We start from the raw sequence: 113242 nt of genomic DNA on the forward strand, positions 1-113242 counted from the left end.
GGATCCGGCTGCCCGCGCGGAGTTGCTGAACGGCGTCGACGTCGCGATCCTCTGCCTGCCCGACGAAGGGGCCAAGGAAGCGGTCGAGATGATCACCAACCCGGCAGTCAAGATCGTCGACCCCTCGACCGCGCACCGGGTCTCGCCCGAATGGGTCTTCGGCTTCCCCGAGTGGAAGCCTGGGCATCGCGACGCCATCCGCGCGTCGAAGCGCGTCACGAACCCCGGCTGCTGGTCGACGGGATTCATCGCGCTGGTGGCGCCGCTGGTCCGAGACGGGCTGCTGCCGGCCGACGCACTGCTCAGCGTGCACGGCGTTTCCGGCTACTCCGGGGGCGGCCGCGGCCTGATCGAGGAATTCGAGCAGCATGAGCAACCGACCGGCACGCGCGATGCGTTCCGAGACTACGGCCTGACGCTGAACCACAAGCATCTGCCGGAGATGGCGGTCTATACGGGGCTGGAGAATGCGCCGTTGTTCTCGCCGGCGGTCGGCCGCTACGCGCAGGGCATGCTGGTGGAGGTCCCGCTGCATCTGAAGGGCCGGTCCGTGAAGGACCTGCGCGACAGCTTGGCGGGCGCCTATGAGGGCGAGGCCTTCGTCCTGGTCGGTTCCGAGGCCGAGTGCGCGGAGCTTCAGGCGGCGCGGGCCGGCGCGGCCGGCTACAACGCGGCGCTCGATCCGGAGGCGCTGAACGGCACCAACAAGATGAAGCTGTACGTCTTTGGCAACGAGAGCCGCGGCCAGGCGCGGCTGATCGCAGTGCTGGACAACCTCGGCAAGGGCGCGTCGGGAGCGGCGGTTCAGAACCTGAACATCATGCTCGGTCTGCCCGAAGGCGAGGGACTGTGAGCCTGCGCCGGGCCGTTCTCGCCGACTCAGCGGAAGTAGCCCGGCTGCATCGGCAGGTCATGCGCGTGTCGCTGCCGTATCTTCCGGAGCTTCATACGCCCGAGGAAGACCTGTGGTTCTTCAGCGAACACCTGTTCCGGGAGAACGAGGTTTGGGTAGGCGAGGCGGACGGTGAGATTGTCGGCTATATCGCCTTCAAACCGGGCTGGATCAGCCATCTCTACATCCACCCCGATCACCAGGGGCGGGGCCTTGGCCCTGAACTGCTCGCCAAGGCGCTGGAGGACGGGACGGCTCGGGAACTCTGGACCTTCCAGCAGAACGCGCGGGCGCGCCGCTTCTATGAGAAGCGCGGATTCAGCCTAGTGCGGCTCACCGACGGCGCGGACAACGAGGAACAGACCCCCGACGCGCTCTACAGGTGGCCCGGCCGCTAGGCTTGCATCCGCAGTCGGGAGAGCGCCGTATCTCCCGGCATGAGCAAGATCGACAGACGCGCCTTTCTGATGGGATCGGCCCTGGCTTTTGCGCCAGGGCTCGCAGGCGCGGCCACGGATCCCTATGCCGCCTCGCCGTGGCGTAAGCTTTCGGACGCCGAGTGGCGCAAGCGCCTGGATACGCCGACCTACAACGTCCTTCGCAAGGAGGCGACGGAGATGGCCGGCACCAGTCCCCTGAACAAGGAAAAGCGCAAGGGGACCTATGTCTGCGCCGGTTGCGCGCTGCCGCTGTTCGTTTCGGATTGGAAGTTCGAGAGCGGGACCGGTTGGCCCAGCTTCTACACCGCCATCAAGGGCGCTATGGGCAAGAAGACCGACTTTGCGATCGGCGTGCCGCGGACGGAATATCACTGCGCCCGCTGCCTGGGGCATCAGGGGCATGTGTTCCCGGACGGACCCCGTCCGACGGGCCTGCGATACTGCAACAACGGCGACGCATTGCGGTTCATTCCCGCCAAGGCGTGACGGGCCGCAGCAACCTTCCCAATAGCGCGCCAATCGGCAGGTATTAGGTCGAGGCGTCTAGGAACCTGCCGATGGTTGTAGCGCGGCGAGCACATGATCTACGCCGCGCAGCACTGCATCGGAGTGGGTGAGGCCCAGCAGCGTCGCGTGCCCGGCGTTGGGCTCGTTCTCGTAGTAGCCGGCGCGGGAGTTACGCTCCGGCGCGCGCCGCGCCTTGTTCCACCCCGCCATGAGCTCAGAATCGCCTGCCGTGATCACCGCCACCGGCCAGTCGGGGTTCAGCGGCACGGCCGCGGCCTGGGCGGCGCCTTGTGGCCAGACCATTACCTCGTCGGCGGCCGTGCGCGCATGGCGGCCCGAGACGAAGGCGTGGCGCTTTTCCGCCTGGCCCTGCGGCGGCAGGCCGATGCGGTCGCCCTTGTAGTAGGCGATCTTGGTCAATCCCAGGCTGCCGGCGATCGCGCTGGCCCGCGCCACCATCTGCACGCGGTCGAGGAACCGTTGCGCGTCCGGGCTCGCGGCCATTTCAGGCGTCGTCGCTTCCAGGAGAACGAGGCCGGCCACCTGCTCGGGGTGCTGGCCGGCGTAGAGGCGGATGTGCTGGCCGGCCATCGAATGGGCCATGAACACGAACGGCCCGATTTCTCCCGAGGCGGCGATGAGTTTGCCGAGATCCGCGGCGATTGCCGCGCTGTCGCGTGGCTTGGGCCCCGGATCGGAAAAGCCCATGCCTGCGCGGTCATAGGCGCAGGAGCGAAGGCCCTTGGCCGCCAGACGTTGCTGGATGGCGGCGAAGTCGGCGGCCAGGCCCCAGGCGCCGGCCTCCATCCAGATCACCGGCTGGTCGGTCTTGGGACCGGCGCAGACGAGCCGAAGCTTCCGGCCGCCGACATCGACGGATCGGCCGCTGGGCTCGAAGTGTCCCGATAGCGCCACCAGCGCGAAGCCCGCGCCAACCCACAGGGCCAGCAGCGCCGCCAGCCCCAGCCCGATCGCCTTGATCATCTCGCCCCCGAAAGCTCAGCCGCCTACGACTTCACCTTCACATAGGAGCCTGGCGCGTCCTCGATAGGGGTGAACTTGCCTTTGGCGGGATCGCGGGCGGGGACCAGACCGCCGGACTTGGCGCGCAGCCACTGCGCCCAGTGCGGCCACCAGGACCCGGGCGTTTCGACCGCGCCGCCCATCCATTGCTCGACCGACTCGGGCAGATCGCTGTTGGTCCAGTGCTGGTACTTGTTGGCCACCGGAGCGTTGATCACGCCGGCGATGTGGCCCGATCCGGCCAGGGTGAAGGTGACCGGCCCCCCGAACAGCCGCGCGCCGCGATACACCGAACGCGCAGGAGCGATGTGATCCTCCTTGGAGGACTGCACATAGACGGGCGTCTTCACGTTTTTCAGGTCGAGCTGGACGTTATCGAGCACCAGCTCGCCCTTCGAGAGGGCGTTCTCGCCGTAGAACTTGCGCAGATAGAACAGGTGCAGCGCCTTGGGCATCCGGGTCTGGTCGGAGTTCCAGAACAGCAGGTCGAAGGGCTTGGGCTCCTTGCCCATCAGGTAGTTGTTCACGAAGAACGACCAGATCAGGTCATTGGCGCGCAACGAGTTGAAGGTCTCGGCCATGGCCTGGCCTGAGAGAACGCCGCCGGCGGCGTCCATCTGCTTCTCCAGGTCGCCCAGCCAGTCCTCGTTGGTGAACAGCAGCAGATCGCCGGCTTCGGCGAAGTCCTGCTGGGCGGCGAAGAAGGTCGCCGAAGATATGCGCTGGTCGTTCTTGGCGGCCATGTGCGCCAGGGACGAGGAGAGCAGGGTGCCGCCGATGCAGTAGCCGACGGTGTTCACGCGATCGACGCCAGCCTGGGACATCGCCGCCTCGGTGGCGGCGTAGATGCCCTGGTGCATGTAGTCCTCGAAGGTCTTGCCGGCGAGGGCGGGGTCCGGGTTGACCCAAGAGGCCACGAAGACCGTGAAGCCCTGGTCGGTCAGCCAGCGGATCATCGAGTTCTCTGGCCTCAGATCGAGGATGTAGAACTTGTTGATCCACGGCGGGAAGATCAGCAGCGGGATCTCGTGGACCTGCTCGGTCGTCGGATTGAACTGCAGGAGCTGCAGGATCTCGTTCTGGAAGACGACCTTGCCGGGCGCCGTGGCGACGTTCTCGCCGATCTTGAACATTTCGTAGTCGGTCTGGCTGATCGCCAGCTGACCGCCGCCGCGGGTCAGGTCGAGCGCGAAGTTCTCCATGCCCTTGACCAGCGACTCGCCGCGGCTGGCCATCGCCTCGCGCAGGGCCGCGGGGTTGGAGGCCAGGAAGTTGGACGGCGAGAAGGCGTCGGTGAGCATCTTCATGAAGAACTCGACGCGACGCTTGCTCATCGGGTCGGCGCCCTCGACCTCGGCGACGAGGCCGTTCAGCCAGTTCGAGGTCAGAAGGTACGATTGCTTGATGACGTCGAAGACGGGGTTCTCGGCCCAGTCCGGATCGTTGAAGCGCTTGTCGCCCTTTTCCGGGCGTACGATCGGCTCGACGCTTTCGCCTCCGGCGCGGCGGGCTGCGCTCTGCCAGAGTTCCAGGTAGCGCTGGAAGAGGTCGGCCTGGGCGCGCACCAGCCGGTCAGGCTGGGCGATCAGGCGGCCCATGACGTCGGTGAGGGCCGGCGCCACGTGGAATGGGTCGGGTTGCAGGCCGGCAGGCCGTTCGGCCTGGCGCAGGGCCGCCTCGGCGATCGCGCCCTGGGCGGTGAGGGCGGCGCGGGCCAGATTGGCTGACAATTTCTCGACGACGTCGCGCTGGTCGGCGCTCAGCTGCTCAAAGCTTGGCGCGGCGCCGGTCGGTGGCGGCGCGGCGGGGCCCGGCGCCGGTTCGGGCGCAGGCGGCGGGGACGACGCATGCTTGGGCTTGGCGGAGGCCTTCTCAGCCGCCTTCGCCTTTTTCTTGCTCTTGGCTTTCGGCGGCGCTGCGGCGTGATCGCTCATTGCCCGGGTTCCTCCCACCTTTGCATTCCTTTGGGACGAAGGTGCTCACGCTCTTCCGCCCGAGGCGATAGTGGCATAAGACCGGGAAGGAAATGAACGCGCTGCTACGACTTTTTGCATGTTCGTCGCTCGGAGCCTCCGCTCGGGGGCTTTTGGGCTGCGCCGCGACGGCCGCGCTGCTGGCGGGTTGCGCCGGTAATCCCTTCGCCGAAGCGAAGGTCGACGCCAATTCTGCGGTCGCCGAGGACGTTGCGCGCATGGCGCATGAGTCGCGGGCCTTTCCGACCTTCGCCGACATTCCGCCGCCGCCCAGCGCGCAGCGGCCGTTGGCGTCATGGGGCCAGGCCGCCGACCAGTTGGAAGTCGCGCGCGCCAATGTCGAAACGGCGACGGCGCCGAGCACCTGGACGCTGACGGGCACGGAGCGCTTCGTCGCGCGCGCCCGCTCGCAGGTCGGGCCGGACATCGGACCGACCGAGTCCACCACGCCGTCGAGCGAGGCGTTCGCCAAGGAACTGCGGGAACGAGCTACCCCGCCTCCGTCGCCGAGGTAAAAGCGGCTGACGGGGGCATAAATAACCTTGAACCTGCTTGGCTGGCCTCGCCTCGGGGGCTATCCATGCGCGACTTCAGCTCCCCCACCGCCGCGGGCGTCGCGGCCAGAGCTCAAAATGACTCCCGAATTCCACCGTATCCGCCGCCTTCCGCCGTACGTCTTTGAAGAGGTGAACCGCATCAAGGCGCGGCTTCGCGGCGAAGGTGTCGACATCATCGACTTCGGCATGGGCAATCCCGACATGCCGACGCCCAAGCACATCGTCGACAAAATGATCGAGACGGCGCGCGACCCGAAAGCGGGCCGCTACTCCGCCTCGAAGGGCATACCTGGCCTGCGCAAGGCGATGGCCGGCTACTACAAGAAGCGGTTCGACGTCGACCTGAACCCGGACACCGAAGTCATCGCGACGCTCGGTTCCAAGGAGGGCTTCGCCAACCTGGCCCAGGCCCTGACCGCGCCCGGCGACGTCGTGATCTGCCCGAACCCGGCGTATCCGATCCACGCCTACGGCTTCATCATGGCCGGCGGCGTGATCCGCCACGTGCCCGCGCCGTCGCCGGAAGAGTATCTGGCCGGCATCAGCCGCGCCGTGAAACACTCCGCCCCGCCGCCCAGCGTCCTGATCCTGTCCTATCCGTCCAACCCGACCGCCCAATGGGTGGACCTCGACTTCTACAAGGAGGCGGTCGCCCTGGCGAAGAAGCACGAGATGCTCGTGCTGTCGGACATCGCCTATTCGGAGATCTACTTCGAAGACAATCCGCCGCCGTCGATCCTGCAGGTCGAGGGGGCCAAGGACATCGCGGTCGAGGTCAACTCGCTGTCGAAGACCTACGCCATGGCCGGCTGGCGCGTGGGCATGGTCGTCGGGAACGCGCGGATGTGCGCGGCGCTGGCGCGGGTTAAGTCCTATCTCGACTACGGCGCCTATACGCCGATCCAGGTTGCGGCGGCCGCCGCGATGAACGGGCCGCAGGACTGCGTCGATGAGATCCGCGCGATCTACAAGGCGCGCCGCGACACCCTGGTGTCATCAATGAAGCGCGCGGGCTGGGACATCCCGCCGCCGCCCGCCTCGATGTTCGCCTGGGCTCCCTTGCCGGAGAAGTTCAAGGAGGCGGGCTCGATGCTGTTCGCCAAGCTTCTTATCGAGGAGGCCGGCGTGGCCGTGGCGCCCGGCGTGGCGTTCGGCGAATACGGCGAGGGCTATGTGCGTATCGGGCTCGTGGAGAACGAGCACCGGATCCGCCAAGCCGCGCGCAACGTGAAGAAATTCCTGGCCAACGCCGACGAGATCCTCGGCAGGGCCCACAACACCATGGCGGCGCAATGAGTAAAACTGAGTGGCGGGTTGGCGTCGCGGGCCTGGGCACCGTCGGCGGCGGGCTGTTGAACTTCCTGTCTGACCGGCCGGGCTTCGCACCGGCCGGCGGCAAGGCCGTGGTGACCGGCGTGTCGGCGCGCTCGCGTTCGCGGCCGCGTCCGTTCGACATTTCGAACCTGCCCTGGTTCGACGATCCGGTCGAGTTGGCGAAGTCGCCGGACATCGACGTTTTCGTCGAACTGATCGGCGGCTCGGACGGTCCGGCGAAGGCCGCGGTGGAGGCGGCGCTGCACGCAGGCAAGCCGGTCGTCACCGCCAACAAGGCGCTGATCGCCGAGCACGGCGCCGAACTGGCGGCCCTGGCCGAGGCCAAAGGCGTGCCGCTGCTGTTCGAGGCCGCGGTGATGGGCGGCACCCCGGCCGTGAAGATGCTGCGCGAGGCGATGGTCGGCGACGACGTCAAGTCCGTGGCCGGCATCCTCAACGGCACCTGCAACTACATCCTCTCGGAAATGGACAGCGGCGGGCGTTCGTTCGCCGACGTCTTGGCCGAGGCCCAACGCCTGGGCTACGCCGAGTCCGACCCGACGATGGACGTCGGCGGTTTCGACGCCGCGCACAAGATCTCGATCCTGGCCGCCCTGGCCTTCGGCTGCGCGCCGAACTACGCCGCGGCCGAGATCGAGGGGATCGACCAGGTCGCGCTGCTCGATATCCAGCTCGCCAAGGACCTTGGCTACAAGATCAAGCTGATCGCCTCGGCGAACAGTTCGGACGACGGCGTGCTGGTCCGGGTCCATCCGACCCTGGTCGCCCAGAACCATCCGCTGGCCCAGGCGGGCGGCGCGCTCAACGCGCTGTTCATCGAGGGTACGCGGATCGGCCGCATCTTCATCCAGGGCCCGGGCGCCGGCTCGGGGCCGACCGCCGCCGCCGTGGCGGCCGACATCGCCGACGTGATGACGGGCGCCACCCGTCCGGTGTTCCAGGCGCCGGCCCAGTCGCTCAAGCCCTTCACGCCGGTCGATCCGGCCAAGAGCATGAGCCGGGCGTATCTGCGCTTCCTGGTGAAGGATGAGCCGGGCGTCATCGCTGCGGTGTCCGAAACCCTTGCCGAGGCGGGGGTCTCGATCGAGAGCTTCCTGCAAAAGCCGGTGGACAACGCCGAGGGCGTGCCGATCGTGCTGACGACGCACGCGGTGGCCGAGTCGGTGCTTACGGCGGCGATCGACCGCATCGCCAATCTATCGGCGGTGCTGGAAAGACCGCGCCTGCTGCGGATCGCCCGCATATAAGAATCCTACGACAGTCAGCGCCTCTCGAGCGCCGGGAGAGACAGATGAGTTCGGAAAATCTGGATCGCGGTCTGGTCATGGATGCGGTCCGGGTGACGGAGATCGCTGCGATCGCCGCCTGGAAGCTGGTGGGGCGCGGTGACGAGAAGGCGGCCGACCAGGCCGCCGTCGACGCCATGCGCACCGCCCTGAACGATCTCGACATCGACGGCGAGATCGTCATCGGCGAAGGCGAGCGCGACGAGGCCCCGATGCTCTACATCGGCGAGAAGGTCGGTCGGGGCAGCGGCCCGGCGATCGACATCGCGCTCGACCCGCTGGAAGGCACGACCCTGACCGCCAAGGCCCAGGCCAACGCGCTCGCGGTGATGGCATGGGCGCCGAAGGGCAGTCTGCTCAACGCCCCCGACACCTACATGGACAAGATCGCCTGTGGTCCGGGCTACCCGCCCGGCGTGATCGACCTGGACAAGACCCCGGCCGAGAACGTCAAGACGCTGGCAGAGGCCAAGGGCGTCGAGCTGTCCGAGATCACGGTCTGCGTTCTGGACCGCCCGCGTCACGCGGAGATCATCGCCTCGGTCCGTTCGGTCGGCGCGCGGGTCTACCTGATCACCGACGGCGACGTCGCCGGCGTGATCAACACCGCCGACCCGACCACCGGCGTCGACCTCTATGTCGGCCAGGGCGGGGCGCCGGAGGGCGTGTTGGCCTGCGCGGCGCTGAAGTGCGTGGGCGGCCAGTTCCAGGGGCGCCTGGTGTTCCGCAATCATGACGAAAAGGCGCGTGCGGCGCGGGTTGGGATCACCGACCTCGACAAGAAGTACGACCTGCACGAGATGGTCCGCGCCGACGCGATCTTCGCGGCGACCGGCGTCACCAACGGCGCGCTGCTGGACGGCGTGACGTACGAGGACGGCTTCGTCCACACCCACACCCTGGTCATGAACTCGTCCACCCGCACGGTGCGTGAAGTGCGGATGAAGCGGGCGGTCTAGGACCTTGCCCGACGGGGGCCCTGAAGCGGGATATCTCGGCGTCGAGCGGTCGCTGACCGGCCGTGCGTGGCGCGAGCGGCCGGCGGACGCCGCCGTCGTTCGCCGCCATCAGCTGTCGCTGGGCCTGTCCGAGCCCCTGGCGCGGGCGCTGGCCTCACGCGGGGTCGGGGCCGATGCGGGCGAGAACTACCTCAATCCGACACTCAAGGCGCTGTTCCCCGATCCCTCGAGCTTCCTAGACATGGACCGGGCCGCGGCGATCCTGATCGACGCGTTGCTGGCCGACCGGCCGATGACCGTCTTTGCGGACTACGATGTGGACGGCGCCTCCAGCGCCGCCCAGCTCGTGCGCTGGTTCCGGGTGATGGGCAAGGAGTTGTCGATCTACGTCCCGGACCGGATGACCGAGGGATACGGCCCGTCCCCGGCCGCGTTCCGCAAGATCCGCGAGTCGGGCGTCGATCTGGTGGTCACGGTCGACTGCGGCGCGGCCGCCTATGAGGCGCTAGCTTGCGCCAAGGAGATCGGCCTGGAGGTGGTGGTGATCGACCACCACCTGATGCGCGACCAGATCCCCGATGTCGCCGCGCTTGTGAATCCCAACCGGCCTGGCTGCGAGTCAGGCCAGGGCGTGCTCGCGGCCGCCGGGGTCGCCTTCGTGCTGCTGGCTGCGCTGAACCGCGAGGCGCGGGGCAGGGGACTGTTCGAGGGCCGCCCGGAGCCCGACCTGCGCCAATGGCTCGATCTGGCGGCCTTGGGCGCCATCTGCGACGTGACCCAGCTGGTCGGCTTCAATCGCGCCCTGACGGCCCAGGGGCTGAAGGTGATGTCGGCCTGGCGCAACCCGGGCCTGAAGGCGCTGCTGGAGGTGGCCAAGGGTTCGGGGCCGGCCAGCGTGTTCCACGCAGGCTTCATCCTCGGCCCGCGGATCAACGCCGGCGGACGCATAGGCCGATCGGACCTGGGCGCACGGCTGCTGTCGACCGATGATCCGGAAGAGGCGGCCGCCCTGGCGGCGGAGCTCGATGAGCTCAACGCCTCGCGCAAGGAGGTCGAGAAGGAGATCTTCGACGAGGCCGTGCGCGTGGTGGAGCGCGAGAGCAACCAGGCCGACGCGCCGATGGCTCTTGTGGCCGCCGATGGCTGGCACCCGGGTGTGATCGGCATCGTCGCCAGCCGCCTGCGCGAACGTTATCGCAAGCCGACCTTGGTGATCGGGATCGACCGCGCCGCGAACATCGGCAAGGGCTCTGGCCGCTCGCAGCCGGGGGTGAACCTGGGCCGCGCGGTGCAGGCCGCCTTCGACGAAGGGCTGCTGCTGGCCGGCGGCGGCCACGCCATGGCCGCGGGGCTGTCGGTGCGGCCAGAGCTGATCCCGGACCTTCGGGCCTTCCTGAACGACCGTGTCGCCGCGGAGGCGCAGATTGCGGCCGCTGAGGACGCCTTGGATATCGACGCTCTGGTGACCGCCGGCGGGTCGGACAGGGGGCTCTGGCAGGCCTTCCAGGCGATGGCGCCGTTCGGCCCAGGAAACCCTGAGCCAATGTTCGCCGCGGCCAATGTACGGGTCGAGCGCCCGATGGCGCTGCGCGGCGGGCATGTGCGTGTGACGCTGACCGACAGCTCCGGCGGACGGCTCAAGGCTGTCGCCTGGCGTGCCGAGGAAACCGAGCTTGGCCGGCGGCTGCTCAATCAGGCAGGGGCGATCCACGTCGCCGGGCGGCTGAAGCCTGATGACTGGCAAGGACGTGAGAGCGTGGAGCTCGAAATCGAGGACGTCGCGGACCCCCGACGCGTCGGCTGAGCCTTGAGCTGGAAGGGGCTGGCGGGGCGCCGTGGGGGCTTGAATAACGGCGTGCTGAAAAAGGTTTGAGCAAGGCGCTTGCGCCCCCGCGGAATCGACAATATAGACACCGCTCTCGCGGACGCGGTCCCTTCGTCTATCGGTTAGGACGCCAGGTTTTCAACCTGGAGAGAGGGGTTCGACTCCCCTAGGGACTGCCACCGCGAGGCTCCCCAAAATCACTGGATTGCGACGCAGGCGCGAGAAACACGACCGATGCGTGTGTCGCCCGCAAAATGCCCCATTGACGGCATTAGCCCACAAGAACACTGTTATGGTTGGCCATATCCGAAAGGATCGGGGGGAGACCGGGGCCAGAGGGGCATATGTCTGGTTACGAATTTGAGGGATTAGGTCCACACGAAGAAGCCGTGCGGATCAGCGGGCGTGTGAAGTGGTTCGACGCCGGCAAGGGCTATGGTTTTGTCGTTCCTGATGACCCGAATAAAACGGGGCTGAAGGACGTTTTGCTTCATGTCACAAGTCTTCGGAACTCTGGACGCGAAAGCGCTCTGGAGGGTGCGGTGATCGTGTGCGACGTGATCAGGCGTCCCAAAGGGTGGCAGGTCGCCGAGGTGCTGGAGGTGGACGAGAGTTCCGCTCCGCCGCCTTCCGACCGCCGACGTCACGACGACGGGCAGCATGGGCGACGCGACGCCTTCGACCGCGGCGGATTCAATGCCCGTCCGCAGCGTCGGCCGCTCGCGCCGCAAGGACCGCTGGAGCGGGCCAAGGTGAAGTGGTTCAACCGGGCGAAGGGCTACGGCTTCGTAGTCCGGGACGGTGAGACCGGCGACATCTTCGTGCACATCGAAACCCTGCGCCGGTCCGGCATCGAGGACCTGCAACCGGGCGACGACGTCATGGTTCGCTTCGCGGAAGGTCCGAAAGGGCTTGTCGTCGCAGAGATCGAGTCTGTAGGTCTGGCCTAGGGTCCTTCGGGGCCCGTGATTGGGGCGCGACACCCGTCGCGCTCCGGACCCACAGCCTCGGAGTTCTCCGGTGCCCAGTCTGAAGTGGCCGCACCGCGGCTTGACCGTGCTCGTCAGCGCGTTGGCGCTGCTTGCGGCCTGCGCTCAGGAACCTGCAGCCCAGGAGGCCGTCCAACCATCGCCGGCCCCGTCGGCGGCGGTTAGCGGATCTGCGCCTGCCCCCATGGGCGGCGCTGTCGGCCAGGCGCCCGCTGGATTTGAGGTCCTGGAGGTGGTGACGCCGTCAGGTCGGACGCGCCTGTTCGTCGAGATCGCCGACACCGAGGCCAAGCGCGAAAAGGGGCTGATGTTCCGCAAGGAAGTTCCGCCCGATCGCGGCATGCTGTTCGACTTCAAGACGCCGCGCGAAGTGGCGTTCTGGATGAAGAACACCCTGATCCCACTGGACATCATCTACATCCGGGCCGACGGCTCGGTGTTGTCGATCGCCCGCAACACCACGCCGCTCTCCGAGGCGCCGATCCCGTCGGGCGGTCCCATAGTCGGCGTCCTGGAACTGGCTGGGGGCAGGGCGGGAGAGCTCGGCCTGATGCCAGGCGACCGCATCGAGCATCGGATCTTCAAGCGTGACTGACAAAGACGTCGTTCCCGAGCCGCCCGTCGGCTTCGTGCCGTCAGGCAGCCGCGGCCCGTTCTCGAGCCACAATGGCCCGTACTTCCATCGCGCCGAGATGGGCGAGGTCACCGAGCAGGCGTTCTATGCGCTGCCTCGGCACGCCAACGGCATCGGGCTCGTGCACGGGGGGATGCTGACGGCGTTCCTCGACGGGCTGATGGGGGCGGCGGTCTACCGTGCCGTGCGGCACACCGCGGTGACGATCCACCTGTCCATCGACTTTCTGCACATGGCGCGGGTGGGCGATTGGGTGATGGGCGAGGCGCATGTGACCCGTGCGACCCGCGACGTGGCCTTCGTCGAAGCCCGCGCCCACGTGGCTGGAACCGATGTCGTGCGCGGCTCTGCGGTGTTCAAGCTGATGCGCCGGCACGGCTAGAGCGTCGCGTCGCGACTTTGTTCAATTGCGGTAAAGGGCAAAGCCTTATATCCCGCCCCTCGTCGGCGCTCTTCGGGGTGTAGCGCAGTCTGGTAGCGCACCTGGTTTGGGACCAGGGGGTCGGAGGTTCGAATCCTCTCGCCCCGACCAGCGCCGGCTAAATATTGATTGAGGGTCCGCATGCTCGCGCGCATCTACCGTCCGGCCAAGAACGCCATGCAATCTGGCAGGGCCAAGACCAAGGATTGGGTGCTGGAGTTCGAACCGGCCTCGGCCCGCCGCTCAGACCCGCTGATGGGCTGGACGCTGACCAGCGACATGAACGGCCAGATCCGCCTGTCCTTCGAGACCAGCGACGAGGCGGTCGCCTACGCGCAGGCGCACGGCATCCCGTTCCAGATCACCGAGCCGAAGGCCCCCAAGCGGATCCTGAAGGCTTACGCCGACAACTTCGCCTACAGTCGCAAGCAGTCCTGGACGCACTAGCGGCCTGCCGAGCGCCCATAGCTCAACCGGATAGAGCATCCGCCTTCTAAGCGGACGGTTGCAGGTTCGAGTCCTGCTGGGCGCGCCAAGCCGCCGCTTTCCTCCGGTCAGTAGCCGCCGATGATCGGAAGGATCTCGCCGGTGATGTAGCTGGAGCACTGGGGCGAGGCCAGGAAGACGTAGGCCGGGGCGATTTCCTCGGGCTGAGCTGGCCGTTTCATCTTTGATTGAGCGCCAAATTGGCTGACGTCCTCGGCTTTGCGGTCGGCGGGGTTGAGCGGCGTCCAGACCGGCCCCGGTGCGATGGCATTGACCCGGATGCCCTTGGGCATCAGGTGGGCGGCCAGAGACCTGGCGAAGGCGTGGATGCCGCCCTTGGTCATCGAGTAGTCCAGTAGCTCTCGACTGCCGTCGATCCCGGTCACCGAGCCGGTCATTATGATTGCTGAGCCGGGCGTCATGTGCGGCACGGCCGCCTTGGCGAGGTGAAAGTAGCCATAGAGGTTGGTCTTCAAGGTCCGGTCGAATTGCTCCTCGCTCAGATTGTCGAGGTCGGAGACGTGCTCTTGGAACGCGGCATTGTTCACAAGGACATCCAGTCGCCCGAGGTCTTCCACCGTCCTGCGCACCGCGGCCTCCGCATAGGCGGGATCAGCGACGTCGCCGGGCACCAGAACGCCCCGGCGCCCCTCCTTCTCGACGGCGGCCAGGGTCTCCTCGGCGTCGGCGTCCTCCGACAGATAGCCGATCGCGATGTCTGCGCCCTCGCGGGCGAATAACACCGCGACGGCGCGGCCAATTCCAGAGTCCGCGCCGGTGATCAGCGCCACCTTGTCTTTCAGCTTCCCGGATCCCTTGTAGTAGGGCGCGTCGTAGAGCGGCGCTGGGTCGAGGCGGGATTCCTCGCCGGGCTTGGCTTGATGCTGCTTTGGGAACGGAGGAACCGGATACTCCCTGGCGCCGGCCTGCATGGCTTCCTCCGACTTGGGCTGGAAGGATCGCGTTTCGGCCTGTTCCGCCTGAGTCTGGATGCTGCGATGCTCGCGAGCGGTCGTCTCGCCCGCGCGTTCGTTGCGCTCGATCGGCATGCTCGGTCTCCTGGTTGCCGAAAGGGAAGCGTCCGGCCGTGGGAGGGTTCCTAAGGCAAGGGTTGATCTAACCGCCCAGCGTCGCCGGGCCGCTCTTTCCGTCAGCCGAGTGGCGCGGCCTAGCGGAGCGCTGCGGCGTAGGCGTCCAGGCCGCGGCGCAAGTCCGCGACCAGGTCCTCTTGCGTCTCCAGGCCGATATGCAGGCGCATCAGCGGGCCTTCATAGGAAGACGCGAACTTGCGCTTGCCCAGCTGCGGGTCGCTGACGATCGCCAGGCTTTCAAAGCCGCCCCAGGAGAAACCCAGGCCGAACAACTCAAGCGCATCGAGGAAGGCGTCAGCGGCGGCCGGCGGGCCCGCCTTGAGCACGAAGCCAAACAGGCCGCAGGCGCCCGTGTAGTCACGGGTCCACAGCGCGTGGTCGGGCGAACCTGGGAGCGCCGGATGAATGACCTCTGCGACTTCCGGCTGCTTCCCAAGCCACGCAGCGATCCCCAGAGCCGCGTCGCCCTGGGCCTTCAAGCGGGCCGGAAGCGTGCGCAGGCCGCGCAGCATCTGGTAGGCGTCCTCCGCCGCTACCGCCCAGCCGAGGTTGTGGACGCCGTCTTCGAGCTGGCGGAGTAATGCAGGGTCACGTGTCGCGGCCGAGCCCATGAACACGTCCGAGTGGCCGCCGACATACTTGGTCAAGGCCTGGACGCTGATGTCGACGCCATGATCGAGCGGCTTGAAGAGGTAGCCGGCGCCCCAGGTGTTGTCAGCGAGGGTAAGGATGCCGCGCGCCCGGGCCAGCTTGGCCACGGCGGCGAGGTCCATCATCTCGAAGGTGAGGGAGCCGGGCGACTCCATCATGATCAGCCGCGTGCGTTCCCCTGCAAGGGCGATCAACGCGTCCGGCGACAGCCGGGGATCGAAGTACCGGACGTCCACGCCGTAGCGTTTGAGGACGTTGTCGCAGAAGCGCCGGCTGGGCTTGTAGATGTTGTCGGCGGCGAGCACCTCGTCGCCGGTCTTGAGCACGGCCAGCACGGCGCCGGTCACCGCGGCGAGGCCTGAGGGATAGAGGCAAACGCCTTGCGCGCCCTCCATCTCGGCCAGGGCGCATTTCAGCGCGTCGTGCGCGGCCAGGCCCGCGCGACCATAGGTGAGGAACGCGTCATCGTCGTAGAGCGCCGCCGCATTGGGCAACAGCACCGTTGAACCCTTCTGGATGGGCGGGCCGACGGTCTTCACCATATCGCCCCCTTTTACGCCCGCGCGGATGAGGCGGGTTTCTTGGGTGACGCGGGTTGACGGGGTGGAGCGAACTTGAGCCATGATCGCGTGGCACTTAGAGCCTCCCCAGCTTTGCAATCAAGGAGCGCGGCCAATCTCCCGGCTCAGTATTTCTACGATAGCCCCGAGCTGCATCGCTGCAGTGCTGCTGCTGGCCGCCTGCGGGAAGGAAGAAGCAGCTCCGCCGCCCGAACCCGTAGCCAAGGCGACCGCGCCGGCGCCGACCGGCGACTTCAAGCCCAAGGCCAGCCCGACGCTGGCGGCGGTGAAGGCCAGGGGGTGGGTGTCCTGCGGGGTCAATCCGGCGTTGCCCGGCTTCGCGTTCGCCGACGATCGCGGCGCCTGGCGCGGCTTCGATGTCGACATCTGCCGGGCGGTCGCGGCCGCCACTCTGGGCGACGCCAAGGCGGTTCGATTCACGCCGGTGGACGCCGGCGACCGGTTCGCGGCCCTGCGTAGCGGCAAGATCGACGTCCTGTCGCGCAATACGTCCTGGACCCTTTCGCGCGACGTCGGGGAGGGGGTGGACTTCACGGCGATCACCTACTTCGACGGGCAGGGATTCCTGGCGCCGAAGGCGCTCAACCTGACAAGCGCGGACGAACTGAATGGCGCGCGGATCTGCGTGCAGCAAGGCACGGCCAGCGAGGCGAATGTCGAGGACTACTTCCGAACCCGGGCGCTGAAGTACACGCCGGTCGTCACCAAGACCGAGGCGGAGGCGAGGGCGCTGTACCAAGCCGAAGGATGCGACGCGTTCACCGGTGACGTGTCGGCGCTGGCCTCGGCTCGCTCTGTGATGAACAGCCCCAACGCCCATGTGATTCTGCCGACGGTCATCTCGAAGGAACCGCTGGCGCCGGCCGTGCGCCAGGACGATCCGGCATGGACGGACATCGTGCGCTGGACGGTCTACACCTTGATCCTGGCCGAAGAGCTTGGGGTCAGTTCGAAGACTGCGGAGGAGCTGGCGAAGAGCTCCGTCGATCCGAGGGTTCGTCGACTGTTGGGCGCGGAAGGCGACTTCGGTCTGCTGATGGGCCTGAAACCCGATTTCGCCTACCAGGCGATCGTTCAGGTCGGGGCCTATGACGAGATTTTCGCGCGCAATGTCGGCGCTCAATCGGCGCTCAAGCTCGAGCGCGGGCATAACGCCCTTTGGAACGCGGCTGCGCCGGGCCTGCTTTATGCGCCTCCTGCGCGCTAAGGGCCGGTGACGACCGGGGCGTCTGCAAGGCCGCCCCATTCGGTCCAGGAGCCGTCGTAGACTGCGGTGCGCTCAAGGCCCAGGCGAGCCAGGGCCAAGGCCAGAACCGATGCGGTGACGCCCGAGCCGCAAGTCGTGACGATGGGGGCGGCCAGATCGATTCCGCCGGCCTCGAACACCGCCGTCAGCTCGGCCGGCGGACGCAGCGTGCCGTCGTCGGCGATGACCTTTTCCCAGGGCACGTTGGCCGCGCCCGGCATGTGGCCCGACTGCAGTCCTGCCCGTGGCTCGGGAGCCTCGCCGGTGAACCGGGCCGCCGAGCGCGCATCGACCATCCGGGCGGCGCCCGAGGCCAGGATCTGGCGAACGTCGTCGGCGGCGCGCACCAGGCCCGGATCGAATTTCGGCGCCACCTCAACCGTCGTGGGGGTGACCGCGCCCGACTCGACAGGACGGCCCTCGGCCAGCCACTTGCGCAACCCGCCGTCGAGGACGTGGACCTTGTCGTACCCCATGGCTCGCAACGTCCACCAGACGCGCGCGGCCGACCGGATGCCGTGCACGTCGTAGACGACAATGTCGGCGTCGCGCGAGAGGCCCAGGGCGCCGGCGGCCTTCGCGAACGCTTCCGGCGTGGGCAGCATGTGCGGAAGGTCGGTCGTCTGGTCGGCGATGGCGTCGATGTCGAAGAAGACCGCGCCGGGAATGTGAACCTGCAGGTGCTCCTCGCGGCCGTTGCGGGCTTCCGCCGGCATGTGCCAGCTGCCGTCAACGACGCGGAGGCTGGGCGTTCCGAGCCGCTCGGCCAGCCAGCCCGTGGAGACGACGGGGTCCATGGCTAGAGCCAACGCGGAATCGGGAAGCCGCGCTCCTTGAGGAACGCCGGATTGAAGATCTTGCTCTGATAGCGCGAGCCCTGGTCGCACAGGATGGTCACGATGGTGTGGCCGGGGCCCAGATCCTTGGCCATCCGGATGGCGCCGGCGACGTTGATGCCGGTCGAGCCCCCCATCACCAGGCCCTCGTGCTCGACCATGTCGAAGATCACGTTCAGCATCTCGACGTCGTCGATGCGGTAGGGATGGTCGACGCTCAGCCCCTCCAGGTTGGCGGTGATCCGACCCTGGCCGATGCCCTCGCTGATCGAGGTCCCGTCCGACTTCAGTTCCCCATCGGCGTACCAGGAGTAAAGCGCTGCGCCGTGCGGGTCGGCCAGGCCGATCTTAATGTTCGGATTGCGGGCCCGGAGCCCCTCAGCGACCCCGGCCAGCGTGCCGCCGGAGCCGACGGCGCAGATGAAGCCATCGACCTTGCCGTCGGTCTGCGCCCAGATTTCCGGCGCGGTCGTTTCGACGTGCGCCTGACGGTTGGCGACATTGTCGAACTGGTTGGCCCAGATCGCGCCGGCCGGCTCCTTGGCGTTCAGTTCCTCGGCCAGGCGCCCCGAGTAGCGGACATAGTTGTCGGGGTTGGAGTAGGGGACGGCGTCAACCTCGACCAACTCGGCGCCGAGCAGGCGGATGGCGTCCTTCTTCTCCTGGCTCTGGGTGCGCGGAATGACGATCGTCGTCCGGTAGCCGCTGGCTGCGCCGACCATGGCCAGGCCGATGCCCGTGTTGCCGGCCGTGCCCTCGACGATGCGCCCGCCGGGCCGCAGCAGGCCGCGCCGCTCGGCGTCGCGCACAATGTACAGCGCGGCGCGGTCCTTCACGGACGCTCCGGGGTTCATGAACTCGGCCTTGCCGAGAATTTCGCATCCGGTCGCCTCGCTCGCGCGGCGAAGGCGGATCAGCGGAGTGTTTCCAATGGCGTCGAGGACGCTGCTAGCGACGGTCATGGCCGTCTACTTAAGGCTCGTCGCGGTCGAGGAACAGGGGGATCAGGCCTTCGAGAGACTCAGCTGCACCACATTGGTCCGTTCGGTGCGGAAGCCGGCTTCGCAATAGCTGAGATAGAAGCGCCAGAGCTTGCTGAACCGCTCGTCGAAGCCCAGGGCCGCGATCCCGTCCCAGGCGCCTTCAAAGCGCTTGCCCCACTCGTCCAGGGTGTCGGCGTAGTCGTGGCCAAAGCGGGTGATGCCCGTCCAGTTCAGGCCTGCCTGCGTCGTCTCGCTCTTCAGCCTGGCCTCGGATGGCAGCATGCCGCCCGGGAAGATGTACTTCTGGATGAAGTCGGCCCGCCGACGGTACGCGTCGAAGATCTCGTCGCGGATGGTGATGATCTGCAGTCCCGCCCGCCCGCCGGGCGCCAGCACCTGTTGAATCTTGCTGAAGTAGGTCGGCCAGTAGCGCTCGCCGACCGCCTCGAACATCTCGATCGACGCCACGCGGTCGAAGCTCCCTTGGACATCGCGATAGTCGATCATGCGGATCTCCGCGCGCTCGGTCAGCCCCTGTTCGAAGATGCGTTTCTTGGCGAAGTCGAACTGTTCCTGGGAGATCGTTATGCCGGTCACCTTGGCGCCGACCTCCTTGGCCGCGAACTCGGCGAACCCGCCCCAGCCGCAGCCGATTTCCAGCACCGAGTGATTTGGCCCCAGCTCCATGCCTTGCGCCAGAGAGCGGTACTTGTTGGTCTGAGCTTCTTCCAGCGGTTGGCGCGGTCGTTCATAGCGCGCCGAAGAGTAGGTCATCGTCCGGTCCAGCCATTGGGAATAGAAAGCGTTCCCAAGGTCGTAGTGCGCGTGGATGTTCTTGCGCGATCCTTTGCGGGTGTTGGCGTGCAGGTTGTGTCCGATGAAGTTCACCGCACGCACCAGCGGATTGCCGAGGAAGAACCGGGCGAGGCGATCGAAGTTCATGCTGACCGCGCAGAGCACCGCCGACAGGTCGGGGGTGTCCCACTCGCCGGCCATGTACCCCTCGGCGAAGCCGATGTCGCCGGCGGCCAACACGCGGCGCATGAACCTGAAGTCGTGAATGACGATGCGTCCATCGACGCCCGGATCGCCCCCCTTGATCCGCAATTCGCCGCCGGAAGGGGTGACAAAGGTCAACGAGCCGGCCCGCCAGTTGAGAGCGAGTAATCGGGCTGCAAAGCGGAATGCGGCAGGCGATCCGGCCAATGCCGGAAGCTTGCCGAAGGCCCGTGGTGAAGCAGCCAGGGCCGCCAGCGATGGTTCATGCGCCAAGCTCATGGTCGCAACCCTCGATTTTTCACGCTTGTCACACTGCATTTGGGATTGAAGAGAATCAACTCCAGTACGCAGGCCACACGCCGCCGGATGCTCAAGGTTCACGTTTTCGCGCTTGTGAAGCGGGCGCACGCGCGCCACTTAGGCCCAGGCGCGACACGCCGCGCGATGACCCAAATCCGAGATTATCATGACCGCACTGACGCTTAATCGCTGGAATCTCTCGATCGGCGACGGCCAGCCGCTGGTTGTGATCGCGGGGCTCAATGTCCTGGAAGACCTGGAACTGGCGCGCGACGCGGCGCGCCACCTCAAGGAAATTTGTGCGGATCTGGGCCTTCCCTACGTCTTCAAGGCCAGCTTCGACAAAGCCAACCGCTCGTCGATCCGCAGCTATCGCGGTCCGGGGCTGGAGCAGGGCCTGGAGGTCCTGAAGCAGATCAAGGCCGAGTTCGACGTTCCGATCTGCACGGATCTGCACGAGGTCGACCAGGCCGAGCCGGTCGCCGAGGTGGCCGACCTGGTTCAGATCCCGGCCTTCCTGTGCCGCCAGACCGATCTCGTCGTGGCGACCGCCCGAGCGACCAAGAAGGCCGGCGGGCTGCTGCATGTGAAGAAGGGCCAGTTCCTGGCGCCCTGGGACTGCCGCAACATTCTCGACAAGATCAAGGAAGCGGTCGAGGTGGACATGACGATCCTGTGCGAGCGCGGGGTCTCGTTCGGCTACAACAACCTCATCGTGGACATGCTCGGCATCCAGGAGATGAAAGAGCTTGGCGCGCCGGTGACCATCGACGCCACCCACGCCGTCCAGCTTCCAGGCGCCAACCCGAAGTCCAACGGGGCCTCGACCGGCGGGCGTCGCGCAGGCGTGCCCATTCTCGCCAAGTCGGCGGTTGCGGCGGGCGCTGACGGCGTCTTCCTCGAGTTCCACCACGATCCGGACAAGGCGCTGTGCGATGGCCCGAGCTGCCTGCCGCTCTCCGACGCCAAAGGCCTGCTGTCGACTCTGAAGGCGGTCCATGCGGCCGTCCGCCAATAGGATTAGGCTCTGATCCATGGACCTTGCGGCCCTTCAGAAAATCCTCTCGGCCCTGTCGGGCGCCCGCATTGTTTGCGTCGGCGACCTCATGGTGGACCGGTTCGTCTATGGCGACGTGACACGCGTCTCGCCCGAAGCCCCGATCCCGGTGCTCGCCCGCAAGCGTGAACTGGTCATGCTGGGCGCTGCGGGCAATGTGGCGCGCAATGCGGCGGCGCTGGGCGGTGAAGTCTGCCTGGTCGGGATGATCGGCGGCGACCCTGAAGGCGTGGAAGCGCTGCGCCTGATCAAGGCGGAGGAGGGTGTCGAGGGCTTCGTCGTCACCGACGCAGCGCGGCCCACCACCCTGAAGACCCGCTTCGTGTCAGGCGGCCAGCAACTGCTGCGGGTCGATATGGAGACCAGCGGGCCGGCCGCGGGCGATGTCGAACAGCGGCTCGTCCGCACTGTTCGCGACGTCGCCAATGGGGCGGGAGTCATCCTGCTGTCCGACTACGGCAAGGGCGTCGTCACCGCGGCGGTGATCGAGGCATGTCGTGCGTCGGGCGCGCTGATGATCGTCGATTCCAAGGCCCGGTCGTTCGCGCGATACGGGGCGGTGGACATCGTCAAGCCGAACGCCGCTGAGCTGGCCCACGCGACCGACCTGCCCACCCAGACAGACGGCGAGATAGAGGCGGCGCTCGGTCACGCCCTGACGCTCTGCGAGGCCAAGGCGATCCTCGTCACCCGGGCGGCGAAGGGTATTTCGCTGGCCGTACGCGGCGAGGCGGTCAGGCATTTCCCGGGCGTCCCGCGCGAGGTGTTCGACGCGTCTGGGGCCGGCGACACAACCCTGGCCGCGCTGGGCGTGGCCTTGGCCGCCAAGGTCGACGTGGCGGACGCCATCGAATTTGCGATGCTCGCCTCGGGCGTCGCGGTCGGCAAGGCGGGCACGGCCGTCGTGACCCCGGAAGAAATGATCGAGGCCTCGATCACGGCGCACATGGCCCCGGCCGAGGCCAAGATCGCCACGCCGCAGCGAATGGCGGACGAGATTGCTCGTTGGCGCGCCAAGGGCCTGAAGGTCGGCTTCACCAACGGCTGCTTCGACATTCTGCACCGCGGCCATGTCGCCTACCTCACGCAGGCCCGCGCCTGGTGCGATCGCCTGATCGTGGGGGTCAATTCCGACCGTTCCGTGCGTGAGCTGAAAGGCGAGGGACGCCCGGTGAACGACCTGGAGAGCCGCGCCATGGTTCTGGCGGGATTGGGCTCTGTCGATCTTGTCGCGCCGTTCGACGAGGACACGCCGATCGAGCTGATCGAGGCCGCCCGGCCCGACGTGCTGATCAAAGGCGCCGATTACGCCGAGAGCGAGGTGGTCGGGGGGGACTTTGTGAAGTCATATGGGGGCGAGGTCCGGTTGGCCCAGCTCGTGGATGGATATTCCACGACCGCAGCCATCGCCCGGATGCAGGAGAAGGCATGAGCCGTCGCATCATCTTCGTCACCGGCGGAGCCGGCTTCATCGGCTCCAACATCGTGGCAAAGCTTGCCGAGGATCCGGGCCTGGACGTCGTGGTTTGCGACCGGCTGCGCGAAGCCGAGTTGGGCAAGTGGCGGAACATAGCCAAGCACCCGATCGGTGACTTCGTGGCGCCTGAGGCGATGTTCGAGTGGCTGGAGAAGCGCTGGCGCGACATCGAGCTGGTCGTGCACATGGGCGCGGTGTCATCGACGACCGAGCCGGACGCCGACAAGATCATCCACTCGAACTTCACTCTGTCGAGGGACCTGTTCCGTTGGTGCGCCGATCACCAGCGTCGGTTCGTCTATGCGTCGTCGGCCGCGACCTACGGTGACTCCGTCGACTTCCGCGACCACGACGACCTGGAGTCGCTGGCGGCCCTGAGGCCGCTGAACACCTATGGCTGGTCGAAGGCGCTGTTCGACCTCTTCGCAGCCCGGCAGGCGGCCCGCGACTATGCTCCGCCTCAATGGGTGGGCCTGAAGTTCTTCAACGTCTACGGGCCGAACGAAGAGCATAAGCACTCGATGAAGTCGGTGGCCTCGCAGATCTGGCCAAAGGTCCGGGACGGTCACTCCGTTCAGCTCTTCAAGTCCTATCGAGAAGGCGTACCGGACGGCGGCCAGACCCGCGACTTCGTCTATGTCCGCGACGTCGCCGATGTTGTGGGCTGGCTGGCCAAGAACGAGCAGGTCAACGGCGTCTACAACCTCGGTTCGGGCAAGGCCCGGACCTTCGAGGATCTCGCGCGCGCCGTCTTCACGGCGGCGGGACGCGAACCGGAGATCGAATACACACCGATGCCGCCGGCGATCCGGGACAAGTACCAGTACTTCACCCAGGCCGACATGGAACGCCTGCAGGCCGCCGGCTACAATCAGCCGATGACCAGTCTGGAGGACGGCGTGACGGACTACGTGAAGCGCTATCTGTCCCAGCCAGATCCCTACCGCTAGGCTAAGGGGAGCATGGCCGACCGTCCGAAGGGTTTTCGGCGACTGGTGACCGCCGCGATCGTGCTGGTCGCTCTGGTGCTGACGGCCGCCGCCTATGTCTGGCGCGACGATATCCTGCGCACGCGGCTTGATCCCAAAGAGCCCTTCCAGACCTATGACCCGCCGCCGGCCCCCGATTATGCCGAGCGCGCCGCCTGGGCGCTGATGCCCAAGGCCCCCGAGACCCCCACGGCTGACGAGCCGCCGGCCGACGTCTTCTTCGTTGGGCCGACCACGTTCGACGGCGGCCGGCACTGGAACGCGCCGATAGACGACCCCAGAGCCGACCGACTGTTCCGGGAGGTGATGGCGCCGAACTACGCCGGCCCGTTCGTCCGGGTCGGCCGAATCTTCGCTCCGCGCTATCGGCAGGCCAGCCTCTACACGCTGATGACCCTGCGAGATGACGCCAAGGAGGCGCGTCGGTTCGCCTACGGCGATGTGGCCGCGGCGTTTCGCTACTATGTGGCTCACTACAACTTCGATCGGCCGTTCGTGATCGTGGGGGTGGAGCAGGGCGGCACCCTCGCCAGCCGCCTGATCGCCGAAGAGATCGCGCCGAACCCCGCTCTGCGGTCCCGCATCGCCGCGGCCTACCTGATTCAGACGGCCGTCCCTTCCGACCGGCCGCCATTGCCGCCCTGCATGGCGCCGAAACAGACTGGATGTCTGGCCGCGTGGATTTCGGTCTATGACGGCGAGCCGGAGCGCGCCCAGGCGCTGCTCGATCGCTCCCTGGTCTGGGGTGACGCCGGACAACTCGTCAATCTCGCCGGTCGCACGCCGGTCTGTTTCAATCCCCTGTTTGGAGCCGTCGTGGACGCAGAGGCGCCTGCGCGGCTCAACCTGGGCGCCACCAACGCCACCGGCCTGGAGTGGGGCGCACGTCCGGCGTTCCTGGCGCGGCAGGTGGGCGCGCAGTGCGAAAACGGGGTCCTTCGGGTCACACGGCCCAAGTCGCCTTCGCTGAAACCCTCAGGATCCTGGACCGAGCGTCGGCGGGCGCCTGGCTACAACCCGTTCTTCGCCGACCTGGAGGCCGATGCATCCGCACGGGTCTCCACCCTGACCGGTCAACCTTCCACTGCGGTGAATTGACCGACGGCGCACCAAAGGACCATCGTGACGGCCGGCGCAGCGCAGGGGACCGTCAGATGGACAACCGCCAGATCGTTCTTGAGCAGATCCCGCAAGGCAAGCTGACGCCTGAACACTTCCGCCTGCAGACCGCGGCCATCCCGGTAGCGGGCGACGGCGAGGTGCTCGTACGCACACGTTACATCTCTCTCGATGCCGCCAACCGGGCCTGGATGCAGGGCGCGACGTATCGCTCGGCGCTGGCTGCTGGCGACGTCATGGCCGGCGGAGCGGTGGCCGAGGTGGTCGAGAGCAAGGCCGCGGGTCTCAAAACCGGAGACCTGGTGTTCGCCGACACGGGGTGGCAGGACTATGCGGCGGTGCCCGGCAAGGGGCTCTCGCCGCTGCCCGACCTCGAGCCGCTGACCCACCTGATCAGCGTCTACGGCGTGGCCGGCTTCACGGCCTATTTCGGCTTGATGGAGTGCGGACGGCCGCAGGCGGGCGAGACGGTCGTCGTGTCAGCCGCCGCCGGTTCAGTCGGTTCGATCGTCGGCCAGTTGGCCAAGATCAAGGGCTGCAAGGTGGTCGGCATCGCCGGCGGCGCCGAGAAGTGCGCCTGGCTGGTCGACGAGCTCGGGTTCGACGCGGCGATCGATTACAAGGCGGGCGATGTCCGCCGGGCCCTGCGGGCGGCCTGTCCAGACGGCGTCGACATCTATTTCGACAATGTGGGCGGCGATATCTTCGAAGCCGCGCTCTTCAACATGAATAACTTCGGCCGTATCGCCTGCTGCGGAGCGGTCTCGCAGTACGATGGCGCGGCGCCTACGCATGGGCCGCGCGGGGTTCCGGGGCTTATCGTCACCAAGCGGCTCAACGTGCGCGGCTTCATCGTTTCCGACTTCTACGACCGTCAGGACATCGCCCTGGGCGAGCTTCAGGCGTGGGTCGCGAGCGGCGCTCTCAAGGTCCAGGAGGACGTCATTGAGGGGCTGGAGAACACGCCGGCGGCCCTGGTCGGGCTGCTGGCCGGCGAGAACCGCGGCAAGCGGATGGTGAAAGTCAGCTAGCCGGCGTTCTTCAGCGGCGAGGCCGGCCGCCAGTCGAACAATTCCTGAAGCACGCGCAGGGCCTGCCCGCGCGGCGACACCAGATCCGGGTCGCGGTCCGTAATCATGCGGGCGTCGTCCCCTGCCGCTGCAATCAGGTCGCGATGGGCGATGGGATCGGCGAAGACATAGGCCGGGAAGCCGGACTGGCGCAGGCCAAGCGCGTCGCCGCCCCCGCGCAGCTCGAGGTCGGTCTCGGCGATCTGGAAGCCGTCATCGGTCCGCCGCAGGATGTCGAGCCGCTTCTGCGCCGTCTCCGAGAGTGGCGGGTCGTACAGGAGTACGCAGGCGCTCTCGCGCGAGCCGCGCCCGACCCGCCCGCGCAGCTGATGGAGCTGCGCCAAGCCGAAGCGTTCCGCCTGCTCGATGACCATGATGGTGGCGTTGGGCACGTTCACGCCGACCTCGACGACCGTCGTGGCGACCAAGAGGCTGATCTTGCCATCGGCGAAGTCGGCCATGACGGCGTCCTTCTCCGGCCCCGACATCTTGCCGTGAACCAGCCCGACGCCTGGTCCGATGCGCTGACGAAGCTCCTCGGCGCGCTTTTCGGCCGCCTTGAGATCGATCAGCTCGGACTCCGAGACCAGCGGGCAGATCCAGAACGCCTGCGCGCCCTGCGCGATGACGTCCCTCAGGCGAGCCTCGACCTCGGGCAGACGGTTCATCGGCACGGCTCGGGTCGCCACGGGCGTCCGGCCCGGCGGCTTCTCGTCGATCCGCGAGACATCCAGGTCGCCATAGACCGTCAGTTCGAGCGTGCGCGGAATCGGCGTCGCCGACATCGCGATCAGGTGCACCGCCTCGCCCTTGGCCTGCAGGCGCTGGCGCTCGGCTACGCCGAACCGGTGCTGCTCGTCGACCACCGCAAGCTGTAGGTTCTGGAAGGCGACGTCGTCCTGGAACAAGGCGTGGGTGCCGACAGCCACCTGGACGGCGCCTGAGGCGAGGGCGCGCAGTTTCTCCGCCCGTCCGAGGCCCTTGTCGCGGCCCGTGAGCAGCACTGCGGCGACGCCATGCTCGGACAGCGGGCCCGACAGCGTCTCGAAGTGTTGCCGTGCGAGAATTTCCGTCGGCGCCATCAGGGCGCTTTGCCCGCCGGAAGCCGCGACATCGGCCGTGGCGAGCATGGCGACCACGGTCTTGCCGGAGCCGACGTCGCCCTGGATCAGGCGGCTCATCCGCTCGCCGGCGGCCAGGTCGCGCCGGATGTCGGCCAAGGCCCGCTCCTGCGCGCCGGTGAGCGTGTAGGGGAGGTCGGCGCGCACCTTCTCGGCCAGATCCGATGCGGCGATGCTGGCGGCCGGGGCTGCACGGCGATCGGCCTTGCGCTGGGCCATGGCCAGCTGATGGGCCAGGAGTTCGTCATAGGCGAGCCGGCGCGCGTGCGGCGTCTGCGGCGCAAGATCCATCTCGGACTGCGGCGCGTGCAGGAGCTCCATCGCCTCACGCCAGGTCGGGAAACGCTCGCGGGCCAGCCAGGCTGGGTCCTGCCATTCCGGCAGGTCCGGCATACGTCCCAGCGCCTCCGTCGCAAACTTGCGCACGGTGCGGGCCGGCAGTCCGGCGGTCGCCGGGTAGACGGCTTCGAAGACTGGAATGTCCTCGGCGCGGTCAACCGGCACGATATAGTCCGGGTGAGCGATCTGCAGGTTGAGGCCGAACCGTTCCACCTTGCCGCTGACCAGCCGCTTGGAACCCAACGGGTGCTTGGCCTCCAGCTGGCCGCCGAAGCTGCCGAAGAACACGAGGCTCAGGACGCCGGTCCCGTCGTAGGTCTCCACCCGCCAGGGCTGCTGGGGGCTGCGCGGCCGCTTGTAAGCGTCGATCTGCACCTCGAAGATCTGCACCGCGCCTTCGATCGCGGTGGCGACCGTCGCGTGATCCCTTCGGATGACGGAGTGCGGCTTCAGGAACGCGACGTCGCGCACGATCGGCCCCGCCAGTTTCTCCAGCAGGGGGGCAACGCGTGCTCCTACGCCCTTCAGAGAGTCGATGGGGGCGTAGAGCGGGAAGAGAATCTCGGGCCGCATGCCGGGAACATAGCGCGACCATGGACAGGTCGCGGCGCCCATGATGAAGTTCGGCAAAACCCAGGGGGGAAATCATATGCGTAACGCGCTTCTGGCGGCGGCTGGCGTCGCCTTGCTCGCGGGCTGCAGCCCAGGCGCCGAGCAGGCCGCCGCCGAACAGGCGAAGGCTCCGGTCGCAGAGCCGGCCGTTCCCGTCGATCCGACCTTCACCGGCCTGACGCGTCCCAAGGGCGACGCCCAGTTCGGCTATTATCTGCCTGCCAATGAGGTGAAGATCGGCGACTACCGCCTCGACAACCTTCATGTGGCCGGACAGATGGGCTTCAACGATTGGGAGACCGGCCAGCGGACCAAGACCTACGCCCCGGTCATGCTTGAGTTCGTCGACATCACCAGCCCGGCCCGGAAGAACGCGCTCGGCAACGTGGTCTATTCGGTCAAGCTGAAGGTGCTGCCGACCGCCTATGCCGTCACCGACGACCGCATCCGGCTCGTGGGCTCGCATCCCAAGCTTGGCGAGGTCAGGCTGGACGCCAAGATCGACCCAGCCGCCCTGAAGAAGTCAAAAGGCAGCAAGGGCAAGGATGGCGTCACCGTCGCCAGCGGCGCGCTACAGGTCGGAGACACGCCGTTCAAGGACGTGGCCTTCACCTGGCGCGGCGGCGACTGGGGCTGAAACGTTTTCGGCGAACGCGGACTGGCGTGAGTGGGCGCAGCGGCCTATATCGGCCGCTCTCCCATGAGCACCGATGACACACGACTGAAGCGTTTGAAGTTCCGGGCCTGGCACCGGGGCTTCCGGGAAGCGGACCTCATTCTGGGGCCGTTCGCGGACAAGTTCGCCCACACGCTGACGCCCGAGCAGCTCGACGCCTTCGAGGCGTTGATGGAGCAGGCCGATCAGGACATCTACGAGTGGATCGTCGAGCGGACCCCAACTCCGCCTGAGTTCGACGACGAAATCATGGGCATGATCAAGACCTTCCGCTTCGAAGCTTTCGAGGCACGCGGGGGACCGCATGGCGGCTGACGGATTCCGCGCGCCGACGGCGGCGGAGACGCGGCGCATCGCCCAGGACCCGGGTCGGCTCGACCTCGTCGGCGCTCCTGAGGGCTTCGACGCCCTGGTGATGGCCGACGTGGTCAAGTCGCGCGGCGGGCTGTCGGTCTTCGTTGCGCGGGACGCTTCGCGGCTGTCGGCCTTCATCGACGCATTCTCGTTCTTCGCCTCGAATGTGGAAGTCGTTCGCTTCCCGTCGTGGGACTGCCTGCCGTACGACCGCATCGGGCCCTCGGCGGGCGCTGCGGCTGAGCGGATGACCGCTCTGGCGCGGCTGGCCAAGGGCTTCGACGCCAAGAAACCGGCGTTGCTGGTCACGACGGTTCCGGCCCTGATCCAGCGCGTCCCGCCGAAATCGGCGGTCGAAGGTGCAGCCTATGCCGCGACGGTCGGCAATGTGGTCGAGATCGCCGATCTCGAGCGCTACTTCGCCATCAACGGCTATCAGCGGGCCTCGACCGTCTCGGAGCGTGGCGAGTTCGCCATCCGGGGCGGCGTCATCGACGTCTTCCCGCCGAACGCCGAGGAGCCGGTGCGTCTGGATCTGTTCGGCGACACGCTGGAATCGATCCGCGGCTTCGATCCCGAGACCCAGAGGTCGACCCGGCAGTTGAAGGACATCTCGCTCCTGCCGGTCAGCGAGGCGTTGCTGGACAAGGAGGCGATCTCGCGCTTCCGCCGCGGCTATGTCGAAGCGTTCGGGGCGCCCGGCGGCGACCCGCTGTACGACACGGTCAGCGAGGGCGGCCGTCGCGCGGGCATGGAGCACTGGCTGCCGCTGTTCTATCCGGACATGGCGACCCTGCTGGACTATCTGCCCGCCGACACCCTGATCGCCCTGGACCACCTGGCTGACGCGGCCCGCGACGAGCGCCTGGCCATGATCGAGGACGCGTACGACGCTCGCGCCCAGGCCGACCGGAAAGTGCACTACCGGCCGCTTGCGCCGACCCAGCTCTATATGGACGCCGACGAGTATCGCGAGCGTCTCGCCGTGCGCCCGACGCGGCGATTCTCCGCCTTCCAGGAGGTAGAGGGCGATACTGTCATCGACATGGGCGCGCGCCTTGGTCGGGCCTTCACCGCCGAGCGCCAACAGGATTCGGTGAACCTCTTCGAGGCCACCGCCGACCACGCTCGCCGTCTTGTCGGGGAGGGCAAGCGCGTCCTTTTCGCCTCCTGGTCCGACGGCTCCTCCGATCGCCTCGGGGCGATGCTGGCCGATCACGGCCTGAAGAACATTACGCTGGCCCCGTACTGGGATGCGGCCCGCGCCGCCGATCCGAAGATCTTCCAGCGCGTGGTGCTCCCGCTGGAGTCGGGCTTCGAGACCGACAAGCTGGCGGTCATCTCCGAGACCGACATCCTCGGCGACCGCCTGGCGCGCCCGCGTCGGCGTCGCAGGGCCGCGAACTTCCTGGCCGAGGCGTCGTCGCTGACGCCGGGCGACCTGGTGGTCCATATCGATCACGGCATCGGCCGCTACGAGGGCCTTAAGACCCTCGATGTCGCGGGTGCGCCGCACGACTGCCTGGAACTGCAATACGGCGGCGAGGCCAAGCTCTACCTGCCGGTCGAGAACATCGACCTGCTGACCCGTTACGGCAGCGACGGGGAGGGCGTGCAACTCGATCGCCTCGGCGGCGCGGCCTGGCAGGCGCGCAAGGCCAAGGCCAAGGAACGCCTGCGGGAGATGGCCATCGGCCTCATTCGCATCGCGGCCGAGCGGGCCACTAAGGACACCGATGCGATCACGCCGCCGCACGGTGTCTTCGACGAGTTCTGCGCGCGCTTCCCCTACGAGGAGACAGAGGACCAGCTCAACGCCATCGGCGACGTGCTGGAGGATCTGGGCGCCGGCAAGCCGATGGATCGCCTGATCTGCGGCGACGTGGGCTTCGGCAAGACCGAGGTCGCGCTGCGGGCCGCCTTCGTGGTCGCCATGAGCGGCCAGCAGGTCGCCGTGGTCGCCCCGACGACGCTGCTGGCGCGCCAGCACTTCAAGACCTTCTCAGAGCGTTTCCAGGGCTGGCCGGTGAAGGTCCGCCGGCTGTCGCGGCTGGTCCCGGCCAAGGAAGCCAGCGAGACCCGCACCGAACTGGCCAATGGCGAAGTCGAGATCATTGTCGGCACCCATGCGGTGCTGTCCAAGCAGGTCAGCTTCAAGAACCTTGGCCTGGTGATCGTCGACGAGGAGCAGCACTTCGGGGTCAAGCACAAGGAGAAGCTCAAGGAGCTTCGCGCCGATGTGCACATGCTGACCCTGACCGCGACCCCCATCCCGCGGACCCTGCAGATGTCGCTCTCGGGCATCCGCGAGATGTCGATCATCGCGACCCCGCCGGTCGACCGACTGGCGGTGCGGACCTACATCACGCCGTTCGATCCCGTCGTCATCCGCGAGGCCCTGCTGCGCGAGAAGTATCGCGGCGGTCAGGCCTACTATGTGGCGCCGCGCATCAGCGATCTGCCGGACCTCCAGCGGTTCCTGCGCGAACAGGTGCCGGAAGTGAAGTTCGTCGTCTGGCACGGCCAGATGGCGCCGACCCAGCTCGAGGAGGTCATGAGCGCCTTCTACGAGGGTCAGTATGACGTGCTGCTGTCGACCACCATCGTCGAGAGCGGCCTCGATATCCCGACCGCCAACACGATGGTCCTGCACCGCGCCGACATGTTCGGTCTGTCCCAGATGTATCAGCTGCGCGGCCGGGTCGGTCGGGCAAAGGCGCGAGCCTATGCGTACCTGACGACCCCGGCGGAGAAGCAGATCACGCTGTCGGCCGAACGCCGCCTGAAGGTGCTGCAGTCCCTAGACAGCCTTGGGGCCGGCTTCCAGCTGGCCAGCCATGACCTCGACCAGCGCGGTGGCGGCAATCTGTTGGGCGAGGAGCAGTCGGGCCACATTCGCGAGATCGGGGTCGAGCTTTACCAGCAGATGCTGGAAGACGCGGTCAACGAACTCAAGGAACTGGCGGGCAAGGGCCTGGCGACGGACCGTGGTTGGTCGCCGCAGATCAACACCGGCGCGGCCGTGCTGATCCCCGACGAATACGTGCCGGACCTCAATGTGCGCCTGTCGCTCTATCGCCGCCTGTCGGACGCCGAGAAGGCGGGCGACCGCGAAGCGCTGGCGGCCGAGATGATCGACCGGTTCGGGCCGCTGCCGCCGGAAGCCGGACAGCTCCTCAAGGTCGTGGCGATCAAGGGCCTCTGCCGCGAAGCCAATGTCGCCAAGATCGACGTCGGGCCGAAGGGCGCCGTCGTCACCTTCCGGGGTGACGAGTTCAAGAACCCCATGGGCCTGGTCGGCTTCGTCCAGAAGAACCAGGTCGCCTGGAAAATCCGCCCCGACCACAAGGTCGTGGTGAAGGGCGAGTGGGAGACCCCCGAGCAAAGGCTTGCGGCCGCCGAGGGGATCCTGAGCGAACTGGCGAAGCTAGCCGGCTGAGCTACTGGCGGTGTAGGCGCGGCATTATGCTGTCGACGGGATCAGGACGACCGTCGCCGGGCCGTATCAGCTGGCCTTTTGATGAGCCCGCGCCGCGGCTTCCTCAAGCGCCTTGCCGACAGTCTCGGGCGACGTGACCTCGGCAACGCCGATGTCGAAGTCGACGACGAACGGCGGCTGGCCATCTCCGGCCTCGAAGGCCGTGCAGCCGATCACAGCGGCGATGCGCTCCCCGGCGGCGCGGGCGGCGGCCTTGCCCGTCGCCGGAAGGGCCAGGGCGAACACTTCCTGTCCCAGCCGTGCCGCCGTGTCCTCGACACGCACCAGGCGGCCGATCATCGAGCCGATCTGCGGAATAGCGCGGTCAAGCCAGCCACCGGCCCGGGCGGCCGACACGTCGGTGCGCTCGGCGACCTTCAGAACGCAGACCGACAACTGCCGGCTTCGGGCGCGCGAAGCCTGCGCCAGTCGGCCGACATGGCGTGCGAACAGGTCGCGGGTGAACAGGCCTGTCGCGGCATCCATCAGGCCCGAGGTCCGGGCCATTTCGAGCGCACGGCGGATCGCCGTCTGGCGGCGATAGCTGCGGGCCAGCTCCAGGACCCGACGCGCGGTCTCGGTCTCGGGCGTCTCCGGCGAGGCGACATCGGAGACGCCCCGATGGTAGGCCTCCGACATCGTCACATAGCTTTCCTGGCGCATGTAGAGCAGCGCCGGCGTGTGGTAGAGGCGCGTGTTGCGCCGCATGCCCGCGGCGATCGACAGCGCTTCCTGGCTGGTGTCGCCGGCCCACAGCACCACCGCGTCGAACGGGCGCTCATGCAGGTAGTCGAAGGCGGTATAGGCGGTGAACGCGCCGACCACTTCGGCGCCTGAACGGGTCAAGGCGTTAGCCAGCGCCAGGAACTGGGGCGCAGGTTCGCCGATCGCCAGCACGTGATAGGGCGAGCCGTCGGGCTCGGGCATGTCGAGACGACGCCCGCGGTCGGCGAAGGTCTCCAGCCGCAGCTCGAACTCTTCCTCGGCCACGGCGGTCCGCACCAGCGTCTCCAGCCGCATCACCACCTGGGCTGGATGCACCGGGGCGGCCAGCGTCAGGTCGAAGTCGTAGGTGTCGAGCTCGGGACCCGGATCGCCGATGGCGATGACCGGCAGCCGACGCGGCGCACAGGCGGCCTTCAGCCGCCGCGACATGGTCAGGGCCTCATGGCCCCCGCTGGCGAGATCGACGATCGCGGCTTCGACATTGAGGTCGGCAAGCGCCGCCGCTGCGGCGTAGGGACCGCGCGCAGTCACCGTACGCCAGCCGAGACGATCCAAGCCCTCGGCCAACGGCCCAGCTAGTGCGTCGTCCCTTGCAACGATCAAGACTCGCGCCTGGACGCCCGCCGTCATTCGCTTAAACCCTGGCCTCTCGCTCAAGAGATCCTTGCCCAGGCTGGGCGGGAATCGACGAGCACAGCGACTATACAGCCGCAAGGCCGATGACACAGCGACGCCGAGTCGCAAGCCTGTGGAGGAGAGACGGGATGGAACAGACGCTGAAGGGCCAGGTGGCCGTGATCACCGGCGCGTCGGGCGGTCTTGGCGCCCATTTCGCAAAGGTTCTGGCGCGAGCGGGAGCCTCGGTGGCGCTTACCGCGCGGCGCCTTGATCTCGTCGAAGCTCATGCCGGCGGGATCGCGGGCGAGGGCGGGCGGGCGATGGCGCTGAAGCTCGACGTGGCGGATGCGGCCGCCATTGGGCCGGCGTTCGATGAGGTCGAGGCCTCGCTCGGCCCGATCTCGATCCTGGTCAACAATGCCGGCGTCGGCGGCGAGGGGCTGGCCCTGGACCTGTCCATCGAGGATTGGGACCGCACCTTCGACGTCAATGTGCGTGGGGTGTTCTTCGCCGCTCAACAGGCGGCCAAGCGGATGATCGCATCCGGCGTAGCCGAACGCGGCGAGGCGCGCGTCGTCAATATCGCCTCGATCGCCTCCCATACGGTTCTGCCCGGGCTCTCGGCCTACTGCGCTTCGAAGGCGTCGGTCGCCATGCTCACCCGCAGCCTCGCCCGCGAATGGGCCCGCAAGGGCGTGGCCGTAAACGCCATCTGCCCAGGCTACATCGAGACCGACATCAACGCGGACTGGTTCCACACCGAAGGTGGGCAGAAGCAGATGAAGGGCTTCCCGCGCCGCCGCTTGATGGAGGCCGAGGATCTCGACGCCTCGCTGTTGATGCTTTGCGGTCCCGCGGCGCGGGCGATCACCGGAACCGTCATCACCATCGACGATGGCCAATCGCTGCCCGGCGGCGGCTGAAGCCATTGGCTGACGGAGCGTCATAGCCCGTAGGTTCTGCGGAAAGAGACAGGGAGACGAAGTATGGGTCAGGGACCGCTTTCAGGGCTGAAGGTCGTCGAGTTCGCCGGTATCGGCCCGGGTCCATTCTGCGGCATGCTCCTGTCGGACCTAGGCGCCGACGTTGTGCGGATCGACCGCAAAGGGCAGGGCCGCGCCTCGCCGGCCGACATCACCAGCCGCGGGCGTCGCTCGATCGGCCTGGACCTGAAGAACCCGTCGGCCATCGAGACTTGCCTGAAGCTCATGGAAGGCGCTGACGCCATCTTCGAAGGCTTCCGTCCGGGCGTCATGGAGCGCCTGGGCCTTGGGCCTGACGTGGCGCTGAAGCGCAATCCGAAGCTGGTCTACGGGCGCATGACCGGTTGGGGTCAGTTCGGGCCGTACGCCAATGCGGCCGGGCACGACATGAACTACATCGCCATCACCGGCGCGCTGCACGCCATCGGGACTAACGACAAGCCGGTGCCGCCGCTGAACCTGGTCGGCGATTTCGGGGGCGGGGCCCTCTATCTAGCCTTCGGCCTGCTGGCTGGCGTCCTGAATGCGCGGCAGACCGGGCAGGGCCAGGTCATCGACTGCGCCATGAGCGACGGTGCGGCTTCGCTGATGTCGATGTTCTACGGCTTCAAGGCCAGCGGCATGTGGAAGGAAGAGCGGCGCGCAAACCTGCTCGATGGCGGCGCGCATTTCTACGACACCTACCAATGCGCGGACGGCAAGTGGATTTCGATCGGCTCGATCGAGCCGCAGTTCTATGCGCTGCTGTTGGAGAAGACCGGCATCAACGACCCGGCCTTCGCCGCTCAGATGGACCGTGGCGCCTGGAACGATCTTCGCGAGAAGCTCGCCCACGTCATCGCCCAGAAAAGCCAGGCGGAGTGGTGCGAAATCATGGATGCGACGGACGTCTGCTTCGCGCCCGTGCTCGACCTGGATGAAGCGCCCAAGCATCCGCACAACGTCGCCCGTGAGACCTTCCTCGAACTTGGCGGCGTCGTGCAGCCGGCCCCGGCGCCGCGTTTCTCGGTGACGCCCGGCGCGGTTCAGGGGCCGCCGCCGGCGATTGGAGCGCATGATCGGGAGGCGCTGGGAGACTGGGGCTTCTCCGCCGCCGAGATCGACGGCCTGAAGGCGTCCGGAGCACTGGCCGGGTAGAAAAAGGCCCCGAAGCGTTCACCGCTTCGGGGCCTCTCGCTCCGCCGCGGGGGAGCGCGGCTTATTTTTCCGGGGCGCTGATCGTCTTCAGTTCAGCCACCGAGGTCTTCTGGGCGGCGTGGGCTTCGGCGCCCAGCGGGATCAGACCACGCTGTTGCAGATAGCCGCCCTTGCCGCTCGCGCCGTCCGAGACGAACGCGTTGACGTACTCGCGCAGACCCGGGATCACGCCGATGTTGGCCTTCTTCACGTAGATGTAGAGCGAACGCGACACCGGGTAGGTGCCGTTCGAGATGGTCTCGAAGGTTGGCGCGATGCCGTCGACGGTCGCGGCCTTCACGGTGTCCATGTTGTTTTCGAGGAACGAGTAGCCGAACACGCCGATGGCGTTGGGCGTCTTCGTCAAGGTCTGGACGATGGCGTTGTCGTTCTCGCCGGCGTCGACCCACGCGCCATCGGTGCGGATCGTATGGGCCCGGGCCTTGAATGCGTCTTCGTCCTTCTCGCGCAGGGCTTCGAGCGCCGGGATCTTGCGGGCGCCCTTTTCCAGGCCGAGTTCGACAAAGGCGTCGCGGGTGCCGGAGGTGGGCGGCGGGCCGTAAACCAGGATCGCCTGGGCCGGCAGGCTGGCGTCGACGTCCTTCCAGGACTTCGAGGTGTTCTTCGCAAAGCCGTCGCCCGACGGAAGCTCAGCGGCCAGGCCGCGGTACACTTGATCGATCTTGAAGTTGTAGGTCGGGCCGCTCTTGGCGTTGGCGATCACGATGCCGTCATAGCCGATCTGAATTTCGACGATGTCGGTCACGCCGTTGGCCGCGCATTGCTCGAACTCCGACTTCTTGATCGGGCGCGAGGCGTTGGCGATGTCCGGATAGGCCGCGCCGGTGCCGCTGCAGAACAGCTTGAAGCCGCCGCCGGTGCCCAGGCTTTCGACCTTGGCCGGACGTCCGCCCGTGGTCTTGGCTACGTTCTCGGCGACGCGGGTCGCGAACGGGAAGACCGTCGAGGAGCCCGCGGCCCACACTTGGTCACGCCCGCTGGCGCTCGGACCGGCGGCCTTTTCGGCTCCGCCCTTGGGGGCTTGTTGACCGCACGCGCTGAGCGCGACGGCGGCGACGGCGAGATAGGCGAAAGTCTTCATGATCTGGCTCCGCTCCGGTGACGGCAGAGGCGCTAACATTGTTGTTTGACGGTTCTGTGAAGGTTGAGTGACGAACGCGCGCGAGCTGAACGGGTTCTACGAACCGCGTTCAGCCGGGGTTCAGCCGCCCGCGGCCATGCTTGGCCACGGTCAGTCGCCGTCACTCCCGTCCCTCGATACGGCGGCTGGCCCGATGGCATGACACGCCCATCGGCGGCGCGTCGGTCCCCCAGCAAGGGCCGACGCGCCGTTTGGCGTAGGCGGTCCGATCATCGCTTGCGCGAGCGGGCGAGCTTCAGCACCTTCCGCGCCATGTCGCTGCGGCAACGAATCCTGGATCTGCGCGAGGTCGATTGGGACCCGTCCCATTGGCTGCGCCTGGCGCTGCTGATCATGGGGCGCGCCCTGCGCCGGCTGTGGGGGCGCGACGTGATGCTCTACACGGGCGGGGTTTCGTTCTTCATCATGCTGGCGGTGTTTCCGGCGCTGGCGATCGCAATCGGGCTCTACAGTCTGCTGGCCGATCCGAATGGGGTGGCGCATCAGGCCGAAGCGCTAGCCCGGCTCATGCCCTCAGGCGCCCAGCACCTGTTCGAAGACGAGCTCGAACGGCTGGTGAGCACGCCGCTCCAGGCGGTGTCGGCGCAAAGCGGCGTGGCGCTGGTTGTCGGCGGATATGCGGCGCATCGCGGCTTCAAGGCTCTGCTTGCGGGGCTCTCGTTCATTCACGACGAGGAAGCGCCACGCGGGTTCCTGAGCTTTAACCTGCTGGCGCTGTTCGTGCTCATCGCCGCCTTCGCGATGCTGGCCTTCTTCTCGGTCGTCTTTTTCTACTTCCGCTTCGTGGCGGCTGCGTTCGGCCTGAAGCCGCTGGCAGGAGTGTCCTGGCTCTACAGCGAGTGGACGTGGGTGAGCTTTGGCCTGACCATCGCCATGAGCCTGATCTACCGTTTCGCCATGTCGAGCCGGCCCGTCGCCTGGATGCCGTCGATCCTCGGTGGGCTGTCGGCGGCGACGCTCTGCATGTGCGTCTCCTGGGCCAGCGCTTTCTATGTCGAACAGGTCGCACACCTTGGCGCCACCTATGGCTCGGTGGCGGCCGTGGTGGTGTTCCTCATCTGGCTGTCGTGGAGCGTGAACGCCGTCTTCTTCGGCGGGGCGTTCGCCACCGAGATCGAGATTGCTGTCGCGCAGCGACGGGTGGCCGCGCTGCTTGATCTGCGCACCGATCCAGCTAGGCAGGCTTCTCGATCAGAAAACTAAGTGCGCCGTCGCCATCGGCGCCGCTCTCAAGCACCTGAAAGCCGGCGCCGGCCGCGAAGTGCGGAACGTCGATCCGCGCCAGCGGGTCGTCTGCGAGCAGGCGTACCCGGGCGCCTGGCGGCGCATCCTCCAGCGCGCGCCGCAGGCGCAGCGTCGGCACCGGGCAACGATGTCCGCGGGCGTCCACGGTGATCTCGGCGGTAAACATCTTGTGGGGCCATACAGGCAGAAAGCCATGAACCCAAGCGGCGCCGTCGCGTTGTCGCTCACTTACGCCAAACCTAGGGGGAAGGGCGCATGGCCGAGAGTTTCACCACCAATGTCCCAGCCCGGCTCGACCGGCTTCCGTGGAGCCGCTTCCACTGGCTGGTGGTAGCGGCGCTGGGGATCACCTGGATCCTTGACGGTCTCGAAGTGACCCTGGTGGGCTCGCTCTCCCCCGCGATTTCCGAAGGCCTTGGCCTCACGACCACCCAGATCGGTTTGTCGGGCAGCGCCTACATTCTCGGCGCCGTCCTGGGAGCGCTGGTGTTTGGGCGCCTCACGGACACCTTCGGTCGGCGACGGCTCTTCACCATCACGGTCGCCGTCTATCTGCTCGCCACCATCGCCACGGGCTTCGCCTGGGACTTCTGGTCGTTCCTGCTGTTTCGGTTTCTGACCGGGGCAGGGATCGGGGGCGAGTACGGCGCAGTGAATTCGGCGATCCAGGAGCTGATTCCCGCTCGGCGGCGGGGCTACACCGATCTCGCCATCAACGGCAGCTTCTGGCTCGGTGCGGCGCTGGGCGCGATGGGGTCGCTGATCGTCCTGGATCCCGCGCTGGTCGATCAGGAGTGGGGCTGGCGCCTGGCCTTCATCATCGGCGGCCTGCTGGCCCTCATCGTCATCTACATCCGCCGCTACATTCCCGAGAGTCCGCGGTGGCTCATGACCCATGGTCATCCTGAGCAGGCGCTGGCGGTCGTCGAGACGATCGAGGCGGCGGTGGAACGCGACACGGGACGCCCGCTTGGGCCGACCGACGAATTGCCCACCTTGCGCCTGCGTCCGATGCGGACTTCGTGGCTGGACATCGCCCGCTCGCTGATCGTTCGCCACCCGAAGCGCACTGTACTGGGGCTCGTGCTGATGGCGACCCAGGCCTTCTGCTACAACGCGATCTTCTTCACCTACGCGCTGATCCTGACCAAGTTCTACGAGGTTCCGGCAGCATCGATCGGCTGGTTCATCCTGCCGTTCGCAGCCGGGAACTTCCTGGGGCCGCTGCTGCTCGGGCACTTCTTCGACAGCGTCGGGCGTAAGCCGATGATCGCGCTGACCTACGGCGTGGCTGGGGCCTTGCTCTGCATAACCGGGTGGATGTTCGCCCAGGGCATGCTGACAGCCACCACGCAGACAGCCGCCTGGACGGTGATCTTCTTCTTCGCCTCGGCTGGGGCAAGCGCGGCCTATCTGACTGTCGGCGAAAGCTTCCCGCTGGAGACGCGCGCGGTCACCATCTCGCTGTTCTACGCCTTTGGGACCCTGCTGGGCGGCGTCGGCGGTCCTGCCTTGTTCGGCGCGCTGATCGACAGCGGGGCACGTGACCAGATCATGTGGGGCTACATGCTGGGCGGAGGGCTCATGCTGAGCGCCGCGGTCGTCGAGCTCTTCCTGGGCGTCGCCGCAGAGCGCAAGCCGCTGGAGGAGGTGTCCCCGCCGCTTTCGATCATCGACGACGCGCCTTAGGCAGGCCAGGCGGCCGCATGAGCGCCTAGCGGCGTCGTCGGCCGGCTCCAACGCGCCGGCGTGGCGGACATCCGCACCGCCGGCCGCAGGTGCCTGACCGGACCAAAGCCCGAGGGGGAGCCGATCCGCCAGCCGTCGATCTCGGCGGGTGACGCCGGCTGCACCGCGCCCAACTCGCCCATGGACTTCAGCCCCAGGGCGCGTAGCCACATCGCGGTCTGTGCGAGCGAGACCCGCACGAGGTAGCTGCCGCCATATCGGGCGCGCCGCTCCAGCGCGATCATGGTCCCGAATGCCGCCAGGAAGCCGGTCGTGTAGTCCGCGACGGCGGCTGGTTGCAGCCTTGGTCCCGAGCCCCCGAAAGTCGCGCCGTGGATGTCCGCCATGCCGGTCGCCGTCTGCGCCAGCTGCTCCCAACCCGGCCGGTTGGCCCAGCGCCCTTCATGGCCGTACGCGTTGATAGAGGTGTAGACGATGCCCGGTCGAAGCCTCGCAAGGTCGAGAGGGCCAAGACCCATTCGCTCCAGTGAGCCAAGCCTGTAGCCCTGGCTGAACACGTCCGCCTCGGCGACCAGTTCCTTGAGCCGGGCCAGTTGCGCCGGGTCCGTCAGATCGAGCCAGGCCGAAAGCTTGCCGTGTCCGACATCGCTGATGAAGAACTCCGTCGCCGGGAGGTTCGGCGAGGCGATGTAGAGCACGTCCGCGCCATGCTGAGCCAAGGTCCGCCCGCAGGTCGGTCCAGCCAGGACGCGAGTCAGGTCGAGGGTGCGGACGCCGGACAGAGGCGTGTCGCCAGAGGCCGGCAAAGGCATCGGTGGGCCATCGGCGATCTTCACGACCTCGACAAGAGGACGCGCGGCGAGGATGCGGCCCTGTTCGGACTGGTCCCACTCCTCGGCTGTACGCGCCATCGCGCCGCAGACGCCCGCCTCCGCGATGGCGTTCTCCAGATCCATGGCTGTCCAGGTCTTGGCCGTCGCCGCGACCGCCGCTGCATCGGCAGGCGAACCGAGCAGCTTGTGGAGTTTGGCCGCGCTGCTGGGAAAGCTCGGGTGAAGGAAGACGTGCCGGCCGTCCTTGGTCTCAAAGAAGCCCATTGCGGGGGTGCCGCGTCCGCCGCCGCCGGCGTCGTCGGGACGGAGCGGCGGGGCGCGGGCGGGGTCCTCGAAGACCTGCAGGGCGAAGCTCACGAGCGCGGCGCCGGCTTCGCGCGGCGACACGGCGACCTCCTGGCTCTGTCTGGTCCGCATGGTCCAGAGATCGGCGGCCAGCGTTCCGATCGCGGCCAGCGTGGCGGCGGCCGCCGCCTCGGCGTGGAAGCGGGTGTTCATCGCCGCCGGTTCGTCGGCGATGGAGACGAAAGCGGGTCTTGGCCGCCCAGCCAGATGCATCAGTTGATCGAACGCGCGGTCAGCCGGGGTCATGAGGACGCCTCCTGCCGAATCCATAGAGGCGGCGCGGCGGCGTCCGCAACCGATCTGGTCGCGAGAAGCGCCTGGTTTGGGCTAGGTTGGCGGCACGAAGGGCCAGCGACAGGGGAGAGTCGATGAACGTCATCAGCACGACCGACCAATTGGAGGCGCTCTATGGCGTTCCCGGCGAGAGCTCGACCGTCAAGGAAGCCGACTGGATCACGCCGCAGTACCGGACGTTGATCGAGGCGTCCCCGTTTGTCGCCCTGGCCACGGCGGGGCCAGAGGGACTCGATTGCTCGCCCCGGGGCGACGCGGGCTGTGCGGTCCGGATCGTCGATGAGCGGACGGTGATGATGCCCGACCGTCGCGGCAACAATCGCTGCGACTCGCTGCGCAATATCGTTCGCGATCCGCGTGTGGCGCTGATGTTCCTGATCCCTGGATCGGGCACCATCATGCGGATGTATGGGCAGGCTCATCTTTCGATCGAGCCGGAGCTGCTCAGTTCGTTCGCCGTGAAGGGCCAGGCGCCTCGGTCGGTGATCGTGATCAAGGTCGAGCGCGTCTATTTCCAGTGCGCTCGCGCAGTCGTCCGCTCCGAGCTCTGGAACCCCGAGCGCTTTGTCGATCCGACGACCTTGCCGACGCCCGGCGACATCCTGGCCGAGATGTCGGAGGCCCGGGTCGGCGGCCGCGCCTATGACGAGGAATGGCCTGAGCGGGCCGCCCAAACCATGTGGTGAAGGCTCAGGCCGCGAACACCTGCTCGGCGATGTCGGCAGGTAGGACGCGGAAGTCCCCGGCCTCAAGGTCGTCAGGCAGGCTCAGCCCTCCGATCCGGTCGCGGTGCAGGCCGTTCACGTGATTGCCGACCGCCGCGAACATCCGGCGGACCTGATGGTAGCGGCCTTCTTCAATCAACAGCCGGGCCCGGCGCTCGCCGAGCGGTTCCAGGATCGCCGGCAGCAACGGCTTTTCTTCGCCCTCGAGCATCATGGTCCCGGCGCCGAAGATCTCGCCTTCATGGCCTTCCAGAGGGCGATCGAGGTCGGCGATGTAGCTCTTCTGCACGTGACGGCGAGGCGAGATCACCCGGTGCAGGAAGTCGCCATTGTCAGTGATCAGCAGCAGGCCGGACGTCTCCTTGTCCAACCGGCCGACGCTGGACAGCGCCGGGTCGCGAACCCGCCAGCGCGGCGGCAGCAGGTCATAGATCCTGTCGCCGTACTCCTTGTGGGAGCAGACGACGCCCAGCGGCTTGTGCATCATCACCACCATCGGCGGAGGCGGGTCGACCGGCTTGCCCATGACCTGCATCCGCTGGGGAAGGTCCGCGCCGATGGCGATCCGTGCGCCGGCGTCGGTCAGCGCGACGCCATCCAGGACGATCTCGCGGGCGGCGACCAGACCATGCATCTCCTTGCGGCTGCCATAGCCCAGGTTGGAGAGCAGTCGGTCCAGCCTCATGGTCGGAGTCTTGCTCATCGCCGGGCCTCATAGATCTTGTAGCCGCCGCCGTCGGCGATGGGCTTCACGGCCTTGAACGCCTCGTTCAGCGCGGCCTCGTAGGGCAGGTGGCGGTTGGCGGTGAGCCACAGGCTGCCGCCCGGCCGCAGCGCGGTCGCCGCCGCGCGGATGAAGGCCTGGCCCAGCATGCGGTCCTCTTGCCCTCCATCGTGGAAGGGAGGGTTCATGACCACGAAATCCAGACCCGAAAGTTCTTTGGCGGCGGTCCGCACGTCGGCCCAGACGAACGCGGCGCGCGTGTCGACCACGTTATGTCTCGCACAGTCGACCGCTCGTCGATCCAGATCGATCAGGGTCAGCGCCGTCACGTCGGCCGAGGTCAACACCGCTCGCGACAGCCAGCCGACTCCGCAGCCGAAGTCCGCGCCCGCGCCGGTAAGCTGAGGCAGATTCTTGAGGAGGAGATCGCTGCCCGGATCCAGCCGATCCCAGCTGAACACCCCGGGCTGCGACCACAGCCCAACCGGCAGGATGCGCGGCGCGCCTTCCAGCAAGGCGCCGGTGAGCTCCAGGGCGGTGGAGGGCCGTTCAACCTCGCAGATGCGGTGATGCCGCCGCGATGTCTCGGCGACCTCGCAGCCGAACGCCGTAAGCGTCTTTTTCAGACGCAGGCCGCCACGATCCTTCGGCGCAGCGGCAGCCAGCGTGCCGCCGGGCCGGAGCACGCGCAGCGCCTGCGCCAAGAGATACCGCGCCTCCACCGCGCCGCCGGGGACCAGCAACGCGATCTCGTCCAGGCTGGCTTCGGCCAGGCTCGCGATGTCCGTCGATCCGGGGAACAGCGGCGAAAGCTGCGCGGCGCCCTTGGGCGTCTCGATGACGTCGAGGGGCGGGCTTCCATAGACGGCGGCGGGCAAGGGCAGGTTCCGGGGCGGCGAATCTTAAGGCGGCATCTTTAGCCCGTCGCAATCGGACACCGAAGTTGAGTTGGCGGCCGGGCGCGGCGGGTCCACGTCTCTTGGCATGCTCAGCATCCATCCGACAGCCGTTGTCGCGCCCGGCGCCCAGATCCATCCGACCTGCGAAGTCGGTCCGTACGCCGTTATCGGCCCTCACGTCCAACTGGGGCCAGGCAATGTCGTGGGACCGCATGCCGTGCTCGACGGAAACACGAGCATCGGCGCGGGCAACCGCTTCCACGCTTCATGTTCGATTGGAGGCAGCCCGCAGATCACTGGCCGGGCAGGGGATGTCGGGCGCCTGATCATCGGCGATGACAACGTGTTCCGTGAGTTCGTCACGGTCCATGCGGGCGGAGAGGCGGTGACCACGATCGGCTCGCGGGGCCTGTTCATGGCGACCGCGCATGTCGCCCACGACTGCGTGCTGGGCGACGATATCGTCATGGCCAACGGCGCGACGCTCGGCGGCCATGTCGTGATCGGAGACCGGGCCCAGCTCAGCGGACTTTGCGCGGTGCATCAGCACGTCCGGATCGGCGAGCTCGCCTTCGTCGCCGGCGGCGCCATCGTGACCCAGGACGTGGCCCCCTACTGCCTCGTACAGGGCGACCGGGCGAAGCTGGTGTCGTTGAACGCCGTGGGACTTCGACGGGCGGGTCTTGGCGCGCAGGACGTCGGCCGTCTCAAGCGCACCTTCCGGACCTTGTTCCACGGGCAGGGCGGGCTCGCTGAACGCATGGCCGCCGCCGAGGCCTTGGAGCCGTCCGACGATCGCACCGTTCGCCTGCTGGCGTTCATGCGCGACAGCGTTCGGGGCGTGATCGCCACGCCACGTCGACATCTTCCGGCAGCGGCCTAAAGCGTCACAACACGCCCCCGCTTGCTGTTTGTGCCGCAATGGGTCAAGTCGTGTCTCCGTGCCCGGGGGCTCGAGTCCGGTTTGCACCACATTCCTGTGGAACTGCTCCGCGCTTGATTGTGGAATCGCCGGCGGTCACGGCAGGGACGTACGAGGAGTTTTGCCAACATGTCAGTGTCACCCCCGAACGGAACGCGCCCGGCGGTCAGCCAATTGAAGCCCCGGATCGTCGTGTTCGGTGTGGGCGGCGCGGGCGTCAACGCGGTCAACAACATGATCGAGTCGGGCCTCGAGGGCGTCGACTTCGTCGTGGCCAACACCGACGCCCAGCAGCTGTCGCTATCGCTGGCCAGCCAGCGGATCCAGCTCGGCGTGCGCGTGACGCAAGGCCTGGGCGCGGGCGCCAATCCGAACGCCGGGCTGAGTGCTGCTGAAGAGTCGGCCGAGGACATCATCCGTTACCTCGATGGTGCGGACATGGTCTTCATCACCGCCGGAATGGGCGGGGGCACCGGCACGGGCGCCGCGCCGTTCGTGGCCCGCTGCGCCCGTGAGCGCGGCATCCTTACGGTCGGCGTGGTCTCCAAGCCCTTCCGCTTCGAGGGCCGCCATCGCATGCGCCTGGCCGAAGCCGGCCTGCAGGAGCTGCAGCAGTACGTCGACACCTCGATCATCGTGCCGAACCAGAACCTGTTCCGCGTGGCCACCGAGCAGACGACCTTCGCCGAGGCCTTCGGGATGGCTGACCAGGTGCTGCATTCGGGCGTGCGCTCGATCACCGACCTGATGGTGCTTCCGGGCCTGATCAACCTCGACTTCGCCGACGTGCTCAGCGTCATGGGCGGGATGGGCAACGCGATGATGGGCACGGGCGAAGCCGTCGGCGCCGATCGCGCCGCGGTTGCGGCTCAGAACGCGATCCAGAACCCGCTGCTGGACGAGACCTCGCTGGCGGGCGCCAAGGCCGTCCTGATCAACGTGACCGGCGGCACCGACATGACCCTGCTGGAGGTCGACGAGGCGGCGAACGTCATTTCCGACCAGGTGGATCCCGACGGCAACATCATCTTTGGCGCGGCCTTCGATCCGTCGCTTGAGGGCAGGCTGCGGGTTTCGGTCGTTGCGACGGGCATGAACATGGTCAATGGCGGCGAAGCGGCGCCGGCGAGCGCGCCGACGCAGGCTCCCTCGGCGACCCAGGACCCCTCGGGGGCCTCGTCGACCCCGCGCCGCTTCTGGTGACGCGGGACGGCGGCGATCAGAACGTGAAGGTCAGCCCGACCAGCGGCCCGCTGAACGAGGCGTCGTAGATCAGCCGATCGCCGTCCCACTTGGTCGAATAGAAGCGATACCCGGCTGTGGCGGTGATGGTGTCGTTGAAGCGATAGGACAGGTAGCCCTGTAGTTCATAGAGATGGTCGGACGACACCCCGAAGCCGCCATAGGTGGCGATCCCGGTCACGCCGAAATGTTCGCTTAGAAGGGTCTTTCCGCGGACCCCGACCATCGGGTCCCACATGTCGTCCTCGGCGCTGAAGGAGACCGAGCGGTTCACGGTGCTTGCCGAGACATCGGCGTCGACGCCCAGGTAGTGCGCCCCGGCGAGCAGGTCGACGGACGAGGCTTCAGTCTCGTATGCGCGCCAATAGGCGGCGATGACGCCCTTTGTCCCCGAGATTTCCAGCTCGCCTTCAACGTCGGGCAGCGGCCCCAGGGCGATGTCCTTGTCCGCCGTGATCTCGTAGTAGGTCAAGTCAGCCAGAAGGCCGAAGCGCCCGTAGCTCACGTCCACCGACCCGGTGAAGGCTCCTGAGAGCCCGACATCGTCGAAGCTGGCGTTCACGTCGGGATCAAGGCCGCCGCCGCCCCGATTGGACACAGCGGTGATGTCGCCCTGCGGAAAAGCGACCCAGACATACGGCGTGATTGAAATCCGCCAGTCATCTTCCGCATGGGCGGCCACCGGCGTGACCATGGACAGCAGAGCGACCGTGCAAACCCCGATCCCACGCATGGGCTTCTCCTGACAAACCTGTCCGGAGATTGGGTGATCAGCCTTGGCATTGCTGTAGGGGAAAGACCCTAGGGGAGCCGCTCGAAAGCCCTACTCCGTTGGCTTCCTCAGATAGACCTCTTCATCAAGTTCACCTTCCCACTTGGCGACCGTAACCGCGGTGGAGAGATCGCTGGTGGCGCTGGTGATCGTACGGGTCATGTCGAGCAGGCGATCGAAGGGCAGGATGAAGCCGACCACCAGGGCTGTCTGCTCGGCGCCCAGGCCGATCACCTGCAGGACGGCGGCCAGCATGAACAGCGACGCCGAAGGAACCGGCGCGGTGCCCAGCGCGACGATCGTGGTCGCCAGGGCCAGCATCACATACTGCGAGAAGTGCAGGTCGATACCGAACGCCTGAGCCGACAGGACCGCCAGCAGCGCCACGTAGAGGGCGGTGCCGTCCATGCTCAGCGTCACGCCCAGCGGCATCGCCGTCGAGGTCACTGCATGGCTTACGCCCAGGTTCTTTTCGGCCACGCGCATGGCGACCGGCAGCGTCGCGGCGCTCGACGAGGTGGAGAAGGCGATGGCCACGACGTCGGTGATGTCGCGGAAGAACGGCAGCACCGGGAGACGCGCGATGAGGCGCACCAGCCCGCCGTGGATGATCAGCGTCTGGAAGGCGCAGCCCAGCACCAGGGCCGCCGCAAGCTTCAGGACGTGCACGAAGGCGCTTGGGCCGGCCGTGCCCATCACCCAGGCGACCAGCGCGAACACCCCGAACGGCGCCACTTCCATCACGAAGCGCACGATCTGCAGCATGATGTCGGCGCCCATCTGGAAGAGGCGCCCGACCGGCTCGGCGCGGGGCGCGATGGTCAGGATGCTGAGACCGACGAGGATCCCGAAGAAGATCACCGACTGTACATTGCCCTCGGCCAGGGCGGCGATCGGATTGGTCGGGATGATGCTGATCAGGTGCTCGCCCAGGCTGGGCGGCGCCTTGGCGATCTGGGCCGGGACGGCGCTGGTGAACTCCATGCCGACGCCGGGCTGGAAGATCACGCCCATAGTCATCCCGACGCTGACGGCGATGACGGTGAGGGTCAGGTAGAGCGCCAGGGTCTTCGAGCCGATGGCCCCCAGCCGCTTGGGATCGCCCATGCTGGCGATGCCGGAGACGATGGAGAAGAACACCAGCGGCGCGACCACCATGCGGATCAGGCGGATGAAGACGTCGCCCATCCACTTCAACTGGACGGAGTTCTCGCCAAGGGCCAGGCCGACGATGGTCCCGAGGACCAGCGCGACAAGGATCCGCTTCCACAGCACGACGTCGAACCAGGAGCGGCGGATGAAACCGCCAGCGCCGCGCGCCTTCGGCGCCGGATCGGTGCGGGCGTCTTGTTCAGTCGCCATGGAGCATTCCCAAACTGCGGCGCGTTATGGCCGCCGCGGCCGACGATAGAGGCGCTGCGGCGTCGCGGGATAGCCCACGACGCCGCATGTCGGATCAGTTGCAGGAGCCAGCCGTCGGCGTGCGCAGCACGCCCTTGCCGGGCAGGGCGTCGGTCGGCTTGCCGTCGCGCACGACGAACTTGCCGTTCACCAGCACCTGTTCGGCGCCGACGGACAACAGTTCAGGCTGCACATAGGTCGCCTTGGGAGCGTAGGTCGCCGGGTCGAGGACGACGATGTCGGCGTGATAGCCGGGCTTCAGATAGCCGCGCCCCGTCAGGCCGAAGGTGTCGGCGGTCAGGCCGGTGCTGCGATGGACGAAGTCGGTCATGCTGACCGTCTTCTCGGTCTTGACGTACTTGGCGTACTTCTCGGCGAAGCTGGCGTACTTGCGCGGATGGCCCTCCGACCCATCGGACGAGGTCATCACCCACGGCTGGCGCATGAAGGCCTTGATGTCGGCTTCGCTCTGGTTGAACGAAGCCACGCCCGCGCCGCCCTGCTGGAGAATGCGGACCGCGGCCTCGATCGGGTCAACATTCCAGATCTTGGCGATCTCGGCGAGGGTCTTGCCCTGCGCCTCCTGCACCCGCGTGCGGGTCAGCAGCAGCGAGTCTGCCCCGCCGCGGCGACGCATGTTTTCCGTCATCTCAGTGCGGATCTTCGGCCCGAGGCTCGGGTCGGCCAGGCGCTTCAGGGTCGCAGCCTCGCCATCAACCTGCGCCCAGCGGGGCAGCAGCGCGGCGGAGAGTCCGGTGCCGGACGCCGCCCACGGATACTGGTCGGCAGTGACCTTCAGGCCAGAGGCCTGCGCCGCCTCGACCATCTTGATGATGTCGCCGGCCTGGCCGTGGACGTCGACGCCGAGAGCCTTGATGTGGCCGATGTGGACCGGAATGTCCGCGCCCGTGCCGATGTCGAAGACTTCCTGGACCGCGCCTTTCAGGCCGATCGTGTACGAGGACTCGTCGCGGATGTGGGAGTCGTAGGTCCCGCCGCGCTTGGCCGCTTCCTTGGCCAGAGCGATGACCTCGTCGGTCTTGGCGTAGCTTTGCGGCGGATAGAACAGGCCGGTCGATAGACCGAGTGCGCCCTCGCACATGGCCTTGGCCACCATGCCCTTCATCTGGTCCAGTTCGGCGGCGTTCGGCGCGCGGTCGGAATCGCCCAGCACGCGCTGGCGTAGCGTGCCGAACCCGACATAGGTCGCGACGTTGGTGCCGATGCCGTTTTGCTCGAGCTTGCCGAAGGTGTCCTTGATTTCCGGGGCGGCGCGGCCGTCGCTGCCGACGAAAACCGTCGTCACGCCCTGCATGGCGGCGGCCAGGTTGCGGCGCATGCCGGCGTCAGTCGACGATAGGTCCTCGAAGTAGTGCGTGTGCGGGTCGATGAAGCCCGGCGCGACGATCTTGCCCTTGGCGTCGATCGCGGTCGCGGCGGTGATCTTCGCCTTGGCCGCGTCGCCCACGAAGACGATCTCGCCATCGCTCACGGCGACGTCCGCCGTGACCCCGGCGCCGGCCCCGCCGTCATAGACGGTTCCGCCCTTGATGAGCACGTCGACCTTCTGCCCTTGCTGGGCGTGGGCCATGCCAAGCGCGCTGGCTGAGAGCGCCAGGGCGCTCGCCCCGGCCACGGCGATCTTCTTGGACGTCATCATCAAAGCTTCTCCCCCAAAAACGGACGCCCAAGGCGCCGTCAGCAACTCTCGTCCCCAGGCTGGGCCGCGCCTAGCGTCAGACGCTTGGCGCAGTCATAGCCTGCGGGCATGGCGTCCCCCAGAACCCCGGCGCGGCCGGGGCCAGCTTCCCGCCTTCCAGGCGCACGCCGCCGGGATGATCGGCCTTGAGCCACAAGGGGCCGTCCAGATCGACGAACTCGGCGTCGGCCGCCAGCAGCAGGGCCGGGGCGATGGAACGTGAGCTTGAGACCATGCAGCCGATCATCACGCCGAATCCTCGGGACCGCGCCGCCGCGAGCAGGTCGAGGGCTTCGGTCAGCCCCCCTGTCTTGTCCAGCTTGATGTTGACCACCTGATAGCGTCCGGCCAGTTCGTCCAGATCGGCGGCGACGTGGCACGATTCATCGGCACAGATCGGGATGGTCGGGTTGAATCCGGTCAATCGGTGATCTTCGTCCGCCGGCAGCGGTTGCTCGACCAGCGCCACCTTCAGCTCCTCCAGCACCGGCTGGATGTCGCGCAGCAGCTCGAACGACCAGCCCTCGTTGGGATCAACGATAAGCTGGGCGTCCGGCGCAGCCGCGCGGACGGCGCGAAGGCAGGCCTCCGGCGTGTCCGCGTCGACCTTCACCTTGATGACGGGCGCGCCGTTCATGGCGCGCGCCGCGCGGGCCATGGCTTCGGGTTCGTCGAGGCTGACCGTCAGGGCGATGGTCACCGGGGCCGGCTCGGCCTGATGCAGCAGTTCGGCGACCGTGCGGCCCGAGAGCTTGGCTTCCAGGTCCCAGAGCGCGCAATCGATGGCGTTCCGCGCCGCGCCGGGCGGCAGGGCCCGCATCAGTTCGATACGGGTCATGCCGCCGCGGACGGCCTCGGCGACCGCTTCGACCTGATCCAGTACGCTATCCGGGGTTTCGCCATATCGAGCATAGGGCACGGCCTCGCCGTTACCGACGTGGCCCTCATGCCCGATCTCCACGGCGATCACGTCGGCGGCCGTCTTCACCCCCCGTGAGATGCGGAAGGGCGAAGCTAGCGGCCAGTGCTCACGGCGAGCTTGGAAGGTTCGAAGCATGAGATAAGCCTGTCGACGATGAGGTTGACGCCCATGGACACCGGGTCCTGGGCGGGCAGTCCAAGCAGGTCGCTGGCCTCGGCGCAGGCGCGCTGGGCGGCTTCAGGCGCCATGCCGGAGGTGTTGAGGGCGACGCCGACCGCGATCACGTCGGGGCTGGTCAGGCGGGCGGCGGCCAGGTTGGCTTCCAGGCACGTCTTGAGGTCGGGCAGGGCCCGCCCTGGCAAGCCGCGCATGCTCTCGCGGCCCGGCTGATGGCAGATCACCAGGGCGTCAGCCTGGGCGCCGTGCAGCAGGCCCAGCGAGACCCCGGCGTAGGAGGGGTGGAACAGCGAACCCTGACCTTCCAGCAAGTCCCAGCCGCCGTCGTGGCGCGCCGGAGAGATCTGCTCGGCGGCGCCCGATATGAAGTCGGCGATCACCGCGTCGATCGGCACGCCCGACTGAGCGATGAAGATGCCGGTCTGGCCCGTCGCGCGGAAGTCGGCCTTGAGGCCGCGAGCCTGCATCTCCCGCTCCAACGCCAGGGTCGTGTACATCTTGCCGACAGAGCAGTCGGTGCCGACCGTCAGCAGCCGCAGGCCATCGCGCGGACGGCCGTTGCCTACTGGAATGTTCGCGGGCGGTTCGCGGACGTCGAACAGCTCCAGGCCCCCGGCCTTGGCCGCATCGACGATCTCAGGGTGGTTGGTCAGCCGGTCATGAAGCCCGGAGGCGACGTTCAGGCCAGCGCGCAGGGCGGCGACCACGTCGGCCACGATGGATGGCCCCATGATCCCGCCGGCGTTGGCCACGCCGATGATCACGGTCTTCGCCCCCTTGGCCTTGGCGTCCTCGAAGGTCAGGTGGGGCAGGCCCAGGGTTTGATTGCACTTGGGGCCGCGGAATTCCCCCACGCACGCCTGCGGACGCCAGACCGCGACGCCGCGCGATGTCTTCACCGACAACTCGTCCTGAGAGTCGCCAAGATAGAGGAGAAACGGGGAGGGGATCATCAACAGCTCCAGACCAGCCAGGGCGCGCCTGGCGGGCTGGATCATGTCGTCCGGCGGCCTCAGCGATAGGTCAAAGAGGACGCTGCGATATAGCCGCCGGTTATGTGTTGCGCTCGGCCAGGGTCTGCTGAAGCACGCCGATAAAGTCGCGCGCCGGACGCGAGGGCGGCCGATCCTCCAAGTAGATGCAATGGACGCCGAAGGTCACCTGCGGGGTCAATGGGCGGAAATCCAGCTCCGGACTGAGGCTTGCCCGCGCCGTGAATTCATCGACGACCGCGACCCCGGCGCCGTGCCGCACGAGAGCGGCGGCGACATAGTAGGTCTGGACGAAAATGCGTTCGCTGTGGCCCGGATCGTCCGGCACGACCTCGCTGGCGAAGAGGGCGCCCACCGGGCCGCTGCCGGCCAGGCTGATCAGGTCGCGGCCGCGCACGGCGTCGAGGCTCAGGCGCTCGGGGGCGTCGGGGATCTCGTCCTTCCGATAGAGCAGCACCAGCTCGCCGGACCCGATGCGGACATCGGCCAGCCTCGGGTGTCGCGGCGTGTCATAGGCGACGGCCAGATCGCTGTTGCGCTCATAGAGCGCCTTCAGGATGTCGTCGTTGTGCAGCGTGTGAATATCGAAGGAAACATTGGGCCGCTGCTGGCGAAAGCGCGCTACCGCGGCCGGTGCGACGCCCAGGCCAAGGGACGGAAGCACCGCCAGGCGGATGTGCCCGTCGCCGCCGGCGCGCAGATTGCGCGTCGTCTGCCGTAGCGACTCGATCCGGCCGTAGATGTCGTCGACCTCGCGGAAGAGCGTGTGCGCCTCATCCGTAGGCACCAGGCGCCCCTTCACCAGGCGGAACAGTCGAAAGCCGATCCGGCTCTCTGCGTGCTTGAGCACCTTGCTGACCGACGGCTGGGAGACGTTGAGGGCGCGGGACGCGGCGCTGACCGAGCCGGACTGGTAGACCGCGTGAAACACTTCGATGTGGCGCAGGTTCATCGAAGAACCCGGAACTGAGACCATAACCATTCCCCCTCAACGCCAGGCACGCTGCAAAGCGCAACGCCGTACTCGCGGCGCTGCGTCGAATTCATGCGTCTGCGGAATACCCGATCATTTCCCGCCGCCACAGGGGGCATGTGTCGCGAGCTAGTCGGACCTGCTTGCAGGCTCCACCCATGGCCCGTGGTTATGGGCTGAAGAAGCCTTCGACATTGGCGTCGGCAGGTCGGCGACCAAAGGTCCGCGTCGATAAACACGACGGACGGCAGCAAGCGCCGTTCGCATGACGGGCATCGACGAGGGGACCATGCGAAACACGACGAACATGAACGGCCGCACTGCGGCCGGCGGACGACTGCGCAAGACCGCTTTGGCTGGCGCCAGCGGACTGGCCATGGCCTGCATGCTGCAGGCGAGCCCGGCGCTCGCCCAGCAGGAGGTCGAGGAACTGGTCGTCACCGCCAGCCGGGTGAACCGCTCCGGCTTCGACGCGCCCACCCCGACGACCGTCGTCGGCACCGAGAACCTGCAGGCCGTCGCCGCGACCAACGTCGCCGACATGCTCAACACCCTGCCGACGTTCGGCGGCGGCACCACGCCGTCGACCACCTCGCACAGCTCGCAGAACGCCGGGGCGAACTTTCTGAACCTGCGCGATCTGGGCGCCAACCGCACCCTCCTGCTTGTCGACGGTCGCCGGCACGTTCCGACGACCGCCAGCGGTCTGGTCGACATCAATGTCATTCCGGCCGCGCTGCTGGGCCGCGTCGAGGTTGTCACCGGCGGCGCGTCCGCCGCCTGGGGTTCTGACGCCGTGGCCGGCGTGGTCAACCTGATCTTCCGCGACGACCTGGAGGGCCTCGAAGGCCAGGTGCAGGGCAGCACCAGCCAGTACAAGGACAATGAGGAATTCAACGCCGCCTTGGCTGGGGGCTTCAGGTTTGCAGGCGGCCGCGGTCACTTCATGGCGGCTTCCGAGTTCGTCGACATGAAGGGCGTCGGCGCCGATCGCGACTGGTTCCGCGAGCACCAGCAGGTCATCGCCAACCCGGCCTACCGCGCGGGCAATGGTCAGCCGCAGAACCTGCTCGTGCCGAACGTCACCGCTTCCGTCGCGACCCTGGGCGGCCTGATCACCGACGGCCCGCTGAAGGGCCTGCAGTTCCTGTCGGGCGGCGTCACCGCACCGTTCCGCTATGGCAGCAACCTGGGCACGCAGTACCACACTGACGGCGACGGCCTCTATCCGGGCGACATCATCAACCTGATGACCCCGCTGACCCGCGCCAACCTGTTCACCCGCACGACCTACGACGTCACAGACAACGTCGAGGCGTTCATGGAGGCCTCGGTCGCCTACGCCGAGACGACCTTCAACCTGTCGACGTCGTATGACCTCGGAACCCTGACCATCCGCCGCGACAACGCGTTCCTGCCGACGAACGTGGGCGCGCTGATGGACGCCAACGGCATCTCCACCTTCCGCATGGGCCGCTTCAACCGCGACATCGCCTTCAACGTCGTCGACAACAAGAACGCCACCGCGCGCGTGGTGGTCGGCCTGAAGGGCGACTTCGGCGACGGCTGGAACTGGGACGCCTACTACCAGTACGGCAAGAACCGCTATGCGGCCCGGATCTTCAACAACCGCATCGCGGCCAACTTCACCAACGCCCTGGACGCCGTGGTCAACCCGGCCACCAACCAGGTCGTCTGCCGCTCGACCCTGACCAGCCCCGGCAACGGCTGCGTGCCGATCAACCTGTTCGGTGACGGCTCGCCCTCGGCCGCGGCGATCGACTACGTCACCGGCAGCCAGCACCTGCTGGCTCACATCGAACAGCAAGCCGCCGCCGCCAGCCTGTCGGGCGAACCGTTCTCCACCTGGGCCGGCCCGGTCTCGATCGCCACCGGCATCGAGTATCGCAAGGACTCGGTCGAGCAGGAGGTCGACGCCATGGCGCAGGCCAGCCTGTTCTCGATCGGAAATCCGAAGGCGATGAAAGGCTCCTACGACGTCCAGGAGGCCTTTGTCGAAACGGTCATCCCGCTCGCCAAGGACATGGCGTTCGCCCAGTCGCTGGATTTCAACGGCGCTGTCCGCGCGACCAACTACTCGACCAGCGGCACCGTCTGGACCTGGAAGGCCGGGGCGACCTACGAACCGTTCGACGGCCTGAAGTTCCGCGTCACCCGCTCGCGCGACATCCGGGCCCCGAACCTCTCGGAGCTGTACTCGTCGTACGTCCTGACCTTCTCGTCGATCACTGACCCGGTGACCGGCCGTCAGTCCACCGTGCGCTCGCCCCAGCAGGGCAATCTGGCGCTGCAGCCGGAAGAGGCCGACACCTTCACCGCCGGCGTCGTCTACGAGCCGACCTTCGCCCCGCGGCTGCGTCTGTCGGTCGACTACTACGACATCGACCTGCAGGGCGCGATCTCGACCCTGACCGGCCAGAGCATCGTCACCCGCTGCGCCGCTGGGGCCGCCGATCTCTGCCAGTACATCACGCGCAATCCGGACGGCTCCCTGAACGAGGTGATGCGGACCTTCATCAACCTGTCCAGCATCCAGGTCCGCGGTATCGACACCGAGGTTAGCTACGCCACGCCGCTCTCGAACATCTTCGAGAGCGTGGGCGGCGACCTGACGCTTCGCTTCCTGGCCAGCTATCTCGATCGGTACGTGACCAATGACGGGATGACCTCGCTCGACACCGCCGGCGAGGTTGGCAACAACCGCCCGCATTGGCGCTGGACGGCGAGCGCCTCCTACGAGAACGGTCCGTTCAAGGGCTATCTCCAAGGCCGCTACATCGGCGAGGGCCTCTATGACGTCGAGCAGACGTATGACGACGCCCACGTGGACAGCCAGTTCGTGACCACGGTCTCAGGCGCCTGGAAGATCAAGGAAGACGGCGATCGTTCGCTCGAAGCCTTCGGCGTGATCAGCAACCTGTTCGACGTCGATCCGCCGGTCTCGCCGAACACCTTCATCTTCGGCAGCCCCAACTCAGGCGCGGCGCACGACATTGTCGGCCGTCGTTTCACGGTCGGCCTGCGCTTCACCTACTAAGGACAATGAACGCCGGCCTGACCAAGCGTGGTCAGGCCGGCGCTGTGTCAACGGCTCGGAACGGCGGCGGGCTTTGCGCGCCGCCGCCCGGCGATCAGGGTCGCCGCCCCCGAGGCGAGCAATACCGCTGCCGCGATCAGCCAGGGACAGTGCGGCTGTCCGGCCGAACCGCATAGGACGCCTAGATTGGCCACGCCGCGCGCGGCCAGCCAGGCCATCTCGGCGCTCAGGGCCGCGCCGACGAGCATGGCCGCTCCGGCCGCGGTGATCAGGTCCGACTGTGTCATGACGTCCTCATTCGATAGCTGGAGCCCATAAGAGCTGGCCGCCACAGCGGCGCCTTGACCGAAATCAATGCCGCGCCGGCCAGGCCCGGCCATCTCCCTCGTGTTGTCACCGTGACTCGCTTGGGGGACCATGACTAGCTTGCCGGCTCCACAGAGCGGAGCGCCGCGCGACGCGGTCCTCCTGTTCATCACCACGGGGATCTGCGCGTTCGCCGCGCTCCTCGCCACCGCCTTCACAGAAGATCCGTTGTTCCGGCTCCAGGGCTGGATCTTCCTGATCGCGTTCCTGATCGCGCTGTCGGTCATGACGATCGCCATCAACTCCGGCCGGCTGCGCTCGCGGCCCGATCGATACGCAGACGGCGTGGTCAGGGCAGGGGTGATCGCCACCATGTTCTGGGCGATCGTCGGCATGACGGCGGGCGTGTTCATCGCCGCCCAGCTGTCCTGGCCGGACCTGCTCTACTTCCCGGAGCACGGCTGGCTGAACTTCGGTCGTCTGCGGCCGCTCCACACCTCCGGCGTGATCTTCGCCTTTGGCGGCAACGCGCTGATCGCCACGTCCTTCTACGTCGTGCAGCGGACCTGCCGCGCGCGCCTGGCCGGCGGCGTCTGGCCCTGGTTCGTTTTCTGGGGCTACCAGCTCTTCATCGTGCTGGCCGCGGTCGGCTACGTGGCCGGCATCACCCAGTCCAAGGAATACGCCGAGCCGGAATGGCTGGTGGACCTGTGGCTGACCCTCGTCTGGGTCGCCTACCTGCTGGTCTTTCTTGGCACGCTCTGGAAGCGCAAAGAGCCGCACATCTACGTGGCCAACTGGTTCTACCTGGCCTTCATCGTCACCATCGCGCTGCTGCACATCGTCAACAATCTGGCCGTGCCCGTCGGCCCCCTGAACAGCCGCAGCTACTCGTTGTTCGGCGGCGTCCAGGACGCGCTTCTGCAGTGGTGGTACGGCCACAACGCGGTCGGCTTCTTCCTGACCGCCGGCTTCCTGGCGATGATGTACTACTTCGTGCCCAAGCGCGCGGAGCGGCCGGTCTATTCGTACCGCCTGTCCATCGTCCACTTCTGGTCGCTGATCTTCATCTACATCTGGGCGGGGCCCCACCACCTCCACTACACGGCCCTGCCGCAGTGGGCGCAGACGCTCGGCATGACCTTCTCGATCATGCTGTGGATGCCGTCCTGGGGTGGGATGATCAACGGCCTCATGACCCTCTCGGGGGCCTGGGACAAGCTGCGCACCGACCCGGTCATCCGCATGATGGCCGTCGCGATCGCCTTCTACGGCATGGCCACCTTCGAAGGCCCGCTGATGTCGATCCGCGAGGTCAACGCGCTCAGCCACTACACCGACTGGACTATCGGCCACGTGCACTCCGGCGCGCTCGGCTGGGTCGGCTTCATCACCTTCGGCGCCGTCTACTGCATGGTGCCGTGGCTGTGGAAGAAGGACGGCCTCTACTCCCTGAAGCTGGCCGAGTGGCACTTCTGGATCGCGACCCTGGGGATCCTTCTCTACATCTGCGCGATGTGGGTTTCCGGGATCATGGAAGGCCTCATGTGGCGCGAGTACACGCCCCAAGGCTTCCTCGCGAACTCCTTCGTCGAGACCGTCGCCGCCAAGCACATCGAGAACGTCATCCGCACCCTGGGCGGAGCCATGTTCCTCGCCGGCGCGGTGATCATGTCCTACAACCTGTGGCGTACGATCCGCATGCCCAGCTCTGCGCCCAGCGCCCAGAGCCTGAGCGGTCCCGCCCCCGCGCTCGTCGCGGCGCAGTAAGGCGAGACCTCCAACATGTGGAAGCATCACACCAAGCTGGAGCGGCATTCCCTGCCGCTGGTCATCGCGATCCTGATCGTCGTCTCCATCGGCGGCATCGTCGAGATCGCGCCGCTCTTCTGGCTCGAGAGCACGGTCGAGGAGGTCGAAGGGGTGCGCCCCTACACCCCGCTCGAGCTGGCCGGACGCGACATCTACATCCGCGAGGGCTGCTACACCTGCCACTCGCAGATGGTCCGCCCGCTGCGCGACGAGGTCGAACGCTACGGCCACTACAGCCTCGCGGCCGAGAGCATGTACGACCACCCGTTCCAGTGGGGCTCCAAGCGGACCGGACCAGACCTGGCCCGCGTCGGCGGCAAGTACTCCGACGGCTGGCACAAGGACCACCTGGTCGATCCGCGTTCGGTCGTGCCGGAATCGGTCATGCCGCCCTACGCCTTCCTCGCGGAGAAGGCGCTCGACTACCGCGACATCCAGGACAAGATCCGCGCGATGACCAAGGTCGGCGTGCCCTACACCCAGGACATGATCGACAACGCCAAGGACGACCTGGAAACCCAGGCCGATCCCTTCGCGGCCCCGACCAAGTTCCAGGCCCGCTACGGCGGCAAGGTCCTGCAGCGGGACTTCGACGGCGAGCCCGAGCGGCTGTCCGAGATGGACGCCCTGATCGCCTACCTGCAGATGCTCGGCACGCTCGTCGACTTCAGCACCTACCAGGCCCAGGCGCCGGAGAACCGGCGATGAGCGATCTCACCTACGAAACCGTGGCGAGGTTCGCCCAGCAGGGCGGCCTCATCTACTTCGGTCTGATCTTCGCGGGCGGCGTGCTCTACGCCCTCTGGCCGCGCAACCGCGAGGCGTTCCAGCGCCTCGCCAGCCTTCCCCTGCAAGATGATGAGGACCCCGATGTCCAAGCGTGAAGCCGACGAGGTGACGGGCGTCGAGACCACGGGACACGAGTGGGACGGCATCCGCGAACTGGACAACCCGCTGCCGCGCTGGTGGCTCTACATGTTCTGGGCCGGCGTCGTGGTGGCGATCGTATATTGGGTCCTCATGCCGGCCTGGCCGGGCGCGCGCAGCTACACGCAAGGGATTCTCGGGCAATCCGACCGGGCCGACGTCGCCGTCGCTCTGAACGATCTGAAGACCGTCCGCGGCGCTCAGGCCGCACGGCTAAAGACCGCGAGCCTGGAGGAGATCGAGCGTGATCCTGAGCTGCAGGCTTACGCCCAAGCCGTCGGCCAGTCTGTGTTCGGCGACAACTGCGCGACATGCCACGGCACGGGCGGGGTAGGGGCCAAGGGCTACGCCAATCTGCGCGACGACGTGTGGCTATGGGGCGGCTCTTTGGAGGACATCCACCGCACCATCGAGGTGGGGATCCGCGCCGACCATCCGCAGACGCGCTTCTCGCAGATGCCGGCCTTCGGTCGGGATCAGATGCTGAGCGCCGTCGAGATCTCGGACCTGACTGAGTACGTCGTGGCGCTGTCGGGACGCCCCGCCAACGCCGCCGCCGTGCGCCGGGCCGAGCCGGTGTACCAGGCCCAGTGCGTGGCCTGCCATGGCCCGGCCGGGGTTGGCGACCAGAAGCAGGGCGCTCCGAACCTGACCGACCAGGAGTGGCTCTACGGTTCCACACGCGCGGACATCCACGCGCAGATCTGGAACGGCCGCGCCGGGGTGATGCCCAGCTGGAAGAACCGCTTCGATCCCGAAACCCTGAAAGCGCTGGCGGTCTACATCCACGCCAACGCCGGAGGCCAATAGGCCATGACCGTCGTCATAGACAGGACCCGTGCTTCGGCCCCCAAGCATGAAGCGGGTCCCGTCTCGGCCGCCGCCCGGGCTCGCAAGAGCGCAGATCCGGGCGGCGGTCTCTACAAGCCGCGCGCGCCGATCTATCCCAAGCTGGTCCACGGCCGCTGGCGGGCGATCAAGTGGGCGGTGATGATCGTCACCCTCGCGATCTACTACATCACCCCCTGGATCCGTTGGGACCGCCCTGGCGTCCTGCCCGATCAGGCCGTGCTGGTCGATTTCGCCGGCCGCCGGTTCTATTTCTTCGACATCCAGCTCTGGCCGCAGGAGGTGCATTTCATCACTGGCTTGCTGGTGGCCTCTGCGCTGGCGCTGTTCCTGGTCACGGCGCTCTTCGGCCGGCTCTGGTGCGGCTATGCCTGTCCGCAGACGGTCTGGACCGACCTTTTCATCTATGTCGAGCGGCTGTTCGAAGGTGATCGAAACGCGCGCATGCGTCTGGACGCGGCCCCGTGGTCGCTCAACAAGGCCTGGCGCAAGGTCGGCAAGCACGCGGTCTGGCTTGGCATCGCCTTCGCCACCGGCGGCGCCTGGATCTTCTACTTCCACGACGCGCCGAGCCTGCTGCGGGACTTCTGGATCGGGCAGGGGCCGGTCACCGGCTACGTCTTCTGCGTCCTGCTGACCTTCACCACCTATGTGTTCGCCGGAACCATGCGCGAGCAGGTCTGCATCTACATGTGCCCCTGGCCGCGGATCCAGGGCGCGATGCTCGACACCAACTCGCTGCAGGTCACCTATCGCTACGACCGCGGCGAGCCGCGCGGCGCCCACAAGAAGAGCGCTGGCTGGGAAGGCCGCGGCGACTGCGTCGACTGCAACCAGTGCGTCACCGCCTGTCCGATGGGCATCGACATCCGCGACGGCGCGCAGCTCGAGTGCATCAACTGCGGCCTCTGCATCGACGCCTGCGACGAGATCATGCTCAAGGTCGAGCGTCCGATCGGTCTGATCGCCTACGACACCGACGCCGCCGTCGAGGCGCGCGCAGCGGGTAAGCCCGGTGTTTACCGCCTGATCCGCTCGCGCACGGTCTTCTACGCGGTCGCCTTGGCGATCGTTGGCGGCCTTATGGCCTGGGGACTCAGCATCCGCCCGACCATGGACCTCCATGTCTTACACGACCGCAACCCGGTCTTCGTGCGTCTGCACGACGGCGCGGTGCGCAATGGCTACACGATCAAGATCGCCAACCGCACCTTCCAAGCCCAGACCTACACCGTCGCCTTCGACGGGCCCGCCGGCGCGATCCTGAAGACGCCAGGCGACCGAGGCAGCCGAGACATTCTCCAGGTCGAGGTGCCCGCCAACGAAGTGCGGGCCGTGCGGATCTTCGTGACCCTGCCGCCCGATGCGATCTCCGCCACCAACCTCGCGGCCGCCTTCGTTGTCGCCACGCCCGGCGACGAGATCCGCGTCAAGACCACCTTCCTGTCAGGAGCTGCGAACGCGCCATGACCGCCCGCGCAACCAAGCCGTTTCGTGTCACCGGCTGGCACGTCCTGATCTCTGTGGTCGCCTTCTTTGGCGTGGTGATCGCGGTCGACTCCCTGTTCCTGGTGCTGGCCTATCGCTCGCATCCGGGTCAGGTCTCGGTCACCCCGTACGAGGACGGCCTGACCTACAACCGCGCCGTCGCCCAGCGCCGCAGCCAGGCCGCTCTGGGCTGGAGCGCCACCGCCGCGCCCGGCGAAGGCGGCGTGGTCATCGAGATCGCCGACGCAGACGGGCGCCCCGTCCCGGGCCTCAACTTGACCGGTCTGCTGCGTCGACCGGCGACCGAGGCGGGCGAATTCGCCCTGACCTTCGAGGAGGCCGCCCCCGGCCGCTACCTTGCTCCCGCCAAGCCCGAAGCGGGAACCTGGGACGTCCACGTCCAGTCTCAAGGGCAGGTCTTCCAAGCGGAGCGCCGACTGACATGGCCCTGACCGCCTCAGATCGGCAGGACTTCTCTGCCTTCCTTCGCCCCACAGAGGGCGGAGGCCGTTCCATCGAACTGCTCGTCAAGGGCGCCCGCTGCGCCGCTTGCCTGTCTAAGATCGAGCGCGAGGTGCGGACCCTCCCGGCCGTGGAGTCGGCCCGGCTCAATCTCACGACGGGCAAGCTCTCGGTCGGCTTCGCGGCCGGGGCGGGGGACCCCAGTCTGGTGCTCGAACGTCTCGACCGGCTGGGCTACCCAGCCACGCTCTATGATCCCGGCAAAGCCGCCGCTGCGCGTGACGCAGAGGGACGGCGGCTGACCTTGGCCCTGGGCGTCGCCGCCTTCGGGGCCGGCAACGCGATGATGTTCTCGGTGCCGATCTGGGCGGGTCTGTTCGGGCAGGAGCTCGGGCCGGCGACGCGCACCATGATGATGTGGCTCAGCGCCGTGATCGGGGCGCCGTGCGCTGTCTATGCCGGCATGCCGTTCTTCGAGTCGGCCTGGCGTTCGCTGCGTTCGGGGCGCGCCAACATGGACGTGCCGATCTCGATCGGCGTCATCCTGACCCTGGCGATCTCGTTCGTCGAAACGGTGCTGCGAGGACGCGACGCCTATTTCGACGCCGCCGTTTCGCTGCTGTTCCTGCTGCTCATCGGCCGTTGGCTCGACCATCGCCTGCGCGCCAGCGCCCGTAGCGCCGCCGCCGATCTGCTGGCCATGCAGGCGCCCGCCGCCACACTCCTCGCCGAGGACGGGACTGAGCGACGCATTCCGTTGAGCGAGATCGCGAGCGGCGATCTGTTGATCGTCCGTCCTGGCGAGCGGATCCCTGTCGACGCGGTCATCACCGCCGGGGTCTCCGAGCTCGATAACTCCCTGCTCACCGGCGAGACGACACCGGCGCGGGTCGTCCCCGGCGAGCCGTGCCAGGCCGGGGCGATGAACCTCGGCGGCGTTCTGCGCCTGCGCGCGACCGCGCGGTCTGAAGACTCGGCCGTCGCTGCGATCGCGCGCCTTGTTGAGGCCGGGACTCAATCACGCTCCAAGTACGTTCGGCTGGCTGACAAGGCGGCGGCGCTCTACGTGCCGGTCGTGCACACGGCCGCCGCCTTGACCTTTGTCGGGGGCTGGGGGCTCGGCCTTGGCCCGCGCGAGGCGCTGCTGCGGGCCGTCGCCGTGCTCATCATTACCTGCCCCTGCGCCCTGGGCCTGGCGGTGCCTGCGGTCCAGGTCACGGCGTCGGCCCGGCTCTTCCGGCGCGGCGTGCTTGTGAAATCCGGTGCGGCCTTGGAGCGGTTGGCCGAGGTCGATCATGTCGTCTTCGACAAGACCGGCGTGCTCACCGAGGGCCGTCCCCAGTTGATCGATCCGGTTCCGGCGGCGATCGCCATGGCCGCTCCGCTGGCCAAGGCCTCCGCCCATCCGCTGTCGAAGGCGTTGGCGGCGCATGCGGGGCCGACCTTGCTGGCCGACGACATCGTCGAGACGGCCGGGCAGGGCGTCGAGGGCGTCATCGGCGGGCGCCGCGCCAGGTTGGGCCGGGCCGCGTTCGTCGGCGTCGCCGGGGTGCCGGCCAGCGAGACCGAGCTGTGGTTCGGGATCGAAGGCGACACGAAGGTCCGGTTTGTCTTCGCCGACCAACTGCGGGCCGACGCCGCGCAGACCATCGCCGCGCTGAAGGCCCGCGGACTGAGCGTCGAGATCCTGTCCGGAGACATCCCGGGCGCCGTAGGTCGGGCCGCCGAGTCCGCCGGGGTCGCCGATTGGCGCGCCAGCCTTGCGCCAGCCGACAAGGCGCGGCTGATGGCTGAGCGGACGGCGCAGGGGCGCAAGGTGCTGATGGTCGGGGACGGGCTCAACGACGCCGCGGCCCTGGCGGGCGCGCACGCCGCCATGGCCCCGGGCACGGCGCTGGACGCCAGCCAGAACGCGGCCGACCTCGTATTCTCGGGCGAGAAGCTGGCGGCCGTAGTCGAAGCCCTGGACGTCGCGCGATCCGCCCGCAGCCGGGCGCTGGAGAACTTCTCGTTCGCGGCGCTCTACAACATGGTCGCCGCGCCCGCCGCGATGATCGGTCTCGTCAATCCGTTTGTCGCCGCGCTGGCGATGTCCGGGTCGTCGCTGGTCGTAACCTTGAACGCCCTGCGAACCGGGGTGGGGAGACGCTGATGGCTATCCTGATGTTCCTGGCCCCGGCCTCCGTGGCCCTTGCCCTGGTCGGCCTTGGCGCATTCTGGTGGACGCTGCGCAGCGGCCAGTACGAGGACCCGATGGGCGATGCTTCACGCATCCTGGTGGACCAGGACCGTCCTGATTGACGGATATCACGGCGCAGCCTGGCCGGGCGGGCGACAAGGGCGCCAAGACCACAGGAGCCGCTCCGTGACGCTCAAAGACCCCCAGGCGCTTGCCGACCTCGTCGCCCGTTTCGATGGACGCGCGCCGCGCTACACCAGCTACCCCACCGCCGTGCAGTTCACGCCGGATGTCGGTGAGGAGACCTACCGTCGCTGGCTGGCCGAGCTTCCCGGGCACGACCCGGTGTCGCTCTACATGCACATACCGTTCTGCGCGCGGCTCTGCTGGTACTGCGGCTGCAACACCCGCGCGGTGAACCGCCACGAGCCTATCGCGGCCTATGTCGGCAAGCTGCTCGACGAGATCCGCCTGCTCGGTCAGGCGTTGCCCTCGCGCCTGCCGGCCAACGCCTTGCACTTTGGCGGCGGGACCCCGAACATGCTGGCGATCGAGGAACTGGACGTCCTCTTCGCCGCCCTGCGCGAGGTGTTCGACCTCGCCGCGGACATCGAGGTGGCGACCGAGATCGATCCGCCGGCCCTGACGCGCGATTGGGTCATGGCCTGCGCCCGCCACGGTCTGCGCCGGGCCAGCCTCGGGGTGCAGAACCTCGATCCCCAGGTTCAGGCGGCGGTGGATCGGAAGGGCACGATCGAGGAGGTCGCCCGTTGCGTCGGCTGGCTGCGCGAGGCGGGCGTGACCTCGATCAACTTCGACCTCATGTACGGGCTGCCGCACCAGACGACCGCCAACACCCTGGCGACCGTCGATGCGGTGCTTAGCCTGCGCCCAGAGCGGCTGGCGCTGTTCGGCTACGCCCACGTGCCGTGGATGAAGTCGCATCAGCAGCTGATCGCCGAAGACGCCCTTCCGGGACCGACTGAGCGTCTCGATCAGAGCGAATCGGCTGCCGAGCGGCTGATCGCCGAGGGTTATGTCCGCATCGGCCTCGACCATTTCGCGTTGCCGGACGACGAACTGGCGGTGGCGCTCAAGGAGGGCCGCCTGCGGCGCAACTTCCAGGGCTATACGACCGACGCCGCCCGCACGCTGATCGGGATGGGCGCCTCGGCGATCGGCGCCTTTCCGCAAGGCTTCGCTCAAAACCTGACGAGAGAGCTGGACTGGCGGGCGGCGCTGGACCGAGGTCAGCTTCCGGTCGCCCGCGGCGTAGCGGTGACGGACGAGGACCGTTTCCGGGGCGAGATCATCGAGCGGCTGATGTGCGACTTCGCCGTCGATCTGCATGCGATCTGCCTGCGCCACAACCGTTCGCTCGCCGATCTGGCGATGATCCTGGCGCGGCTGGAGCCGTTCCGCCGCGAGGGCCTGGTGGAGAGCGAAGGCGGCCGCGTCGAAGTGCTCGGACACGGCCGACTGGTCATCCGCTCGATCTGCGCAGCAGTGGACGCCTACTTCGACGCCCAGCAGGGGCGTCACGCCAAGGCGCTGTAAAGATATGAAAAATCAGGCGGCGGCGAGGTCTTCAAGGGCCTCGCGGTCGCGAACCTTGAAGCGACGGCAGCTCTCGAACTCGACCACGCCGGAGGACTGCAACTGAGTGATCATGCGCGAGACCGTCTCGATGGTCAGGCCGAGATAGTCGGCCATGTCCTGGCGGCCCATGGCCAGCTCGACCGCCGCTTCGCCGCGGCGTTGGGCCAGGCCCAGCAGGAAGCTCGCGACCCGCTCGCTGGCGCTTTTGCGCACCAGCAGGGTCAGGTGTTCACGGGCGCTCTCAAGGTCGCGCACCGTAGCTTCCCACATCAGCCCCTTCAGCTCGTCCTCGCCGCCGGCCGCGAGCAGCGCCTGGCGGCTGGCGGCCAGGATCACGCAGTCGCTGAGCGCCTCGGCGCCCATGCTGTGGCTGCCGCGGGTCTCCAGGCCGAAGACGTCTCCGGGATAGTAGAAGTCGCCGATGGGCCGGCGTCCGTCGGCCATGAAGCGCGAGGTGCGCACCGTGCCGCTGATCATGCGATAGACCAGGTCGGCCCGCTCGCCCTGACCATAGATTTCCTCGTCCTTGGCGAACGACATCGGTACGCCGATACGGCTGATCAGGTCGTGATGATCGTCACGGAGGATCGTTTCGCTGCAAGTCATACCCAACTCCCGATGACCTTTGACTAGGCCGGAGCGGGCAGGTGGAAAATTTCGGATCGTCCCTTACGGAGGCGCCCTTAGGTACTCCTACGGAGGTCAGTTCACGCGGCGGGTGCGGCCGGCCCAATAGGGTTCGCGCAATTCTCGGCGCAGGATCTTGCCCGAGGCGTTGCGGGGCAGGGCGTCGATAAAGTCGACGCTCTTGGGGGCTTTGAAACCGGCGATGCGGGTCCGGGCGAAGGCGATGATGTCGTCCGGATCGGGACTGGTCCCTGGCTTGGGCGCGACGATGGCCTTCACCGACTCGCCCCATTTGTCGTCAGGCACCCCGATGACCGCCACCTCGGCGACGTCCGGGTGGCCGTAGACCGCGCTCTCGACTTCGGCCGGATAGATGTTCTCCGCGCCGGAGATGATCATGTCCTTCACCCGGTCGTGGATGAAGAGATAGCCGTCCTCGTCCAGGTATCCGGCATCGCCGGTGCGCAGCCAGCCATCCGCTGCGACGGTGGCGGCCGTCGCCTCCGGCAGGCGCCAGTAGCCCGCCATGTTCGAAACCGACCGCACGGCGACCTCGCCGACCGTGTTTGGCGGCAGGGCTTCCCCGGCCTCATTGACCACCTTCAGTTCGACTCCCGGCATCGGCAGGCCCGCGGCTCGCATCCGAGCATTGCCCGTTGGGTCGTGATCTTCGGGCGGCAGGTAGACGATGGTCCCGCAGGTCTCGGTCATGCCGTACTGCTGGACGAAGCCGCAGCCGAACACCTCCATGCACTCGCGCAGCAGGTCGAGCGGGATCGGGCTGGCGCCGTAGAGAATGTACTTCAGGCGGGAGTAATCGACCTCCCGCGCCCGCGGCTGGCGCACCACGATCTGCAGCGCCGCCGGCACCATGAACATCTTCGAGACGCGCTCGTGCTCGATATAGTCCAGCACCTTGAACGGATCGAACTCGCGCGCGACCACGCCTTTGGCGCCGTTGACCAGGCCGACGATGCCCCAGCCGGTCCCGCCGATGTGGCCGACCGGCATGGCGACCAGGCTGATGTCCTCCGGAGCCCACTGGTTCCAGGCCATGGGCGTTTCCTGCGCCCGGCGGCGACCGCCAAGAATGTTGAGATGGCTGAGCATCGCGCCTTTTGGCCGCCCCGTCGTCCCGGAGGTGTAGAGCTGGACAGCCACGTCGCGCTCGTCGATGGCGATGGCGGGGTCTGTCGCGGGCTGAGCGTCGCGCCAGGCGTCGTAGGTCGGCCAGGCGCTATCGACGGCTTCCATGGCCACGATCTTCATCTTGGGCAGATCGGCCGCCACCTGACGGGCGATTTCAACGACCTCAGGCCCCACGAAAAGCATCTTGGCCTGGGCGTCGCCGGCGATATAGGCCACCTCCGGCGGGGCCAGGCGCCAGCCGATCGGGGCGATGATCACCCCGATCTTGGCGGCGCCGAACAGCAGCTCGAAATAGTGGTCGCTGTTCTTGCCGAGATAGGCGATGCGGTCGCCCTTCTTCAGCCCCTCAGCGAGCAGCGCCTGGGCGGCCTGATTGCTGGCGGCGTCGAACTGCGCGTAGGTCGTCTCGCGCCCCTCGAAGGTCAGCGCGACGGCGTCAGGCCGTTCGCGCGCATGGAAGCGCGGCGCCTCGGCCAGGGTCGGAATGGCGTTGAAGTCGACGGAGGTTTCAGCCACGAGCGGTCTCCCTAGAGCCCGAGCACCAGGCGGGCGATGATGTCCCGCTGGATCTCGTTGGAACCGCCATAGATCGAGGCGGCGCGATCGTTGAGGTATCGGGGCATGGCGGTGAGCAGCGCATCCGGCCCGATCGGCGGAGTGTTGGAACCGGGCTCGCGGGCGGCCGGCTGGTCCGGCGCAGCGTAGACCCCGGCGACCTCCAGCAGCAGTTCGTCGATCCGCTGCATCGCCTCGCCGCCCTGGGTCTTGAGCATCGAGGACGCCGGGCCCGGGTTCTTGCCGGAGGACAGGGCCGCCAGGATGCGCTGCTCCGACACCTCGATGGCTTGGACGGCGATCTCGGTCTCCATCAGCCGGCCGCGGAAACTGGCTTCATCGAGCAGTCCGGCCTCGCGGGCGGCCTTGCGCAGCCGCTCCAGCATGACCTTCAGGCCGGGCGCCGAGCCTCCGCCGCGCTCGAACTCCAGCAGGTACTTGGCGACGGTCCAGCCCTGGTTCTCGTCGCCGATGCGACCCGACACCGGCACGCGGACGTCCTCGAAGAAGACCTCGTTGACCTCGTGCTCGCCCGCCAGCGTGATGATCGGGCGGACCCGAACGCCCGGGCTCTGCATGTCGAGCAGCAGGAAGGTGATCCCCGCCTGCGGCTTGCCGTCGGCCAGCGTCCGCACGAGGCAGAACATCCGGTTGGCCCAATGGGCGTGCGTGGTCCACAGCTTCGAGCCGTTCAGCACATAGTCGTCGCCATCGCGCACCGCTCGAAGCTGCAACGATGCGAGGTCCGAGCCGGCCCCCGGTTCGGAGTAGCCCTGGCACCAGTAGTCCTCGCCGGAGAGGATGCGCGGCAGGTAGTGCGCCTTCTGCTCGGGCGTGCCGTATCCCATGATCACCGGGCCGACCATGCGCAGGCCCATGGGCGCCAGGCTTGGCGCTCCGGCACGCGCGCACTCGGCGGCGAAGATGTGCCGCTGCATTTCGCTCCAGCCCGGTCCGCCGTAGGCCTTGGGCCAACTTGGCGCCGCCCAGCCCCTGGCGTGCAGGGTCTTCTGCCAGGGCAGGCTGTAGCGCTTGTCCATGAAGACGCTGGTCGCGCGACGCCCGGCCTCGCGCAGTTCGGGGGTGAGCGCCTCCTCTAGGAAGGCGCGCACCTCGTCACGAAAGCCCAGTTCTTCGGCCGTAAGGTCCAGGTTCACTTGGCGCGGATCCTAGAAGCGACCGCGCAGCGTAACCCCATAGGTCCGCGGCGGCGCCAGGAAAGTCGCGAAGGTCCCGGTTTGCAACGGCTGGTCGACGACGACTTGGTTGTAGTCCTCGTCGGTCAGGTTCTGGGCCCACAGCTCTGCGGACCAGCGCTCATCCTCAGTCCCCAGCACCAGCCGGGCGTTGACCAGCGTCAGCGCCGGCTGCGACTTCAGCGGATCGAGATTGGAGCCGGTGTTGTATTCTGAGGTGTACTTGGCCGAGAGGCTGGCCCGGAACTCCAGGGATTCACCTACCGGCCGCTCATAGTTCACAGTGCCCGCCGCCGACCACAGCGGTGCATAGGACAGCCGGGTGTTGGGCAGGCGAGGGGATATCCCCGCCGGAGGAATAAAGTCGCCGAACTGAGTCTCGGCATAGGTGACGCCGCCGGAGAAGCTCAGCCCCTCGACCGGCGGACGCCACATCAGGTCGACGTCGACCCCGCGCGAGATCACCTCGGGGATCGAGGCCACCAGCCAGCTGATGCCGGTGTAGGTGTTGAGCTGGAAGTCCTCGTAGGTCTGGTGGAACAGCGTGGCGTTGGCCAGCACCCTATAGTCCGGCGTGTTGGTCTTCACCCCGAGCTCGTAGCTGACCACGGTCTCGGCCGGGAAGCTGGTGTCGGGATTGATCACGCCGGCCGCGAGGCGCGCGCGATCCAGGTTGAAGCCGCCGCTCTTGAAGCCCTCGGCGTAGGAGACGTAGGTCATGACGCTTTCGTTGAAGCGGTAGCTGGCCTTGAGCGTCCCGCCCCAGCGGCCTTCGCTCTGTTCCTGGTTGGTGACGACGTTGTTGAACGCCGGATCGGAGTGCGGCGCGCAGATCGCCCCGCGGGCGGCCGCCGGGATCGGGCGAACGAGGGCCGCGGCGCAGGCGTTGGCCGGCGCTGAGTTGGTGTAGTGGCTGCGAACCGACTTCTCGTCGTCGGAGTAGCGCAGGCCCAGAGTCAGCTCGAGCGCCTCGGTCACCTTCCAGCTGTTGTTCGTGAACAGCGCCCAACCCTTGGAATTGTGATCGTAGCTGTCGCGCGGGCCTGCCCCTGCCGGGAAGTTGGTCCCGAACGGCAGGCCGGTCAGTTGCGAGATGAACGCCGGGTTGGGACTTCCGGTCGCCGCTGAGAGCAGCAGGCCGAAATAGGGCTCATAGGCGGTTCCGAACGTCGTGGCCGCCGCCGCCTTCAGATCTTCATTCGAATAGAAGGCGCCGATCAGCCAGTTGATGCTCTCGGTGGCGCCTGCCAGTCGAACTTCCTGCGAAAACGCCTTGATTTCGTTGAAGCTCGAGCCATCCGCGGGCCGATACCAGATGTCCGCCGAGGAGAAATCGATGTCCGATCCGTTCTCGGCCCGCCATTCGCGGAAGGCCGTGATGGAGGTCAGGGCGATATCGTCGTTGATGTCCCAGTCCACCTGGGCCGACACGCCTTTGTCGGTGATCTTCGATCCCATGTCGCGGTTGGCGTTGGCCAGCCGCGCGCCGGGATTGGGCGGGCGCTGAACGCCTTCATCGCCGGCCAGGGCGTCGACGAGGGCCGCGGTCGGGCCAGCCACGGTCACGAAGTTCACGCAGCAATGCTCGTCGCGGTCCGAATAGTCGGCCAGCAGCTTGATGTTCAGATTGCCGGTCGGGGTGACCAGCAGCTGGCCGCGGATCGTGTAGTAGTTCTGGTCGGTGTCGTCCGTGCGGGTGCGCGGTCCGGACCCGACGTGCACATCGGCGAACCCGTCGCGTTCGCGTTTGGCGGCGTAGAGCCGGCCGGCCATCAGGTTTTCGACGATTGGGCCGGTGACGCTGCCCGCGACGCCTACGGCGCCGTGGCTTCCCACCGTCAGCTCGCCCGCCGCTTCGAATTCGAAGGACGGCGCCTTGGTGATGACGTTGATGACGCCGGCCGAAGTGTTCTTGCCGAACAGCGTGCCTTGCGGGCCCTTGAGGATCTCGACCCGCTCCAGTTCCCCCAGGTCGCCGAACGCGACGCCGCTGCGGGCGCGGTAGACTCCGTCGATGACCGTGCCGACCGACGATTCCAGCCCCGGATTGTCGCCGATGGTGCCGACGCCGCGGATTCGCGCGGAGGTCTGGGCCTCGCTGGTCGACGAGGTCACGCTGAGCCCGGGCGCCAGCACCTGCAGGTCCTTGATGTCCCGAACGCCCGCATCCTGGAGTTGCCGCTGCGGAAGGGTTGTGACCACGACTGGCACATCCTGCAGGTTCTGCTCCCGCTTCTGGGCGGTGACGACGAGTTCGGAGACGGTCCCGGAATCCTGCGCCATGGCCGGAGCAGCCGCACAGGCGACCGCGATGACCGCCCATGAGGCGGTTCGCATTGCGTGGTTCATTTTCCCTCCCGCTGCCGGCGCCTTTGGCCGGCTGTTCTTGAACATCGCCGTCTTCTCGCGACGAGGCGGGAATGCTTGCAGAAACAGGCTTTGCGGGACAAGCTAGCGAATGTGATAGGCGCCGCAGGGGCGGTGGGCCGTCACGGGGGCTGAGCGATGACCGTAGCGGTTCGCGAGGAACTCGATCTCATTGAGCGTCTGGCGCTCGACGTGCGCGACCGTGGCGTGGAGATTGGCCTGCCATACATCGCCGTCAGCGCCGATATCGGCGACCCCGAGCCGATGCGCGATCACCAGGGGCGGCCGTTCGCCGAAACCGTGTTCCAGTGGCTCGACCCAGGATTGCAGTACTGGAAGGACCGTGGCTTCGCCCTGCGTTCGGCCTTCGTCTTCGCCTGCCGCTATACCGCCGAGCCGTTCTACTTTCAGGATGGCCGCTTTGGGTCCTGGCGTCGCTCACCGCGGCTGGAGGCTATCGAGGTCGTGCAGAGCGCTGATACCGTGGAGATCGGAACCGCCATCGTCGCACCCGCCCATCTGCCGGGCGGCGTCATCGGCGCGATCGTCTGGGCCTCGCCGCAGATCTTCGACGTTGGTCCTGTGTTCGAGCGGCGCGCAGCCGAGCTGTCGACGCTCTCGCTTCGGCTGATGGCCGCCTACAACGATCGCGGCTCTTCGCCGGACGGCCTGGTCCATCTGACCCGGCGCGAAATCCAGTGCCTGAAGTGGGCCGCGAAGGGAAAGACCGACTCAGAGATCGCGGAGATCGTGAAGATCGCGATGCCGACGGTCCGCTTTCACATGCGCAACGCCGCTGACAAGATGGGCGTCGCGGGCCGGCCGCAGGCGGTGCACCGCGCGTCCGTGCTCGGCTATGTGGGCGAGAGGCGAGTGACCGGCCGGGCCTGAGCGCCCCCGCGCGTTGGTCGATCAATTGGCCGCGTTCGTCGCATCTGTCGCACAGCTGTCCTCCGCGGGAGACGCGGCATGGCGTGGCGGCGCGGCCGGGCATAGGGCGGGATTGCCGCGCCGTTGCGCCGCGCAATTGGGAGAACGGACATGATGCACGCGATCTTTGCGCTCGCCCTTGCGGCCGCCGCGGCGCTCACCCCCAGCTCGGCGCCGCCATCGAGCCCGCTGATCGAGCACAGCAGCGGCCTGCCGGTCACCGAGGTCCAGATCGAGGGCCATGGGCCCTACAGGTTCATCATCGACACCGCGGCCAGCAGCACCGTCATCCTTCCCAGCCTGCACGCAGCGCTTCCTGTAACCCTGAAGAAGCGCGGCGGGCTTGAGGTGAGCGGGGCGGCAGGCAAGGCCGCCGTCGAGACGGTGGCGATCAAGGAGCTCGAGACCCAGGGACGGCGGTTCTCCGGGCTGACGGCGTTCGACATGCCGCCGGGACCGATCGACGCCCTTCAGGTGCACGGGATCCTTGGCGCGGATGTACTCGCCCACGCGATCCTCGACATCGACATGGCCGCTGGTCAGTGGGCGATCCACGACGAGGAGCCGGTCCTGGCGAGTTCGGCCCGCGAGCATCGGACCGCCATCACCCTGGATGATGCGCTGGCGCCGCGGGTGACGGTCTGGCTCGACGGCTATCCGATCGACGCCGTGGTCGACACCGGCGCCCGCGCCACCATCGTGAACTGGCATGCCGCCGCCCTCCTGGGGCTGAACCCGGAGAGCGAAGGGCTACGCGCCGGCGGCACGCTAAAGGGCGTCAGCAGCCACGCCACGCCAAGCTCCGTGCACACAGCCCGCAAGCTCGAAGTCGCGGGGGCGGTGATCGCCAAGCCCGACTTCCGGATCGCGGACCTGCCGGTCTTCCAGACGGTCGGGTTGGCCGACAAGCCGGGGATGATCCTTGGCATGGACCACCTGGGCCGCTTTCGGACGATCATCGACTACAAGGGCCGCGAGTTGATCCTGGTGGCCGCCCCCGGCGCTTGACGCCGCCGCAGTCGACCGGGGGCCCTTGACCAATTCATAACTGAGGGGTTATGGCTCAATCCATAGCCCATTGGTTATGTATTGTGATGGCCGACACACGCGACCTCCTGTTCAGAACGCTCTCTGACCCGACGCGAAGGGGCATCTTCGAGCGCCTGTGCCGTGAGGGCGAACAGACGGTCGGGGCGCTGACGGATCGGGCCGGGGTGTCTCAGCCGGCCGTATCGAAACACCTCGCTGTTTTGAAGCAGGCGGGGTTGGTCAGCGACCGTCAGGCGGGACGCCAGACCCATTACAGCGCCCGGCGCGCCGCCCTGACCCCGCTGCTCGACTGGACCAAGGAAATGGCCGGCTTCTGGGAGGATCGTTTCGACGATCTCGAAGACCTGCTCAACAGGATGGACCAATGAACGACCAATCGATCGAGACGCGCTCTGTCGTCGTCGAGCGCGACTTCGCTCATGCGCCGGAGAAGATCTGGCGCGCACTGACCCAGCCGCACCTGATCGAAGAATGGCTGATGAAGAACGACTTCAGCCCCGTCGTCGGCCACCGTTTCAATCTGCGGGGCGAGTGGGGCGGAGTCCTCGACTGCGAGGTCCTGGTGATCGAGCCGTACCGAACGCTCTCCTACGCCTGGAATTTCGCCCACGAGGACCCGGCTTTCGCCCTTCAGAGCGTGGTGACCTTTACGCTCGAACCCACGGAAGGCGGTGTCCGGTTGCGCATGGAGCAGAGCGGCTTCCGTCCCAACCAGAAGCAGGCGTTCGGCGGCGCAAAGGCCGGCTGGAATAGCTTCTTCGAGAAGCTGGACTTGGTCCTGGCCCGCGCCGATTGAATCCTGGAGGAACCTCATGCAACTGAACAACGTGATCCGGCAGTCGCACCGTTGGCTGTCGATCGCCTTTACCGCTGCGGTCGTCGCCAACTTCGCTGCCATGGCCCTGGGCGAGCCCCCGGCGTGGATCGTCTATGCGCCGCTGCCGCCACTTTTCCTGATGCTGCTTAGCGGGCTCTACATGTTCGTTTTGCCCTACGTCGCCAAGGGACGGGCTCGAACCCTCGCGGGCAACTGAACGATGGCGCTGAAGCGGTGGCGGATGGGGTGGGATTCGAACCCACGGTAGGCTTCCACCTACGGCGGTTTTCAAGACCGCTGCCTTAAACCACTCGGCCACCCATCCGGAAGGAGGGGCCTATAGCAGGGCTGGAGCGGGGGCTCCAGCCGCCAGGCGCAATCTGCACAACCTTAATGAAATCGCCGGTTTCGTTAACCGTGCTGCAAGGCTCAGGGCCGCACGATGGCGACCACAAAGCGCTGGGGAGCGTAGACTTCAGAAGGAGCGTGGCCATGACCCGCGTCCGTTATTGCGTGCCGGCCCGCAGTTTCATTGTCGTGCTCATGGGGACCGCCGCGCTCGCCGCCTGCGCCACGCCCCAGCCGCGCTATGCCGCCAAGCATCCCGTCGCGGGGCCGACGCCCGGCCAGCTGCCGAACGGCGCCGGCGGCCGATACAAGGTCGGCTCGCCATACGAGGTCGGCGGGGTCTGGTACGCTCCCAAGGAAGAGCCGAACTACGATCAGGAGGGGCGGGCCACCTGGTATGGCCAATCCCATCACCTGAAGACCACGGCCAACGGCGAGGTGTTCGACCGCTACGCGCTGTCGGGCGCCCACACCACGCTGCCGTTGCCCTCGATCGTCGAGGTCACCAATCTTGATAACAACCGCACCGTCCAGGTGCGCATCAACGACCGAGGCCCGTTCAAGGGCGATGCGTTGATCGATGTCTCCCAGGAGGCCGCGCGCCAGCTCGGGTTCGAACAGCAAGGCCATGCGCGCGTGCGGGTCCGCTATGTCGGTCCGGCGCCGCTGGGCGCGCCCGATGCGGGACTGCGCTACTCGGCCTACACGCCGGGCCTGACGCCGTCCGAGCAACTGCCCCCCGGACCGACCCCCTATTCGGGAATTCAGACGGGCCCGGTGGAGACGCCCGTGGCCTCCCAACCTCTGGCGCCGCTCGCGCCCGCGACGTCGGCGCCCTTGCCGGCTGCGACGGCAGGGGGCCTCGTCTATCGGGTTCAGGCCGGGGCGTTTTCCGACCCCGCCAACGCTCAGCGCGTGGTGACCCAGCTCGGCTCGGCGGTCATCGCGAAGGTCGAACCCTTCCAGCGGGCCGACGGCGTGACGCTCTACCGCGTCATGGTCGATGGCACGGCCGACGAGGGTGAGGCCTGGGCGCTGCGCGACCGGGTCGCAGCCTATGGGTTCTCCGAGGCGCGCGTGGTTCGTCCCGGCGCCTGAGGCAAGTCGGCCAAGCTGCGGTTGAGCGCTGGACAAACGGGCCGAACCGGCCATTTTGGCCGGCGTGACGCGCGGGCGGTTCATCACTTTCGAAGGCGGCGAGGGCGCGGGCAAGTCGACGCAGGTCCGGCGCCTGGTCGCGCGCCTGCAAGCTGGCGGCCGTGAGGTCGTGGCCACGCGCGAGCCAGGCGGCTCGCCTGGCGCCGAAGCCATCCGTAACCTGGTGCTGAAGGGCGACGCCGACCGCTGGAGTCCGACGACCGAGACGCTCCTGATGTACGGCGCGCGGCGCGACCATATCGAGCGGACGATCCTGCCTGCCCTGGAGCGAGGGGCCTGGGTGGTCTGCGACAGGTTCGCCGACTCCACCCGCGCCTATCAGGGCGGCGCCGGCGGCGTCGATCCCGCCTTCATCTCGGCGCTGGAGGCCTTCGTCCTGGCCGATGTGCAGCCTGACCTGACGCTGGTGTTCGATCTGCCGGTCGATGTCGGCCTAGCGCGCGCCGAAGCCTTCGCCAAGGCCGACGGCCACGCCGAGACACGGTTCGAGTCCAAGGGCCTGGCCTTCCACGAACGGCTACGCAGCGCCTTTCGCCACATCGCCGCCGCCGAACCTGAGCGCTGCGCCCTGATCGACGCCGCGGCCGGCATGGATGAGGTCGAGGCCCAGGTCTGGCAGGCGGTGGAGCACCGGCTTGGCTGACGCTGCGCGCCATCCGCGCGAGGTCTTTGACCTCAAAGGCCACGAGGCGGCCGAAGCTGCCTTCGAAGACGCCCGTGGCCGCGGTCGTCTGCATCACGCCTGGCTGCTGACCGGCCCGGAAGGGGTCGGCAAGGCGACCTTCGCCTATCGCGCGGCGCGCCGGCTGCTGGGCGCGCCGGGCAACTCGGCCTACGGCATACTGGGCGCGTCGCCGGACCATCCGGTCAGCCGCCAGATCATCGCCCGCTCACACCCCGACATCATGGTGCTGGAGCGGATCGGCGAGGACGGCAAGGTCCGCAAGTCGATCCCGGTCGACGAGGCTCGGAAGCTGTCGGACTTCTTCGCCAAGTCGCCGGCCTCGGCGCCCCATCGCGTGGCGATCATCGACGCGGCCGACGACCTCAACGTCAATGCTGCGAACGCTGTGCTCAAGACGCTGGAAGAACCGCCGGCCCGCGGCGTGATTCTACTGGTCTCCCACGCGCCCGGCGGCTTGTTGCCGACGATCAAGTCCCGGTGCCGGCGGCTCGGTTTTCAGTCGCTGCCAGAGGCTGAAGTCACGGCGTTCGTTGAAGCCCGCACCACGGCCAATCCGGAAGAGGCGATCCGGCTGTCGCGGATGTCGAAGGGCGCGCCTGGCAAGGCACTTGCCCTCGCACTGGCTGGGGCCGTCGCCATCGACGACGCGGCCAAGGAGATCCTCCAGTCGCTGCCCACGATCGACGACGCTCTGGCGTTGTCGCTTGCCGACAAGTTCAAGGGCGGGGAGGGCGCAGCGCAGTTCAACTTGCTGCTTGAGCGCCTGGCCGAGCGGGTGCACGGCCACACCATGCGCATGGCCGCCGAGGGCTATGGCGGGCTTGATCGCTGGGCCGGAGCATGGGAGACGCTGCAGCGCCTTCCGCGGGAGGTCGAGGCCATCAATCTCGACCGTGCGGATGCGTTCTTCACGGCTCTCAATGAACTGCGCGCCGCTGCGCGCGCCTGAAATCTCCGAATGCTGATCGACAGCCACGTAAACCTGCACGCGCACCAGTTCGACGAAGACCGTGACGAGGTGATCGCCCGCGCTCGCGCGGCGGGCATCGGCCTGATGGTCAACATCAGCGACAAGGTTTCTGGCTTCGCCGCCGTCCGGGCGCTCGCGGAGCATCCTGATATCTGGTGCACGGTCGGGACCCATCCGCACGAGGCCAAGGAAAACCCCGATCTCTCGGCGGCCGAGCTGGTGGCGATCGCCGCCGACCCGCGCGTGGTCGGCATCGGCGAGACCGGGCTCGATTTTCACTATGACCTCAGCCCGCGCGACATCCAGGCCAAGGTGTTCCGCCAACACGCCATCGCCGCGCGCCAGACCGGCCTGCCGCTGGTCGTGCACACGCGCGAGGCTGACGATCTGATGGGCGATATCCTCGAAGAGGAGTACGCCGCCGGCCCGTTCAAGATGCTGATGCACTGCTATACCTCGGGGCCCGAGCTCGCGGCGCGGGCTGCCGCACTGGGCGCCTGGTTCTCGGTGTCGGGGATCGCGACGTTCAAGGGCGCTGAGGACGTGCGGGCGCTCGTCCGCGAAATGCCGGCGGACCGGATCATCGTCGAGACCGACTGCCCCTACCTCGCGCCCGTTCCGCATCGGGGACGACGCAACGAACCGGCCTATCTGCCCGACGTGCTGGCCAAGCTGGCCGAAATCCGCGGCTGGTCGAAGCACGAGGCCGAGCAGCGGACCGAGGACGCGTTCTTCGCACTCTTCGATCGGATCCCGCGACCATGAGCGGGCGGCTGGAGTTCACGATCCTCGGCTGCGGGTCCTCAGGCGGCGTGCCTCGGGCCGACGGCGACTGGGGCGCGTGCGACCCGGCCGATCCCAGGAACCGTCGCCGCCGCTGCTCGCTGCTGGCGCGCCGGCTGGGGCAGGGGCCGGAAAACGACACCACCCTGATCGTCGACACCTCGCCCGATCTCGTCTGGCAGACCTCGCAGGCCGGCGCCAAACGGCTCGATGCAGTGCTGCTGACGCACGACCATGCCGATCAGACGCATGGCATCGACGACATCCGCGCCTTCTTCATCCGCCAGCGGGCGCGCATCCCTTGCTACATGGACCTGGCCACCGCCGAGACCATGCAGCGCCGTTTCGGCTACGTGTTCCAGGGCGAGAACGGATATCCCGCCATCGGCGACATCACGCCGATCCCGCCTCATAGCCAGTCCTGGCAGGTCGATGGGCCTTCGGGTTCCATCCCCGTGATGACCTTCGATCAGGATCATGGCGGTGTGAGGTCTGTCGGATATCGCTTTGGGAATGTTGCGTATTCTAGCGATGTAGTCGGGTTGGACGATGCGGCCTTCGAGGCGCTGGCCGACCTGGACGTCTGGATCCTGGACGCGCTGCGCTGGCGGCCTCACCCGACCCACGCGCATGTCGATCTGGCGCTGGGATGGATTGCGCGCGTGAAGCCGCGCCGCGCCATCCTGACCAACATGCATATCGATCTGGACTACGCCGAGCTCGCCGCCCGACTGCCTGACGGCGTCGAGCCGGCCTATGACGGCATGCGCTTCGAACATGAACTGAGTGGCGATTTTTCATGATGTCTCCGCCGCTTAAGCTTGGCTTCTTGGCCTCGAAGAACGGCACCAGCATGCGCGCCATCATCCAGGCCGCAGGCTCGGGCGCCTTGGCCGCGGATCCGCGGCTCGTCGTCAGCAACAACCGCAAGGCCACCGCCCTAGAGTTCGCCGCCGGCCATGGGGTGCCGACCTTGGTCATTCCGACCCAGGCCGATCCGGATGCTGCGGACCGCACCCTGTGCGAGGCGCTGGAGGGTGCTGGCGTCGAGTTGGTGATCCTCTCGGGCTACCTGCGCCGGCTCGGGCCTCAGACCCTGGAGCGCTACCGCAACCGGGTTCTCAACATCCACCCGGGCCTGCTGCCGGAGTTCGGGGGCGAGGGAATGTACGGGCGCCGTGTCCACGAGGCCGTCCTCGCGGCGGGCGTCACCGAGAGCGGCGCCACCATCCACGCGGTCGACGAGATCTATGACCATGGCCCGGTCATCGAGCGCCGCACCGTTCCGGTCCTGGCCGGCGACACGGCCGAGCAGTTGGAGGCCCGCGTCGGGGCCATGGAGCCGGGATTCTTCATCGAGACCCTGGCCCGCATAGCGACCGGCGAACTCAAACTCCCAGACTGAAGCGCATCCTAGGTGCTAGGATTGGGTACGGGCTGAGGCCTGAGCGTCTTGACGATCTTGACGCGGCTGAAGTCGTCGGCCACGCGTCGTTCGAAGCCGAAGGCCTTGGCCGTGGCGAGCATGGGCGCGTTTTCCCGCGCGACATCTCCCCAGACTTCAGCCAGCCCCTTGGCGGCCGCATAATTGAGGATCTCGCCAAGCAGTAGGCGGCCCAAGCCTTGATGCTGCTGGTCGGTGCGGACCATGAGCGCGAACTCGGCGGTCGCGCCATGCGGGTCCCCAGCCAGGCGCGAGACGCCGAGGATCTTCTCGCCGTCGTCGACGACCAAGGCCATTTCCCGATCGTAGTCGATCTGCGAGAGCCGCTCGGGCCAGCCCGGCGGCAGCGTCCGGAAGCCTGAGCGGAACCGCAGGCGCACGTCTTCGGCGCTGCTGGCTTCGACCATGGCGGCGATCGCCGGTCCGTCCTGTGGCCGGATCGCACGCAACGTGACCTTCTGGCCGCCCACTTCGATCTGGCGCTCAAGATCGCCGGGGTAGGGGAGAATCGCCACCCGCGGCAGCGCCTCGGAGAGCTCGCGTAGCCGGATACGCGCCGCCAGCACCAGCGCTCCGTCGCCGTCGGCCAGGAGGGGATTGATGTCGAGTTCGGCGATGTCCGGCTCGCCGACAGCGATCTGCGAGACCCTGACGATGACGTCGGCGATCGCATTGACGTCGGCCGGAGTGTGGTCGCGGAAGCCCTGCAACAGCCGTGAGACCCGCGTGCGGCCGATCATGTCCCTGGCCAGGACGTCATCGAGCGGCGGCAGGCCGATCACGTGGTCGGCGGTCACCTCGACGCTGAGGCCCCCTGCGCCGAACATTACGATGGGACCAAACAGCGGATCTTGGGCCACGCCGACCAGCAGTTCGCGCGCTTCCGGGCGGTGGATCAGCGGCTCGACCATCAACCCTTCGATCCGCGCCTGCGGCCTGGCCTTGGCGATCCGCGCGACCATGGCCTGGGCCTCCGCGCAGGTCTCCGCCGCGCCTTCGAGGCCGAGCACCACGCCGCCCAGTTCGGATTTGTGGCTCACATCGGGCGACAGGATCTTCAGCGCGATGGGCCCGCCGATCTCGTCGGCCACGCGCCCCGCATCCTCTGGTGTCGTCGCGGTTCGGCCCTCAAGGGCTGGGACACCGTAGGCGGTCAGGACAGCCCTGGCTTCTGGATCGGTAAGGATGAGCCGGCCGTCGGCCCTGGCCTTGGCGATCACCGCCTTGGCGGACGCGCTGTCCGGCGCGGCGACCGCGCCAGGAGTGCGGATCAGCGCCTCCTGGTTCTTGCGGTGATCGACGAGGTGCATGAAGGCGCGCACGGCCTCGTCAGGAGTCTCATGCGCGGGCACGCCGGCCGCCGCCAGTCGTCGTCGCCCCTCGGCGACCGCAGTCTGCCCCATCCAGGCGCTGAGCACCGGGCGATGATAGCGCTTGGCCTTCAGCACCTCGACGACCGCATCCGCGGCCGCCGTACTGTCCTCGACCGCCGTCGGACAGTTCATCACCAGCACCGCGTCAGCGTTGCGATCTTCCAGCAGCACTTCCAGCGCCCGGCCATAGACCGGGGCGTGGGTGTCGCCCAGGATGTCGACAGGGTTGGCGCCCGACCAGTACTTCGGCGCGGTTGCGGCCAGCTTCTCCAGGGTCTCCGGCGACAGTTCGGCCAGCCGGCCGTCCCGGGCCTCCAGCGCATCGACCGCCATCACCCCGGCGCCGCCGCCGTTGGTGAGGATCGCCAGCCGGTCTCCATAGACGCGCAGCCCGGCGCCGATGGTCGAGACGGCATCGAACAGTTCGCGCAGGCCGCCCACGCGCAACATTCCCGCCCGCCGGAATGCGGCTTCGTACACCAGGTCCGCCCCGGCCAGCGCGCCGGTGTGGGAGAACGCCGCCTTCATCCCGCCGGCGCTGCGGCCGGCCTTGACCACCACGACCGGCTTGGCGCGCGAGGCGATCCGGCCGGCGGTCATGAACTTGCGCGCGTCGGTGATGCTCTCGACGTAGAGCAGGATGCCGTGGGTGTCGTAGTCCAGCGCTAGGTAGTCCAGCAGGTCGCCGAAATCGATGTCGGCGGCGTCGCCGATCGTCAGCACGTGCGAGAACCCTACGCCGCGCGCATGCGCCCAGTCGATTGCCGCCGCCGCGACTGCGCCCGACTGCGAGACCAGCGCCAGGCCCCCGGGCGCCGGTGACAGGTGCGCGAAGCTGGCGTTGATCCCCTGACGAGGAGACATGAAGCCAAGGCAGTTCGGACCGAGGATCCGCATGAGGGTCGGCTTGGCGGCGTCCAGCATCGCCTGGCGGAGGTCGGCATCGACCCCGGCGCTGATCACGATGGCGGCGCGGCAGCCGGCCTGCGCCAACTCGGCCACCAGGCCCGGCACCGAGGGCGCGGGCGTTGCGATCACCGCCAGGTCTGGCGTGAGCGGCAATTCGGCTACGCTGCGATAGGCGATGGACGAACGGATCGCTTTCGCGCTTAGCGACACCGGCAGGACGGGACCCGAGAACCCGCTTTCAAGCAGGTTGCGTGACAGCACCTGGCCGACAGATCCTGGTGCGTTGCTCGCGCCGATGACGGCGATGGCGTTCGGATGGAAGAGCGCGTCGAGGTTGCGGGTTGTCATGCCGGGCCTCAGCCTGCGCTACCGGCCAGGGGAATCTGACCGCTTGCGCCAGCACACCGCGTGGCGTCATCCGGATCAAGTGAGCTTGCGCACGAACCTGTTCGCCGATGTCCCGGCTATCGGCTGACGCGTGTGTTCTCGCCGTTGCCGATAACCCGTACGCGGTCGCCGACCCGGAAGTCGTTCGGGCCGCCGGGCTGGACGATGGCGATCGTCCGGCCTGAATCCAACTGGACGGTCAGCTCCAGGCCAGCCGTGCTTTGCGAACCCTGCAGCGCGCTGCCCAGCGCCCCGCCAGCCACGGCTCCGGCGACGCCGCCGGCGACGTTAGCCGCCGTCCCGCCGCCCAACTGACTGCCGGCGATGCCGCCGAGTACGGCGCCGGTTCCCATGCCCAAACGGGTCTCGCCAGGCCGGATGTTCACCGGTCGAATGTTCTGGAGCGTCCCGACCTCGACTGTTTGCGGCCGCATGGTTTCCGTGCGGCTGTAGGTGTCGGGCGAGGGTTGCGGCGTGCAGGCGCTGAGCAGCGCCGCGGACGTGGCGATCGGGATGCAAAGAAAGTGAAATCTGGTCATGTTCGGCGCGTCTCCACGACGGCTGCGGCCGGCCTGTTGCTTGTGACGGGTTATCCCCATCCCATTCGACTGCAGGTGGACGCATGGGGCTATCGGGTTGAATCCCGAACCGCCCTGGGGCCACGCCCCCTCCCGGCAACATTCTGCATCGGCGCGTTGTTCTCCGTTCCAGGAGGAAGAGCCCATGGCCCTATCGAGCTCTGTTCGGCCGAGGCTTGGCTGGCGGCTATCGGCTTGCAGTCTCGTCGCGGCGCTGGCCGCCGGAGAGGCCCAGGCCCAGCCGAGACCTCCCCGCGACGAACTGCAGGCGTTTCCGCAGGCAGGCCCCGGCCAGGTCCGCCGGATCATCCGCCTGCCTGCCGAGCGTGACGAGAACGCGTTGCGGGTCGGCCTCGTCGTGGGCCGCACCATGTGGGTCGACTGCAATCGACAGATGTTCTCGGCCCGGATCGAAGAGCGCACGGCGGAAGGCTGGGGCTACACCTACTACGTGGTCACCAGCGCCGGTCCGCCCGCCAGCACCATGATGGCCTGCCCGACGAACGCCCGCAGCCAACAGTTCGTCCGTAGCGCCGATGAGCCGCTCCTGCGCTACAACAGCCGTCTGCCTCTGGTGGTCTTCGCCCCGAACGATGTCGAGATTCGCTACCGGAGCTGGCGCGCCGGCCCTGAGGTGACCGCGCGATGACCCAAGCTGGAACCGCCCGACGCAGGTTCAATTGGCGGCTCCTGCTGCTCACCCGCCTGGTGATCATCGTGGCCGCCGTTGTGGCGACGCTTGTGACGGTCATGGTCTGGCGCGCGCCCTTCAGCCCCCCGCAGATCTATGCCGTCGCCGACATCGTGCTGTCCTGCGTGGCGGTCTCAAGGCTGCGACAGGCCGGATGGCTCTTCGTCGGCGTCCACCTCATCCTCAGCGTTCTGTGGTGCGAGATGGTCTGGCTGCTGCCGTCAGGATGGTTCGCGTAACGTCCGGAAGACGGGGCAGGGGTCCTTACTCAGGTAGCAGCCCGATTGCGGCGTGGACCTCCTCGACCCAGCATGCCCGCCTCAGGGAAGGAGAGGCCGGCCATGCGAGGTCGATTGCGGCCCGATGACAGCGCGGCCATCGGCTTGACTGGTACGGCCGCCGCGGTGGCGCTGCTTTACGTCTTCAGGTCGATCCTCTGGCCGTTTGCATTCGCCTTGGTGTTGGCCATCCTCATCCAGGCTTTCATCCGCGCGGTCATGGCGCTTTTCCCGTGGGTGAACCGTCAGGTCGTGCTCGTGGGTTCCAGCATGGCCATGATCGGACTGCTGTTTGCGGCCGGCGTCGTCATGATGCCCGGGCTGACCGAACTCGGCGGCGAGGTTCCGCTGCTGCAACAACGCCTCGACAAGCTGCTGGCCGAAAGCAGCGCGCGGTTCGGGCTGGAGGACCCGCTCACGGTCTCAGCCCTGATCGGCGGCATCGATCTTCGCGTGGTGGCGTCCTGGGGCCTGCGCAGCGTGCGAACCATGACATCTGGGTTCGTTCTGACCGGCCTCTTCCTGATCTTCCTGCTGTTCACGTGGGAGATGATCGAGCGACGAATCCTCCTGGCCGCAGGCCGGCGAGGCCGATGGCCGACGCAGGTGCTGGACCGCTCGTTTCGCGGCGTGGAATCCTACCTCTGGATCCAGACCATCACCGGCGTGATGAACGGCGGCGTCTCTGCCGCGATCATGTTGGCCGTCGGATTGGAGCACTGGCTGTTCTGGTCGGTTGCGCTCTTCTGGCTGTCCTACATCCCGTTCCTAGGCGTGGCGGTCGGCAGCATCGGACCTGCGCTATTCGCGCTGATCCAGTTCCCGACAGCGACGCCGAGCATCGTGATCTTTCTCGGCATCCAGGCCGTCGCCTTCATTGTCGGCAACCTGATCACTCCGAAGATGCAGGCGACCACGCAGAACATCGACCCCTGCGCCGGGCTCATTGCTGTCGGGGCCTGGAGCATCGTCTGGGGGTTGCCTGGGGCCTTCCTGGCGATCCCGCTGACGCTCGCGATGATGTACCAGTTCGCTGCCTCAAAACGCCTGCGCTGGCTGGCCATTCTGATGTCGAACGACGGCGATCCGTTCCCGAAAGCCAGCGAAAACGGCCTCGGGCGGGACCTGACCTGACGCGCCTCTTGCGAGCTTGGCCGACCTAAAGCCTCCGTTCGACCGAAATTCAGGTTAACGCCCGATAGGCACGCGGCGCGCCGACATCGACCCTGCGAGCGAGGCGAAATTGGCGGCGCCCCCGCCATCGCTATCGGAGCGCCAGGGAGCGCCGGCCCGCCATGCAATCACAGAAGCTGTCGTTGCCGACGCTGACCGCGATGGTGGTCGGCTCGATGGTCGGAGCGGGCATCTTCTCGCTTCCGCGGACCTTCGGCGCGGCGTCCGGGCCGGTGGGCGTCCTGATCACCTGGATCATCGCCGGCAGCGGCATGTATATGCTGGCCCGCGTCTTTCAGGCCCTGGCCGAGCGCAAGCCCGACCTGGACGCTGGCGTGTTCGCCTATGCCAAGGCCGGCTTCGGAGACTATCCGGGCTTTTTGTCGGCATTCGGCTACTGGATCGGCAGCTGCATCGGCAATGTCTCCTACTGGGTCCTGATCAAGGCCACGCTAGGAGCGTTCTTCCCAGTGTTCGGCGACGGCAACACGGTCACGGCGATCGTGGTCGCGTCCGTCGGCATCTGGCTGTTCCACTTCCTGATCCTGCGCGGCGTGAAGAACGCGGCCTTCGTGAACAGCATCGTCACGGTCGCCAAGATCGTCCCGATCCTGGTCTTCATCGTCGTCCTGGTCTTCTCGATCAAGGCGGGCATGTTCCGCGAGAACTTCTGGGGCGGGGTCGGCATGCCGCAAACCAGCCTCTTTGAGCAGGTGCGCGCGACCATGCTCGTCACGGTCTTCGTCTTCCTGGGGATCGAAGGCGCGAGCGTCTACTCCCGCTATGCGAAGAAGCGCTCGGATGTCGGGACGGCGACGATCATCGGCTTCGTCGGCGTGACCGCCCTCATGGTGCTGGTCACGATGCTGCCCTACGCGGTGCTGGCCCGCGCCGAGATCGCCGACATGCGGCAGCCATCGATGGCCGCGCTGCTCGAGACGGTCGTCGGACCCTGGGGCGCGGTGTTCGTCAGCGTCGGCTTGGTGGTCTCCGTGCTCGGCGCCTACCTGGCCTGGTCGCTGATCGCGGCCGAGGTGCTGTTCGTCGCCGCCAAGAACCAGGACATGCCGAAGGTCTTCGCGACCGAGAACAGGAACGAGGTGCCGGCCGCAGCGCTGTGGATGACCAACGCGGTCGTGCAGCTGTTCGTCATCAGCACCTATTGGTCCAGCGACGCCTTCGCGCTGATGCTCAGCCTGACCAGCGCGATGTCATTGATCCCATACATGTTTGTGGCCGCGTATGGCCTTAAGCTGGCGCGGGGACGCGCAACCTACGAGCTCCGCCCCCAGGAGCGGAACCGTGACCTGATCTTCGCCGGGATCGCCACGCTCTATACGATCTTCATGATCCTCGCCGGCGGACTGAAGTTCCTGCTGCTGTCGGCCGTGCTCTACGCCCCCGGCACGCTGCTCTACATTTGGGCCCGACGCGAACAGGGGCGCCGTGTCTTCAGCGGCTTCGACTGGGCGCTGCTGGCCATCGCCATCGCGGGCGCCGTCTACGGCGTCTACGCCCTCATCGCGGGGCAGATCACCCTCTGAAATCTGGAGACACGTCATGGCAGGTGAGTACGGCGTCCATTCCGAAGTCGGCCAACTGCGCAAGGTCATGGTCTGCGCGCCCGGCAGGGCCCATCAGCGGCTGACTCCCAGCAACTGCGACGACTTGTTGTTCGATGACGTGCTGTGGGTCGAGAACGCCAAGCGCGATCACTTCGACTTCACCCAGAAGATGCGAGACCGCGGCGTCGAGGTGCTGGAGATGCACAACCTCCTTACCGCCGTTGTGGCCATTCCCGAGGGACGCAAGTGGATCCTGGACAACCAGGTGATCGCCAACCAGGTCGGCGCTGAACTGCTCAACGAGGTCCGAAGCTATCTTGACGGCCTACCGGACAGGGAGTTGGCCGAGGTGTTGATCGGCGGGCTTTCGACCGAGGAGTTCCCGGAAGATATCGGCGGATCGATACTGCAGCTGATCCGCGACGCCGCCGGAGTGGCCGAGTACCTGCTGCCGCCGCTGCCCAACACGCTCTACACTCGCGACACCACCTGCTGGATCTACGGCGGGGTCACGCTCAATCCGCTCTACTGGCCGGCTCGCCACGAGGAGACGATCCTCACCACGGCGATCTACAAGTTCCACCCCGACTTCGCCGGAAAGGTGAAGGTCTGGTGGGGCGATCCCACCGCCGATTGGGGCCTGGCGACGCTGGAAGGCGGCGACGTCATGCCCATCGGCAAGGGCAATGTGCTGATCGGCATGAGCGAACGCAGCTCGCGCCAGGCGATCGGCCAGCTGGCCGTTAAGCTGTTCGAAGCTGGGGCGGCGACGCGAGTGATCGTTGCGGCCATGCCCAAGCTGCGCGCCGCCATGCACCTGGACACCGTGTTCACCTTTGCGGACCGCGACTGCGTGCTGCTCTATCCGGATATCGTCAACAACATCCACGCCTACTCCTACCGGCCAGGCGGCAAGCCGGGCGAACTGGACTTGCGGCGCGACAGCGGCTCCATGGTCGAGACCATCGGCGAGGCCTTGGGCGTCAAGCAGATGCGCGTCGTCGAGACCGGCGGCACGGCCTACATGCGCGAGCGCACCCAGTGGGACAGCGGCGCCAACCTGGTCTGTGCGTCGCCAGGCGTGGTCTACGCCTATGACCGGAACACCTACACCAACACCTTGCTGCGCAAGGCCGGCATCGAGGTCATCACCATCGCCGGCGGCGAGCTCGGCCGCGGCCGTGGGGGAGGGCACTGCATGACCTGCCCGCTCCAGCGCGACGCTGTGGAGTTCTAGGACGCCATGCGCCTAGCGACGCCCATCCTCGGCGGCGTCGCCGCGGCGGCCGTCATGGCCGCCGGGGGCGGCGTCTGCGCGCAGGAGGCGGACCCGAGCGCCCGGTACGATATCGACGACGCGCTGCATCGCCGCCCCCACGACGTCTCGGAACTCCCGTCGGTCGAGGAATCCCGCGGCCGTGCGGTGACCTTCGATGTCTCCCTGGGCGGCGTCTATTCGACCAACGCGGGCGCGACACGTTTTGAGCGCATCGAGACCGGCTATGTGACCCCGGCGCTGGGGATGAACGTCACCCCTCTGCCGTTGTTGGGCTGGGACGTCGGGGGCGGCGCGATGATCGACGCCGACTATTACACAAGCACCTATGACGATGATCTGGGGGAGGGGCGCCTTGAGGGCTTCGTCTTCGCCGAACGCCCCATAGGGCCTGGAACGTTCACGGCCGAGTTCATCTATATCGGGACCTACGCGAACGACTTCTCCGACCACGATTTCGACCTGAAGATCGTCGATCTGACCTACGGCGCCAGTCGTGGCGGCCTCGATGCCGAGGTGTCGGCCGAGTACCAGGACTCCGACGTACCCGAGCTTCGGCGGACACGCCTCACGGCGATGCTCGGCCATACCCTGGCCGAGCCTCAGTTCGGTCACGAGGTCACGATCGAGGGGGACGTCGCCTTTTCCGACTTCGCCAGCGGTGCGAACTCCAATCGCAACGACGTCACGGCGGCGCTCGTGCTGATCGCCGAACGCGACCTGGGCCGCGGGCTCTCGCTGAAGTGGGAAGCCGCCTTCGTGAACCGCTTTTCCAATCGCGAGAGGTCGCGCTTCACCGCGCTGGATCTGGGGGTCGAGATTGCCAAGGCCTTCTAACCCAACAGGTCCGACATGACCCCTGACACGACCTCAGACCAGAAGCTGTCGCTGAAGGCGCTCATCGCCTTGGTGATCGGCTCGATGATCGGCGCCGGCATCTTCGCCCTGCCATCGACCTTCGCGCGCACAACCGGAGGCCTCGGCGCGATCGTCGCCTGGGCGATCTCAGGCGCCGGGATGCTGATGCTGGCGTTCGTTTTCCAGGCCCTGGCGCAGCGACGGCCGGATCTGGACGCAGGGATCTTCGCCTATGCCAAGGCCGGGTTTGGCCGCTACCTCGGCTTCATATCGGCGATTGGCTATTGGATGGGCGCGTGCTTCGCCGACACGGCCTGCCTGATCCTCATCAAGTCGACCCTCGGGGTCTACTTCCCGGTGTTCGGCGACGGCACGACCGTGGTCGCCATTTTCAGCGCCTCGTTGCTGGTCTGGGCGGTGCACTTCCTGGTGCTGCGCGGGGTCAAGAGCGCGGCGACGCTGAACACCATCGCCACCTACGCGAAGATGATCCCGATCGGGCTGTTCCTGCTCGTGATCGTCACCGGCTTCCGCGCCGACATCTTTGCACTCAACTTCTGGGGCGGCGAGATCCCAGGCCTCGGAACCTTGGCCGGCCAGGTCCGCGCCACCCTCATGCTGACCGTGTTCGTGTTCGTCGGGCTCGAGGGCGCCAGCGTCTATTCGCGCTACGCCAAGCGCCGCGAGGACGTGGGCATCGCCACCGTACTCGGCTTCCTTGGCGTGCTTTGCCTGCTGGTGCTGGTGACGATGCTCTCGTTCGGGGTCCTCCTGCGGCCTGACCTGGCCGCGTTGGCCGAGCCCTCGATGGCCGGGATCATGAACTACCTGATCGGTCCGTGGGGCGGGCTGTTGGTCAGCATCGGTCTCCTGATCTCGGTGCTCGGCAACTACCTCTCCTGGTGCCTGCTGTCGGCCGAGGTGATGCACGTCGCGGCGCAAGACGGGACCTTGCCGTCATATCTGGGCAGGTCGAACCGCGCGGGCGCTCCGGCGGCCGCCCTTTGGTTCAGCAACGCCGTCATCCAGCTCTTCCTGATCATCTCCTGGTTCGCCGAAGAGGCCTTCATCATGGCCTTGAAGATGACCAGCGCCATGGTGCTGATCCCATACCTGCTGGTCGCCGGATACGGGCTCCTGCTGGCCTGGACGGGGCAGACCTACGAAGCAGGGGAGAAGTCTCGCCGGAGCGACCTGATCCGCAGCCTGGTCGCGACGCTCTACATCGCCCTGATCATCATCGTCGGCGGCAGCAAGTATGTCGTGCTCTCCACGCTGCTCTACCTGCCGGCCACGATCCTGTTCTTTCACGCCATGCGCGAGCAGAAGATTCAAGTTTTCAGCAGGATAGAGCTGCTTCTTTTCGGCCTGGTGATCGTCGGAGCCGTTGCCGGCGGCTTCGGTCTGGCGACCGGCGCGATCACGCTCTGAACGTCAGCCGCGCCTGGCCGCCTCGATCGCCGCGACGTCAATCTTGCCCATGGTCATCATGGCGTCGAAAGCGCGCTTGGCCTCCGCCCCGCCGGCCGCCATCGCTTCGGTCAGGACCCGCGGCGTGATCTGCCACGAGATGCCCCAGCGGTCCTTGCACCAGCCGCAGGCGCTTTCCTGGCCGCCATTGCCGACGATGGCGTTCCAGTAGCGGTCGGTCTCTTCCTGGTCGTCGGTCGCGATCTGGAACGAGAACGCCTCGTCGGGCTTGAAAGCTGGGCCTCCGTTCAGGCCCAGACAACGAACGCCCGCCACGGTGAACTCGACTGTCAACACGTCGCCCTCCTGCCCTGAAGGGTAGTCGCCCGGCGCGCGGCGGACAGCGCTCACGACGCTGTCGGGAAACGTCTCGGCGTAGAAGCGGGCGGCGGCTTCCGCATCCTTGTCGAACCACAGACAGATCGTGTTCTTTTCCATTGCGCGTTCCTTTGCTGTGAGAGTTTGCCACCAAACAACGCCTTTTTCCGACAATGGATCTGTTCGACCCCTTAGCGGCGTTTCGCAGCGGCTGGCGCCAGGCCCCAGACCAGCGTCATCATTCCGATCGCGAACATGCACGCGAGCGCGAACTGGAATAGCCGCGTGAGCCAGATGCCGGAATTGTCCGGTCCTGCCGCCAGCGCGGAACTGAGGATGATCAGGCTCGAATTGCTGGTGATCACGGCGACCGCCCCTCCAGGTCCGCCTTTCTCGATCCGGGCCGCGAACATGATCGCCACCAGGAAGGTCAGCAAGGCCAGCACGACCAGCGAAGGGGCGATGACGACCAGCAGATAGACCGTCACCCCTGACAGTCCGCCCACGAGATTCGCCAGCATCATCGCCATGCCCTGCATCGCACCCTGGCGGACGTCGAATGTGAGGACCAGCAGCGCCGTGGTGACGAGCACGGGCAGGGCATCGGCCAGACCGAACATCAGATAGATCAGCATGAGAGGCATCACGACGCAGGTTCCCGCCAACGCGGTCATCGCAGGCGAGGCGAAAGCTCCAGCGTCAGGCGGCGTGCGCGTCGTGATGCGCGGCCATACTGCAAAGGTCAGCCAGAGGGTGAGCACGGCGAGGGTCATCGACCGCACCATCGCCACCGGCAGCAAGCCGGCCTGGGCTGGGGCCACCATGACCGCTACGGGAATCGTCGATACAGAGATCAGCAGCAGCAGGGCCGGCAATTTGGCCCGCTGCTGCGCGCTCGCGAGCAGGGCGAAAAAGACGAGCAACCCCAGGACGCCGACCATCACGATCGGCGTGCCGCGCAGCAGCGAGGGGAGGGCGAAAGCGACGCCCGCAGCGGCCGCCATCACGACGATCAGTATCAGGCCCATCCTGAACGGCGGCGCGGCGGGCAGGGCGGTTATCAGCGCGGTGAAGAGCACGGGCGCCAGAAAGCTCGGCCGCCATCCCATCAGCTCGGAAAGCGTAAAGGTCAGCGTGACGCCGACCGCCAGGCGAAGCATCGTGTCGCGCCTGGCGAGTGCGGCCAGATCGCCCGGTTTGGTGAAGAGCGCTGTCGACGTCGTGATCATCGCAGGTAGCTGAACCAGGAGACGAGGCGCATCCAGAGCCGTCCCAAGGGATTTAGGATCGAGCGCTCGCTGGTCAGCACCATCACATTGGCCTGGGCGCCGCTTCGGCCGAAGGCGAGCGCTTCGCCGTCATCGGCTGGAATCATCCGGATACGAACCGGAAAGCGCTGCGGCTCCCGCAACCACCCCGCCGCAGGTTGGACATCCGGCAGTTGTCCGGTCGGCGCTTCGTCGCCCTGAGTGACCCCCCAGCCGATGCTCTCCACGCGCCCTTCGAAGACCCGCCCAGGGCTATGGTCGAGCACGATCAGCGCTCGGTCGCCGGGCGTTACATGGCCCAACTGGTTCTCGCGCATGGCCGCCGATATCCACCGCGGACCGCCGCGCATGAAGCTGAGCACCGGTTGGCCCCGATTGAGGAACTGGCCGGGCGCCAGCCGCAGATTGGTCACCACGCCGTCCGCCGGGGCGACCACGTCGGTGTTGCCAAGGTCAAGCTGCGCCTGCTCCACCGCCGCCAGGGCCTGCTGCACCGCCGGGTTCGCTTGGCCCGCCTCGCCCAACTGGCGGCGGGCGCGTTCGACCTCGGCCGCGCCGCGACTGACGTCGGCCGCCGATTTGGCGATATCGGCGCGCGCCCGGATGGCGTTCGTCTGCGCGAGCGCGCCTTGGTCCACCAGGTCGGTGACGATCTTGCCAAGTTGCCGGCTGGCGGCGAGATCGACACGCTGCCGGCGAAGCTGGGCCTGCGCCACGTCGACCTCGACGGAAGAAACCCTGTTGGCCTGCATCGCCGAGGCAAGGCTGGCTTCGGCCGAGCGCAAGGCGATCTCGAAGGGGCGCCGATCGATCCGGAACAGCAGCTGCCCCCGTTTCACTGGGCGATCGTCGGACACCGCCACGGACTGGACCTGGCCGGTCACCTGAGGCGCGATCTGGACCAGGAAGGTGTCGACGTTCGCCTGCGAGGTGTAGGGCGTGATGCGGTCGGCGATCACGTTGTAGACATAGATCGCCAGCAGCAGGCCCAGCGCAATCAGGACGATCCTGCGCAACGGGTTGGCAGGGGGCGCTTCGGCGGCGTCAGGCGCGTCAGACGACGCTGTCATGGCCTTCGCTCCGGATTTCGCCCAGGCGCCGCGCTTGCGACCGCCACTGCATCAGGCTCCTCGACCCAGTCGCCGCCGAGCGCGCTGTACAGATCGACCAATGCGCGGAAGCGATCTCCGCGGGCGGCCGCTAGCGTCAGCTGCGCCGAAAACAGGCTTCGCTCGATGTCGAGGACGTCGAGGGAGTCGGAGTAGCCGTTGTCGTACCGCGCTCGCGCGAGCGTAAGGCCGCGTTCCAGCGTCGCCACCCTGCGCTCCAGCGACGCCACGATTTCGCCCGAGGTCTCCAGGGCGATGAGCGCGTCATCCACGTCCCGGAATGCATGCTGGATCGTGCGTTCATAGACCGCGAGCGCCTGAGCACGCCGCGCCTGGGCCTGATCTGTGGCTGCGGCCAAGCCGCCGCCGGTATAGATCGGGCCTGTAACATCGCCTGCGAACGACCAGGTGCGGGCCGTGCCGACGAACAGATCGCCCAGTTCAGCGCTGGCGAAGCCCGCGACCCCGGTGAGCGAGATGCGAGGAAAATACCGAGCACGCGTCGCGCCGATCAGCGCATGGCTCGCGATCAGCTGTTGCTCGGCTTGCAGGATATCGGGCCTGCGGGCGAGCAGCTCCGCAGGCAGGCCCTCGGGCACCGTCGGGGTCGAGAGCTTGTAAAGAGTCCGCCCGCGTTCGATCTGCCCGGGATTGCGCCCCAGCAGGACTGAAAGGGCGTCCTCCTGCTGCGCGACCAGCCGGCGCAGCTCCGGCGCCGCGGCGACGGCGGACTCATAGTCGGCCAGGATTTGCGCCATCTCGAATTCGGAGATGAAGCCGCCATTGAGGCGCGCGCGATAAATGGCCACCGATTGCTTGCGGCTGGCGATGGTGGCCTCAGCGATAGCCAGTTGGCTGTCGAGATCGAGCAGAGTGACGTATCCGCGGATGACGCTGGCGATCAGGGTCAGCTCGACCCCGCGCCGCGCCTGCTCGCTGGCCAGCAGATTGGCGCGCGCCGCCTCCGTCTCGCGTTCAATCCGGCCCCAGAGATCGATCTCCCAACTCGCCTGCAGAGCGGCGCCGAAGATCGAGCGCGCCTGTCCGCCATCCGAAGGGAAGACGCCGCCTTGCTGCGTGGTCCGCTCGCGCGCCGCGCTCGCCCCGTAGCCGACCTGAGGGAGCCCCTGCGAGCGCGTCCCCATAAGCACCGCATTGGCTTCCTCCACCCGCGCCACGGCGATGCGAAGGTCATGACTGCCCGACAGGGCTTCGGGGATCATCCGATTGAGGTCGTCATCGCCAAAGCCTTGCCACCACGCCGCTTCCGGCAGAGCGGGCGAGGGGGCCGCTGCAGGAGCAAATCGATAGGCCGTCGGCGTCGATATCTCCGGCTTCTCATAGTCGGCTCCCTGCGTGCAGGCCGAGCAGATACCGACACAGGCCGCCGCCAGCGCGCCGTTGCGCGTCATCGTCCAATGCTGCGTGAGATTGGTCACCCCGCTCGTTCCCGCGCCTTCAGGCTTCCCTCGAGCGACAGGCTACAGCGTGGGGCGCTGGCGCTCCTATCAGGGTGAACCCTGTGAATACGCGGGGGTGACTGCGGATGCGCGCATGTCCGCACTGTCGTTCGATGGCGCGCCGCTAAAGGGAAATCAGAGCCGGCGGCGCCGGCGACGCCAGTTCGCCAACTGTCATGCTCTGGGGAAAAGACCCGATGTGCGTGAGCGCCGGGTTCGCATAGTAGCGTTATTCAAGAGCGACGCCGGCCAGACCGGTGATCGCAATGGATCCGTCGACCGAGTTCAGGAGGGGATGCCTATGGCGGACAAGATCCATGGCTTTCTCCCAGCGACGGCGGAAATGCCGACCGACCGTCAGCGACTATTCCTGCGATACTTCCTGGGCGTCCTGATCGACGTCGTGATCCTGAACCTGTTCGACGAGTACTCGGACGGTGTGTTCGTCGAATCCTTCACGCTGTCACTGCTGGCCGCAGTACTCATGCAGGCCCTGCTGAAAGCCACGATCGCGCTGGAACACTACGTGGCCGAGTACTTCAATGCGCGGCGTGGGCCGATCATGAAGTTCATGCGTTTTTTCGGCGCCTGGCTCGTGTTGTTCGCCTCGAAATTCGTGATCCTCGAAGCGCTTTCCTTCGTGTTCGGCGACAGGGTCCGCTTCGAAGGCATCATGCACGGCCTAGTGCCGTTGATTGTCGTGGTCGTCGTCATGGTCGTCACCGAAGAGGCGATCGCGCGCTTCTACCGCTGGCTCCGCTGAGGGAGAGCGGGTCAGGTTGGGCTGGCGGGTGTAGCGCGTCGGCGTTCCATACGTTCTTCGCCTAAGGAATATTATCAGAAATTATATCCTGGTCCGAACCGCGACAGCCTATGGCAAGGCCTCGGCCCAGCGGCTCAGAATGGCGGTGAAGCGTTCTGGGTCCGTCGCATGCATGCTGTGGGCGGCGTCCGGCGCCTGGACGAGTTCGAACGGTTGTCCCGCAGCCGTCACCAGCTCTTGAACCTTTGAAACCTGAAAGTCCGAGATCGCGCCGATCAACGCACCAGAGACCGGGTCGATCGCCCGCATGTGATGGGTGAACAGCATCGGCGTGCGGACCTGGGCCAACATGCGGTCGTGCGCGCAGTTCGCGGTCATCGAGCCCTGCAGGAACGCCCGGCCCCATTCTGGATCGTATTCCTTGAGGTTCTGCTGCGGCTCGACCGCCTGGCTGAGCCACCTGTTGGCCGGATGGGCATCCTTGGCGCGCGCCGCCTGCAAACCTTTCCAGTCGCCGATCGACCACTGGTCTCCGATGTGACGGCTCATGAGCTCGAAGATCGGTCCGGCCGACTGCCGAATGGAATGCCCGTAGCGCGGGTTGGTCTCGGAGGCGAAGAACGGCGCATCCTCGCAATGAACGCCGCGGACCTGGCCCGGCATCGCATAGGCCGATAGCCAGGCCGCCAAGACCCCGCCAGATGAATTGCCGCTGACCACGACGGGCCGCCCGATCGCCAGCGCGATGAAGCGAGCGAGGTCATTGCCCAACGTGTTGAGCGAGTAGCGTCCGGGCGTTCGTGTGCTGCGCCCCTGCCCGCGCAGATCGACGGCGAACACCTGGAAGCGCGGCGCCAGCAGCTCGATCGCCCGCTCGAAACCCCACCACGACTCGGTCTGGCCCGGGATCAGCAGCAGCGCCGGGTTCTGGTCGGCGCCGACGACGACATGGTTCAGCCGAACCTCGCCAAGGTCGATCGCTTGCTCGTCGTACGCATGGGGCACGAACACGTCGTCCAGATTATCCATCACCGTCGCCTCACTTTCCTTGCAGAGCCGCCAGCCGTGGAAACACACGCACGGCGTTTTCCCGCGCAATGGCGCGCAGGTCAGCTTCTCCGAGCCCAGAGGCCGCGAGTTGCTGGATGTTGCGCGCCACCCCGATCTCAGGCGTGAACGGCCAGTCGCTGCCGAACAGGATCTGCCCGATCGGCGCGATCGCCCGCAGTCCGCCAAGCGCGGTGGGATGGCCGCTGAGCGCCACGTCGTAATAGAGCGTCTCCAGCGTCTCGAAGACCTCCGCCTCGCTAAGCGGTCGCGGATTGATGAACGGCAGGTTGGCGAAGGCTGCGATCCGCGCGGCCAGGGCCGGCAGGGCCGCTCCGCCGTGCGGCACGATCACTTTCAGGTCGGGGTTGTCCTGCAGCCGCCGGGAATAGATCAGGTCGACGACGCTGCGCGTGGTGTCGAGCGGGAACTCCAGCAGCGGCGCCGGCCGGCCCAGCCCCAACTGCTCGAAGCATGCCGGACTGGTCGGGTGCAGGAAGACCGTTGCGGCGCGCCTGTTGAGTTCGGCGAAGATCGGCGCGAACTGGGGCGCGCCCAGATATGCGCCGTCGCTATGGGTCTCCAGGATCACGCCGTCGACGCCCAGCCGATCGAAGGCGAACGCGATCTCGGCGAGCGCCGCCTCGACGTCCGGCATCGGCAGACTGGCGAAGTACCCAAATCGGCCCGGATGCGTCCGCACCAGCACCGCTCCGGCCTCGTTAACCTGTCGGCACAGCGCTCCACGCTCCGACTGCGGCAGGAAGTGAGTCGAGGGCGAGGACAGCGACACCATCGCCGTGGCGATCTCCTGGCGATCCATCACCTCCAGCGCTGCGGCCGCGCTCCAGGCCGGGATCGGCATGCCGCCGTCCACGGTCGCCAAGCCGGCCTTGGCCAGCGCCTCGCAATAGAAGTCCGGGAGGAAATGCGCATGCACGTCGATGCGCCCGCAGCCACAGGCGAGAGCGCTCATTTCGTTTCCAACCCTACGTTATTTGACCGTATCGTCATTTAACGGGCAATCCGATCCCCACATCAAGTGCAATTTTGCGCTTGCTTGGCCCCAGGCTCGCGCTCATGATTGACTAAATGGTCAGTTATGAAGATGCGCGATGAGCACGATCAAGATTGAAGATATCGGCTTCGTCCGGTTTCGGGCGCCGGACCTTGTCCAGATGCGCAGCTTCCTTGAGGACTTCGGTCTGATCGTCGCCCAGGACGGCGAGCGCCTGTTCGCCCGCGGCGTTGGAACCAGTCCGTTCCTGCATGTCACGGAGCTGGGCGACGCCGGGTTCGCCGGTCTTGGCCTGCGCGCCGCCTCGCTGACCGACCTTGAGACCCTGGCCAGGGCCGAGGGCGTGGCGGTCGAGCCGCTCGCCGCCCCTGGCGGCGGCTACGTCGTCGTCCTGACCGACCCTGACGGCCGCCGCGTCGAGGTGGTCGCCGGCCAGGCGACGGCCGAGTCCGCCACCCTCCCCGCTCGCGAACCGTGGAACACTTCGGGCCAACGCGAACGTCTGCGCCAGACCAAGCGCGTGGCCGGCGGCCCGGCGCATGTCGTGAGGCTGGGCCACTGCGTGCTCAACGTCGCCGACTTCCGCGCCTCCGAGCGCTGGTACAAGGACCGCTTCGGCTTCATCACCTCAGACGAAATCGCCCTGACGCCGGAGTTCTCGCTTGGCGCGTTCATGCGCTGCGATCGCGGCGCGACCCCGACCGATCATCACACCCTGTTCCTGGTCCAATCGCCATCCGGGCCCGGCTTCAATCACGCCGCCTTCGAGGTCGCGGATTTCGACGACCTGATGGCCGGTCACCAGCAACTGAAGGACGCCGGCCGGCACGCCGAGTGGGGCGTCGGGCGCCACATCCTTGGCAGCCAGGTGTTCGACTATTGGCGCGATCCTTGGGGTCACACTCTGGAGCACTGGACGGACGGCGACCTGTTCACCGCCGACGACGGCTCAAACGTCGCCAGCATCACCGACCTGATGGGCGTGCAGTGGGGCCCTTCGGCCCCGCCGACCATGGCCTGAATCCCTATCCGGAGATCCGCTTTATGAAGCTCGCCACCTTCCAGGCCGGCGCCGCGCCGGAACTCGGCGCCGTCGTCGGCGACGTCATCGTGCCGCTGAACCGCGCCGCCCCCGGCCTTCCCGCCGAGATGATCGGCCTGATCGCCGCCTGGCCGCAGATCGAAACGCAAGTCCGCGGCATCGTCACGGCCGCCGAAGGCGCCCTGCCGCTCGATCAGGTTCGGCTGCTCGCCCCAATCCGTCGCCCCGGCAAGATCATGGCTATCGGCCTGAACTACGCCGACCATATCGCCGAGAGCAATCTCGGCACGCCCGAGCACCAGGTCTGGTTCTCCAAGGCTCCCACCGCCGCCAACGGGCCCTACGACCCCATCGATGTGCCCAAGGTCTCCCAGGCTTTGGACTACGAGGCCGAGATGGTGGCCGTGATCGGGGCCGGCGGCCGCCACGTGTCCAAGGCCGACGCCGCCGGCGCCATCTTCGGCTACTGCGTGGGCAACGACGCCACCGAGCGCGCCTGGCAGCACCGCACTCCGCAATGGGTGATCGGCAAGTCGTTCGACACCCACGCGCCGTTCGGTCCCTGGATCACCACGGCCGACGAAGTCCCCGATCCGCACGCGCTGGGCATCCGCTGCCTGGTCAACGGCGAAACCCGGCAGGACTCCAACACCCGCCACCTGGTCTTCAATGTCTGGGACCAGATCGAGCACCTCTCGCAGGCCATGACCCTGGAAGCGGGCGACCTGATCTTCACCGGCACCCCGGGCGGGATCGGCGCGGCCATGAAGCCGATGCAGTTTCTCAAGAGCGGCGACATCGTGCGGGTCGAGATCGACGGCCTGGGCGCTATCGAAAACCCCTGCGCCCCGGAGCCCGACCGTGCGTGACGGCGACTATGACTGCGACGTGCTGATCGTCGGGCTTGGCCCGGTCGGGGCGATGTTGGGCGTGCTGCTGGCGCGCGCCGGCGTCTCGAACATCGCCATCGACAAGGACACCGCCGTCTATCCCCTGCCCCGCGCCGCGCATTTCGACCACGAGATCATGCGCATCTTTCAGCAGGTCGGGATCGCCGACGAGGTCGGCCGTCATGCACGCCCTGCGCCGGCTTACGAGTTCCGCGCCGCCGACGGCCAGCTGCTGGTTCGCATGGACCTGCCGCAACTCGCCCCCTGCGGCTGGGCGGCCGGCTACATGTTCCACCAGCCGGCGGTCGAGAACGCGCTGCGCGCCAAGCTCGATGAAAGCCCGCTGGCGCAGGTGCGGCTGGCCCACCGCTTCGCCGGTCTCGACCAGGACGCCGACGGCGTCACCGCGCACATCGAGGGGGCGGACGGCGCTTCCAGCATCCACGCCCGCTACCTCGTCGGATGCGACGGCGCCTCGAGCTTGGTCCGCGAGGCGCTCGGGATCGGGCTGGACGACTACCGCTTCGACGAGCCCTGGCTGGTCATCGACGCGGTGGCCGAAGGCGCCCGGCTGCCCGAGGTGAATCTCCAGGTCTGCGATCCGGCCCGTCCGACCACCTGCGTCCTCATGGGGCCTGGGCGCCATCGTTGGGAGTTCATGCTGCTGCCGGGCGAGACGCCTGAGCAGATGCTTGACGACGACGTCATCGCGGCCCTGCTGGCGCCATGGGACTGCGGCCCCGTCACGATCGAGCGCAAGGCCGTCTACCGGTTCCACGGCCTGGTGGCGAAGGCCTGGCGCAGCGGCCGCGTGCTGCTGGCCGGCGACTCCGCTCACCAGATGCCGCCCTTCGCCGGCCAGGGCATGTGCTCGGGCCTGCGCGACGCCGCCAATCTCGCCTGGAAACTGAAGGCGGTGCTGGCCGGCGACGCCGACGACGCCTTGCTCGACACCTATCAGGCCGAGCGCGAGCCGCACGTGCGCACCTATATCGAGCTGGCCATCGGCATGGGCCGGGTGGTTTGCACCCTCGATCCGCAGATCGCCGCCCAGCGCGACGCCGGGATGCTGGCCCAGCGCGCGGCCGGCGCGCCGCCCCTGCCCCCGGCCACGCCCGCGCCCCTGGCTGGCGGCGGGGTGATGGCCGGCGCCGTCGGCGCTGGGGCCCTTTTCCCGCAGCCGGTCAGCGGCCCGCTCGAACAGCGCCTGCGCCTGGACGAGGTGCTCGGCGATGGGCCCTGGCTGATCGCTCGCACCGCCGCGCCTGACGGCGCGCTCCCCGCTTTCGACCTGACCGAGCCACGCCTGGCTCCATTCCGGGCCGACCTCGCCCGTTGGCTTGACGCCCATGGCGCCGAAGCGGTCCTTGTCCGCCCGGACCGCTACGTGTTCGGCGCTGGCGAACCCCAGGCCTTGACCGCCGCCTATCGTCAGGCCCTGCGCCGCACTGAGAGGACCACATGACCCTTCGCCTGCATCACTCGCCGATGGCCTGCTCGCTGGCCAGCCGCTTCGCCCTGGCCGAAACCGGCCTGCCGCACGAGGTGGTCGTGGTGCGCACCGCCCGCGGCGAGAACAAGACCGCCGCCTACCTGCAGATCAATCCGCGGGGCAAGGTGCCGGCGCTGCAGACCGACGGAGGCGTGCTCACCGAGTCGACCGCGATCTTGCCCTACATCGCCGACCTGGCCGCGGACTCCGGCCTGCTGGCGCCGGCCGGCAGTTTCGCCCGCGCTCAGGCCCAGTCCTGGCTGTCGTTCCTCTCCAGCACCGTCCACGCCGCCTACACCGGCGCCCTGCGCGCCGAGGCCTTCGAAGGCTGTGATCCCGAGGCCGTGCGCAAGGTGCACTTGGCGCGTCTGCAAACGGCGCTGCAGGAACTCGACGCTCACCTGGAGGACCGGGAATTCCTGCTCGAGGCCTTCAGCATCTGCGACCTCTATCTGTTGGTCTTCCTGCTCTGGCGCGGCGCCCCGGCCGTCGCCGGACGCCTATCGCCCTTGCCTAACCTGGACCGCTTCCAGCAGCGTATGCTTGCCCGCCCTGCCCTGGCCGCGACCTTGGGCGAAGACATGAAGCTGATGGCGGAGGCCTGAACACCTTGAGCGGCAAACGGATCGAACGCGCCGAACGTACGCGCGCCTCCCTGATTGCGGCCGGCCGGCGCTTGTTCTGTGAGCGACCCGTCGACGCCGTCGCCATCGACGACATCGTCCAGGCGGCCGATGTCTCCAAGGGCAGCTTCTACAACCACTTCGCCGACCGCGATGCGCTGGTGCGCGAGGTCACGGCCGAAATCCGCGCCGAGGTCGAACGCGCCGTCACCCGCGCCAACGACGGCGTCGCCGACCCCGCGCGCCGCATGGCCCGGGCCGTCTGCACCTATCTGCGCTATGCCGTGGACGAGCCCGAGCGGGCCGGCGTTCTGGTGCGCATCCACAGCGGCCACACCTCGACCTCCACGCCGCTCAACCAGGGCCTGGTCGACGACGTCGCCGAAGGCTTGGCCCAGGGCCGGTTCATGGTCGCCACGACGGAATCCGGGGTCCTCTACGTGCTGGGCGTGGCGCAGTTGGCGCTGATCCGGGTCACTCAGGAGCCGACCGTCACATTCGCCGTCAGCCTGGCTCAGCAGATGTGCGCCCTGCTGTTGCGCGGGCTGGGGGTTCCGGGCGCCGAGCCCGAGGCCATCGCCGCCCAGGCGGCCGACGAGATTGTCCGCCGGGGCGCGTTCCGTGACGCGCCCGTCTCCAAGGGAGCGGCCCATTGAGCCCGCGCCCGATCAGCCCCTTCGAGGGCATGGACATCCGCACCCTCATCGATGATCAGGCCCGTCTGCGCGGTGATCGGCCGTGCCTGACCTGGGAGCCGGTCGAAGGCGACGGCCAGAGCTGGAGCTACGGAGAGTTTCGGCAGGCCTTGCGCTGCTTCGCGGCCGGTCTGCAGGCGCGCGGCGTCCGCCCCGGCGAACGCGTCCTGGTTCACCTCGACAACTGTCCGGAGTCGCTGATCGCCTGGCTCGGCTGCGCCTATGCCGGCGCCGTAGCGGTCACCACCAACGCCAAGTCCAGCCGGGACGAAATCGCCTACTTCGCCAGCCATAGCGGCGCGGTCGGCGCCATCACCCAGCCGCAGTTCGCCACCGCGGTGGCCGCGGCGACGCCGGCGATCGGCTGGCGGGCGGTCACCCAGACCGACAATGGCGCGCCGGCCTCGGCTCCCGCCGCGGGCTTCGAGCCCTTCTCTGCGATCGACGCCGATCCCGCCGCCCTGCTCGAGCGCCCGCACGATCCCTGGGCCGACTTCGCAATCCAGTACACTTCGGGCACCACGGCGCGGCCCAAGGCCGTGCTTTGGACCCACGCCAATGCGCTCTGGGGCGCGCGCTCCTGCGCGACCAACGAGGACCTGCGCCCCAGCGACGTTCACCTGACGCATCTGCCGCTGTTCCACACCAACGCCCAGGCCTACTCGGTGCTGGCTGCGCTGTGGGCTGGCGCGCACGTGGTCCTCATACCGCGCTTTTCGGCGTCGCGGTTCTGGCCGGTGTCGCTGAAACACGGCGCCACCTGGAGTTCGATGGTCCCGTTCTGCGTCAAGGCGCTCGTCGCCCAGCCGTTACCCGCCGCCCACAGCTACCGCTTCTGGGGCAACGGGGTCTGCGAGCCGGCCTGGGATAAGCATTTCGGGGTCAAGACCATCGGCTGGTGGGGCATGACCGAGACCATCGCCCACGGCACGGTCGGTTCCGCCCGCCAGCCCGACGCACCGATGTCGATGGGCCGCCCGGCGCCGGGCTACGAAATTCACGTCCTGAACGACGAGGGTGCGCCCGTCGCTCCCGGCGAGACCGGTGACCTGTTCGTCGGCGGCCTGCGCGGCGTTGCGCTGTTCAAGGAATACGCTGGCGATCCCGTCGCCACCGCCGCGGCCTTCCGCGAAGACGGCCTGTTCATCACCGGCGACCGCGTTCGCCTGGGCGCCGACGGCTTTCTCTATTTCGCCGACCGGTCCAAGGACATGCTGAAGGTCGGCGGGGAGAACGTCGCGGCGTCCGAACTCGAACGGGTGATCGCCGGCGTGCATGGCGTCGCCGAGGTCGCGGTCGTCGCCAAACGCCATCCCATGCTCGACGAGGTCCCCGTGGCCTTCGTCATCCCCGCCGCCCCGGACGACAACCTCGTCCAGCGGATCCTCGACGCCTGCCGCCAGTCCCTGGCCAGCTTCAAGCAGCCGCATGAGATCCGCCTCACCGACAGCTTGCCGCGCTCGACCCTGGAAAAGGTCGCCAAGGCCGAACTCCGCGCCCTGCTGGCGCAGGAATAGCCGCCCTTTCCGCCACGGCCAGCAAGTCGGCATCTACGACGGCAGGAGCCTTTCTGGTCCGGGTGAGGCCTACAACCGTCTCGCCTAGAGCCGCTTAGCTTGCCCCCTTTGGGGCGAAGTCGAGCGCCTCGCAACGGTCCAGCGCGGCCAACAGCTGGACCGAAAGACCGGCGGGTCGCCAATGCCGCTCCAGCGAGCCGCCAAGCTGGCCGACCGTCGCCTTGGTGAGGCGCGTGCCGAAACCCTCTGACGGCGGCGGCGCCACTTCGGGTCCACCGTCTTCCTCCCAGTCGAGTTCGAGGCGTCCGTCGCGCCGCCGTGTGGTCACCGTCACGCAGCCGTCCTCGACCGAGAGCGCGCCATACTTGGCTGCGTTGGTCGCGAACTCATAGATCAGGATCGCGAACGACGTGGCCGCCTCGCCGCTCAGCCGGATGTCGTCTCCCAGGATGCGAATCTGCACCGCCTCGCCGCGCTGGTACGGCGTCAGGATCGCGCCAACCAGGCCATGCAGGCTCACGGTTCCGCCCTCTTCGCCCGGCTGGCGGGTCGTGAGCGCGTGAGCGCTCGCCAGGGCGGCGAGACGCTCCTGGAGGTCAGCCGCGAGTTCGGCCCTGTCGCCCGGCTCGCGCGCGCTCAGCCGCACCATGCTGCTGGCCAGGCTGAAGAGGTTGCGCACCCGATGGTCCATTTCGCGCAACAGCAGCAACTGCCGTTCCAGGGCCAGCTTGCGGTCGGTGATATCGATCCCGATACCGACCCGGCTGGAGTCCGACAGCCGGATGTTGGCCCAGCTTGTCTCCAGTTGACGCCCGTCGCGGGCGATCATCGGAACGTCGAACCAGCCCGGCTGGCACTCGTCCATGTACGACCGCACGCGCTCACGCAGCTCCTCATCGGGAAAGAGCTCGGCCATAAGGTCGGTCTTCCGGGCGTCCTCGCTCGTCCACCCCAGAACCTGAGTGAATTCCCGGTTCAATCGCAACGTGCTGCTCTGCGGCTCGAAGAGCTTGATCATCACGGGAATATTGTCGAACACCGCTTCGAACTGTTCGCTGTGCCGCAGCGCCCTTTCTTCCGATCGGGTCCGTTCAATGGCGAAGCTGAGCTGGCGCGCGATGTTCAGCGCCAGGTTCATTTCCTCCGCGCTGAACGTATAGGGCTCGGCGCGATAGACCATGAACTTGCCGATCACACCGCCGCCCACCTCGGTCAGCGGAACAAAGGCCAGCGCCCGGATGCCCTCACCCGTCACCGAGGCTTTCAGCGCGTCGGACTCGTCCGCCTCGAGGATGTCGGCGACAGCGATCGGCCCCGCCCCTGGCTCGCCTGCGACCCACGGCGTGTGTCCATCCACCGCCGCGCGGTAGGCGTCGGAAATCCCCCGCCAGGCCACGAAGCGCATCGCGCCGGCGGGATCGAACAGCAGCACGGAAGCCCGCGAGCACCCTAGCGCATGATCGAGCGCATCCAGCGCCGCCTCGCAGATCTCGGAGAGATCGCGGGTTCGCAGCAATCGGTCTGTGAGATCGTAGAGGGTCTGAAGCCGGCTGTTGACGAGCTCGGCCGCGCGCGCCTCCGCCCCCGGAGCAGTCAGGACGCCAGGCCCATCTTCCTGCCTCCCACGCACGCTCAATTTCATCTCCCGATCCAGCCCCCTCAACAGAACGCCTGAATCGCGCCGAGGTGCATTGACGAATGTTAAGCGGCGTCCGGCGGGATGGTGCGCAAACCGGGCGCTCAGCCCCACAGCTTGCCATAACATATGATAACTATTTGATATATTTCATTATCTGGAACGCGCGCTCTGCGCGTCCGTTGTGATCCCGTGTCCAAACTGCGGAGTATCCAGATGGCTGCTGCTTCACCCGCTACAAAGACCAAGGCCCAGACCAAGGCGAAGTCCCCCGCCAGGCGCACGCGCAATACAGGGCGTCGCGACCCCCTCGCCGTCGTCCTGCTTAAGCAGGACCATAGGGAGGTCGAGGCCTGGTTCGACGAATACGAGCAACTTGACAATGACCGTGAGAAATTAGCGCTTTTCAATAAGATCGCGCTGGCTCTTAAGGTTCACACCCAAATCGAGGAGGAAATCCTGTACCCCGCCGAACGTGGCGAGGTGGAGGACGACATGCTCGACGAGGCCTATGTCGAGCATGATGGCGCCAAGAAGCTCATCGCCGAGCTCGAAGCGATGAAGCCGTCCGACGAGTTCTACGACGCCAAGGTCAAGGTGCTCGGCGAGTACATCAAGCATCACGTCAAGGAAGAGGAGCAGCCGGGCGGTATCTTCGCCCAGGCCAAGAAGGGCGACGAGGACCTCGACGCGCTGGGCGAGCGGCTCAAGGCGCGAAAGCAGGAACTCATGGCCCAGCACGGACGTTCGGCCGCGCACTGACTGCTGAAGGAAGATCACATCGTGGCAAAGTACGCCGTATTCACCATCGGCCAGCTCTGGTCCCTGCACAGCTCAGAGGGTTGGACGCGCGCCTATCCGACCCGGGCCGCGGCGATGGCGGCCGCCGCCGAGGCGCTGACCAATGAGGACGAGGACTCCGAACTGCACCTGCAGGACGAAACCGGCTTCCTTGTGAAGGCCCGGATCGAGAACTTCCTGCACCCGTAAGGCGTCTTGAGGGTCGTTTGCCGGGGCGAGCCCCTAAGGCGACCCTCAACGCTCACGCGTCAGCGGAAAGCAGCAGTTCGGTCAAGGCTCGACGGGGATCGAACGGCTTCTCGTGCATGGGCGTGTCGGCGAACCGCCTGGGCAGCACTTCGCGCGTGTAGCCGGTCATGAAGGCGAACTTGACCCCGCGCTGAAGCAGCAGGTCGGCGATCTCGAAGCTGACGACGCCATTGAGGTTGATGTCGATCAGCGCCGCGTCGATCGCGCTGGCCTGCAACAGGGCGCGTGCGCGCTCTACATCCGGCGCCGGGCCGACGACGACGACCCCAACCGACTCGAGCAACTGCGCCGTCTCGTTGGCGACGAGCCAGTCGTCCTCGACCACGAGCACCCGCCGGCCGGCCAGAGCCCCGGCTCCAAGTTGCTGATTTCCCCCGTCGATTCTGCGCACGGCGGGAGGTTTGCCGCGCGCCTAAGGCAGCGGCATTTACCCATGTTAAGCGCGCGCGCGCCGCGAGCCGCCCGTGCAGGGCCGCGCCGGCTTGTAGTCGGCGATGGCGACCAGCGCGTCAGGCTCGCGCAGGTGCGCCTTGCCGCCATGCAGGTCGAGCAGCCGCTCGCGTCGCAACTGCTGCAGGATCCGGTTGACGTGCACGATGCTCAGCCCGGTGGCGTCGGCCAGGGTCTCCTGGGTCATCGGCATCGGAAAGTGGGTCTCGGTCGCCAGGCCCACCAGTTTCAGGCGGTCGCGGACTTCCAGCAGCAGGTGGCAGAGACGCTCATAGGCGGTCTGACGGCCCAGCCGCATGATCTGCGACAGCAGATAGGCTTCATCCAGGCTCGACGAAACATGCATCGCCTCGCGCAGATCGGCCCAGCGCGGGTCGTCGCCCATTATAGCCTTCTGGACCGGACCGGCGTCGACGAACTGCACGGGCGTCAGCGCGACGACGGTCGACAGCGCCAGCGGATTGGGCCGCAGGCAGACGCCGAGCGCCTCGCCAGGCAGCACGAAGTCGAAGATCTGCCGGCGTCCGTCCGGCAGCCAGCGGACCTTCGCGGCCCAGCCGCCGACGATGAACCGCGGGCGCACGATCGCATCCCGTTCGCTGACGATCTCGATCCCGACGCCAACAGTCTGGGCGTCCGAGAGACCGGCGAGCAAAGCTTCCGACTCTTCGTTCAACGAGGAGATCGTCGTCAGCCGCTGAATGGCTACCGCCGCCTTGGGCGAAGCCTGCTGATGGACGAGGGTCATTCCTAACCTCCGCCCCCCTCGAGCGAAACCTCCAGCTCACAGCGCACGCCGCCCGGCTCAAGCTTGAACGTCGCCTGCGCGCCGAGTTGGTAGGGCAGCCCCTGCTCAATAAGCTGCCTGCCAAAACCCATGTGTCCTGGATTGGTTGCCACCAGGGGCACCCCGCGCTCGGACCAGCAGAGCCGCAACTGGCGGCTGCCGTGGCCCCCGCGCAGCTCCCATTCCACGTCCACCATCCCGCTCTGGCCCGAGAGCGCGCCGAACTTCACCGCGTTGACCGCAAGCTCATGCAGCGCCAGCGCGATGTACTCCGCGGCCGGGCCGTGGAGCCGCACCATCGGGCCGGCGACGTTCAACTGTTCGTCCTCGACCGCGTACTGCAGCAGCTCCTCGCGAACCAGTTCCTCGACCTCGATTCCCTCGTCCACCCGCCGGGCGAGCGCCGACTGCACCCGCGCCAGGGCGTTGAGCCGCCCGTCGAAGTGAGAGAAATAGCCCTCAAGGTCACTCGAGTTTTCCAGCGTGCGCCGCGCCAGCGAGCGCACCATGGCCATCACGTTCTTCACCCGGTGCTGGAGCTGCGCGAGCAGCCAGCTGGAGCGCAGTTCCTGGGCTCGGCGGTCGGTTTCGTCGGCGATCACCCCGATCACGCGGATGGCTGCGCCCGATCTGTCGCGCTCGACGCGGCACCGCTTGACGACGTAGCGCTCCGCCCCGTCGCGCCGGACGTATCGGAACGACGTCCGACAGTCGCTGAGGCCGGTGTCGCTCACCAGCCGCGATCTCAGGCTTTCGATGTCCGACAGATCCTCGGCATGCACGCCGGCGACCCACTCTCCCCACGGCGTCGTCGCGTCCCGGCCGTAGATCTCCGCCGCCCGCTCTGAAAAACTCAGCGTCTCGGTCGAAAGATCGAGCGCGAACGTCCCCAGGCCGGCGATGTCCATCGCCAGTTCCAGCCGGACGTCGGCCTCGATCCGATCGTTGGCGGGTACGCGCTTCTGCAACATGCGGCCTTTCTCACGACACCAGGGGCTTACGACATAGCATTGGCCCGAGCCTGGTGATCATCAACGCACAAGGCCGGTCTGCGGCGCCGGGCGAGGCGGTTCAACATGCCATCGCGAGAGGGGCGCTGCGCCCTCATTTGATAATGCGCACGCGCGGGTTACCCCACGTGAATCTAGGCGCCCGCGCCGCCTTGTGAGTAGCCTCGCGCCGACGACGACCAGCAAGGGAGGACGCCGTGGCTCAGTCGCCAAAGGCCTGCATCATCGGCGCGGGCTGCTCGGGCTTTACGACCGCCAAGCGCCTCAAGGATCACGGCATCCCCTACGACTGCTTCGAGCTGTCCGACGACGTCGGCGGCAACTGGTACTATCGCAATCCCAACGGCCTCTCGGCCTGCTACGAGAGCCTCCACATCGACACCTCGAAGTGGCGCCTGGCGTTCGAGGACTATCCGGTTCCGGCCGACTGGCCAGACTTCCCCCACCACGCGCAGCTGCTGCAGTACTTCCGCGACTACGTCGACCACTTCGGCCTGCGCCCGACCATCACCTTCAACACCGCCGTCGAACGCGCGCGCCGCAACGCCGAGGGCCTGTGGGAGGTCCAGCTTTCGACCGGCGAGACTAGGCTCTACGACGTGCTGTTCGTCTGCAACGGCCACCATTGGAGTCCTCGCGTCCCCGACTATGAGGGCGAGTTCAACGGCGCGGCCTTCCACAGCCACGCCTATCGCGACCCGTTCGACCCGGTCGACATGCGCGGCAAGAACATCGTCGTGGTCGGCATGGGCAACTCGGCGATGGACATCGCCTCCGAGCTCGCCCAGCGGCCGATCGCCAAGAACCTCTGGGTGTCGGCGCGCCGCGGAGTCTGGGTGCTGCCCAAGTACATGAACGGCCGCCCGGCCGACAAATCGGCCATGCCGACCTGGATGCCCCGCAAGCTCGGCCTCTCGCTCGCCCGCGCCGCGATCAAGAAGTCGATCGGCAGGATGGAGGACTACGGCCTGCCCAAGCCCGACCACGAGCCCCTGGAAGCTCACCCCTCCGTCTCTGGCGAGTTCCTGACGCGCGCCGGCTGCGGCGACGTCAAGTTCAAGCCGGCCATCGAGCGCCTCGAGGGCGACCAGGTCCGGTTCGCCGATGGCAGCGTCGAGGACGTCGACGCCATCATCTTCGCGACCGGCTACGACATGCGCTTCCCGTTCTTCGACGATCCGGCGCTGGTTCCCGACGCCGATCATCGGCTGCCGCTGTTCAAGCGGATGATGAACCCGGCGGTGCCCAATCTCTTCTACATGGGCCTGGCGCAGCCGTTGCCGACCCTGGTCAACTTCGCCGAGCAGCAGGCCAAGCTGGCGGCCGCCTATCTCAGCGGCCGCTATCTGCCGCCCCCGCCGGCCGAGATGACGCAGACCATCGCGCGCGACGAGGAGGCGCACCTGGGCCAGTACTACCGGTCCAAGCGCCACACCATCCAGGTCGACTTCGGCGTCTATGTCGCCGACCTGCTGAAGGAAATCGTCCGCGGCGAGGCCCGCGCCAAGGCCGCCGGCTACGCGCCTCCTGTCCCCGCGCGGGCGGACGCCGCGGCTTAGGCGGTCCGCGTCACGCCGAACCGGCGCAGGACGTTGTGGGTGATGGTCGCGACGAACGGGTCCTCGGCCTTCAGGCCATGCGCCCATTCGGTCGTGCCGGTGTTGAAGACCTCGCCCTCGCCACGCTTGAAGCTGGCCAGGACCGCGTGCCCGCGCAGAACGGCCGCCTGCGCCTCCGGCCCGGAGTCGCCGAACACCACGTTCGCAATGACATCCAGTTTCTCGGGCGGGATGATCGGGTTGTAGCCCCGGCCGGCCTCCTCGCCGAACGCGCAGGGCGCGATGCCGATGATCTCCAGATTGGCCGGCACGCCGACGCTCGGGATCGCCTTGGGCAGCCCGTCCTGGCCGAACTCGAACTTGCAGCCGTCGCTCTCGTAACCGATCAGCGGCAGGTCCCCGCCCAGGATGTCGCCGTAGAACAGGTCCGAGCCCTCCAGAGCCCAGTGCTTGTCGTCATAGATCGTGAAGCCGCCCTGCCCGCGCGAAACGCACATCCCCAGGCGGTGATAGCCGGCGAACACGAAGCTCAGGCCCGTCAGCGCCGCTTCAGGCTGCTCGAACGCGGCGTGTGACCACAGATGCGTGGCGTCCTTGGCCGGCACGTCTTCGGCCTCGAAGCCGCGCCACTTGTGACAGACCAGGGTCTTGCCGTCGTTCTCCCAGCGCACCTTCCAGAAACAGGTGTTGCCCGACAGGATCCCGACCTTGCCGCCGGCGTCCACGAAGCGCTCGACCTGCGCCCGCTGTCCCCCTGACCAGTACTCGCTATGCCCGACGAAGAACGCCGAGGCATAGTCTTTCAGCAGGTCCGGCTCGGCCTCCAGGTCGTAGTCGGTGAACACGTCGAAGACGTACCCCTCGCGCTCGGCCCAGTGCAGGAACGCGTGCTCCCACTTGTTCAGGAAGCCGGCGGATCCGTCGTACGGGGACACGCGGTGAGCCGCCATCCAGGCCGGGTCGCTGGCCCAGGGCCGCTCCTTGAAGCCGCGCTTGCGCATGTTCACCAGGCGCGGCGCATCGGCCGGCGCGGCGGCGATCAACGGCGCGAAGGGACGCTCGGTCGACAGCACGCCGATGGCCTGATCCATCGCATGGTCGAACGGAACCTGACCGCTCATCAGGCCGGTCACGTTGGAATAGGCGTTCGCCCCGCCCCACCAGTTGTAGGCATGGTAGGTGTTGGTCGCCAGCACCAGCGCGGCCCTTGAGCCGGCCGCCCCGCGCGGCGGCTTCACGCAGACGAAGTGATGGGTTTCGTCGCCCTGCGCGTCGGTCAGCTTGATGTCGTAGTAGCCGGAGCGCCAGTCGGCCCCGACGTCCAGCTCCAGCGTCGGCGCCCAGCCGCAGCCGTCGCGGTCGACATTGGCGGGCACGGGTTGCTCGACCGTCTCCACCCCATCGATGGCCAGGATCAGGTCCTCGGTTCCGCCGATCCGGGTGATCTCCAACCGGCAGGGGCCCTTCGCGCTCGCATGCAGGGTGAAGCGTTCCAGCGGCCGCACGCTCAGACGATCAGTGTAGCAACCCAGCATGTGACACCCTCCCAATGGTCATTTCGTTGTGATAGTTTTTATTATTGCAGAGGCCATCCGCCTTCGCCAGCCCGAGGCTTGGACCAGCCACATCTGCACGCGGTTTGGACCACTGTCGCCGCCAGAACACGCACCAGCATAAGCCTTGCGCGCATTTGCAGCGCCCCTCTTGCGCTATGATAGCTTTTGCTATCTCAAGGGCTCGCATCGCGTTTGCGACAAGAAGATCACGGGGATGAAGATGAAGAGTTTCTGGTTGATGGGCTGCGCCCTGGCGGCGCTTTCGACGGGCGCGGCGCACGCGCAGGACAGCACGGCGACGGTCGAGGAGATCGTGGTCACCGCGCAAAAGCGCTCCGAAAATCTCCAGGACGTTCCAGTCGCCCTGACCGCGATCACCGGCTCGGCGCTCGCCAACCAGGGGGTCAACAACGTCGTCGCCCTGAACAACCTCGCCCCCGGCCTGCGCGTCAGCAGCGGCGACGCCGCGGCCAACCCGAAGATCTTCATCCGCGGCGTCGGCCTCAGCGACTTCAACCCCAACTCATCCAGCGGCGTCGGCGTCTATGTGGACGGCGTCTATATCGGCTCGCCCCTGGCCCAGATGGCCGGCTTCTTCGACCTGGCTCAGGTCGAGGTGCTGCGCGGGCCCCAAGGCACGCTCTACGGCCGCAACACCAACGGCGGCGCGATCAACGTCACCACCAAGCGCCCGACCCAGACCTTCACCGCCGACGTCGCGGCCGAGTACGCGACCTATGATGCGGTCAATCTGACCGCCGCGGTCGGCGGCCCGATCATTCAGGACAAGCTGGCCTTCCGCGTCGCCGGCCAGTACGTCGCCGACGACGGCTTCACCTACAACCGCGTCACCGGCAACGACGTCAACGCCACCGACTACTGGGCCGGCCGCGCCCAGCTGCTGTTCACCCCGACCGAGGACTTCGAGGTCCTGGCCCAGGTGAACCGCTTCGTAAACCGCGGCGACGCCACCGCGCCCCAGCACCGCGCTCTGTTCCCGGCCACGCCCGACGCCGCCGGTCCGACCGGCTTCTGCGCCCCGACGCTCTATTCCAGCGGCCTGTGCACCGACCTGCTGGGCTACGCCGACACCGATAACGACCGCTACGCCGGCGACTACAATCTCGAAGGCAAGGACAAGGTCGACCTGTTCGGCTCCTCGCTGGAAGCCAACTGGGACCTCGGCGCCGTCTCGCTGGTCTCCGTGACGGCCTACCAGTGGGCGCACCGCAACGCCCTGGAGAACACCGACTCCAGCCCGCTGCAGATGATCGAGATCAACTACCTCTCGCGCTCGCAGCAGTTCACCCAGGAACTGCGCCTGCAGTCCAACGATCCGGCCGCGCGCCTGAAGTGGGTCGCCGGCCTCTACTACATGGACGAGACGATCAAGAACGCCACGCAGCAGGACATCCTGCGCGACCTGCGTCCGCTGTTCACGACCCCGGACAATCCGACCGGCGTCAGCCTGGAGAACAGCGTCGCGGTGTTCGGCACGCCCTACACCCAGAAGACCAAGGGCTATGCGATCTTCGGCCAGGCCGATTACTCGCTCACCGACCGCCTGACGGCGACCCTGGGCCTGCGCTGGTCGGCCGACGACAAGGACTTCGACTATCGCAGCACCGCGGAGGGCTCGATCATCCTGCTCGAATCCAAGCAGAGCGAGACCTTCTCCGATTGGTCGGGCCGCCTTGGCCTGCGCTACGAGGTCAATGACGACGTCAACGTCTACGCCACCTACAGCCGCGGTTATAAGGCGGGCGGCTTCTTCGGCGGCCTGGCGACCACGCCAGAAGAGCTCGAGCCC

Annotated in this window: 104 protein-coding genes, 4 tRNA genes and 1 pseudogene (2 of these 109 cut by a window edge); 70 read left to right on the forward strand and 39 right to left on the reverse strand. The window is 67.3% G+C overall.

Annotated features, from left to right (window positions below; all coding sequences use genetic code 11):
- The 3 genes in view from argC to msrB are tightly spaced (at most 39 nt apart) and all read left to right on the forward strand, a layout consistent with a single transcriptional unit that may run on beyond the window.
- Nucleotides 1–853, forward strand: the 3' portion of a protein-coding gene (argC, locus tag ASC79_RS02165; RefSeq protein WP_056019027.1) for an N-acetyl-gamma-glutamyl-phosphate reductase. The gene continues 116 nt to the left of window position 1, outside the view; 853 of the gene's 969 nt are visible here — the last part of the coding sequence; its start codon lies beyond the left edge, outside the window; it ends in the stop codon at nucleotides 851–853.
- Nucleotides 850–1290: a GNAT family N-acetyltransferase gene (locus tag ASC79_RS02170; RefSeq protein WP_200937065.1), complete on the forward strand. Its 441-nt coding sequence runs from the start codon at nucleotides 850–852 to the stop codon at nucleotides 1288–1290. The genes argC and ASC79_RS02170 overlap by 4 nt, the downstream gene beginning before the upstream one ends.
- A gap of 39 nt (nucleotides 1291–1329) precedes the next feature.
- Nucleotides 1330–1818 (forward strand): peptide-methionine (R)-S-oxide reductase MsrB, encoded by a 489-nt coding sequence (gene msrB, locus ASC79_RS02175; protein ID WP_056019030.1) that lies wholly within the window; start codon nucleotides 1330–1332, stop codon nucleotides 1816–1818.
- Nucleotides 1819–1875: 57 nt separating this feature from the next.
- Here msrB and ASC79_RS02180 read toward each other — a convergent pair whose 3' ends face one another.
- Together ASC79_RS02180 and phaC are read right to left on the reverse strand one after the other, a co-directional pair.
- The gene (locus tag ASC79_RS02180; RefSeq protein ID WP_056019033.1) at nucleotides 1876–2823 is read right to left on the reverse strand and encodes an alpha/beta hydrolase; all 948 of its coding nucleotides are present in this window, start codon (nucleotides 2821–2823) and stop codon (nucleotides 1876–1878) included.
- A gap of 23 nt (nucleotides 2824–2846) precedes the next feature.
- Nucleotides 2847–4796 (reverse strand): class I poly(R)-hydroxyalkanoic acid synthase, encoded by a 1950-nt coding sequence (gene phaC / locus ASC79_RS02185; protein ID WP_082531895.1) that lies wholly within the window; start codon nucleotides 4794–4796, stop codon nucleotides 2847–2849.
- A 152-nt stretch (nucleotides 4797–4948) separates the two neighbouring features.
- On the opposite strand from phaC, the gene ASC79_RS02190 reads away from it, so the two are divergent.
- The 12 genes from ASC79_RS02190 (at nucleotide 4949) to ASC79_RS02245 (ending at nucleotide 13376) form a co-directional block, all read left to right on the forward strand.
- Entirely contained in the window at nucleotides 4949–5350 is a 402-nt protein-coding gene (locus ASC79_RS02190; RefSeq protein ID WP_056019035.1) for a hypothetical protein, read from the forward strand.
- Between the two features lie 117 nt (nucleotides 5351–5467).
- Nucleotides 5468–6688, forward strand: a complete 1221-nt coding sequence (locus ASC79_RS02195; protein WP_056019036.1) for an LL-diaminopimelate aminotransferase — start codon at nucleotides 5468–5470, stop codon at nucleotides 6686–6688.
- Nucleotides 6685–7974: a homoserine dehydrogenase gene (locus ASC79_RS02200; protein ID WP_056019039.1), complete on the forward strand. Its 1290-nt coding sequence runs from the start codon at nucleotides 6685–6687 to the stop codon at nucleotides 7972–7974. The genes ASC79_RS02195 and ASC79_RS02200 overlap by 4 nt, the downstream gene beginning before the upstream one ends.
- A gap of 44 nt (nucleotides 7975–8018) precedes the next feature.
- Nucleotides 8019–8972: a class II fructose-bisphosphatase gene (gene glpX, locus ASC79_RS02205; protein WP_056019042.1), complete on the forward strand. Its 954-nt coding sequence runs from the start codon at nucleotides 8019–8021 to the stop codon at nucleotides 8970–8972.
- Nucleotides 8973–8976: 4 nt separating this feature from the next.
- On the forward strand, nucleotides 8977–10776 hold the full coding sequence (gene recJ, locus ASC79_RS02210; RefSeq protein WP_056019045.1) for a single-stranded-DNA-specific exonuclease RecJ: 1800 nt from the start codon (nucleotides 8977–8979) through the stop codon (nucleotides 10774–10776).
- Nucleotides 10777–10901: 125 nt separating this feature from the next.
- Nucleotides 10902–10976, forward strand: a tRNA-Glu gene (locus ASC79_RS02215).
- 165 nt (nucleotides 10977–11141) lie between these two features.
- Nucleotides 11142–11747, forward strand: a complete 606-nt coding sequence (locus ASC79_RS02220) for a cold-shock protein (RefSeq protein ID WP_056019048.1) — start codon at nucleotides 11142–11144, stop codon at nucleotides 11745–11747.
- A gap of 223 nt (nucleotides 11748–11970) precedes the next feature.
- Nucleotides 11971–12381, forward strand: coding sequence for a DUF192 domain-containing protein (locus ASC79_RS02225; protein ID WP_156378304.1), 411 nt, complete (start codon nucleotides 11971–11973; stop codon nucleotides 12379–12381).
- Entirely contained in the window at nucleotides 12374–12802 is a 429-nt protein-coding gene (locus ASC79_RS02230; protein ID WP_056019051.1) for a PaaI family thioesterase, read from the forward strand. Before ASC79_RS02225 ends, ASC79_RS02230 begins: the two co-directional genes overlap by 8 nt.
- Before the next feature lie 73 nt (nucleotides 12803–12875).
- Nucleotides 12876–12952 (forward strand) — tRNA-Pro (locus ASC79_RS02235).
- 30 nt (nucleotides 12953–12982) lie between these two features.
- Nucleotides 12983–13288 carry an ETC complex I subunit gene (locus ASC79_RS02240; protein ID WP_056019054.1) on the forward strand — a complete coding sequence of 102 codons (306 nt, stop codon included), beginning with the start codon at nucleotides 12983–12985 and terminating at the stop codon, nucleotides 13286–13288.
- An 11-nt stretch (nucleotides 13289–13299) separates the two neighbouring features.
- A tRNA-Arg gene (locus tag ASC79_RS02245) sits at nucleotides 13300–13376 on the forward strand.
- A gap of 19 nt (nucleotides 13377–13395) precedes the next feature.
- Here the strand turns inward: ASC79_RS02245 and ASC79_RS02250 are convergent.
- Together ASC79_RS02250 and metC are read right to left on the reverse strand one after the other, a co-directional pair.
- Nucleotides 13396–14376, reverse strand: a complete 981-nt coding sequence (locus ASC79_RS02250; RefSeq protein ID WP_056019057.1) for an SDR family oxidoreductase — start codon at nucleotides 14374–14376, stop codon at nucleotides 13396–13398.
- A gap of 119 nt (nucleotides 14377–14495) precedes the next feature.
- Complete coding sequence (gene metC, locus ASC79_RS02255) at nucleotides 14496–15692, reverse strand: cystathionine beta-lyase (protein ID WP_056019060.1); 1197 nt, start codon at nucleotides 15690–15692, stop codon at nucleotides 14496–14498.
- A 100-nt stretch (nucleotides 15693–15792) separates the two neighbouring features.
- Between metC and ASC79_RS02260 the strand changes: the two genes are divergently transcribed.
- Nucleotides 15793–16857: an amino acid ABC transporter substrate-binding protein gene (locus ASC79_RS02260; protein ID WP_235528715.1), complete on the forward strand. Its 1065-nt coding sequence runs from the start codon at nucleotides 15793–15795 to the stop codon at nucleotides 16855–16857.
- On the opposite strand, the gene sseA is transcribed toward ASC79_RS02260, so the two are convergent.
- The 3 genes from sseA to ASC79_RS02275 are packed head-to-tail and all read right to left on the reverse strand — an operon-like array spanning nucleotide 16854 to nucleotide 19852.
- Nucleotides 16854–17693 carry a 3-mercaptopyruvate sulfurtransferase gene (sseA, locus tag ASC79_RS02265; protein WP_162244245.1) on the reverse strand — a complete coding sequence of 280 codons (840 nt, stop codon included), beginning with the start codon at nucleotides 17691–17693 and terminating at the stop codon, nucleotides 16854–16856. The genes ASC79_RS02260 and sseA overlap by 4 nt on opposite strands.
- Before the next feature lie 2 nt (nucleotides 17694–17695).
- On the reverse strand, nucleotides 17696–18694 hold the full coding sequence (locus tag ASC79_RS02270; protein WP_056019066.1) for a cysteine synthase A: 999 nt from the start codon (nucleotides 18692–18694) through the stop codon (nucleotides 17696–17698).
- A gap of 42 nt (nucleotides 18695–18736) precedes the next feature.
- The gene (locus tag ASC79_RS02275) at nucleotides 18737–19852 is read right to left on the reverse strand and encodes a class I SAM-dependent methyltransferase (RefSeq protein WP_369817286.1); all 1116 of its coding nucleotides are present in this window, start codon (nucleotides 19850–19852) and stop codon (nucleotides 18737–18739) included.
- Nucleotides 19853–20180: 328 nt separating this feature from the next.
- Between ASC79_RS02275 and kdsA the strand changes: the two genes are divergently transcribed.
- Genes kdsA through ASC79_RS02300 form a run of 5 tightly spaced genes read left to right on the forward strand, consistent with a single transcriptional unit; the run spans nucleotide 20181 to nucleotide 25687 of the window.
- Nucleotides 20181–21032: a 3-deoxy-8-phosphooctulonate synthase gene (kdsA, locus tag ASC79_RS02280; protein WP_056019072.1), complete on the forward strand. Its 852-nt coding sequence runs from the start codon at nucleotides 20181–20183 to the stop codon at nucleotides 21030–21032.
- Nucleotides 21033–21048: 16 nt separating this feature from the next.
- Complete coding sequence (rfaE2, locus tag ASC79_RS02285; RefSeq protein ID WP_056019075.1) at nucleotides 21049–22503, forward strand: D-glycero-beta-D-manno-heptose 1-phosphate adenylyltransferase; 1455 nt, start codon at nucleotides 21049–21051, stop codon at nucleotides 22501–22503.
- Nucleotides 22500–23498 carry an ADP-glyceromanno-heptose 6-epimerase gene (rfaD, locus tag ASC79_RS02290; protein WP_056019083.1) on the forward strand — a complete coding sequence of 333 codons (999 nt, stop codon included), beginning with the start codon at nucleotides 22500–22502 and terminating at the stop codon, nucleotides 23496–23498. Before rfaE2 ends, rfaD begins: the two co-directional genes overlap by 4 nt.
- Nucleotides 23499–23510: 12 nt before the next feature.
- Nucleotides 23511–24635, forward strand: coding sequence for a DUF3089 domain-containing protein (locus tag ASC79_RS02295; RefSeq protein WP_056019087.1), 1125 nt, complete (start codon nucleotides 23511–23513; stop codon nucleotides 24633–24635).
- A gap of 56 nt (nucleotides 24636–24691) precedes the next feature.
- Nucleotides 24692–25687: an NADP-dependent oxidoreductase gene (locus tag ASC79_RS02300; RefSeq protein ID WP_056019089.1), complete on the forward strand. Its 996-nt coding sequence runs from the start codon at nucleotides 24692–24694 to the stop codon at nucleotides 25685–25687.
- On the opposite strand, the gene recG is transcribed toward ASC79_RS02300, so the two are convergent.
- On the reverse strand, nucleotides 25684–27759 hold the full coding sequence (recG, locus tag ASC79_RS02305; RefSeq protein ID WP_056020909.1) for an ATP-dependent DNA helicase RecG: 2076 nt from the start codon (nucleotides 27757–27759) through the stop codon (nucleotides 25684–25686). The genes ASC79_RS02300 and recG overlap by 4 nt on opposite strands.
- Nucleotides 27760–27835: 76 nt before the next feature.
- On the opposite strand from recG, the gene ASC79_RS02310 reads away from it, so the two are divergent.
- The 3 genes from ASC79_RS02310 to mfd all read left to right on the forward strand — a co-directional run bounded on the left by ASC79_RS02310 (nucleotide 27836) and on the right by mfd (nucleotide 32267).
- Entirely contained in the window at nucleotides 27836–28435 is a 600-nt protein-coding gene (locus ASC79_RS02310) for a hypothetical protein (protein WP_056019092.1), read from the forward strand.
- 63 nt (nucleotides 28436–28498) lie between these two features.
- The gene (locus ASC79_RS02315; RefSeq protein ID WP_056019095.1) at nucleotides 28499–28789 is read left to right on the forward strand and encodes a succinate dehydrogenase assembly factor 2; all 291 of its coding nucleotides are present in this window, start codon (nucleotides 28499–28501) and stop codon (nucleotides 28787–28789) included.
- Nucleotides 28779–32267 carry a transcription-repair coupling factor gene (gene mfd / locus ASC79_RS02320; protein WP_056019098.1) on the forward strand — a complete coding sequence of 1163 codons (3489 nt, stop codon included), beginning with the start codon at nucleotides 28779–28781 and terminating at the stop codon, nucleotides 32265–32267. Before ASC79_RS02315 ends, mfd begins: the two co-directional genes overlap by 11 nt.
- A 66-nt stretch (nucleotides 32268–32333) precedes the next feature.
- Here mfd and ASC79_RS02325 read toward each other — a convergent pair whose 3' ends face one another.
- On the reverse strand, nucleotides 32334–33662 hold the full coding sequence (locus tag ASC79_RS02325) for a diguanylate cyclase domain-containing protein (RefSeq protein ID WP_056019101.1): 1329 nt from the start codon (nucleotides 33660–33662) through the stop codon (nucleotides 32334–32336).
- A 134-nt stretch (nucleotides 33663–33796) separates the two neighbouring features.
- Between ASC79_RS02325 and ASC79_RS02330 the strand changes: the two genes are divergently transcribed.
- Nucleotides 33797–34573, forward strand: a complete 777-nt coding sequence (locus tag ASC79_RS02330) for an SDR family NAD(P)-dependent oxidoreductase (protein ID WP_056019104.1) — start codon at nucleotides 33797–33799, stop codon at nucleotides 34571–34573.
- Nucleotides 34574–34636: 63 nt separating this feature from the next.
- On the forward strand, nucleotides 34637–35770 hold the full coding sequence (locus ASC79_RS02335; RefSeq protein WP_056019111.1) for a CaiB/BaiF CoA-transferase family protein: 1134 nt from the start codon (nucleotides 34637–34639) through the stop codon (nucleotides 35768–35770).
- Between the two features lie 61 nt (nucleotides 35771–35831).
- Here ASC79_RS02335 and ASC79_RS02340 read toward each other — a convergent pair whose 3' ends face one another.
- On the reverse strand, nucleotides 35832–36911 hold the full coding sequence (locus ASC79_RS02340; protein WP_082531897.1) for a substrate-binding domain-containing protein: 1080 nt from the start codon (nucleotides 36909–36911) through the stop codon (nucleotides 35832–35834).
- A gap of 276 nt (nucleotides 36912–37187) precedes the next feature.
- Between ASC79_RS02340 and ASC79_RS02345 the strand changes: the two genes are divergently transcribed.
- Nucleotides 37188–38174, forward strand: coding sequence for a YihY/virulence factor BrkB family protein (locus ASC79_RS02345; protein ID WP_327082815.1), 987 nt, complete (start codon nucleotides 37188–37190; stop codon nucleotides 38172–38174).
- Here ASC79_RS02345 and ASC79_RS02350 read toward each other — a convergent pair.
- Entirely contained in the window at nucleotides 38146–38382 is a 237-nt protein-coding gene (locus ASC79_RS02350) for a sulfurtransferase TusA family protein (protein WP_056019115.1), read from the reverse strand. The two genes, ASC79_RS02345 and ASC79_RS02350, sit on opposite strands and share 29 nt — an antisense overlap.
- A gap of 89 nt (nucleotides 38383–38471) precedes the next feature.
- Here ASC79_RS02350 and ASC79_RS02355 point away from each other — a divergent pair, with 89 nt between their 5' ends.
- Nucleotides 38472–39905 carry an MFS transporter gene (locus ASC79_RS02355; RefSeq protein ID WP_056019118.1) on the forward strand — a complete coding sequence of 478 codons (1434 nt, stop codon included), beginning with the start codon at nucleotides 38472–38474 and terminating at the stop codon, nucleotides 39903–39905.
- Here ASC79_RS02355 and ASC79_RS02360 read toward each other — a convergent pair.
- Entirely contained in the window at nucleotides 39902–41329 is a 1428-nt protein-coding gene (locus tag ASC79_RS02360; RefSeq protein WP_056019121.1) for a CoA transferase, read from the reverse strand. The two genes, ASC79_RS02355 and ASC79_RS02360, sit on opposite strands and share 4 nt — an antisense overlap.
- A gap of 122 nt (nucleotides 41330–41451) precedes the next feature.
- On the opposite strand from ASC79_RS02360, the gene ASC79_RS02365 reads away from it, so the two are divergent.
- The gene (locus tag ASC79_RS02365) at nucleotides 41452–42063 is read left to right on the forward strand and encodes a pyridoxamine 5'-phosphate oxidase family protein (protein ID WP_056019125.1); all 612 of its coding nucleotides are present in this window, start codon (nucleotides 41452–41454) and stop codon (nucleotides 42061–42063) included.
- 4 nt (nucleotides 42064–42067) lie between these two features.
- Here ASC79_RS02365 and ASC79_RS02370 read toward each other — a convergent pair whose 3' ends face one another.
- Both ASC79_RS02370 and ASC79_RS02375 read right to left on the reverse strand, forming a co-directional pair.
- Nucleotides 42068–42805, reverse strand: coding sequence for a 16S rRNA pseudouridine(516) synthase (locus ASC79_RS02370; protein ID WP_056019128.1), 738 nt, complete (start codon nucleotides 42803–42805; stop codon nucleotides 42068–42070).
- On the reverse strand, nucleotides 42802–43704 hold the full coding sequence (locus ASC79_RS02375; protein ID WP_056019130.1) for a class I SAM-dependent methyltransferase: 903 nt from the start codon (nucleotides 43702–43704) through the stop codon (nucleotides 42802–42804). The genes ASC79_RS02370 and ASC79_RS02375 overlap by 4 nt, the downstream gene beginning before the upstream one ends.
- 106 nt (nucleotides 43705–43810) lie before the next feature.
- Here ASC79_RS02375 and lpxA point away from each other — a divergent pair, with 106 nt between their 5' ends.
- Complete coding sequence (lpxA, locus tag ASC79_RS02380) at nucleotides 43811–44608, forward strand: acyl-ACP--UDP-N-acetylglucosamine O-acyltransferase (protein ID WP_056019133.1); 798 nt, start codon at nucleotides 43811–43813, stop codon at nucleotides 44606–44608.
- Nucleotides 44609–44776: 168 nt separating this feature from the next.
- A pseudogene (gene ftsZ / locus ASC79_RS02385) lies at nucleotides 44777–45817 on the forward strand (cell division protein FtsZ); the annotation flags it as partial.
- A gap of 49 nt (nucleotides 45818–45866) precedes the next feature.
- On the opposite strand, the gene ASC79_RS02390 reads toward ftsZ, so the two are convergent.
- The 6 genes from ASC79_RS02390 to ASC79_RS02415 all read right to left on the reverse strand — a co-directional run bounded on the left by ASC79_RS02390 (nucleotide 45867) and on the right by ASC79_RS02415 (nucleotide 52804).
- Nucleotides 45867–46622, reverse strand: a complete 756-nt coding sequence (locus ASC79_RS02390) for a hypothetical protein (RefSeq protein ID WP_056019136.1) — start codon at nucleotides 46620–46622, stop codon at nucleotides 45867–45869.
- A 90-nt stretch (nucleotides 46623–46712) separates the two neighbouring features.
- A complete protein-coding gene (locus ASC79_RS02395; RefSeq protein ID WP_056019139.1) occupies nucleotides 46713–48023 on the reverse strand; it encodes a dicarboxylate/amino acid:cation symporter in 1311 nt (436 codons plus the stop codon).
- 94 nt (nucleotides 48024–48117) lie between these two features.
- On the reverse strand, nucleotides 48118–49722 hold the full coding sequence (locus tag ASC79_RS02400; RefSeq protein WP_056019142.1) for an amidohydrolase family protein: 1605 nt from the start codon (nucleotides 49720–49722) through the stop codon (nucleotides 48118–48120).
- A gap of 76 nt (nucleotides 49723–49798) precedes the next feature.
- The gene (dgcA, locus tag ASC79_RS02405; protein ID WP_056019144.1) at nucleotides 49799–50818 is read right to left on the reverse strand and encodes an N-acetyl-D-Glu racemase DgcA; all 1020 of its coding nucleotides are present in this window, start codon (nucleotides 50816–50818) and stop codon (nucleotides 49799–49801) included.
- Nucleotides 50776–51858: an N-acetyltransferase DgcN gene (gene dgcN, locus ASC79_RS02410; RefSeq protein WP_235528716.1), complete on the reverse strand. Its 1083-nt coding sequence runs from the start codon at nucleotides 51856–51858 to the stop codon at nucleotides 50776–50778. The genes dgcA and dgcN overlap by 43 nt, the downstream gene beginning before the upstream one ends.
- Before the next feature lie 55 nt (nucleotides 51859–51913).
- Nucleotides 51914–52804 (reverse strand): LysR family transcriptional regulator, encoded by an 891-nt coding sequence (locus tag ASC79_RS02415; RefSeq protein ID WP_056019147.1) that lies wholly within the window; start codon nucleotides 52802–52804, stop codon nucleotides 51914–51916.
- 310 nt (nucleotides 52805–53114) lie between these two features.
- On the opposite strand from ASC79_RS02415, the gene ASC79_RS02420 reads away from it, so the two are divergent.
- Nucleotides 53115–55883, forward strand: coding sequence for a TonB-dependent siderophore receptor (locus ASC79_RS02420; protein WP_162244246.1), 2769 nt, complete (start codon nucleotides 53115–53117; stop codon nucleotides 55881–55883).
- 47 nt (nucleotides 55884–55930) lie between these two features.
- Here ASC79_RS02420 and ASC79_RS20985 read toward each other — a convergent pair whose 3' ends face one another.
- Entirely contained in the window at nucleotides 55931–56170 is a 240-nt protein-coding gene (locus tag ASC79_RS20985) for a hypothetical protein (protein WP_156378305.1), read from the reverse strand.
- Between the two features lie 304 nt (nucleotides 56171–56474).
- Here ASC79_RS20985 and ccoN point away from each other — a divergent pair, with 304 nt between their 5' ends.
- The 9 genes from ccoN to hemN all read left to right on the forward strand — a co-directional run bounded on the left by ccoN (nucleotide 56475) and on the right by hemN (nucleotide 65463).
- Nucleotides 56475–57959, forward strand: coding sequence for a cytochrome-c oxidase, cbb3-type subunit I (gene ccoN, locus ASC79_RS02430; RefSeq protein ID WP_235528746.1), 1485 nt, complete (start codon nucleotides 56475–56477; stop codon nucleotides 57957–57959).
- A gap of 15 nt (nucleotides 57960–57974) precedes the next feature.
- Entirely contained in the window at nucleotides 57975–58709 is a 735-nt protein-coding gene (gene ccoO, locus ASC79_RS02435) for a cytochrome-c oxidase, cbb3-type subunit II (protein WP_056019157.1), read from the forward strand.
- The gene (locus ASC79_RS02440; protein ID WP_056019160.1) at nucleotides 58706–58885 is read left to right on the forward strand and encodes a cbb3-type cytochrome c oxidase subunit 3; all 180 of its coding nucleotides are present in this window, start codon (nucleotides 58706–58708) and stop codon (nucleotides 58883–58885) included. Before ccoO ends, ASC79_RS02440 begins: the two co-directional genes overlap by 4 nt.
- Nucleotides 58872–59738: a cytochrome-c oxidase, cbb3-type subunit III gene (gene ccoP / locus ASC79_RS02445; RefSeq protein WP_056019163.1), complete on the forward strand. Its 867-nt coding sequence runs from the start codon at nucleotides 58872–58874 to the stop codon at nucleotides 59736–59738. Before ASC79_RS02440 ends, ccoP begins: the two co-directional genes overlap by 14 nt.
- 3 nt (nucleotides 59739–59741) lie before the next feature.
- A complete protein-coding gene (ccoG, locus tag ASC79_RS02450; RefSeq protein ID WP_056019165.1) occupies nucleotides 59742–61247 on the forward strand; it encodes a cytochrome c oxidase accessory protein CcoG in 1506 nt (501 codons plus the stop codon).
- A complete protein-coding gene (locus ASC79_RS02455; RefSeq protein WP_056019168.1) occupies nucleotides 61244–61717 on the forward strand; it encodes a FixH family protein in 474 nt (157 codons plus the stop codon). The genes ccoG and ASC79_RS02455 overlap by 4 nt, the downstream gene beginning before the upstream one ends.
- Complete coding sequence (locus ASC79_RS02460) at nucleotides 61708–63879, forward strand: heavy metal translocating P-type ATPase (RefSeq protein ID WP_056019171.1); 2172 nt, start codon at nucleotides 61708–61710, stop codon at nucleotides 63877–63879. The genes ASC79_RS02455 and ASC79_RS02460 overlap by 10 nt, the downstream gene beginning before the upstream one ends.
- On the forward strand, nucleotides 63879–64028 hold the full coding sequence (gene ccoS, locus ASC79_RS20645) for a cbb3-type cytochrome oxidase assembly protein CcoS (protein WP_082531900.1): 150 nt from the start codon (nucleotides 63879–63881) through the stop codon (nucleotides 64026–64028). Before ASC79_RS02460 ends, ccoS begins: the two co-directional genes overlap by 1 nt.
- Nucleotides 64029–64092: 64 nt before the next feature.
- Nucleotides 64093–65463 (forward strand): oxygen-independent coproporphyrinogen III oxidase, encoded by a 1371-nt coding sequence (gene hemN, locus ASC79_RS02465; RefSeq protein ID WP_056019174.1) that lies wholly within the window; start codon nucleotides 64093–64095, stop codon nucleotides 65461–65463.
- A gap of 12 nt (nucleotides 65464–65475) precedes the next feature.
- Here hemN and ASC79_RS02470 read toward each other — a convergent pair whose 3' ends face one another.
- The 4 genes from ASC79_RS02470 to ASC79_RS02485 form a co-directional block, all read right to left on the reverse strand.
- Complete coding sequence (locus tag ASC79_RS02470) at nucleotides 65476–66111, reverse strand: helix-turn-helix domain-containing protein (RefSeq protein ID WP_056019178.1); 636 nt, start codon at nucleotides 66109–66111, stop codon at nucleotides 65476–65478.
- A 96-nt stretch (nucleotides 66112–66207) separates the two neighbouring features.
- Complete coding sequence (locus ASC79_RS02475; protein ID WP_056019181.1) at nucleotides 66208–67797, reverse strand: fatty acid--CoA ligase; 1590 nt, start codon at nucleotides 67795–67797, stop codon at nucleotides 66208–66210.
- Nucleotides 67798–67808: 11 nt separating this feature from the next.
- Nucleotides 67809–68993 carry an acyl-CoA dehydrogenase family protein gene (locus tag ASC79_RS02480; RefSeq protein WP_056019184.1) on the reverse strand — a complete coding sequence of 395 codons (1185 nt, stop codon included), beginning with the start codon at nucleotides 68991–68993 and terminating at the stop codon, nucleotides 67809–67811.
- 12 nt (nucleotides 68994–69005) lie between these two features.
- Nucleotides 69006–71369, reverse strand: coding sequence for a TonB-dependent receptor (locus tag ASC79_RS02485; protein WP_056019187.1), 2364 nt, complete (start codon nucleotides 71367–71369; stop codon nucleotides 69006–69008).
- A gap of 168 nt (nucleotides 71370–71537) precedes the next feature.
- Between ASC79_RS02485 and ASC79_RS02490 the strand changes: the two genes are divergently transcribed.
- The 5 genes from ASC79_RS02490 to ASC79_RS02510 all read left to right on the forward strand — a co-directional run bounded on the left by ASC79_RS02490 (nucleotide 71538) and on the right by ASC79_RS02510 (nucleotide 74413).
- A complete protein-coding gene (locus ASC79_RS02490; protein WP_056019189.1) occupies nucleotides 71538–72290 on the forward strand; it encodes a helix-turn-helix transcriptional regulator in 753 nt (250 codons plus the stop codon).
- Nucleotides 72291–72440: 150 nt separating this feature from the next.
- On the forward strand, nucleotides 72441–73337 hold the full coding sequence (locus ASC79_RS02495) for a retroviral-like aspartic protease family protein (protein WP_056019192.1): 897 nt from the start codon (nucleotides 72441–72443) through the stop codon (nucleotides 73335–73337).
- Nucleotides 73338–73423: 86 nt separating this feature from the next.
- Nucleotides 73424–73747 carry a helix-turn-helix transcriptional regulator gene (locus ASC79_RS02500; RefSeq protein ID WP_056020921.1) on the forward strand — a complete coding sequence of 108 codons (324 nt, stop codon included), beginning with the start codon at nucleotides 73424–73426 and terminating at the stop codon, nucleotides 73745–73747.
- The gene (locus ASC79_RS02505) at nucleotides 73744–74175 is read left to right on the forward strand and encodes an SRPBCC domain-containing protein (RefSeq protein WP_056019195.1); all 432 of its coding nucleotides are present in this window, start codon (nucleotides 73744–73746) and stop codon (nucleotides 74173–74175) included. Before ASC79_RS02500 ends, ASC79_RS02505 begins: the two co-directional genes overlap by 4 nt.
- A 16-nt stretch (nucleotides 74176–74191) precedes the next feature.
- Nucleotides 74192–74413 (forward strand): hypothetical protein, encoded by a 222-nt coding sequence (locus tag ASC79_RS02510; RefSeq protein ID WP_056019198.1) that lies wholly within the window; start codon nucleotides 74192–74194, stop codon nucleotides 74411–74413.
- Nucleotides 74414–74431: 18 nt separating this feature from the next.
- Here the strand turns inward: ASC79_RS02510 and ASC79_RS02515 are convergent.
- Nucleotides 74432–74521, reverse strand: a tRNA-Ser gene (locus ASC79_RS02515).
- A gap of 167 nt (nucleotides 74522–74688) precedes the next feature.
- Between ASC79_RS02515 and ASC79_RS21250 the strand changes: the two genes are divergently transcribed.
- The 6 genes from ASC79_RS21250 (at nucleotide 74689) to ASC79_RS02545 (ending at nucleotide 79545) form a co-directional block, all read left to right on the forward strand.
- Nucleotides 74689–75642: a septal ring lytic transglycosylase RlpA family protein gene (locus ASC79_RS21250; protein WP_056019201.1), complete on the forward strand. Its 954-nt coding sequence runs from the start codon at nucleotides 74689–74691 to the stop codon at nucleotides 75640–75642.
- Nucleotides 75643–75706: 64 nt separating this feature from the next.
- Entirely contained in the window at nucleotides 75707–76345 is a 639-nt protein-coding gene (gene tmk, locus ASC79_RS02525) for a dTMP kinase (protein ID WP_056020924.1), read from the forward strand.
- Nucleotides 76296–77336: a DNA polymerase III subunit delta' gene (locus tag ASC79_RS02530; protein WP_056019204.1), complete on the forward strand. Its 1041-nt coding sequence runs from the start codon at nucleotides 76296–76298 to the stop codon at nucleotides 77334–77336. Before tmk ends, ASC79_RS02530 begins: the two co-directional genes overlap by 50 nt.
- A 9-nt stretch (nucleotides 77337–77345) precedes the next feature.
- Nucleotides 77346–78122 carry a TatD family hydrolase gene (locus ASC79_RS02535; RefSeq protein ID WP_056019207.1) on the forward strand — a complete coding sequence of 259 codons (777 nt, stop codon included), beginning with the start codon at nucleotides 77346–77348 and terminating at the stop codon, nucleotides 78120–78122.
- Nucleotides 78119–78943, forward strand: a complete 825-nt coding sequence (locus ASC79_RS02540) for an MBL fold metallo-hydrolase (RefSeq protein WP_056019210.1) — start codon at nucleotides 78119–78121, stop codon at nucleotides 78941–78943. The genes ASC79_RS02535 and ASC79_RS02540 overlap by 4 nt, the downstream gene beginning before the upstream one ends.
- Nucleotides 78940–79545, forward strand: a complete 606-nt coding sequence (locus ASC79_RS02545) for a phosphoribosylglycinamide formyltransferase (RefSeq protein WP_056019213.1) — start codon at nucleotides 78940–78942, stop codon at nucleotides 79543–79545. Before ASC79_RS02540 ends, ASC79_RS02545 begins: the two co-directional genes overlap by 4 nt.
- 8 nt (nucleotides 79546–79553) lie before the next feature.
- Here ASC79_RS02545 and ASC79_RS02550 read toward each other — a convergent pair whose 3' ends face one another.
- A complete protein-coding gene (locus ASC79_RS02550; RefSeq protein WP_056019215.1) occupies nucleotides 79554–82214 on the reverse strand; it encodes a bifunctional acetate--CoA ligase family protein/GNAT family N-acetyltransferase in 2661 nt (886 codons plus the stop codon).
- 116 nt (nucleotides 82215–82330) lie between these two features.
- Nucleotides 82331–82792, reverse strand: a complete 462-nt coding sequence (locus tag ASC79_RS02555; RefSeq protein ID WP_056019218.1) for a hypothetical protein — start codon at nucleotides 82790–82792, stop codon at nucleotides 82331–82333.
- 184 nt (nucleotides 82793–82976) lie between these two features.
- Here ASC79_RS02555 and eco point away from each other — a divergent pair, with 184 nt between their 5' ends.
- From eco to ASC79_RS02590, 7 genes are all read left to right on the forward strand, one after another.
- Nucleotides 82977–83480 (forward strand): serine protease inhibitor ecotin, encoded by a 504-nt coding sequence (eco, locus tag ASC79_RS02560; RefSeq protein WP_056019221.1) that lies wholly within the window; start codon nucleotides 82977–82979, stop codon nucleotides 83478–83480.
- Nucleotides 83477–83761 carry a hypothetical protein gene (locus ASC79_RS02565; protein WP_056019223.1) on the forward strand — a complete coding sequence of 95 codons (285 nt, stop codon included), beginning with the start codon at nucleotides 83477–83479 and terminating at the stop codon, nucleotides 83759–83761. Before eco ends, ASC79_RS02565 begins: the two co-directional genes overlap by 4 nt.
- A gap of 114 nt (nucleotides 83762–83875) precedes the next feature.
- Complete coding sequence (locus ASC79_RS02570) at nucleotides 83876–84934, forward strand: AI-2E family transporter (RefSeq protein WP_235528721.1); 1059 nt, start codon at nucleotides 83876–83878, stop codon at nucleotides 84932–84934.
- A gap of 161 nt (nucleotides 84935–85095) precedes the next feature.
- Nucleotides 85096–86517, forward strand: coding sequence for a basic amino acid/polyamine antiporter (locus ASC79_RS02575; protein WP_056019229.1), 1422 nt, complete (start codon nucleotides 85096–85098; stop codon nucleotides 86515–86517).
- Between the two features lie 16 nt (nucleotides 86518–86533).
- Nucleotides 86534–87775 (forward strand): arginine deiminase, encoded by a 1242-nt coding sequence (locus ASC79_RS02580; RefSeq protein ID WP_056019231.1) that lies wholly within the window; start codon nucleotides 86534–86536, stop codon nucleotides 87773–87775.
- Nucleotides 87776–87781: 6 nt separating this feature from the next.
- The gene (locus ASC79_RS02585) at nucleotides 87782–88651 is read left to right on the forward strand and encodes a hypothetical protein (protein WP_056019235.1); all 870 of its coding nucleotides are present in this window, start codon (nucleotides 87782–87784) and stop codon (nucleotides 88649–88651) included.
- Between the two features lie 15 nt (nucleotides 88652–88666).
- On the forward strand, nucleotides 88667–90103 hold the full coding sequence (locus ASC79_RS02590) for a basic amino acid/polyamine antiporter (RefSeq protein WP_056019238.1): 1437 nt from the start codon (nucleotides 88667–88669) through the stop codon (nucleotides 90101–90103).
- 3 nt (nucleotides 90104–90106) lie between these two features.
- On the opposite strand, the gene ASC79_RS02595 is transcribed toward ASC79_RS02590, so the two are convergent.
- The 4 genes from ASC79_RS02595 to ASC79_RS02610 form a co-directional block, all read right to left on the reverse strand.
- Nucleotides 90107–90580 (reverse strand): VOC family protein, encoded by a 474-nt coding sequence (locus ASC79_RS02595; protein WP_056019241.1) that lies wholly within the window; start codon nucleotides 90578–90580, stop codon nucleotides 90107–90109.
- Nucleotides 90581–90651: 71 nt separating this feature from the next.
- A complete protein-coding gene (locus ASC79_RS02600; RefSeq protein ID WP_056019244.1) occupies nucleotides 90652–91689 on the reverse strand; it encodes a DUF2955 domain-containing protein in 1038 nt (345 codons plus the stop codon).
- On the reverse strand, nucleotides 91686–92798 hold the full coding sequence (locus ASC79_RS02605) for an HlyD family secretion protein (RefSeq protein ID WP_056019247.1): 1113 nt from the start codon (nucleotides 92796–92798) through the stop codon (nucleotides 91686–91688). The genes ASC79_RS02600 and ASC79_RS02605 overlap by 4 nt, the downstream gene beginning before the upstream one ends.
- Nucleotides 92795–94276: an efflux transporter outer membrane subunit gene (locus tag ASC79_RS02610; RefSeq protein ID WP_082531902.1), complete on the reverse strand. Its 1482-nt coding sequence runs from the start codon at nucleotides 94274–94276 to the stop codon at nucleotides 92795–92797. The genes ASC79_RS02605 and ASC79_RS02610 overlap by 4 nt, the downstream gene beginning before the upstream one ends.
- A 115-nt stretch (nucleotides 94277–94391) precedes the next feature.
- On the opposite strand from ASC79_RS02610, the gene ASC79_RS02615 reads away from it, so the two are divergent.
- Entirely contained in the window at nucleotides 94392–95060 is a 669-nt protein-coding gene (locus ASC79_RS02615) for a hypothetical protein (RefSeq protein WP_200937066.1), read from the forward strand.
- Between the two features lie 108 nt (nucleotides 95061–95168).
- On the opposite strand, the gene ASC79_RS02620 is transcribed toward ASC79_RS02615, so the two are convergent.
- Both ASC79_RS02620 and ASC79_RS02625 read right to left on the reverse strand, forming a co-directional pair.
- On the reverse strand, nucleotides 95169–96089 hold the full coding sequence (locus ASC79_RS02620; protein WP_056019252.1) for an alpha/beta fold hydrolase: 921 nt from the start codon (nucleotides 96087–96089) through the stop codon (nucleotides 95169–95171).
- Between the two features lie 10 nt (nucleotides 96090–96099).
- Nucleotides 96100–97083 (reverse strand): amidohydrolase family protein, encoded by a 984-nt coding sequence (locus tag ASC79_RS02625; RefSeq protein ID WP_056019255.1) that lies wholly within the window; start codon nucleotides 97081–97083, stop codon nucleotides 96100–96102.
- Between the two features lie 139 nt (nucleotides 97084–97222).
- Between ASC79_RS02625 and ASC79_RS02630 the strand changes: the two genes are divergently transcribed.
- The 6 genes from ASC79_RS02630 to ASC79_RS02655 are packed head-to-tail and all read left to right on the forward strand — an operon-like array spanning nucleotide 97223 to nucleotide 103384.
- Nucleotides 97223–98146, forward strand: a complete 924-nt coding sequence (locus tag ASC79_RS02630) for a VOC family protein (RefSeq protein WP_056019261.1) — start codon at nucleotides 97223–97225, stop codon at nucleotides 98144–98146.
- A 23-nt stretch (nucleotides 98147–98169) separates the two neighbouring features.
- On the forward strand, nucleotides 98170–99036 hold the full coding sequence (locus tag ASC79_RS02635) for a fumarylacetoacetate hydrolase family protein (RefSeq protein WP_056020930.1): 867 nt from the start codon (nucleotides 98170–98172) through the stop codon (nucleotides 99034–99036).
- Nucleotides 99029–100522, forward strand: coding sequence for a bifunctional 3-(3-hydroxy-phenyl)propionate/3-hydroxycinnamic acid hydroxylase (locus ASC79_RS02640; RefSeq protein ID WP_056019263.1), 1494 nt, complete (start codon nucleotides 99029–99031; stop codon nucleotides 100520–100522). The genes ASC79_RS02635 and ASC79_RS02640 overlap by 8 nt, the downstream gene beginning before the upstream one ends.
- The gene (locus ASC79_RS02645; RefSeq protein ID WP_056019266.1) at nucleotides 100519–101154 is read left to right on the forward strand and encodes a glutathione S-transferase family protein; all 636 of its coding nucleotides are present in this window, start codon (nucleotides 100519–100521) and stop codon (nucleotides 101152–101154) included. The genes ASC79_RS02640 and ASC79_RS02645 overlap by 4 nt, the downstream gene beginning before the upstream one ends.
- Before the next feature lie 5 nt (nucleotides 101155–101159).
- Nucleotides 101160–101828: a TetR/AcrR family transcriptional regulator gene (locus tag ASC79_RS02650; RefSeq protein WP_056019269.1), complete on the forward strand. Its 669-nt coding sequence runs from the start codon at nucleotides 101160–101162 to the stop codon at nucleotides 101826–101828.
- Nucleotides 101825–103384, forward strand: a complete 1560-nt coding sequence (locus tag ASC79_RS02655) for an AMP-binding protein (protein WP_200937067.1) — start codon at nucleotides 101825–101827, stop codon at nucleotides 103382–103384. The genes ASC79_RS02650 and ASC79_RS02655 overlap by 4 nt, the downstream gene beginning before the upstream one ends.
- A 94-nt stretch (nucleotides 103385–103478) precedes the next feature.
- Here the strand turns inward: ASC79_RS02655 and ASC79_RS02660 are convergent, their stop codons facing one another.
- Nucleotides 103479–105134, reverse strand: coding sequence for a sensor histidine kinase (locus ASC79_RS02660; RefSeq protein WP_162244248.1), 1656 nt, complete (start codon nucleotides 105132–105134; stop codon nucleotides 103479–103481).
- A 78-nt stretch (nucleotides 105135–105212) separates the two neighbouring features.
- Here ASC79_RS02660 and ASC79_RS02670 point away from each other — a divergent pair, with 78 nt between their 5' ends.
- Both ASC79_RS02670 and ASC79_RS02675 read left to right on the forward strand, forming a co-directional pair.
- Nucleotides 105213–105782, forward strand: a complete 570-nt coding sequence (locus ASC79_RS02670) for a hemerythrin domain-containing protein (RefSeq protein ID WP_235528724.1) — start codon at nucleotides 105213–105215, stop codon at nucleotides 105780–105782.
- 21 nt (nucleotides 105783–105803) lie between these two features.
- Entirely contained in the window at nucleotides 105804–106010 is a 207-nt protein-coding gene (locus ASC79_RS02675) for a hypothetical protein (protein ID WP_056019281.1), read from the forward strand.
- 52 nt (nucleotides 106011–106062) lie between these two features.
- Here the strand turns inward: ASC79_RS02675 and ASC79_RS02680 are convergent, their stop codons facing one another.
- The 3 genes from ASC79_RS02680 to ASC79_RS02690 all read right to left on the reverse strand — a co-directional run bounded on the left by ASC79_RS02680 (nucleotide 106063) and on the right by ASC79_RS02690 (nucleotide 108278).
- A complete protein-coding gene (locus ASC79_RS02680) occupies nucleotides 106063–106395 on the reverse strand; it encodes a response regulator (protein ID WP_162244249.1) in 333 nt (110 codons plus the stop codon).
- A 111-nt stretch (nucleotides 106396–106506) separates the two neighbouring features.
- Complete coding sequence (locus tag ASC79_RS02685) at nucleotides 106507–107268, reverse strand: Crp/Fnr family transcriptional regulator (protein WP_056019284.1); 762 nt, start codon at nucleotides 107266–107268, stop codon at nucleotides 106507–106509.
- A gap of 2 nt (nucleotides 107269–107270) precedes the next feature.
- Nucleotides 107271–108278 carry a sensor histidine kinase gene (locus tag ASC79_RS02690; protein WP_056019287.1) on the reverse strand — a complete coding sequence of 336 codons (1008 nt, stop codon included), beginning with the start codon at nucleotides 108276–108278 and terminating at the stop codon, nucleotides 107271–107273.
- A gap of 236 nt (nucleotides 108279–108514) precedes the next feature.
- Here ASC79_RS02690 and ASC79_RS02695 point away from each other — a divergent pair, with 236 nt between their 5' ends.
- Nucleotides 108515–109876 carry an NAD(P)/FAD-dependent oxidoreductase gene (locus ASC79_RS02695; RefSeq protein ID WP_056019290.1) on the forward strand — a complete coding sequence of 454 codons (1362 nt, stop codon included), beginning with the start codon at nucleotides 108515–108517 and terminating at the stop codon, nucleotides 109874–109876.
- On the opposite strand, the gene ASC79_RS02700 is transcribed toward ASC79_RS02695, so the two are convergent.
- Entirely contained in the window at nucleotides 109873–111411 is a 1539-nt protein-coding gene (locus tag ASC79_RS02700) for a N,N-dimethylformamidase beta subunit family domain-containing protein (RefSeq protein ID WP_056019293.1), read from the reverse strand. The genes ASC79_RS02695 and ASC79_RS02700 overlap by 4 nt on opposite strands.
- 235 nt (nucleotides 111412–111646) lie before the next feature.
- On the opposite strand from ASC79_RS02700, the gene ASC79_RS02705 reads away from it, so the two are divergent.
- Nucleotides 111647–113242: the 5' portion of a TonB-dependent receptor gene (locus ASC79_RS02705; protein ID WP_235528726.1), read on the forward strand. It continues 648 nt past the right edge of the window; the window shows 1596 of its 2244 coding nt (coding positions 1–1596); its start codon is at nucleotides 111647–111649; its stop codon lies off the right edge, out of view.

The sequence above is a fragment of the Phenylobacterium sp. Root1290 genome, from assembly GCF_001425305.1.
Classification (GTDB): domain Bacteria; phylum Pseudomonadota; class Alphaproteobacteria; order Caulobacterales; family Caulobacteraceae; genus Phenylobacterium.

Coding starts and splice junctions, on each gene's coding strand:
- ASC79_RS02270 (WP_056019066.1), bottom strand. CDS start 18,694: ATGACCGTCGCTAGCAGCGTCCTCGACGCCATTGGAAACACTCCGCTG.
- ASC79_RS02535 (WP_056019207.1), top strand. CDS start 77,346: ATGCTGATCGACAGCCACGTAAACCTGCACGCGCACCAGTTCGACGAA.
- ASC79_RS02550 (WP_056019215.1), bottom strand. CDS start 82,214: ATGACAACCCGCAACCTCGACGCGCTCTTCCATCCGAACGCCATCGCC.
- ASC79_RS02325 (WP_056019101.1), bottom strand. CDS start 33,662: ATGACGGCGGGCGTCCAGGCGCGAGTCTTGATCGTTGCAAGGGACGAC.
- ccoG (WP_056019165.1), top strand. CDS start 59,742: ATGACCGTCGTCATAGACAGGACCCGTGCTTCGGCCCCCAAGCATGAA.
- ASC79_RS02630 (WP_056019261.1), top strand. CDS start 97,223: ATGAGCACGATCAAGATTGAAGATATCGGCTTCGTCCGGTTTCGGGCG.
- msrB (WP_056019030.1), top strand. CDS start 1,330: ATGAGCAAGATCGACAGACGCGCCTTTCTGATGGGATCGGCCCTGGCT.
- ASC79_RS02575 (WP_056019229.1), top strand. CDS start 85,096: ATGCAATCACAGAAGCTGTCGTTGCCGACGCTGACCGCGATGGTGGTC.
- ASC79_RS02220 (WP_056019048.1), top strand. CDS start 11,142: ATGTCTGGTTACGAATTTGAGGGATTAGGTCCACACGAAGAAGCCGTG.
- ASC79_RS02250 (WP_056019057.1), bottom strand. CDS start 14,376: ATGCCGATCGAGCGCAACGAACGCGCGGGCGAGACGACCGCTCGCGAG.
- sseA (WP_162244245.1), bottom strand. CDS start 17,693: ATGGACCCCGTCGTCTCCACGGGCTGGCTGGCCGAGCGGCTCGGAACG.
- ASC79_RS20985 (WP_156378305.1), bottom strand. CDS start 56,170: ATGACACAGTCGGACCTGATCACCGCGGCCGGAGCGGCCATGCTCGTC.
- ASC79_RS02490 (WP_056019189.1), top strand. CDS start 71,538: ATGACCGTAGCGGTTCGCGAGGAACTCGATCTCATTGAGCGTCTGGCG.
- ASC79_RS02530 (WP_056019204.1), top strand. CDS start 76,296: ATGAGGTCGAGGCCCAGGTCTGGCAGGCGGTGGAGCACCGGCTTGGCT.
- ASC79_RS02510 (WP_056019198.1), top strand. CDS start 74,192: ATGCAACTGAACAACGTGATCCGGCAGTCGCACCGTTGGCTGTCGATC.
- ASC79_RS02180 (WP_056019033.1), bottom strand. CDS start 2,823: ATGATCAAGGCGATCGGGCTGGGGCTGGCGGCGCTGCTGGCCCTGTGG.
- ASC79_RS21250 (WP_056019201.1), top strand. CDS start 74,689: ATGACCCGCGTCCGTTATTGCGTGCCGGCCCGCAGTTTCATTGTCGTG.
- phaC (WP_082531895.1), bottom strand. CDS start 4,796: ATGAGCGATCACGCCGCAGCGCCGCCGAAAGCCAAGAGCAAGAAAAAG.
- ASC79_RS02295 (WP_056019087.1), top strand. CDS start 23,511: ATGGCCGACCGTCCGAAGGGTTTTCGGCGACTGGTGACCGCCGCGATC.
- ASC79_RS02225 (WP_156378304.1), top strand. CDS start 11,971: ATGGGCGGCGCTGTCGGCCAGGCGCCCGCTGGATTTGAGGTCCTGGAG.
- ASC79_RS02440 (WP_056019160.1), top strand. CDS start 58,706: ATGAGCGATCTCACCTACGAAACCGTGGCGAGGTTCGCCCAGCAGGGC.
- ASC79_RS02645 (WP_056019266.1), top strand. CDS start 100,519: ATGACCCTTCGCCTGCATCACTCGCCGATGGCCTGCTCGCTGGCCAGC.
- metC (WP_056019060.1), bottom strand. CDS start 15,692: ATGGCTCAAGTTCGCTCCACCCCGTCAACCCGCGTCACCCAAGAAACC.
- ASC79_RS02400 (WP_056019142.1), bottom strand. CDS start 49,722: ATGATGACGTCCAAGAAGATCGCCGTGGCCGGGGCGAGCGCCCTGGCG.
- ASC79_RS02485 (WP_056019187.1), bottom strand. CDS start 71,369: ATGCGAACCGCCTCATGGGCGGTCATCGCGGTCGCCTGTGCGGCTGCT.
- recG (WP_056020909.1), bottom strand. CDS start 27,759: ATGCGGCCCGAGATTCTCTTCCCGCTCTACGCCCCCATCGACTCTCTG.
- ASC79_RS02540 (WP_056019210.1), top strand. CDS start 78,119: ATGAGCGGGCGGCTGGAGTTCACGATCCTCGGCTGCGGGTCCTCAGGC.
- ASC79_RS02350 (WP_056019115.1), bottom strand. CDS start 38,382: ATGTTTACCGCCGAGATCACCGTGGACGCCCGCGGACATCGTTGCCCG.
- ccoO (WP_056019157.1), top strand. CDS start 57,975: ATGTGGAAGCATCACACCAAGCTGGAGCGGCATTCCCTGCCGCTGGTC.
- ASC79_RS02395 (WP_056019139.1), bottom strand. CDS start 48,023: ATGGCGACTGAACAAGACGCCCGCACCGATCCGGCGCCGAAGGCGCGC.
- ASC79_RS02300 (WP_056019089.1), top strand. CDS start 24,692: ATGGACAACCGCCAGATCGTTCTTGAGCAGATCCCGCAAGGCAAGCTG.
- ASC79_RS02455 (WP_056019168.1), top strand. CDS start 61,244: ATGACCGCCCGCGCAACCAAGCCGTTTCGTGTCACCGGCTGGCACGTC.
- ASC79_RS02595 (WP_056019241.1), bottom strand. CDS start 90,580: ATGGAAAAGAACACGATCTGTCTGTGGTTCGACAAGGATGCGGAAGCC.
- ASC79_RS02310 (WP_056019092.1), top strand. CDS start 27,836: ATGCGTAACGCGCTTCTGGCGGCGGCTGGCGTCGCCTTGCTCGCGGGC.
- ccoS (WP_082531900.1), top strand. CDS start 63,879: ATGGCTATCCTGATGTTCCTGGCCCCGGCCTCCGTGGCCCTTGCCCTG.
- ASC79_RS02240 (WP_056019054.1), top strand. CDS start 12,983: ATGCTCGCGCGCATCTACCGTCCGGCCAAGAACGCCATGCAATCTGGC.
- glpX (WP_056019042.1), top strand. CDS start 8,019: ATGAGTTCGGAAAATCTGGATCGCGGTCTGGTCATGGATGCGGTCCGG.
- ASC79_RS02505 (WP_056019195.1), top strand. CDS start 73,744: ATGAACGACCAATCGATCGAGACGCGCTCTGTCGTCGTCGAGCGCGAC.
- dgcA (WP_056019144.1), bottom strand. CDS start 50,818: ATGCTTCGAACCTTCCAAGCTCGCCGTGAGCACTGGCCGCTAGCTTCG.
- ASC79_RS02420 (WP_162244246.1), top strand. CDS start 53,115: ATGCGAAACACGACGAACATGAACGGCCGCACTGCGGCCGGCGGACGA.
- ASC79_RS02365 (WP_056019125.1), top strand. CDS start 41,452: ATGAACGTCATCAGCACGACCGACCAATTGGAGGCGCTCTATGGCGTT.
- ASC79_RS02335 (WP_056019111.1), top strand. CDS start 34,637: ATGGGTCAGGGACCGCTTTCAGGGCTGAAGGTCGTCGAGTTCGCCGGT.
- ASC79_RS02625 (WP_056019255.1), bottom strand. CDS start 97,083: ATGAGCGCTCTCGCCTGTGGCTGCGGGCGCATCGACGTGCATGCGCAT.
- ASC79_RS02685 (WP_056019284.1), bottom strand. CDS start 107,268: ATGACCCTCGTCCATCAGCAGGCTTCGCCCAAGGCGGCGGTAGCCATT.
- ASC79_RS02370 (WP_056019128.1), bottom strand. CDS start 42,805: ATGAGCAAGACTCCGACCATGAGGCTGGACCGACTGCTCTCCAACCTG.
- ASC79_RS02585 (WP_056019235.1), top strand. CDS start 87,782: ATGCGCCTAGCGACGCCCATCCTCGGCGGCGTCGCCGCGGCGGCCGTC.
- ccoN (WP_235528746.1), top strand. CDS start 56,475: ATGACGATCGCCATCAACTCCGGCCGGCTGCGCTCGCGGCCCGATCGA.
- ASC79_RS02340 (WP_082531897.1), bottom strand. CDS start 36,911: ATGAAGACTTTCGCCTATCTCGCCGTCGCCGCCGTCGCGCTCAGCGCG.
- ASC79_RS02690 (WP_056019287.1), bottom strand. CDS start 108,278: ATGTTGCAGAAGCGCGTACCCGCCAACGATCGGATCGAGGCCGACGTC.
- ASC79_RS02600 (WP_056019244.1), bottom strand. CDS start 91,689: ATGATCACGACGTCGACAGCGCTCTTCACCAAACCGGGCGATCTGGCC.
- ASC79_RS02195 (WP_056019036.1), top strand. CDS start 5,468: ATGACTCCCGAATTCCACCGTATCCGCCGCCTTCCGCCGTACGTCTTT.
- eco (WP_056019221.1), top strand. CDS start 82,977: ATGGCCCTATCGAGCTCTGTTCGGCCGAGGCTTGGCTGGCGGCTATCG.
- ASC79_RS02415 (WP_056019147.1), bottom strand. CDS start 52,804: ATGAACCTGCGCCACATCGAAGTGTTTCACGCGGTCTACCAGTCCGGC.
- ASC79_RS02330 (WP_056019104.1), top strand. CDS start 33,797: ATGGAACAGACGCTGAAGGGCCAGGTGGCCGTGATCACCGGCGCGTCG.
- ASC79_RS02495 (WP_056019192.1), top strand. CDS start 72,441: ATGATGCACGCGATCTTTGCGCTCGCCCTTGCGGCCGCCGCGGCGCTC.
- ASC79_RS02615 (WP_200937066.1), top strand. CDS start 94,392: ATGTCCGCACTGTCGTTCGATGGCGCGCCGCTAAAGGGAAATCAGAGC.
- ASC79_RS02555 (WP_056019218.1), bottom strand. CDS start 82,792: ATGACCAGATTTCACTTTCTTTGCATCCCGATCGCCACGTCCGCGGCG.
- ASC79_RS02580 (WP_056019231.1), top strand. CDS start 86,534: ATGGCAGGTGAGTACGGCGTCCATTCCGAAGTCGGCCAACTGCGCAAG.
- lpxA (WP_056019133.1), top strand. CDS start 43,811: ATGCTCAGCATCCATCCGACAGCCGTTGTCGCGCCCGGCGCCCAGATC.
- ASC79_RS02460 (WP_056019171.1), top strand. CDS start 61,708: ATGGCCCTGACCGCCTCAGATCGGCAGGACTTCTCTGCCTTCCTTCGC.
- ASC79_RS02355 (WP_056019118.1), top strand. CDS start 38,472: ATGGCCGAGAGTTTCACCACCAATGTCCCAGCCCGGCTCGACCGGCTT.
- ASC79_RS02635 (WP_056020930.1), top strand. CDS start 98,170: ATGAAGCTCGCCACCTTCCAGGCCGGCGCCGCGCCGGAACTCGGCGCC.
- ASC79_RS02700 (WP_056019293.1), bottom strand. CDS start 111,411: ATGCTGGGTTGCTACACTGATCGTCTGAGCGTGCGGCCGCTGGAACGC.
- rfaE2 (WP_056019075.1), top strand. CDS start 21,049: ATGGACCTTGCGGCCCTTCAGAAAATCCTCTCGGCCCTGTCGGGCGCC.
- rfaD (WP_056019083.1), top strand. CDS start 22,500: ATGAGCCGTCGCATCATCTTCGTCACCGGCGGAGCCGGCTTCATCGGC.
- ASC79_RS02605 (WP_056019247.1), bottom strand. CDS start 92,798: ATGACAGCGTCGTCTGACGCGCCTGACGCCGCCGAAGCGCCCCCTGCC.
- kdsA (WP_056019072.1), top strand. CDS start 20,181: ATGACCGCACTGACGCTTAATCGCTGGAATCTCTCGATCGGCGACGGC.
- ASC79_RS02390 (WP_056019136.1), bottom strand. CDS start 46,622: ATGCGTGGGATCGGGGTTTGCACGGTCGCTCTGCTGTCCATGGTCACG.
- ASC79_RS02620 (WP_056019252.1), bottom strand. CDS start 96,089: ATGGATAATCTGGACGACGTGTTCGTGCCCCATGCGTACGACGAGCAA.
- ASC79_RS02565 (WP_056019223.1), top strand. CDS start 83,477: ATGACCCAAGCTGGAACCGCCCGACGCAGGTTCAATTGGCGGCTCCTG.
- ASC79_RS02360 (WP_056019121.1), bottom strand. CDS start 41,329: ATGACCCCGGCTGACCGCGCGTTCGATCAACTGATGCATCTGGCTGGG.
- ASC79_RS02315 (WP_056019095.1), top strand. CDS start 28,499: ATGAGCACCGATGACACACGACTGAAGCGTTTGAAGTTCCGGGCCTGG.
- ASC79_RS02500 (WP_056020921.1), top strand. CDS start 73,424: ATGGCCGACACACGCGACCTCCTGTTCAGAACGCTCTCTGACCCGACG.
- ASC79_RS02200 (WP_056019039.1), top strand. CDS start 6,685: ATGAGTAAAACTGAGTGGCGGGTTGGCGTCGCGGGCCTGGGCACCGTC.
- mfd (WP_056019098.1), top strand. CDS start 28,779: ATGGCGGCTGACGGATTCCGCGCGCCGACGGCGGCGGAGACGCGGCGC.
- ASC79_RS02470 (WP_056019178.1), bottom strand. CDS start 66,111: ATGACTTGCAGCGAAACGATCCTCCGTGACGATCATCACGACCTGATC.
- ASC79_RS02545 (WP_056019213.1), top strand. CDS start 78,940: ATGATGTCTCCGCCGCTTAAGCTTGGCTTCTTGGCCTCGAAGAACGGC.
- ASC79_RS02590 (WP_056019238.1), top strand. CDS start 88,667: ATGACCCCTGACACGACCTCAGACCAGAAGCTGTCGCTGAAGGCGCTC.
- dgcN (WP_235528716.1), bottom strand. CDS start 51,858: ATGATCCAGCCCGCCAGGCGCGCCCTGGCTGGTCTGGAGCTGTTGATG.
- ccoP (WP_056019163.1), top strand. CDS start 58,872: ATGTCCAAGCGTGAAGCCGACGAGGTGACGGGCGTCGAGACCACGGGA.